This window comes from Actinophytocola sp. KF-1, assembly GCF_054661535.1.
In genome coordinates this window covers 448,862-559,699 of the sequence record NZ_BAAFVK010000006.1, presented here as the reverse complement: position 1 = coordinate 559,699, position 110,838 = coordinate 448,862, and the positions used below count along the sequence as shown (strand labels likewise).

115 protein-coding genes (2 of these 115 only partly in view) are annotated in these 110,838 nt (G+C 71.0%); 45 read left to right on the top strand and 70 right to left on the bottom strand.

What is annotated here, in order from left to right:
* Together mshD and ACYQ77_RS21485 are read right to left on the bottom strand one after the other, a co-directional pair.
* Positions 1 to 14, bottom strand: partial view of a mycothiol synthase gene (gene mshD, locus ACYQ77_RS21490; RefSeq protein ID WP_459713928.1) — the 5' portion only. The gene continues 850 nt to the left of window position 1, outside the view; the window shows 14 of its 864 coding nt (coding positions 1-14); it begins with the start codon at positions 12 to 14; its stop codon lies beyond the left edge, outside the window.
* Between the two features lie 560 nt (positions 15 to 574).
* A complete protein-coding gene (locus ACYQ77_RS21485) occupies positions 575 to 1,297 on the bottom strand; it encodes a winged helix-turn-helix transcriptional regulator (RefSeq protein ID WP_459713926.1) in 723 nt (240 codons plus the stop codon).
* A gap of 164 nt (positions 1,298 to 1,461) precedes the next feature.
* Between ACYQ77_RS21485 and ACYQ77_RS21480 the strand changes: the two genes are divergently transcribed.
* The 8 genes from ACYQ77_RS21480 to ACYQ77_RS21445 all read left to right on the top strand — a co-directional run bounded on the left by ACYQ77_RS21480 (position 1,462) and on the right by ACYQ77_RS21445 (position 6,698).
* The gene (locus ACYQ77_RS21480; RefSeq protein WP_459713924.1) at positions 1,462 to 2,130 is read left to right on the top strand and encodes an alpha/beta hydrolase; all 669 of its coding nucleotides are present in this window, start codon (positions 1,462 to 1,464) and stop codon (positions 2,128 to 2,130) included.
* Between the two features lie 5 nt (positions 2,131 to 2,135).
* Positions 2,136 to 3,017 (top strand): LmeA family phospholipid-binding protein, encoded by an 882-nt coding sequence (locus ACYQ77_RS21475; RefSeq protein ID WP_459713922.1) that lies wholly within the window; start codon positions 2,136 to 2,138, stop codon positions 3,015 to 3,017.
* Between the two features lie 10 nt (positions 3,018 to 3,027).
* Entirely contained in the window at positions 3,028 to 3,435 is a 408-nt protein-coding gene (locus ACYQ77_RS21470) for a TlpA family protein disulfide reductase (RefSeq protein WP_459713921.1), read from the top strand.
* A 292-nt stretch (positions 3,436 to 3,727) separates the two neighbouring features.
* Positions 3,728 to 4,171, top strand: coding sequence for a DUF4395 domain-containing protein (locus tag ACYQ77_RS21465; RefSeq protein ID WP_459713919.1), 444 nt, complete (start codon positions 3,728 to 3,730; stop codon positions 4,169 to 4,171).
* Positions 4,168 to 5,010: a sulfurtransferase gene (locus tag ACYQ77_RS21460; RefSeq protein WP_459713918.1), complete on the top strand. Its 843-nt coding sequence runs from the start codon at positions 4,168 to 4,170 to the stop codon at positions 5,008 to 5,010. The genes ACYQ77_RS21465 and ACYQ77_RS21460 overlap by 4 nt, the downstream gene beginning before the upstream one ends.
* A 10-nt stretch (positions 5,011 to 5,020) precedes the next feature.
* Positions 5,021 to 5,332 (top strand): DUF1416 domain-containing protein, encoded by a 312-nt coding sequence (locus tag ACYQ77_RS21455; protein WP_459713916.1) that lies wholly within the window; start codon positions 5,021 to 5,023, stop codon positions 5,330 to 5,332.
* 158 nt (positions 5,333 to 5,490) lie between these two features.
* A complete protein-coding gene (locus ACYQ77_RS21450; RefSeq protein WP_459713914.1) occupies positions 5,491 to 6,126 on the top strand; it encodes a heme-binding beta-barrel domain-containing protein in 636 nt (211 codons plus the stop codon).
* A 38-nt stretch (positions 6,127 to 6,164) separates the two neighbouring features.
* Positions 6,165 to 6,698, top strand: a complete 534-nt coding sequence (locus tag ACYQ77_RS21445) for a DUF3800 domain-containing protein (RefSeq protein ID WP_459713912.1) — start codon at positions 6,165 to 6,167, stop codon at positions 6,696 to 6,698.
* A 140-nt stretch (positions 6,699 to 6,838) separates the two neighbouring features.
* Here the strand turns inward: ACYQ77_RS21445 and ACYQ77_RS21440 are convergent, their stop codons facing one another.
* The 6 genes from ACYQ77_RS21440 to ACYQ77_RS21415 all read right to left on the bottom strand — a co-directional run bounded on the left by ACYQ77_RS21440 (position 6,839) and on the right by ACYQ77_RS21415 (position 11,058).
* Positions 6,839 to 7,609, bottom strand: coding sequence for a dioxygenase family protein (locus tag ACYQ77_RS21440; protein WP_459713910.1), 771 nt, complete (start codon positions 7,607 to 7,609; stop codon positions 6,839 to 6,841).
* A 39-nt stretch (positions 7,610 to 7,648) separates the two neighbouring features.
* The gene (locus ACYQ77_RS21435; protein WP_459714003.1) at positions 7,649 to 8,518 is read right to left on the bottom strand and encodes a helix-turn-helix transcriptional regulator; all 870 of its coding nucleotides are present in this window, start codon (positions 8,516 to 8,518) and stop codon (positions 7,649 to 7,651) included.
* Positions 8,518 to 9,465 carry a GNAT family N-acetyltransferase gene (locus ACYQ77_RS21430; protein WP_459713908.1) on the bottom strand — a complete coding sequence of 316 codons (948 nt, stop codon included), beginning with the start codon at positions 9,463 to 9,465 and terminating at the stop codon, positions 8,518 to 8,520. Before ACYQ77_RS21430 ends, ACYQ77_RS21435 begins: the two co-directional genes overlap by 1 nt.
* A 39-nt stretch (positions 9,466 to 9,504) precedes the next feature.
* The gene (locus ACYQ77_RS21425; protein ID WP_459713907.1) at positions 9,505 to 9,789 is read right to left on the bottom strand and encodes a LysM peptidoglycan-binding domain-containing protein; all 285 of its coding nucleotides are present in this window, start codon (positions 9,787 to 9,789) and stop codon (positions 9,505 to 9,507) included.
* 4 nt (positions 9,790 to 9,793) lie between these two features.
* Entirely contained in the window at positions 9,794 to 10,069 is a 276-nt protein-coding gene (locus ACYQ77_RS21420; protein WP_459713905.1) for a hypothetical protein, read from the bottom strand.
* Positions 10,070 to 10,215: 146 nt separating this feature from the next.
* Positions 10,216 to 11,058 carry an aminodeoxychorismate lyase gene (locus ACYQ77_RS21415; RefSeq protein WP_459713903.1) on the bottom strand — a complete coding sequence of 281 codons (843 nt, stop codon included), beginning with the start codon at positions 11,056 to 11,058 and terminating at the stop codon, positions 10,216 to 10,218.
* Positions 11,059 to 11,151: 93 nt separating this feature from the next.
* Here ACYQ77_RS21415 and ACYQ77_RS21410 point away from each other — a divergent pair, with 93 nt between their 5' ends.
* From ACYQ77_RS21410 to ACYQ77_RS21395, 4 genes are all read left to right on the top strand, one after another.
* Complete coding sequence (locus tag ACYQ77_RS21410; protein ID WP_459714001.1) at positions 11,152 to 11,532, top strand: Fur family transcriptional regulator; 381 nt, start codon at positions 11,152 to 11,154, stop codon at positions 11,530 to 11,532.
* Positions 11,529 to 12,599, top strand: coding sequence for a CAF17-like 4Fe-4S cluster assembly/insertion protein YgfZ (gene ygfZ / locus ACYQ77_RS21405; protein WP_459713902.1), 1,071 nt, complete (start codon positions 11,529 to 11,531; stop codon positions 12,597 to 12,599). The genes ACYQ77_RS21410 and ygfZ overlap by 4 nt, the downstream gene beginning before the upstream one ends.
* Before the next feature lie 270 nt (positions 12,600 to 12,869).
* A complete protein-coding gene (locus ACYQ77_RS21400; protein ID WP_459713900.1) occupies positions 12,870 to 13,700 on the top strand; it encodes a beta-keto acid cleavage family enzyme in 831 nt (276 codons plus the stop codon).
* A 45-nt stretch (positions 13,701 to 13,745) separates the two neighbouring features.
* On the top strand, positions 13,746 to 14,339 hold the full coding sequence (locus ACYQ77_RS21395; RefSeq protein WP_459713898.1) for an RsiG family protein: 594 nt from the start codon (positions 13,746 to 13,748) through the stop codon (positions 14,337 to 14,339).
* Positions 14,340 to 15,083: 744 nt separating this feature from the next.
* Here the strand turns inward: ACYQ77_RS21395 and ACYQ77_RS21390 are convergent.
* Complete coding sequence (locus ACYQ77_RS21390) at positions 15,084 to 15,965, bottom strand: hypothetical protein (protein WP_459713896.1); 882 nt, start codon at positions 15,963 to 15,965, stop codon at positions 15,084 to 15,086.
* Positions 15,966 to 16,138: 173 nt separating this feature from the next.
* On the opposite strand from ACYQ77_RS21390, the gene ACYQ77_RS21385 reads away from it, so the two are divergent.
* Positions 16,139 to 16,321: a DUF3073 domain-containing protein gene (locus tag ACYQ77_RS21385; RefSeq protein ID WP_459713893.1), complete on the top strand. Its 183-nt coding sequence runs from the start codon at positions 16,139 to 16,141 to the stop codon at positions 16,319 to 16,321.
* Between the two features lie 11 nt (positions 16,322 to 16,332).
* Here ACYQ77_RS21385 and iolD read toward each other — a convergent pair whose 3' ends face one another.
* Genes iolD through ACYQ77_RS21355 form a run of 6 tightly spaced genes read right to left on the bottom strand, consistent with a single transcriptional unit; the run spans position 16,333 to position 22,846 of the window.
* Positions 16,333 to 18,186 carry a 3D-(3,5/4)-trihydroxycyclohexane-1,2-dione acylhydrolase (decyclizing) gene (iolD, locus tag ACYQ77_RS21380; RefSeq protein WP_459713890.1) on the bottom strand — a complete coding sequence of 618 codons (1,854 nt, stop codon included), beginning with the start codon at positions 18,184 to 18,186 and terminating at the stop codon, positions 16,333 to 16,335.
* Positions 18,187 to 18,966 carry an ATP-binding cassette domain-containing protein gene (locus ACYQ77_RS21375; protein ID WP_459713888.1) on the bottom strand — a complete coding sequence of 260 codons (780 nt, stop codon included), beginning with the start codon at positions 18,964 to 18,966 and terminating at the stop codon, positions 18,187 to 18,189. It abuts the gene before it with no gap.
* Positions 18,963 to 19,997 (bottom strand): ABC transporter permease, encoded by a 1,035-nt coding sequence (locus ACYQ77_RS21370; protein WP_459713885.1) that lies wholly within the window; start codon positions 19,995 to 19,997, stop codon positions 18,963 to 18,965. Before ACYQ77_RS21370 ends, ACYQ77_RS21375 begins: the two co-directional genes overlap by 4 nt.
* The gene (locus ACYQ77_RS21365) at positions 19,994 to 20,992 is read right to left on the bottom strand and encodes a sugar ABC transporter substrate-binding protein (protein ID WP_459713884.1); all 999 of its coding nucleotides are present in this window, start codon (positions 20,990 to 20,992) and stop codon (positions 19,994 to 19,996) included. Before ACYQ77_RS21365 ends, ACYQ77_RS21370 begins: the two co-directional genes overlap by 4 nt.
* 19 nt (positions 20,993 to 21,011) lie before the next feature.
* On the bottom strand, positions 21,012 to 21,872 hold the full coding sequence (locus ACYQ77_RS21360) for a TIM barrel protein (protein WP_459713882.1): 861 nt from the start codon (positions 21,870 to 21,872) through the stop codon (positions 21,012 to 21,014).
* Positions 21,869 to 22,846: a Gfo/Idh/MocA family protein gene (locus tag ACYQ77_RS21355; RefSeq protein WP_459713880.1), complete on the bottom strand. Its 978-nt coding sequence runs from the start codon at positions 22,844 to 22,846 to the stop codon at positions 21,869 to 21,871. Before ACYQ77_RS21355 ends, ACYQ77_RS21360 begins: the two co-directional genes overlap by 4 nt.
* A 77-nt stretch (positions 22,847 to 22,923) precedes the next feature.
* Between ACYQ77_RS21355 and ACYQ77_RS21350 the strand changes: the two genes are divergently transcribed.
* Positions 22,924 to 23,904, top strand: a complete 981-nt coding sequence (locus ACYQ77_RS21350) for a LacI family DNA-binding transcriptional regulator (protein ID WP_459713877.1) — start codon at positions 22,924 to 22,926, stop codon at positions 23,902 to 23,904.
* Between the two features lie 562 nt (positions 23,905 to 24,466).
* On the opposite strand, the gene ACYQ77_RS21345 is transcribed toward ACYQ77_RS21350, so the two are convergent.
* From ACYQ77_RS21345 to ACYQ77_RS21330, 4 genes are all read right to left on the bottom strand, one after another.
* The gene (locus ACYQ77_RS21345; RefSeq protein ID WP_459713876.1) at positions 24,467 to 25,309 is read right to left on the bottom strand and encodes an SGNH/GDSL hydrolase family protein; all 843 of its coding nucleotides are present in this window, start codon (positions 25,307 to 25,309) and stop codon (positions 24,467 to 24,469) included.
* Between the two features lie 66 nt (positions 25,310 to 25,375).
* Positions 25,376 to 26,818, bottom strand: a complete 1,443-nt coding sequence (locus ACYQ77_RS21340) for a tripartite tricarboxylate transporter permease (RefSeq protein ID WP_459713999.1) — start codon at positions 26,816 to 26,818, stop codon at positions 25,376 to 25,378.
* A 52-nt stretch (positions 26,819 to 26,870) separates the two neighbouring features.
* Entirely contained in the window at positions 26,871 to 27,371 is a 501-nt protein-coding gene (locus ACYQ77_RS21335) for a tripartite tricarboxylate transporter TctB family protein (protein WP_459713874.1), read from the bottom strand.
* Positions 27,368 to 28,351 (bottom strand): Bug family tripartite tricarboxylate transporter substrate binding protein, encoded by a 984-nt coding sequence (locus ACYQ77_RS21330; protein WP_459713872.1) that lies wholly within the window; start codon positions 28,349 to 28,351, stop codon positions 27,368 to 27,370. The genes ACYQ77_RS21335 and ACYQ77_RS21330 overlap by 4 nt, the downstream gene beginning before the upstream one ends.
* 36 nt (positions 28,352 to 28,387) lie before the next feature.
* On the opposite strand from ACYQ77_RS21330, the gene ACYQ77_RS21325 reads away from it, so the two are divergent.
* Together ACYQ77_RS21325 and ACYQ77_RS21320 are read left to right on the top strand one after the other, a co-directional pair.
* Positions 28,388 to 30,016: a sensor histidine kinase gene (locus tag ACYQ77_RS21325; protein ID WP_459713997.1), complete on the top strand. Its 1,629-nt coding sequence runs from the start codon at positions 28,388 to 28,390 to the stop codon at positions 30,014 to 30,016.
* Positions 30,013 to 30,672 (top strand): response regulator, encoded by a 660-nt coding sequence (locus tag ACYQ77_RS21320; RefSeq protein WP_459713870.1) that lies wholly within the window; start codon positions 30,013 to 30,015, stop codon positions 30,670 to 30,672. The genes ACYQ77_RS21325 and ACYQ77_RS21320 overlap by 4 nt, the downstream gene beginning before the upstream one ends.
* Here the strand turns inward: ACYQ77_RS21320 and ACYQ77_RS21315 are convergent.
* From ACYQ77_RS21315 to ACYQ77_RS21285, 7 genes are all read right to left on the bottom strand, one after another.
* Complete coding sequence (locus tag ACYQ77_RS21315) at positions 30,566 to 31,702, bottom strand: acyltransferase family protein (protein WP_459713868.1); 1,137 nt, start codon at positions 31,700 to 31,702, stop codon at positions 30,566 to 30,568. The genes ACYQ77_RS21320 and ACYQ77_RS21315 overlap by 107 nt on opposite strands.
* A gap of 33 nt (positions 31,703 to 31,735) precedes the next feature.
* Positions 31,736 to 32,161, bottom strand: a complete 426-nt coding sequence (gene arfB / locus ACYQ77_RS21310) for an alternative ribosome rescue aminoacyl-tRNA hydrolase ArfB (RefSeq protein ID WP_459713866.1) — start codon at positions 32,159 to 32,161, stop codon at positions 31,736 to 31,738.
* Positions 32,154 to 32,924, bottom strand: a complete 771-nt coding sequence (locus ACYQ77_RS21305; protein ID WP_459713864.1) for a hypothetical protein — start codon at positions 32,922 to 32,924, stop codon at positions 32,154 to 32,156. The genes arfB and ACYQ77_RS21305 overlap by 8 nt, the downstream gene beginning before the upstream one ends.
* On the bottom strand, positions 32,921 to 33,430 hold the full coding sequence (locus tag ACYQ77_RS21300; RefSeq protein ID WP_459713994.1) for a SigE family RNA polymerase sigma factor: 510 nt from the start codon (positions 33,428 to 33,430) through the stop codon (positions 32,921 to 32,923). The genes ACYQ77_RS21305 and ACYQ77_RS21300 overlap by 4 nt, the downstream gene beginning before the upstream one ends.
* A 65-nt stretch (positions 33,431 to 33,495) precedes the next feature.
* On the bottom strand, positions 33,496 to 34,581 hold the full coding sequence (gene purM, locus ACYQ77_RS21295; protein ID WP_459713862.1) for a phosphoribosylformylglycinamidine cyclo-ligase: 1,086 nt from the start codon (positions 34,579 to 34,581) through the stop codon (positions 33,496 to 33,498).
* Positions 34,582 to 34,596: 15 nt separating this feature from the next.
* Positions 34,597 to 36,135, bottom strand: coding sequence for an amidophosphoribosyltransferase (gene purF, locus ACYQ77_RS21290; protein ID WP_459713860.1), 1,539 nt, complete (start codon positions 36,133 to 36,135; stop codon positions 34,597 to 34,599).
* 185 nt (positions 36,136 to 36,320) lie between these two features.
* Positions 36,321 to 37,016 carry a maleylpyruvate isomerase N-terminal domain-containing protein gene (locus ACYQ77_RS21285; RefSeq protein WP_459713858.1) on the bottom strand — a complete coding sequence of 232 codons (696 nt, stop codon included), beginning with the start codon at positions 37,014 to 37,016 and terminating at the stop codon, positions 36,321 to 36,323.
* 107 nt (positions 37,017 to 37,123) lie between these two features.
* Here ACYQ77_RS21285 and ACYQ77_RS21280 point away from each other — a divergent pair, with 107 nt between their 5' ends.
* Positions 37,124 to 37,423 (top strand): hypothetical protein, encoded by a 300-nt coding sequence (locus tag ACYQ77_RS21280; RefSeq protein ID WP_459713856.1) that lies wholly within the window; start codon positions 37,124 to 37,126, stop codon positions 37,421 to 37,423.
* Positions 37,410 to 39,194 (top strand): alpha/beta hydrolase, encoded by a 1,785-nt coding sequence (locus tag ACYQ77_RS21275; RefSeq protein WP_459713854.1) that lies wholly within the window; start codon positions 37,410 to 37,412, stop codon positions 39,192 to 39,194. The genes ACYQ77_RS21280 and ACYQ77_RS21275 overlap by 14 nt, the downstream gene beginning before the upstream one ends.
* Here the strand turns inward: ACYQ77_RS21275 and ACYQ77_RS21270 are convergent.
* The 5 genes from ACYQ77_RS21270 to ACYQ77_RS21250 form a co-directional block, all read right to left on the bottom strand.
* A complete protein-coding gene (locus tag ACYQ77_RS21270; protein WP_459713992.1) occupies positions 39,191 to 39,523 on the bottom strand; it encodes a sterol carrier family protein in 333 nt (110 codons plus the stop codon). The two genes, ACYQ77_RS21275 and ACYQ77_RS21270, sit on opposite strands and share 4 nt — an antisense overlap.
* 23 nt (positions 39,524 to 39,546) lie before the next feature.
* Entirely contained in the window at positions 39,547 to 40,359 is an 813-nt protein-coding gene (locus ACYQ77_RS21265; RefSeq protein WP_459713852.1) for an ESX secretion-associated protein EspG, read from the bottom strand.
* A 72-nt stretch (positions 40,360 to 40,431) separates the two neighbouring features.
* Complete coding sequence (locus ACYQ77_RS21260; protein ID WP_459713850.1) at positions 40,432 to 41,817, bottom strand: hypothetical protein; 1,386 nt, start codon at positions 41,815 to 41,817, stop codon at positions 40,432 to 40,434.
* Between the two features lie 20 nt (positions 41,818 to 41,837).
* Positions 41,838 to 42,224, bottom strand: a complete 387-nt coding sequence (locus ACYQ77_RS21255) for a hypothetical protein (RefSeq protein ID WP_459713849.1) — start codon at positions 42,222 to 42,224, stop codon at positions 41,838 to 41,840.
* A 139-nt stretch (positions 42,225 to 42,363) separates the two neighbouring features.
* Positions 42,364 to 42,930, bottom strand: a complete 567-nt coding sequence (locus ACYQ77_RS21250) for a DUF3558 family protein (RefSeq protein WP_459713847.1) — start codon at positions 42,928 to 42,930, stop codon at positions 42,364 to 42,366.
* Between the two features lie 30 nt (positions 42,931 to 42,960).
* Here ACYQ77_RS21250 and ACYQ77_RS21245 point away from each other — a divergent pair, with 30 nt between their 5' ends.
* Positions 42,961 to 43,509, top strand: coding sequence for a type VII secretion system-associated protein (locus ACYQ77_RS21245; protein WP_459713845.1), 549 nt, complete (start codon positions 42,961 to 42,963; stop codon positions 43,507 to 43,509).
* A 967-nt stretch (positions 43,510 to 44,476) separates the two neighbouring features.
* Here the strand turns inward: ACYQ77_RS21245 and ACYQ77_RS21240 are convergent.
* The gene (locus ACYQ77_RS21240) at positions 44,477 to 46,552 is read right to left on the bottom strand and encodes a putative bifunctional diguanylate cyclase/phosphodiesterase (RefSeq protein ID WP_459713843.1); all 2,076 of its coding nucleotides are present in this window, start codon (positions 46,550 to 46,552) and stop codon (positions 44,477 to 44,479) included.
* A 308-nt stretch (positions 46,553 to 46,860) separates the two neighbouring features.
* Here ACYQ77_RS21240 and ACYQ77_RS21235 point away from each other — a divergent pair, with 308 nt between their 5' ends.
* From ACYQ77_RS21235 to ACYQ77_RS21225, 3 genes are all read left to right on the top strand, one after another.
* The gene (locus tag ACYQ77_RS21235; protein ID WP_459713841.1) at positions 46,861 to 47,721 is read left to right on the top strand and encodes a lysozyme; all 861 of its coding nucleotides are present in this window, start codon (positions 46,861 to 46,863) and stop codon (positions 47,719 to 47,721) included.
* A 159-nt stretch (positions 47,722 to 47,880) separates the two neighbouring features.
* Complete coding sequence (locus ACYQ77_RS21230; RefSeq protein WP_459713840.1) at positions 47,881 to 48,921, top strand: hypothetical protein; 1,041 nt, start codon at positions 47,881 to 47,883, stop codon at positions 48,919 to 48,921.
* 26 nt (positions 48,922 to 48,947) lie between these two features.
* Positions 48,948 to 49,988: a pentapeptide repeat-containing protein gene (locus tag ACYQ77_RS21225; protein ID WP_459713838.1), complete on the top strand. Its 1,041-nt coding sequence runs from the start codon at positions 48,948 to 48,950 to the stop codon at positions 49,986 to 49,988.
* A 64-nt stretch (positions 49,989 to 50,052) separates the two neighbouring features.
* Here the strand turns inward: ACYQ77_RS21225 and ACYQ77_RS21220 are convergent, their stop codons facing one another.
* A complete protein-coding gene (locus ACYQ77_RS21220; RefSeq protein WP_459713836.1) occupies positions 50,053 to 50,274 on the bottom strand; it encodes a hypothetical protein in 222 nt (73 codons plus the stop codon).
* Positions 50,275 to 50,482: 208 nt separating this feature from the next.
* On the opposite strand from ACYQ77_RS21220, the gene ACYQ77_RS21215 reads away from it, so the two are divergent.
* Positions 50,483 to 51,631 (top strand): hypothetical protein, encoded by a 1,149-nt coding sequence (locus tag ACYQ77_RS21215; protein WP_459713833.1) that lies wholly within the window; start codon positions 50,483 to 50,485, stop codon positions 51,629 to 51,631.
* 261 nt (positions 51,632 to 51,892) lie between these two features.
* Complete coding sequence (locus ACYQ77_RS21210; protein WP_459713831.1) at positions 51,893 to 52,267, top strand: SH3 domain-containing protein; 375 nt, start codon at positions 51,893 to 51,895, stop codon at positions 52,265 to 52,267.
* On the opposite strand, the gene purL is transcribed toward ACYQ77_RS21210, so the two are convergent.
* Genes purL through ACYQ77_RS21190 form a run of 4 tightly spaced genes read right to left on the bottom strand, consistent with a single transcriptional unit; the run spans position 52,264 to position 56,320 of the window.
* Positions 52,264 to 54,522, bottom strand: coding sequence for a phosphoribosylformylglycinamidine synthase subunit PurL (gene purL / locus ACYQ77_RS21205; RefSeq protein ID WP_459713828.1), 2,259 nt, complete (start codon positions 54,520 to 54,522; stop codon positions 52,264 to 52,266). The genes ACYQ77_RS21210 and purL overlap by 4 nt on opposite strands.
* On the bottom strand, positions 54,519 to 55,190 hold the full coding sequence (gene purQ, locus ACYQ77_RS21200) for a phosphoribosylformylglycinamidine synthase subunit PurQ (protein WP_459713826.1): 672 nt from the start codon (positions 55,188 to 55,190) through the stop codon (positions 54,519 to 54,521). The genes purL and purQ overlap by 4 nt, the downstream gene beginning before the upstream one ends.
* Complete coding sequence (gene purS / locus ACYQ77_RS21195) at positions 55,187 to 55,423, bottom strand: phosphoribosylformylglycinamidine synthase subunit PurS (RefSeq protein ID WP_459713824.1); 237 nt, start codon at positions 55,421 to 55,423, stop codon at positions 55,187 to 55,189. Before purS ends, purQ begins: the two co-directional genes overlap by 4 nt.
* Before the next feature lie 42 nt (positions 55,424 to 55,465).
* Positions 55,466 to 56,320, bottom strand: a complete 855-nt coding sequence (locus ACYQ77_RS21190) for a helix-turn-helix transcriptional regulator (protein WP_459713822.1) — start codon at positions 56,318 to 56,320, stop codon at positions 55,466 to 55,468.
* Between the two features lie 129 nt (positions 56,321 to 56,449).
* On the opposite strand from ACYQ77_RS21190, the gene ACYQ77_RS21185 reads away from it, so the two are divergent.
* From ACYQ77_RS21185 to ACYQ77_RS21170, 4 genes are read left to right on the top strand one after another with little or no spacing between them, the layout of a single operon-like run.
* A complete protein-coding gene (locus ACYQ77_RS21185; RefSeq protein WP_459713820.1) occupies positions 56,450 to 57,076 on the top strand; it encodes a hypothetical protein in 627 nt (208 codons plus the stop codon).
* Positions 56,998 to 57,369 carry a hypothetical protein gene (locus ACYQ77_RS21180; protein ID WP_459713818.1) on the top strand — a complete coding sequence of 124 codons (372 nt, stop codon included), beginning with the start codon at positions 56,998 to 57,000 and terminating at the stop codon, positions 57,367 to 57,369. Before ACYQ77_RS21185 ends, ACYQ77_RS21180 begins: the two co-directional genes overlap by 79 nt.
* A gap of 60 nt (positions 57,370 to 57,429) precedes the next feature.
* A complete protein-coding gene (locus ACYQ77_RS21175; protein WP_459713816.1) occupies positions 57,430 to 58,434 on the top strand; it encodes an NAD-dependent epimerase/dehydratase family protein in 1,005 nt (334 codons plus the stop codon).
* Positions 58,435 to 58,455: 21 nt separating this feature from the next.
* Positions 58,456 to 60,006 (top strand): GMC family oxidoreductase, encoded by a 1,551-nt coding sequence (locus ACYQ77_RS21170; protein WP_459713814.1) that lies wholly within the window; start codon positions 58,456 to 58,458, stop codon positions 60,004 to 60,006.
* A gap of 795 nt (positions 60,007 to 60,801) precedes the next feature.
* Here the strand turns inward: ACYQ77_RS21170 and ACYQ77_RS21165 are convergent.
* Positions 60,802 to 62,289, bottom strand: a complete 1,488-nt coding sequence (locus ACYQ77_RS21165; protein ID WP_459713812.1) for an aldehyde dehydrogenase family protein — start codon at positions 62,287 to 62,289, stop codon at positions 60,802 to 60,804.
* Positions 62,290 to 62,373: 84 nt separating this feature from the next.
* Between ACYQ77_RS21165 and ACYQ77_RS21160 the strand changes: the two genes are divergently transcribed.
* Together ACYQ77_RS21160 and ACYQ77_RS21155 are read left to right on the top strand one after the other, a co-directional pair.
* A complete protein-coding gene (locus ACYQ77_RS21160) occupies positions 62,374 to 63,015 on the top strand; it encodes an MBL fold metallo-hydrolase (RefSeq protein ID WP_459713810.1) in 642 nt (213 codons plus the stop codon).
* Positions 63,016 to 63,413: 398 nt separating this feature from the next.
* A complete protein-coding gene (locus ACYQ77_RS21155) occupies positions 63,414 to 63,824 on the top strand; it encodes a hypothetical protein (RefSeq protein WP_459713808.1) in 411 nt (136 codons plus the stop codon).
* A 314-nt stretch (positions 63,825 to 64,138) separates the two neighbouring features.
* Here ACYQ77_RS21155 and ACYQ77_RS21150 read toward each other — a convergent pair whose 3' ends face one another.
* Positions 64,139 to 64,849, bottom strand: a complete 711-nt coding sequence (locus ACYQ77_RS21150; protein ID WP_459713806.1) for a DUF2334 domain-containing protein — start codon at positions 64,847 to 64,849, stop codon at positions 64,139 to 64,141.
* 118 nt (positions 64,850 to 64,967) lie between these two features.
* Between ACYQ77_RS21150 and ACYQ77_RS21145 the strand changes: the two genes are divergently transcribed.
* Positions 64,968 to 65,777: an SAM hydrolase/SAM-dependent halogenase family protein gene (locus ACYQ77_RS21145; RefSeq protein WP_459713804.1), complete on the top strand. Its 810-nt coding sequence runs from the start codon at positions 64,968 to 64,970 to the stop codon at positions 65,775 to 65,777.
* A gap of 60 nt (positions 65,778 to 65,837) precedes the next feature.
* Here the strand turns inward: ACYQ77_RS21145 and ACYQ77_RS21140 are convergent, their stop codons facing one another.
* The 7 genes from ACYQ77_RS21140 to ACYQ77_RS21110 form a co-directional block, all read right to left on the bottom strand.
* Entirely contained in the window at positions 65,838 to 66,647 is an 810-nt protein-coding gene (locus ACYQ77_RS21140) for an MOSC domain-containing protein (RefSeq protein ID WP_459713802.1), read from the bottom strand.
* A gap of 76 nt (positions 66,648 to 66,723) precedes the next feature.
* A complete protein-coding gene (gene purB / locus ACYQ77_RS21135) occupies positions 66,724 to 68,157 on the bottom strand; it encodes an adenylosuccinate lyase (protein WP_459713800.1) in 1,434 nt (477 codons plus the stop codon).
* A 34-nt stretch (positions 68,158 to 68,191) separates the two neighbouring features.
* A complete protein-coding gene (locus ACYQ77_RS21130; protein WP_459713799.1) occupies positions 68,192 to 68,926 on the bottom strand; it encodes a hypothetical protein in 735 nt (244 codons plus the stop codon).
* Positions 68,923 to 69,447 carry an RNA polymerase sigma factor gene (locus ACYQ77_RS21125; RefSeq protein ID WP_459713797.1) on the bottom strand — a complete coding sequence of 175 codons (525 nt, stop codon included), beginning with the start codon at positions 69,445 to 69,447 and terminating at the stop codon, positions 68,923 to 68,925. Before ACYQ77_RS21125 ends, ACYQ77_RS21130 begins: the two co-directional genes overlap by 4 nt.
* A 54-nt stretch (positions 69,448 to 69,501) precedes the next feature.
* The gene (locus ACYQ77_RS21120) at positions 69,502 to 70,089 is read right to left on the bottom strand and encodes a TetR/AcrR family transcriptional regulator (RefSeq protein ID WP_459713795.1); all 588 of its coding nucleotides are present in this window, start codon (positions 70,087 to 70,089) and stop codon (positions 69,502 to 69,504) included.
* Positions 70,090 to 70,123: 34 nt separating this feature from the next.
* A complete protein-coding gene (locus ACYQ77_RS21115; RefSeq protein ID WP_459713793.1) occupies positions 70,124 to 70,867 on the bottom strand; it encodes a hypothetical protein in 744 nt (247 codons plus the stop codon).
* Between the two features lie 21 nt (positions 70,868 to 70,888).
* Positions 70,889 to 71,407 carry a SigE family RNA polymerase sigma factor gene (locus ACYQ77_RS21110; RefSeq protein ID WP_459713791.1) on the bottom strand — a complete coding sequence of 173 codons (519 nt, stop codon included), beginning with the start codon at positions 71,405 to 71,407 and terminating at the stop codon, positions 70,889 to 70,891.
* Positions 71,408 to 71,557: 150 nt separating this feature from the next.
* Between ACYQ77_RS21110 and ACYQ77_RS21105 the strand changes: the two genes are divergently transcribed.
* The gene (locus tag ACYQ77_RS21105; RefSeq protein WP_459713789.1) at positions 71,558 to 72,577 is read left to right on the top strand and encodes a threonine aldolase family protein; all 1,020 of its coding nucleotides are present in this window, start codon (positions 71,558 to 71,560) and stop codon (positions 72,575 to 72,577) included.
* Here the strand turns inward: ACYQ77_RS21105 and ACYQ77_RS21100 are convergent.
* The 13 genes from ACYQ77_RS21100 to ACYQ77_RS21040 form a co-directional block, all read right to left on the bottom strand.
* A complete protein-coding gene (locus tag ACYQ77_RS21100) occupies positions 72,574 to 72,744 on the bottom strand; it encodes a hypothetical protein (RefSeq protein ID WP_459713787.1) in 171 nt (56 codons plus the stop codon). The genes ACYQ77_RS21105 and ACYQ77_RS21100 overlap by 4 nt on opposite strands.
* Before the next feature lie 112 nt (positions 72,745 to 72,856).
* A complete protein-coding gene (locus ACYQ77_RS21095; RefSeq protein ID WP_459713784.1) occupies positions 72,857 to 74,011 on the bottom strand; it encodes a pyridoxal phosphate-dependent aminotransferase in 1,155 nt (384 codons plus the stop codon).
* Positions 74,012 to 74,044: 33 nt separating this feature from the next.
* Positions 74,045 to 75,487 (bottom strand): DHA2 family efflux MFS transporter permease subunit, encoded by a 1,443-nt coding sequence (locus ACYQ77_RS21090; protein ID WP_459713783.1) that lies wholly within the window; start codon positions 75,485 to 75,487, stop codon positions 74,045 to 74,047.
* A 108-nt stretch (positions 75,488 to 75,595) separates the two neighbouring features.
* Positions 75,596 to 76,042 (bottom strand): MarR family winged helix-turn-helix transcriptional regulator, encoded by a 447-nt coding sequence (locus tag ACYQ77_RS21085; RefSeq protein ID WP_459713781.1) that lies wholly within the window; start codon positions 76,040 to 76,042, stop codon positions 75,596 to 75,598.
* Positions 76,043 to 76,096: 54 nt separating this feature from the next.
* The gene (locus ACYQ77_RS21080; protein WP_459713779.1) at positions 76,097 to 77,251 is read right to left on the bottom strand and encodes a WXG100 family type VII secretion target; all 1,155 of its coding nucleotides are present in this window, start codon (positions 77,249 to 77,251) and stop codon (positions 76,097 to 76,099) included.
* Positions 77,252 to 77,262: 11 nt separating this feature from the next.
* Positions 77,263 to 77,580, bottom strand: coding sequence for a hypothetical protein (locus tag ACYQ77_RS21075; RefSeq protein ID WP_459713778.1), 318 nt, complete (start codon positions 77,578 to 77,580; stop codon positions 77,263 to 77,265).
* Between the two features lie 66 nt (positions 77,581 to 77,646).
* Positions 77,647 to 78,414 (bottom strand): ESX secretion-associated protein EspG, encoded by a 768-nt coding sequence (locus ACYQ77_RS21070; RefSeq protein WP_459713776.1) that lies wholly within the window; start codon positions 78,412 to 78,414, stop codon positions 77,647 to 77,649.
* On the bottom strand, positions 78,415 to 79,632 hold the full coding sequence (locus ACYQ77_RS21065) for a PPE domain-containing protein (protein ID WP_459713775.1): 1,218 nt from the start codon (positions 79,630 to 79,632) through the stop codon (positions 78,415 to 78,417).
* Positions 79,633 to 79,642: 10 nt separating this feature from the next.
* A complete protein-coding gene (locus ACYQ77_RS21060) occupies positions 79,643 to 80,242 on the bottom strand; it encodes a DUF3558 domain-containing protein (protein WP_459713773.1) in 600 nt (199 codons plus the stop codon).
* Positions 80,243 to 80,270: 28 nt separating this feature from the next.
* Positions 80,271 to 80,669, bottom strand: coding sequence for a hypothetical protein (locus tag ACYQ77_RS21055; RefSeq protein ID WP_459713771.1), 399 nt, complete (start codon positions 80,667 to 80,669; stop codon positions 80,271 to 80,273).
* Between the two features lie 123 nt (positions 80,670 to 80,792).
* Entirely contained in the window at positions 80,793 to 82,049 is a 1,257-nt protein-coding gene (gene purD / locus ACYQ77_RS21050; RefSeq protein ID WP_459713769.1) for a phosphoribosylamine--glycine ligase, read from the bottom strand.
* Positions 82,050 to 82,283: 234 nt separating this feature from the next.
* On the bottom strand, positions 82,284 to 83,261 hold the full coding sequence (locus tag ACYQ77_RS21045) for a TAXI family TRAP transporter solute-binding subunit (RefSeq protein WP_459713767.1): 978 nt from the start codon (positions 83,259 to 83,261) through the stop codon (positions 82,284 to 82,286).
* Positions 83,173 to 85,263 (bottom strand): TRAP transporter permease, encoded by a 2,091-nt coding sequence (locus ACYQ77_RS21040; protein ID WP_459713989.1) that lies wholly within the window; start codon positions 85,261 to 85,263, stop codon positions 83,173 to 83,175. Before ACYQ77_RS21040 ends, ACYQ77_RS21045 begins: the two co-directional genes overlap by 89 nt.
* Before the next feature lie 152 nt (positions 85,264 to 85,415).
* Between ACYQ77_RS21040 and ACYQ77_RS21035 the strand changes: the two genes are divergently transcribed.
* Entirely contained in the window at positions 85,416 to 86,519 is a 1,104-nt protein-coding gene (locus tag ACYQ77_RS21035) for a glycerophosphodiester phosphodiesterase (protein ID WP_459713765.1), read from the top strand.
* Between the two features lie 212 nt (positions 86,520 to 86,731).
* Here the strand turns inward: ACYQ77_RS21035 and rph are convergent, their stop codons facing one another.
* Positions 86,732 to 89,320, bottom strand: coding sequence for a rifamycin-inactivating phosphotransferase (gene rph, locus ACYQ77_RS21030; protein WP_459713762.1), 2,589 nt, complete (start codon positions 89,318 to 89,320; stop codon positions 86,732 to 86,734).
* 140 nt (positions 89,321 to 89,460) lie between these two features.
* Positions 89,461 to 90,750: an adenylosuccinate synthase gene (locus tag ACYQ77_RS21025; protein WP_459713759.1), complete on the bottom strand. Its 1,290-nt coding sequence runs from the start codon at positions 90,748 to 90,750 to the stop codon at positions 89,461 to 89,463.
* Positions 90,751 to 90,840: 90 nt separating this feature from the next.
* Here ACYQ77_RS21025 and ACYQ77_RS21020 point away from each other — a divergent pair, with 90 nt between their 5' ends.
* The 3 genes from ACYQ77_RS21020 to ACYQ77_RS21010 all read left to right on the top strand — a co-directional run bounded on the left by ACYQ77_RS21020 (position 90,841) and on the right by ACYQ77_RS21010 (position 93,156).
* Positions 90,841 to 91,494, top strand: coding sequence for a hypothetical protein (locus tag ACYQ77_RS21020; protein ID WP_459713757.1), 654 nt, complete (start codon positions 90,841 to 90,843; stop codon positions 91,492 to 91,494).
* Positions 91,495 to 91,561: 67 nt separating this feature from the next.
* Positions 91,562 to 92,389: an SH3 domain-containing protein gene (locus ACYQ77_RS21015; RefSeq protein WP_459713755.1), complete on the top strand. Its 828-nt coding sequence runs from the start codon at positions 91,562 to 91,564 to the stop codon at positions 92,387 to 92,389.
* A gap of 137 nt (positions 92,390 to 92,526) precedes the next feature.
* Positions 92,527 to 93,156, top strand: a complete 630-nt coding sequence (locus tag ACYQ77_RS21010; RefSeq protein ID WP_459713754.1) for an HNH endonuclease family protein — start codon at positions 92,527 to 92,529, stop codon at positions 93,154 to 93,156.
* A 50-nt stretch (positions 93,157 to 93,206) separates the two neighbouring features.
* Here ACYQ77_RS21010 and ACYQ77_RS21005 read toward each other — a convergent pair whose 3' ends face one another.
* The 4 genes from ACYQ77_RS21005 to ACYQ77_RS20990 all read right to left on the bottom strand — a co-directional run bounded on the left by ACYQ77_RS21005 (position 93,207) and on the right by ACYQ77_RS20990 (position 97,754).
* Positions 93,207 to 93,626, bottom strand: coding sequence for a DUF3151 domain-containing protein (locus tag ACYQ77_RS21005; protein WP_459713752.1), 420 nt, complete (start codon positions 93,624 to 93,626; stop codon positions 93,207 to 93,209).
* A 5-nt stretch (positions 93,627 to 93,631) separates the two neighbouring features.
* Complete coding sequence (fbaA, locus tag ACYQ77_RS21000; protein ID WP_459713750.1) at positions 93,632 to 94,666, bottom strand: class II fructose-bisphosphate aldolase; 1,035 nt, start codon at positions 94,664 to 94,666, stop codon at positions 93,632 to 93,634.
* 85 nt (positions 94,667 to 94,751) lie between these two features.
* Positions 94,752 to 95,579, bottom strand: coding sequence for an LLM class F420-dependent oxidoreductase (locus ACYQ77_RS20995; RefSeq protein ID WP_459713748.1), 828 nt, complete (start codon positions 95,577 to 95,579; stop codon positions 94,752 to 94,754).
* A gap of 549 nt (positions 95,580 to 96,128) precedes the next feature.
* Positions 96,129 to 97,754, bottom strand: a complete 1,626-nt coding sequence (locus ACYQ77_RS20990; protein WP_459713745.1) for an alkaline phosphatase D family protein — start codon at positions 97,752 to 97,754, stop codon at positions 96,129 to 96,131.
* A gap of 112 nt (positions 97,755 to 97,866) precedes the next feature.
* Here ACYQ77_RS20990 and ACYQ77_RS20985 point away from each other — a divergent pair, with 112 nt between their 5' ends.
* Together ACYQ77_RS20985 and ACYQ77_RS20980 are read left to right on the top strand one after the other, a co-directional pair.
* Entirely contained in the window at positions 97,867 to 98,763 is an 897-nt protein-coding gene (locus ACYQ77_RS20985; RefSeq protein WP_459713743.1) for a short-chain dehydrogenase/reductase, read from the top strand.
* A gap of 8 nt (positions 98,764 to 98,771) precedes the next feature.
* Positions 98,772 to 99,236 (top strand): pyridoxamine 5'-phosphate oxidase family protein, encoded by a 465-nt coding sequence (locus tag ACYQ77_RS20980; RefSeq protein ID WP_459713741.1) that lies wholly within the window; start codon positions 98,772 to 98,774, stop codon positions 99,234 to 99,236.
* Here the strand turns inward: ACYQ77_RS20980 and ACYQ77_RS20975 are convergent.
* Positions 99,219 to 99,503, bottom strand: coding sequence for a YciI family protein (locus tag ACYQ77_RS20975; protein ID WP_459713739.1), 285 nt, complete (start codon positions 99,501 to 99,503; stop codon positions 99,219 to 99,221). The genes ACYQ77_RS20980 and ACYQ77_RS20975 overlap by 18 nt on opposite strands.
* A 34-nt stretch (positions 99,504 to 99,537) precedes the next feature.
* On the opposite strand from ACYQ77_RS20975, the gene ACYQ77_RS20970 reads away from it, so the two are divergent.
* From ACYQ77_RS20970 to ACYQ77_RS20955, 4 genes are all read left to right on the top strand, one after another.
* Complete coding sequence (locus tag ACYQ77_RS20970; RefSeq protein ID WP_459713737.1) at positions 99,538 to 100,122, top strand: SigE family RNA polymerase sigma factor; 585 nt, start codon at positions 99,538 to 99,540, stop codon at positions 100,120 to 100,122.
* 510 nt (positions 100,123 to 100,632) lie between these two features.
* The gene (gene nagA, locus ACYQ77_RS20965) at positions 100,633 to 101,787 is read left to right on the top strand and encodes an N-acetylglucosamine-6-phosphate deacetylase (protein ID WP_459713735.1); all 1,155 of its coding nucleotides are present in this window, start codon (positions 100,633 to 100,635) and stop codon (positions 101,785 to 101,787) included.
* Positions 101,784 to 102,047: a hypothetical protein gene (locus ACYQ77_RS20960; protein ID WP_459713733.1), complete on the top strand. Its 264-nt coding sequence runs from the start codon at positions 101,784 to 101,786 to the stop codon at positions 102,045 to 102,047. Before nagA ends, ACYQ77_RS20960 begins: the two co-directional genes overlap by 4 nt.
* A 60-nt stretch (positions 102,048 to 102,107) precedes the next feature.
* The gene (locus ACYQ77_RS20955) at positions 102,108 to 102,785 is read left to right on the top strand and encodes a VTT domain-containing protein (RefSeq protein ID WP_459713731.1); all 678 of its coding nucleotides are present in this window, start codon (positions 102,108 to 102,110) and stop codon (positions 102,783 to 102,785) included.
* A gap of 574 nt (positions 102,786 to 103,359) precedes the next feature.
* Here ACYQ77_RS20955 and ACYQ77_RS20950 read toward each other — a convergent pair.
* On the bottom strand, positions 103,360 to 104,778 hold the full coding sequence (locus tag ACYQ77_RS20950; RefSeq protein ID WP_459713729.1) for an FAD-binding oxidoreductase: 1,419 nt from the start codon (positions 104,776 to 104,778) through the stop codon (positions 103,360 to 103,362).
* A gap of 197 nt (positions 104,779 to 104,975) precedes the next feature.
* On the opposite strand from ACYQ77_RS20950, the gene ACYQ77_RS20945 reads away from it, so the two are divergent.
* Positions 104,976 to 105,926: an alpha/beta hydrolase gene (locus tag ACYQ77_RS20945; RefSeq protein WP_459713727.1), complete on the top strand. Its 951-nt coding sequence runs from the start codon at positions 104,976 to 104,978 to the stop codon at positions 105,924 to 105,926.
* 117 nt (positions 105,927 to 106,043) lie between these two features.
* Complete coding sequence (locus ACYQ77_RS20940) at positions 106,044 to 106,652, top strand: DedA family protein (protein ID WP_459713987.1); 609 nt, start codon at positions 106,044 to 106,046, stop codon at positions 106,650 to 106,652.
* 28 nt (positions 106,653 to 106,680) lie between these two features.
* On the opposite strand, the gene ACYQ77_RS20935 is transcribed toward ACYQ77_RS20940, so the two are convergent.
* The 3 genes from ACYQ77_RS20935 to ACYQ77_RS20925 all read right to left on the bottom strand — a co-directional run bounded on the left by ACYQ77_RS20935 (position 106,681) and on the right by ACYQ77_RS20925 (position 109,049).
* Positions 106,681 to 107,088: a VOC family protein gene (locus ACYQ77_RS20935; RefSeq protein WP_459713726.1), complete on the bottom strand. Its 408-nt coding sequence runs from the start codon at positions 107,086 to 107,088 to the stop codon at positions 106,681 to 106,683.
* Positions 107,089 to 107,194: 106 nt separating this feature from the next.
* The gene (locus ACYQ77_RS20930) at positions 107,195 to 107,938 is read right to left on the bottom strand and encodes an SDR family oxidoreductase (protein WP_459713724.1); all 744 of its coding nucleotides are present in this window, start codon (positions 107,936 to 107,938) and stop codon (positions 107,195 to 107,197) included.
* A 10-nt stretch (positions 107,939 to 107,948) separates the two neighbouring features.
* Positions 107,949 to 109,049, bottom strand: a complete 1,101-nt coding sequence (locus ACYQ77_RS20925; protein WP_459713986.1) for a glycoside hydrolase family 76 protein — start codon at positions 109,047 to 109,049, stop codon at positions 107,949 to 107,951.
* 113 nt (positions 109,050 to 109,162) lie between these two features.
* On the opposite strand from ACYQ77_RS20925, the gene ACYQ77_RS20920 reads away from it, so the two are divergent.
* Positions 109,163 to 110,838 carry the 5' portion of a molybdopterin-dependent oxidoreductase gene (locus tag ACYQ77_RS20920; protein WP_459713722.1) on the top strand. 463 nt of this gene lie beyond the right edge of the window, so 1,676 of the gene's 2,139 nt are visible here — the first part of the coding sequence; it begins with the start codon at positions 109,163 to 109,165; its stop codon lies beyond the right edge, outside the window.

Here is a 110,838-nt window from a genome sequence, read left to right as displayed (position 1 = left end):
CAGATCAGCTCCACGCTGCCGACGTTACCGGGATCGGGCAACGCCGGACCGCACGCAACCAGACAAGCCGAGCGCAGCCCACCTCCACACAACAGCCTGCCTGCCATCCCGTCGACCTGGCGAAGCCCGATCACGCCGTGTCAAGGGGGCCCGAAGCACGAAGCCCCCTCGCACCCAAGCCGCCGGGCCCCCTTGACGCGGTGTGATAGCCCGTGGGAGGTCGACGGGATGGCAGGCAGACCACTCAACAGCAGTCCTTGCCAACCCAGCCCCGTGCAAGACCCGCTGCCATCCCGGAGACCAGCCCGTCCGGCGAGGACCCCCGGAGGGAAAACCCCGCGCAAGGCACACCACCAAACCCGGGAACACGAACCGCCACAACGGCGCTGACCTGCGAAAACAGGTCCGCCCAGTACATACGGCAGCCCCCACCACTCCCGGGGGCACCCCGCTGTCCAGTCTACCGGTGACCCCCGACAGAGGGACGAATGTCGATCTTGGCTGTGGACAACCACGGCACCTGTGGACAAACGAGAACCGGGCCGCCGGCGGCGGCCCGGTTCCGGCCGGCGCGTCAGGTGATGTCGACGGTCTCGTCGACCGGCTCGTCGGCGCCCAGCGGCGTCTTCGGGGGCTGGACGAACTTGTAGCCGACGTTGCGCACGGTGCCGATCATCTGCTCGTGCTCGGTGCCGAGCTTGGCGCGCAGGCGCCGGACGTGCACGTCCACGGTCCTGGTGCCGCCGAAGAAGTCGTAGCCCCACACCTCCTGCAGCAGCTGCGCGCGGGTGAACACCCGACCGGCGTGCTGAGCGAGGTACTTGAGCAGCTCGAACTCCTTGTACGTCAGGTCGAGGGGCCTGCCGCGCAGGCGCGCCATGTACGTGGCCTCGTCGATGACCAGTTCGCCAAGGCGCAGGGCGCCGTCCGCGCCCGGTGCGCCCGCGGGGCCGCGGGACGTCAGCAGGCGCAGGCGGGCGTCCACCTCGGCGGGGCCCGCGGTGGGCAGCAGGATGTCGTCGACGCGCCAGTCGGAGTTGACCGCGACGAGACCGCCCTCGTTGACGATGGCGATGACCGGGGCGCTGTCGCCGCCCGAGGTGAGCAGCCTGCAGAGGCTCTTCGCGGCGGCGAGGTCGGTGCGCGCGTCGACCAGCACGACGTCCCGGGAACCGGCCTCGAGGAGGGCGGTCACCTCGGGCGCCTGGGTGCGCACGTGGTGGGGCAGCAACATCAATGACGGCACAACCGAGCCCGGCGTTGGGTCCGCGGTGAGCAGCAGCAGGTCGAGGCTCATAGGGGGCCCGCCTCTCTGGATACGCTCCGTGGCTTTCCGGGAGAATAGCGGGTGTGGCGAGCAAATGTCCTGGTCGTGACACATGCGTCACACGTCTGCACCAACGTTCCGGCGACGGTGTGAGACTGGCGGGACTGATGTTGCGTCGGAAACATGAACGTAACGTGACCGCCGTCGTGGTCGGTCATGGATTCACGAACCACGTTCGGAAACCGTTCGTCTTCCGCATCCTCGAGCGACTCGCGCGGCGGCACACGGTGATCGCGTTCGACTTCCGCGGGCACGGCCGGTCCGGTGGCCGCTGCACCGCGGGGCCCGCCGAGGTCGCCGATCTCGACGCCGCCGTCCACGTGGCGCGGCAGCACGCCGACCGGGTCGCCACGCTCGGCTTCTCCATGGGCGGCACGATCGCCCTCATGCACGCCGCCACCGGCACGCACCGGCCGGACGCCGTCGCGACCGTCAGCGCCGCGAGCCGGTGGTGGACCAGGGAGACCGAAGCCATGCGGCGCCTGTTCTGGCTGGCTGAGCTGCCGCACGGGCGGGCCGCCATGCGTGCGCTGCGCGTCCGGATGGCGCCGCCGACCCCGGTGATCCCGCCGTCGCCGGTCGAGGTGGTGGACCGGATCGCCCCCACCCCGGTGCTGCTCGTGCACGGGACCGAGGATCATTACGTACCGGTCGACCACGCGCTGGCGCTGCACCGGGCGAGCGGCGCGGAGCTGTGGGCGCTCGACGGCATGCGGCACGCCGAGACGGCGATGACCCCGGAGCTGGTCGACCGGATCGGCGACTGGCTTCACACAGATGCGAGAGAGCGATTGGCAGTATGACGACGATGACTGAGACACCGTCCCGGCCCGCGCCGCGCAAGCGCAGGAAGGCGGTCCGCAGACTCGTCATCACCGTCGTCGTGCTGCTCGGGCTGCTGGTCGTCGCGGACTTCGGCGCCGCGGCCGTGTTCGAGTACCAGGTGTCCAAGCGGGCCCGCGAGCAGTTCCACCTCGCCGACGACCCGTCGGTGAAGGTCGGCGGGTTCTCGTTCCTCGCGCAGGCCGTGTCCGGCGAGTACGGGCACGTCATGATCGACGCGAAGGGTGTGCCCGTCGAGGACACCCTGCGCGACCTCGAGGTCCACATCGAGCTGCGGGACGTGCAGGCACCGCTCGGCGACCTGGTGTCCGGGTCGCTGAAGGAGGTCAAGGTCCGCGAGGTCGAGGGCCAGGTCAAGGTCAAGGCCTCCGACGTGAACCGCGCGGTCGCGCAGAACGAGAGCGCCGCCGTCCGCTCCATCACGAACCTGACCATCGACCCGGTCAGCGAGCAGGACGTCGCCACCAACCCGGACGACCGCACCGCCGCCGAGCAGGAGGCGGCCGAGCGCGCCGCCGAGCAGGAGATCGAGGACACGACCGCGGGCGCCCGCATCTGCGCGACCGTCGACGTCGGCGGTGAGGAGACCGAGCTGTGCGCGTTCGGCATCATCTCGCTGGTCGACGCGAAGATGACGTTCACGCCGGGCCGTCTCGAACTGCGCAACTCGGTGCTCGGCTCCGGTGAGCTGCCGCCGGTCCTCGACGCGGCCGCCAAGCAGGCGCTGACGTTCACCCTCGACCCCGGTGAGCTGCCGTTCACCGTCACACCCACAGCGGTCACTGTGGACTCCGGCGTACTGTCGGTGAAGGGCACCGCGAGCGACGTGGTGCTCGGCAGTCAGTAGGGAGTGGACGATGACCGGGGTGCTGGTGCTGGTCGCGACACTCGCACTGGCCACGGTCGCAGGGGTGGTCATGAAGGCGCGCAACGGCCGTGTCCGGGAGTCCGGGGCGTCGAACCTGCCCGAGGACGTGCGGTCGGTCCTGGCGCCGGACGGCGTCACGCTGGTGCAGCTGTCGACGACGTTCTGCGCGCCGTGCAGGCACACCCGGGTCCTGCTGTCCGACCTGGCGTCCCGCACGGACGGTCTGCACCACACCGAGCTGGACCTGACGGACCGGCCGGAGCTGGCGCGGGAACTGTCCGTGCTGCGCACCCCGACGACGCTCGCCATCGACGGTGCCGGCCAGGAGATCCTCCGCGTCGGCGGCGTGCCAAAGCGGGACGCCCTGCTGGCCGCGCTGCGACCGCACCTCGCCTGATCCCGCCACCTGGACGCCCGCGGCCCGGATCACGGAAGCCAGTCTGGGAGTTGCCCCCGTGACCTGCGGCTTCCCCTGCCAGGTGCCTCGTCTCACGTAGTGGACGCCACGCCCAGCACCAGGGATCCGGCGGTAATGTGCTAGGCGTGTTCACCTTGCTGACCAGGCGCCGCGCGGTCGATTACTGCCGCGTCGACTCCAGCCTGTGTCTGGCATCTGACTGACCCGGACGGCCCCCTCTCACTGGCCGCCGTCCGGCTGGTTCCCCAGCCGCGCAGTCAGGAGGTGTGCCATGTCCGCAGGACCATCCCGAGTCGATCCCCGAGGGCCGCGTTTCGCTGCCTGGGTGACCACCGCCGTGCTGGCCGTCGTGCTCGTCACCGGGTGGTGGCCGTTGCTCGCGGCGCAGGCCGTCGTGTTCGCGATCGGCGCGTTCGCCGGGCTGGGGGTCGCGCCCTACTCGGTCCTGTACCGGGCGTTCGTCGCGCCGCGCCTCGGGCCGACCGACGAGCGGGAGGACACCGCGCCGCTCCGGTTCGCGCAAGGCGTCGGGTTCGGGTTCGCTGTGGTGGGTGTCCTCGGCTACGCGACCGGCCTGGCGGGGCTGGGCATCGTGGCGACCGCGTTCGCGCTGGCGGCGGCGTTCCTGAACGCGGCGTTCGGGTTCTGCCTCGGCTGTGAGACCTATCTGCTGATCCGTCGATTCACCCCAACGAAGGAGAGAGCGCTCCGATGAGCCGCGAAGACGTGCTGGTGACGGCCGAGTGGGCCGAGAACAACCTGGAGACCCCCGGGGTGGTGTTCGTCGAAGTCGACGAGGACACCTCCGCGTACGACGGCGGGCACATCCCCGGCGCGGTGAAGATCGACTGGAAGACCGAGCTGCAGGACCCGGTGCGCCGCGACTTCGTGGACCGCGAGGGCTTCGAGAAGCTGCTGTCCGCCAAGGGCATCGGCAACGACGACCGCGTGGTCCTGTACGGCGGCAACAACAACTGGTTCGCCGCCTACGCGTACTGGTACTTCAAGCTGTACGGCCACCAGAACGTGCAGCTGCTCGACGGCGGCCGCAAGAAGTGGGAGCTGGACGGGCGTCCCCTGTCGAAGGACGCGGTGACCCGCGAGCAGACCGAGTACAAGGCGCAGGAGCAGGACACCGCGATCCGCGCGTTCCGCGACGAGGTCGTGCAGGCCATCAACGCCAAGAACCTGGTGGACGTGCGGTCCCCCGACGAGTTCTCCGGCAAGCTGCTCGCCCCCGCCCACCTGCCGCAGGAGCAGGCGCAGCGCGCGGGCCACATCCCGTCGGCGATCAACGTGCCGTGGAGCAAGGCGGCCAACGAGGACGGCACGTTCCGCTCCGAGGACGAGCTGCGGGAGCTGTACAAGGAAGCCGGGATCGACGAGGGCAAGGCCACCATCGCCTACTGCCGCATCGGTGAGCGCAGCTCGCACACGTGGTTCGCCCTGCACGAGCTGCTCGGCTACTCGGATGTCAAGAACTACGACGGGTCCTGGACCGAGTACGGCTCACTCGTGGGCGTGCCGGTCGAGATCGGCCCCGGCACCAACTAAGGAGAGACGCATGGCCAACGACGGTTGCGGCGCGCCCGAGCAGACCGCAGTGCTGCCCGCGGGCATCGACCTCGAGAAGGAGATCGTGCTCGGCGGCAAGGTGACCGCGGACGGTACGCCCGTCGGCGGCGCGTACGTCCGGCTGCTCGACGCGAGCGGCGAGTTCACCGCCGAGGTGGTGTCCTCACAGGACGGCGACTTCCGCTTCTTCGCCGCGCCGGGCGAGTGGACCGTGCGGGCGCTGCACCGCACCGGCAACGGCGAGGCGAAGGTGACCGCCGACGGACCCGGCCTGCACCCGGTGGCCGTGTCGGTCGGGTAGAGCTACACCCAAAACGCGGGGCGGCCTGAACTCGGCCGCCCCGCGTTGCCATATCCTCTCGGGGTGGAACTGTTCGTCACCCTGCTGTTGATCGCCGCCGCGCTCGGCGGCACCCTCCTGCTCGGCCGCCTGGCCCTCCGGATCGCGGGGCGACGCTCATGACCACCCCTGACCAGCCCGTTCCCGGCAGCGGCGACGAGGCCGTCCGCATCGCGGCCGAACGCGCGATGACCACCCGCGAGCGCAACCTGCCGCTGTGGCCGGACCTGCCGATCCCGAACGACACCGCGAACCTCCGCGAAGGCCCGGACCTGCACGACGCGCTGCTGCCGCTGCTGCCCCTGATCGGCGTGTGGCGCGGCGAGGGCGAGGTCGTCTACCCGACGATCGAGACGCACCACTTCGGCCAGCAGGTCACGTTCGCGCACGACGGCAGGCCATTCGTGTACTACGAGAGCCGCGCGTGGCTGCTCGACGCCGACGGCAAGGTCATCCGGCCGGCGGCCCGCGAGATGGGCTGGTGGCGCCCCCAGCCCGACGGGACCATCGAGTTCCTGCTGGCCCACGCGACCGGCGTGATCGAGATCTTCTACGGCGAGTCCCGCACGCAGACGTCGTGGGAGCTGGCCACCGACGTGACCATGCGCACCGCGTCGGCCAAGGAGGTCAACGGCGCGAAGCGCTTGTACGGCCTCGTGCACAACGGCGACCTGGCGTACGTGGAGGAACGCGCCATGGTCGGCCAGCCACTGCAGCCCCACACGTCGGCGTACCTGCGGCGCGTCGCCGGATAACCCGATCGTGTCAGGTCACCGCCCTGAATGATGGCCCGGTGACCGTGCACGCCTTCGTCGACGAATCGGCAAGACCCCCGCAGTACCTGATCGCCGCGGCGATCGTGGAACCGTCGCGGGTCCGTCTGCTTCGCCAGTCGATGCGCGCGTTACTCATGCAGGGCCAGCGCGAACTGCACTTCAAGAAGGAGAAGCCAATCCGCAGGCGCGCGCTCGCCGACGCCATCGCCCGGCTTCCCGTCGAGGTGTGCGTCTACTCGCGGTCGTGCCAACGGTTCGACGAACCCGCTCGGCAAGCCTGCTTCGCCCAGCTCGTCAACGACCTGCTGGCTCGTCAGGCACACCGGCTGGTCATCGACTCCCGCTGTGAACAGGACATCCATGACGAACGCACCCTGCGCCGCCTGCTCGGTGCGCAGCCGAGCACCAGCCGGCTCGTGTACGAGCACGTCGACAGCACCAGCGAGTCGCTCCTGTGGATCGCCGACGTCGTGGCGTGGTGTTTCGGGGCGGGGCGCGAGTGGCGCAAGCGGATCGACCCCGTCGTGAGCACGGTCGTCGATCTCGGATGAACCCCTGGACAGCGCAAAGCCCGTGACACGACCGTCCGGACGCACCACGGGCCCACTTCCTCGGCCTACAGGGCCTCGGCGCCACCACTATATCAGGCACACCGGATGTCGCGGGCCAGACAAGTCGGCGACGGCGCTGGTCAGGCTGCTCGCCACAGGGCTGGGGCGTTCGGGGGTTCCCAGCCCGGTTGTGCGGTGTGGGCCTGCAGGCAGACGTACTCGCGGCCGCCGTAGGTGACCTTCGCGCCCGCGGTGTACGCGGTGCCCGCCGCCCACGTTCCGCCGCCGGGGCCACCCGACCCGGCCACGTCCAGCACGAAGTCGAACGCCGCCGTGCGGCCGCCCGGGACGTCGTGCACGGTCATCAGCAGGCGTGGGTCGAACAGCGGGTCGGTGTTGTTGCGCGGCTCGCCGGGGAAGTACAGCTGGGTGGTGAGCACCGGCTTGCCGGGGGCCTGTGCCTTGACGTGGATGTGTCTCGTACGGCCCGGGTAGAGGCCGGGCACGATGGTGGACAGCACGAACCGGCCCTGTGCGTCGGTGTACTGGTGGCCGCGGAAGCGGTACGTCGTGTTGTCGTAAGCGCCGTTGTTGTCCGCCTGCCAGAAGTCCAGCAGCACGCCGCCCAGCGGCTGGCACGTCAGCCCGAACACGTAACCGCTGACGGTCAGCCGCACGCCCGCCGCGCCCGGCGGCACGATGTCGGTGCGCTGTGGCGAGTTCGGCTTGAAGTACGGGCCTTCCATCTGTGGCGGGGTCGGGTCGTCACCGTCGTCGCACATCGGGGTCGGGTCGAGGGTGCCGGTGCGGGTGCGGGCCAGTGCCGGCGTCGCGACCAGCGCGGCGGGCACGGCGACCAGAGCGGCGCGGAGGACGGTCTTGCGGGATACGAGCGGAGAGTCGTTGTCCATGCACCGAACGTAAGCACCGGCCACCGCCACGACGATGGACTAATCCCGCCCTTCGTGGTGATTCTCCCGGAAACGGCCGGGGCTCAGGCCGGTCTCCCGGCGGAAGAACCGGCAGAAGTACGCGGGATCGCCGAACCCGACGCGCGCCGCGACCTGCCGGACGGTCAGCGTGGTGCCGGTGAGCAGTCGCTTCGCCTCGCGGATCCGCGCCTCCCGCACCAGGGCCGACGCCGGCCGTCCCGTCGCGGCCTTGACCGCCTCGGTGAGGTGTCCCGGGGTCACGCCGATGCGTTCCGCGTACGCGCGCACCGACCACTCGGAGCCGGGGCGGGCGGTCAGGCGCGTGAACTCCTCCGCGACCGTGCCCGGCCTCGGCGGGTCCGCCGCGCCCGCGAACCGGGCGGCGCGCACGACCAGGACGTGCAGCAACGCCCGCAGCACCGACGCGTCCCGCTCCGCCGCGCACTCCGCCAGCATCTCGGCGATCACCCGGCCGGTCGCGGCGTCGGCACGTTCGTCCAGCGCGAGCAGCGGGCGGCCGCTGAGCCTGCGCAGCAGCGTCCGGTCGGCCGGGTCGAGCAGGAAGTCCTCGGTGAACAGGAGCACGTGCCCGGTCAGGCCCCGCGTGCCCGCCCAGTGGTGCACCTGGCCGGGCGCGATCACGCACAGGTGCGGCGGCCGCAGCTCGGCGCGGACCAGGTCGACGACATGGGTGCCGGTGCCCGCGGTGACGTGCACGATCTCGTGGAACGTGTGCCGGTGCGGGAAGGACGCGCGGGACAGCGGCCCGATCGTGTCGAACGTGCCGACGGCGAACGGCAGCGTCGCGGGCAGCGGCACCTCGAGGCGGTGCATGGGGAGGTCACCGCCGGGTGCGGGCGTGCCTGGCGGCACGGTCGTGCCGCGCATCAGACCGGGACGACGGTCCGCCACGCGTCGATCACGAGCACCGCGCGCATGCCGACCGACTCGTAGAGGTCCAGTGCCGGGGTGACGTTGTCGGTGTCCACGTGCAGCAACGTGCCCGTGCGGCCCGCCGCGGTGTCGACGGCGAAAGCGTGGCGCAGCAAGAACTTCGCGATGCCCCGCCCCCGCGCCGAGGGCACCACGCCGAGTTCGGCGACGTAGCCGCTGTCCTCCTCGGCGAACCGGTCGTCGCACTCGAGCATGCCGGCCGGTTTACCGTCCAGCTCCGCCAGCCACATCGTCGACCAGGTGAACGCGGGCCTGCGCTCATGGCGTTCCGCCCAGTCCGCGTACGGCTCGGCGGTGAACCCGTAGTGGTCGGCGAACGCGGTCGTGTACACCTCGTGGACGGCGCGGCGGACGTCGTCGTCCCCGGCGACGCGCAGCACGACGCCGTCCGGTGGCGACGGAGGCGGGTACGGGCCGACGTGGTCGATCCGCAGCCGGTGGTAGATCGTCGCGACCTGGAAACCGTGCTCGGCAAGGGTTTTCCGCAGCGGTCCGTCGGTGCGGTAGCAGCCGTGGCCGACGGTGATCTCGTGGTGGCCCGCGGCGCGCCCGGTGTCCTTGGCACGCGCCAGCGCCCAGCCGACCAGCCACGCGCGGACCTCGTCGCCCTGCGCGACGACGTCCACGTCGACCAGGTCGCTGTCGCCCTTGCGGTGCACGAAGGCGTTGCCGACCAGGCGGCCACCGGCGTCGAGGACGAACCGGCCGTCCAGTTCGGGGTCGAAGCCGTGCTCGGTCAGCTCGTCACGGGCGTCGTCGACGGTGTAGTCGGCGGCGCCCGTGACGACGGTCGTGTAGTCGCGCACGAGTTCGTACAGGGCACGCACGTCCGCGTCGTCGGCGCGTGGCGCACGGGCTGTGTGTCCGGCGGGAAGCACCATCCCCTCATGGTGCCCGGGCCGGTGCGCGGACTCCACTGCTTAACGGGCGGGGATCTTGAGCACCTGGCCCGTCGCCGTCGCTTTCGCCGTCGGCTTGGCCATGCCGGGGATCTTCAACTTCATCCCCGGCTGGAGGACCGTGGTCGTCAGCCCGTTGAGCGACATGATCTCCGGGTAGCGGGCCGCGTTCCCGAGGAACGCCGCGGCAGTCGCCCGTCCTGCGCGGCGTCGTTCGTGTTGCCCTGGATCGACACGATCGACTGCGGTGACGACGCCGACTCGACGATGCCGACGTGGTTTGCCGGTGCTGAACTTGAAGAACACCAGATCACCGGGACGCGGCGTGGTGTCCCGCCCCGAAGAGCCGGTGCTCCCAGACGAAGAACGCGTGGCCCGCGGCGACCAACGCGAATCCTTTTGCGGTTTCGATGTGCAGCGGTGCGCCGGCCTGGTGGAAACACCAGGAAACGAACATCGCGCACCAGTGCCCGGGGTCGATGCCGTAGAACTTCCCGAATTTGCTGGACGGGTTGTCGCTCGAGCCGGTGCCGTTGTAACCGATCTGGCCCTTGGCGATGTCGATGACCTTCTTCGCGGTGGTCATCGCTGGTCACCCGCCTCGGTGCGGGAGAGCTTCTTCTCCTTCGGCTCGAGGCCGGCGCCGTCACCCGGTTCTGGCGCGCGCCAAAAACGCGCGTGCAAGGAAAGTCGCACGCGACGGATATTCCGTGAGTGCCCGAAAAGGCGGACTCAGTACTCGGACTCGTACAACGCCGTCAGTTCCCGGTGCAGCGTCGACGTGTCGGGCAGGGCGACGCCGTCGAGGGTGTGCACGCGGGTGATCTTGCGGACGCTCGACGCCAGGAACACGGCCTCCGCGTCCTTCAGCTCGGCCACCGTGATCGGCTCGACCTTCGTCACCCAGCCCGCGCGCTCGGCGGCGCGGAACAACGCGCCCTGCGTGGTGCCCTTCAGGATGCCGCTCGACGGCGGGGTGGTGCGCAGCGTCCGGCCGGACGCGATGACGACCGTCGACGTCGGCCCCTCCAGCACCGAACCGTCCGCCGCCGTGAAGATCACCTCGGCGGCGCCGAGCGACTCGGCGTGCCGGATCGCGGCCATGTTCACCGCGTACGACAACGACTTCGCGCCGAGCAGCAGCCACGGCGCGCGCTCCACGATCTCCGGGTCGTAGCCGCGTTCCAGCAGGACCGCGGCGACCCCGGCCTCGCGGGCGGCGAGCACCTTCGCGCCGATCGGCAGGCCCATGGCGTACCCGGTCGGCGTGCCGTCGCCGAACTCGGGGCCGCGCGTGTAGACGAGCTTGAGCGCCATCTCGCTCGGGCCCCGCCAGTTGTCCAGCACGACCTGCACGCAGCGCTCCCACGCGGCCCGGTCGGGCTCGGGCAGCTGCAGCATGGCGGCGGACCGCGCCAGGCGGTCCAGGTGCGGGCCCAGCTCGCGGGGCTTGCCGTCGACCACGAGGATCGTCTCGAAGACGCCGTCGCCCCGGGTGACACCGAGGTCGTCGACCCGGAGCACCGGGGTCTCGGGGTCGGTGATCGTTCCGTCGAGCATCGCCAGCACGCGCATGCGAAGAGCCTACGCGGGCCTACGATCGTCGTTGTGGAGACCAACATCCAGGAGGAACGCGCGCAGCTGAGGGCAACGCTGCACGAGCGGGGCATGCGGATGACACCGCAGCGCCAGCTCGTGCTCGACGCGCTGCTCGAACTGGAGCACGCCACCCCGGAACAGGTCTGCCAGCACGTGCAGCGCAGCACGCCGACGGTCAACATCACCACCGTCTACCGGACGCTCGAACTGCTGGAGTCGCTCGGCGTCGTGCGGCACACCCACCTCGGCCACGGCGCCCCGAACTACTCCGTGCACGACCACAAGCACGTCCACCTCGTCTGCCACCGCTGCGACCGGGTGCTGGAGGTGCCGTGCGAGGTGATGGACGACCTGCGCGGAACACTCCGCGACCGGTTCGGGTTCGTACTTGATGCGAGCCACCTCGCGCTGTCCGGCGTGTGCGAGAACTGCCAGGAGGAGATCCGATGACCGCGGTAGAGGCCCCGGAAGGTTCACCGGACGCGGGCGTCCCGTGGCACTACGGCGACCCGTTCGCCGAGCAGCGGGCCGCGGCGCGCAAGGTGGCCGTGGTCGACCGGTCCAACCGCGAGGTCATCGCGGTCACCGGCCCGGAGCGCCTGTCGTGGCTGCACCTGGTGATCTCCCAGCACATGACCGACCTGCCCGACGGCGCCGCCACCGAGGCGCTCGTGCTCGACAGCCAGGGCCGCGTCGACACGCACATGGAGGTCGCGCACCTCGACGGCACCGTCTGGCTCGACACCGACCCAGGCGCGCACGCGACCGGCGCACGGGGCGGCCGGCAGACGCTGCTGGAGTACCTCGAGTCGATGGTGTTCTGGTCGAAGGTCGAACTGCGCGACGCGACGGCCGAGCGGGCGGTGCTGACGCTGCTGGGACCGTCGGCGGACGAGGTGCTGGCGGCAGTGGGCCTGCCGGTGACGTCCGGGGTGGCCGCGGGCTCGGACGTGATCGTCCGGCGCGGCGCGCTCGGCGTGGACCTGCTGGTGCCACGGGAAGCGCGCGACGACTGGTGGACCCGGCTGACGGCGGCCGGTGCGCGCCCGATGGGCAGCTGGGGTTACGAGGCGTTCCGGGTCGAGGCCGCGCGCCCGCGCATGGACGTCGACACCGACGACCGCACGATCCCGCACGAGGTCGGCTGGGTGCACGTGGCCGCGCACGTCGCGAAGGGCTGCTACCGGGGTCAGGAGACGGTCGCGAAGGTGCACAACGTCGGCCGCCCGCCGCGGCGGATGCTGTTGCTGCACCTGGACGGGTCGCCGGAGGTGCTGCCCGAGACCGGGGACCCGGTGGTGCTGGGTGAGCGGACCGTCGGGCGGGTCGGAACGGTGGTGCGCCACCACGAGCTGGGGCCGATCGCGCTGGCGCTGGTGAAGTACTCCGTGCCGCTGGACGCGGAACTGCTGGCCGGCGCCGAGGACCGCGTGGTGCAGGCCGCCATCGACCCGGACGCCATCCCGGAGGCGACACCCGGACTGGGCCGGGAAGCGGCCCGCCGTCTACGCGGCTGAGTTGTCCACAGGTCGCTCAGTTATCCACAGTTTCGCGCCGCGCCCGGGAATTGTCGGTGGACACCGGTAGACTGGCATGGCGGGTGGCCCCCGGGAATGGGTGGGGGTTCACGTACGTACCGGGGGGCGCGGTTTCACGCCGTTTTCGCAGGTCAGCGGTGGTTTGTTGACCCCTCGGACCGTGTGGGTCGTGCTCGAGGGTCACCCCCGGCGGTGATCGAGCCGATTCGAGGGTGGGGCCGGGCCCCGGTTGCGCATACGATCGCGGCCATGTCCACCGGCACCCTGATCACCGTCGCGCCCACCGGCGCGGAGCACGCCAAGTCCGACGTCCCCAACCTCCCCGTCACCCTCGAGGAGCTGGTGCGCACCGCGCAGGACTGCGAGCGCGTCGGCGCCGCGATGATCCACGTGCACATCCGGGACGCGGACGCCAAGCCGACGCTCGACCCGCAGCGGCTGAAGGACACCGTCGCCGCGTTGCGTGAAGAGACCTCGCTGATCGTCCAGCTGTCCACCGGCGGCGCCGTGACCGACCCCGAGGAGGACCGCCTCCGCGTGCTCGACGCCATGCCCGACTCCGCCAGCTGCACGATGGGCACCGTCAACTTCGGCGACGACGTGTTCATGAACCGCTGGGAGTTCATCGTCGAGCTGCACAAGCGGATGCAGGAACGCGGCATCGTGCCCGAGTACGAGATCTTCGACCTCGGCCAGCTCGCCAGCCTGCACCGGCTCCTCGACCAGCACGGGCTGCCCGCGGGCGGACACGTGCACGTCGACCTGGTCATGGGTGTCCCGGGTGGCATGCCGGGCGACGCGGAGACGCTGGTCGCCGCGCTGCGCATGATCCCGGACGGCGCGACCTTCTCGGCGACGGGCATCGGCCGCACGTCGATCCCGGTGATGCTGGCGTCGCTGTCCGCGGGCGGGCACCTGCGGGTCGGCATGGAGGACACCATTTCCTACGCCCGTGGCGAACGGGTGCGGGACAACGCCCAACTGGTCGCGCGGGCGGCCGGCCTGGCCAAGATCGCACAACGCCCACCGATGCCGGTGGCCGAAGTACGTACCCTGTTGAAGGTTGCCCAAAGCAACTGACTCACGAGGTTGGCGGCAACGGGCCGCGTACCGGAGGATAGGCACGTGATCGAAGTCCGTCCCGGTGGACGCCGGCGTATCGACCGTGTGCTCGCGCCGGAGTATGTGCGGGACCTCGGTGGGCTCGACCTCGCCGAGGTGCGCGAGCGCCGGGACGAGGCCGCCCAGGAGGAGACCGACCTGTCGTACCTGCGCAGGCTGCTCCACGGGCGGATCGACATCGTCAAGGCCGAGCAGAAGCGACGGCGCGAGGGCGGGTCCAGCTCGGTCGTGGAGCGGCTGGTGGAGATCCTGTCGGACAACGTGGTCGGCCCGGCCCCGTCCGGCTCGGGCCGGCACCAGACGCTGGAGCCGTCACGCGCGGAGGCGCACCGCAGGCACGTCGAGGCACTGGTGTCCGACGCCGACCTGTCGGACGTGGCGTCGCTGCCGGACGAGCGGCTCGACCTGGCGCTGCGGACGTACGCGGCGGAGGAGGAGTCGGTCTCACAGCGGCGGCGCGAGGTGCAGAAGGTCGTCGACCTGCTGAACGACGAGATCGGGGCGCGCTACCGAGCGGGCAGCGCCTCGGTGGACACCCTGCTGGCCGCCGAACGCGGCGACGACGGGCCGGCCTCCGGCCCCCGGAATCCAGCGTAACGACGGGCACCGACAAAACCGGCGGATCCATCCACAGGCCGCGTCCCGCACCCCGCGTCCGCAGCGCGCCGCGCCCTGAAAGGCGCGTTCAAGACACGAAGCCGGGCCGCTCGCGCGCGATGCGGCCCCATCCGAGTCCGGAGGGTTCCGTCCAGAGTCGCGTCTCCTGGCGGGAGCCGACCCCGGCATGCCCGGATCCCGCGAAGCGGGGCGAAAGCCCCCATCACCCCTTGAGGGGTGCCTGCCATCCCGTCGACCTGGCGAAGCCCGATCACACCGTGTCAAGGGGGCCGGATGCCCCACCCAGCCCCGTGCCTGAGCCGCCCGGGCCCCTTGACGCGGTGTGATAGCCCTCCGGGAGGTCGACGGGATGGCAGGCAGACCACTCAACAGCAGTCCTTGCCAAACCAACCCCGTGCAAGACCCCCGCCATCCCGGAGACCAGCCCGTCCGGCGAGGACCCCCCGGAGGGAACCCCGCGCAAGGCCAACCACCAAACCCGGGAACACAAACCGCCACAACGGCACTGACCAGCGAAAACGCCCCACCCAGTACATACGGGCAGCCCCCACCACTCCCGGGGGCACCCCGCTGTCCAGTCTACCGGTGACCACCGACAGGGGGACGGAAGTCGATCTAGGCTGTGGACAACCACCCCACCTGTGGACAACCCGCCCGTGAGCGGCCAGGAATGTCGGTGGCGCGTGGGAGAATGGTGACCGGGGGCCGGAGGCCGCGCCGCGCTCAGTTGAAGCGTTCGCGGACGGCGAGTTCGCCCCAGAAGTCGCGCAGTTTCTCGAAGCGGGACGCGATCTCCTCGACGTCCTCCCGCTCCAGCGCGTCGACGATCGCGTTCACGTCCGCGGCCGACGTGTCCTCCTGCAGTTCCTCGTCGGTCAGGAGCTGCACCAGGCCGCCGTAGTCCAGCTCGACCGCCGAGTCCTCCGCGAAGTGCTCCAGCCAGCGGCCCGTGTCCTCCAGGACCTTCGTCGGGCCCTGGTCGCCCAGTGCCTCGGCCGCCAGCTCGTGGGCCTTCGCGACCCGTTCCCGTGCGTCGCTCATCGCGACTCGCCAGCACACCTGCCTGCGCGGGTCGTCCTGCGGCGCGAGGACGATGTGGCGGGCCGCCGGGTCGACCAGCGTGAACCACGGCAGTGGCACGGTCCACGTCGTCGACACGATGTGCACGGCGCCGCTCGGCAGCTCGGCCAGGACCCGTGTCGCCTTCTCGCGCACGTTGTCGGGGTTCGCGGTCAGCGCCATCGTCCGCAGGGCCGGGTGGGCGGTGGACAGGAAACCCACGAGCGCGGCCGCGGACCGGGCGCGGATGTCCAGCGGGCAGACGAGCGGACCCTCGCCCACCGAACCCGGGACCTCGGCCGGGTCGAGCACCAGCACCTCGCGCTGGGCGCGCGGGGACGGCGAACCGTTCGCCAGCTCGCCCGGCAGCAGCGTCGGCGGCTGGGACAGCTGTGATCTGAACCACAGGTCCCGCTCGCGCTCCGCGACCGACGCGTAGTCCAACTGTCCGTTTTGTACCGCTTCTCGCAGGCGGTCGGCTACGTCCGAGTCGAATGCTGACAACGGTTCGTACACCCGGAGGTAGGCGACGAACGGTCGTGGCACGGTTGGCATGGTTTCACGGTTCTGCCGAACGCGATCAGTCGGCACTCGAACGCCGTGCCCCTTCGCACTGAACCCCCTCGGCACGGTACGGTAGTTACCAGGAACCAGTTGTCGAGATCAGCGGGGCCGCCGTTTCCCCCGGCCGCCCCGCACTTGTGCGAGGGGGTCGAGCCATGGGGCGCGGCCGGGCGAAGGCTAAGCAGACCAAGGTAGCCCGAGAGCTCAAATACAGCACTCCCCAGACGGACTTCGAGGCGCTGCAGCGAGAGCTGTCCGGCGGCAAGTCCTCAGAGGGCGGCAACGGCGACGAGGCCTTCGACGACGACGATTACGACGACGACGAATACCGTCGTTGACGTCGCGCGCCTCAGGGATGTGTGAGGTAGCGGACCTGGCTGCTCTTGGCCTTGTCCGACACCGCTCGCGCGTCGGCGATCTCGGCCCTGGTCGAGACCTCCGGCACGCCCACCTCCCACCAGGCACCGGCGTCCGTCCATGACGAAGGATGCGTGCGGATCACCACGACCGCGGGGGTACCTGCCCGCGCGTGCGTGCGGGCCTGTGCGTACGCGGCGGCGAGGCCGTCGAGCTTGTCGACCGTGAGCACGGCGCAGCCCAGTGCTGCGGCGTGTGACGCGAAGTCCACCCTGGGCGGTTGCGCATGAGGTGAGCGGCAGTCGGCGTACATGTTGTTGAACGCCGACCCGCCGTTCCCCCTCTGCAACCGGTCGATGACGGCGTAGCCGTCGTTGTCGCAGACCACGGCCACGAACCCGTGCCCGGCGAACGCGGCCGAGTACAGCTCCGAGTTGAGCATCAGGTACGAGCCGTCGCCGAGCAGGGTGGTCACGACACCGTCCGTGGTGGCGATGGCCGCACCCCACGCACCGGCCAGCTCGTACCCCATGCATGAGAAGCCGTACTCGACGTCCATGCCGGGGTGGGACGCGCGCCAGCCGCCGATCAGCTCGCCGGGCAGGCCACCGGACGCGGTCATCACGTAGTCGCCGGGCTCGGCCGCGTCGTTCACGACCCCCACCACCTGCGCGTACGTCGGCAGACCGGCAGAGGGCGCCCGCAGCCCGGTGATGTAGTCGTCCCAGCGGGAGCGCTCGACGAACGCCCTCGTGGTCCAGTTCCGGTCGACCGGCCACGGGTCGACGTCCAGCTCGCCGAGCGTCTCGCGGGCGTCGCCGACCACCGCGAGACCGCCGTGCTTGACCGCGTCGAAGCGGGCTGTGTTGATGCTCACCAAGCGCACGTCCGGGGAGAACACCGACCAGGACGCGGTCGTGAAGTCCTGCAGGCGGGTGCCCACCGCGAGCACGAGGTCGGCGTCCGCCGCCATGGCGTTCGCCGACGCCGAGCCGGTGATGCCGAGCGGGCCCGTGTACAGCGGGTGGTCGTGCGGCACCAGGGTGCGGCCCGCTGTGGTCTCCGTGACCGGCACACCGTGGCGCTCCGCGAACGCCAGCGCCACCCGGCCGGCACCCGAGTACCGGACGCCACCGCCGAGCACCATGAGCGGGCGGCGGCTCGCCCTCAGCAGGTTCGACGCGTGCGACAACGTCCGCTGGTCCGCCCTCGGGCGCTGCGGCCGGTGCACGACCGGGTCGAACAGCGACGACGGGAAGTCGAACGCCTCCGCCTGCACGTCCTGCGGCAGCGCGAGCGTGACCGGTCCGCAGTCGGCCGGGTCGGTGAGCACCCTGGCGACCTGCGGCAGCGCCGACAGCAGCTGTTCCGGCCGCGTGATGCGGTCGAAGTAGCGGCTGACGGCACGAAACGCGTCGTTGACGGTCGCCGTGCCGTCGCCGAAGTGCTCCACCTGTTGCAGTACGGGGTCCGGCGCCCGGTTGACGAACGTGTCGCCCGGAAGGAGCAGCAGCGGCAGGCGGTTGGCGTGCGCGACTCCGGCCGCGGTGACCATGTTCAACGCGCCGGGGCCGATCGACGACGTGGCGACGCCGACCTGCCGCCGATGGGTGGCCTTCGCCAGACCGACGGCGGCGAGCGCCATGCCCTGCTCGTTCTGCCCGCGCCACACCGGGAGGTCGTGCTCGGCGAGGGCGGTGCCCAGGCCGAGCACGTTCCCGTGCCCGAAGATCGCGAACACGCCCGCGAAGAGCGGCGCCTCGGTCCCGTCCATCAGCTCGGTCCGCTGGGCCGACAGCCAGCGAACCAGAGCCTGAGCCGTCGTCAGCCGCTCTGTCACGCGCATCTAGCTCGATACCTCCCGCAACTCGTGTTCCAGGGCCTCCAGTTCGGCGCCGCCGGCCATCTGGCGGGTCAGCTCGTCGATGGTGATCTCCGACTTCTCCATCGAGCCGAGGCTCGCCCCGCGCTTGAGCAGCAGGAACCGGTTGCCGACCGGGTACGCGTGGTGCGGGTTGTGGGTGACCAGCACGATCCCCAGCCCGCGGTCCCGCGCCTGCGCCACGTACCGCAGCACCATCCCGGACTGCTTCACGCCGAGCGCGGCGGTCGGCTCGTCGAGGATCAGCACCTTCGCGCCGAAGTGGATGGCACGCGCGATCGCCACGCACTGCCGCTCGCCGCCGGACAGCGTGCCGACCGGCTGCTCCACGTCCCGCAGGTCGATGCCCAGGTCCGCGAGCGCGTCCCGCGCGATCTGCCTGCCGCGCTTGCGGTCGAGCCGCTGGAACGGCCCGGCGCCGACCGTCGGCTCCGAGCCGAGGAAGAAGTTCCGCCACACCGACATCAGCGGCACCACCGCGAGGTCCTGGTAGACGGTCGCGATCCCGGCGTCGAGCGCGTCGCGTGGCGAGGTGAACCGGGTCGGCGTGCCGTTCACCACGAGCTGCCCTCGGTCGTGCTGGTGCACCCCCGCCAGCACCTTGATGAGCGTCGACTTGCCTGCCCCGTTGTCGCCGAGCACGCAGGTGACCTCACCCGCGTTGACCACTGTGGACACGTCCCGCAGCGCGAGCACACTGCCGTAGTTCTTGCCGATCCCGTCGGCCTCGATGAGCGCGGTCATCGCCGGACCCTCTCTGCTCGCCGCCGGAAGGTGTTGTTCACCAGCACCGCGCCGAGCAGCATGATGCCGAGGAAGAGCATGAACCAGTCGGAGTTCCAGTTCGCGAACACGATGCCCTGCCGGGCCATGCCGAAGATCAGCGCGCCGATCGCGGCGCCGATGGCCGACCCGAACCCGCCGGTCAGCAGGCACCCGCCGATCACCGCCGCGATGATGTACTGGAACTCCAGGCCGATGCCCTCGTTGGCCTGCGCGGTCGTGTAGCGCAGGATGTTGATCGACCCGACCAGCCAGGCGGCGGCCGCGGTCGTCATGAACAGCAGGACCTTCGTCCGCGCCACCGGCACGCCGACCGCCCGCGCGCTGGGCGCCGAGCCGCCGACCGCGAAGATCCAGTTGCCGAACTTCGTGCGCACCAGCACGTACGCGGCGAGCGCGGCGAACCCGAGCCACCAGATGATCGAGATCCGGAACGACGTGTCGCCGATCTGGAACGTGGACGCGAACACGAACCCGGTCGACTCGTAGCCGTCGGCCCTGCGCATCCCGGAGACCTGCACGCTGTTCGTCACCAACCGGGTGACACCCAGGTTTAGGCCTTGCAGGGCGAGGAAGGTACCGAGCGTGACGATGAAGCTCGGCAGCCCGGTCCGCACCACGAGCCACCCGTTCAGCGCGCCGACACCCAGCGCGAAGATCAGCGACAGCAGCAGCGCGAGCCACACGTTCAGCCCGACCTGCGTGGCGAAGATGGCCGTGACCAGCGCGGTCGACGCGGTCATCACGCCGGCGGACAGGTCGAACTCGCCGCCGATCATCAGCAGCGCCACCGCGACCGCCATGATCCCCAGCGTCGCCGAGTCGTCCAGCCAGGTGGCGACGCCGCCCATGGTCAGGAACTTCTCGGTCACGATCGAGAAGAACAGGAACACCACCAGCGCGCCCAGAAGCGCGCCGATCTCGGGCCGGACCACCAGCCGCTGCGCGAGGTGGTTCTGCGCGACCCGCTCGTCGACGGTCGTGGCGGTCATCGCGTCCCCCGCTCGGTGTAGGTCTCGACCTGGTCGGCGTTCGACTTGTCGACGAACCCGGGCCCGGTGAACACCGGCTGCCCGCCGCCGAGGGTGTTGCCGTTCTCGCGGTACAGCTTCAGCATCACGATCGGCAGGTAGCCCTGCTGGTACTGCTGCTGGTCGACGGCGAACAGGATCCGGCCGTCCTGGATCGACTTCACGACGTCGGTGTTGAGGTCGAACGTGGCGACCTCGGCCGACGAGCCCGCCGCGTCCGCCGCCGCGACCGCACGGTCGGCGACCTGCGAGTTCAGCGTCAGCACGCCGTCGATCGACGAGTCGGTCTGCAGCGCGCCGCGGATGCGGGCCTCCGCGTCGGTCGGGTTCGCGATGTCGACCTGCAGGTTCGTGACGTTCCCGCCGAACCCCCGCTTGGCACCGTCACAGCGGTCGTTGAGGCCGGAGTTGCCCGCCTCGTGGATCACGCACAGGACCTTGGTCTTGCCCTCGTCCTTGAGGCGCTTGCCCGCGGCCTCACCCGCGACCGTCTCGTCCTGCCCGACGTGCGCGAGCGCGCCGAACTCGGTGCTGCGGTCGGCGCCGGAGTTGATCGTGATCACCGGGATGCCCGCGCGGACGGCGGCCTCGATCGACGACTTGAGCGCGTCCGGGTTCGCCATCGACACGACCAGGCCGGTCTTCCCCTGCGCCACGGCGTTGTCGATGAGCTTGGCCTGGGCGCCCGCGTCGCCGTCGGCGAGGTAGCTGACCTTCACGCCGAGGTCGCGGGCCGCGTCCTGGGCGCCGTTCTGCACGACGCTCCAGAAGGCGTCGCCCTCGCTCCCGTGCGTGATCACGGCGAAGTCCAGTGGCGCGGTGGTGTCCACGCCTCCGCTGTCCTGTTTCGGTGCCTCCGGACCGGTGTCCGCTGACGGCCCGGTGCACGCGGCGAGCAGGAAGGCCGCGGCGGCCACCCATAACGCTCGTCGTGCCCGGGCGGAGGTCGTCGACATCGTTGTCTTGTCTCCGTTTCTAGGCCATGAGTCGTGCCAGATGATCCAAGCTCTGCTTCGCGTGCGCACGGGGAAGCGTGTCGCTCGCGGTGTCGTCTGGCAAGGCCGTGTCCTGCTCCAACACGTACCAGCCGTCGTAGTCGTTGTCCCGCAACAGCTTCAGCATGGCGGCGAGATCGACGTCCCCCGCGCCCAGCGGCACGTAGATGCCGTCCTTGACGGCCTGGGTGTACGTGGTGGCGCCGGTGCGCACCCGCTCGGCGAGGTCCTCGCGCACGTCCTTGAGGTGCACGTGCCCGACCCGGCTCGGGTGGCGGCGCACGAGGTCGACCGGGTCGGTGCCGCCGATCAGCAGGTGCCCGGTGTCGACGCACAGCAGCAGGTCCGAGTCGTGCACGAACCGCTCGACCTCGGCGTACGTCTCGACGTGCGTGCCGACGTGCGGGTGCAGCACGGTCCGTACCCCGACGGCCGCGGCGCGTTCCGCGATCTGCCCGGCGGTGTCGACCAGCGTCGCCCATTCCCGGTCCGACAGGGCGGGCCGCTCGTCGTAGCCGTCGAGACCGGTGGCCGCGGCGAGGACCAGCACGTCGGCGCCGGCCGTGGCCAGCAGTTCCGCCACCGCCGCCGCCTCGTCCACAGTGGACCCGTGGTGCAGCGGGGTGGCGAAGAACCCGCCCACCAGCCCGAGCCCGTGCGCGCGCAGCGACGCGACGAGGTCCGGCGCGGCGGCGGGCAGGTACCCCGGCGGGCCCAGTTCGGTCGCGGTGATGCCGAGCGCGGCCATCTCGCCCAGCACCGTCTCCGGCGGCAGCACCCGCCCCCAGCCCGGCACTTCGCAGACGCCCCAGGAGATCGGCGCCGCGGCGACCTTCGTCATGCTGTGCTCCACTGGTGAGTCCGCACTGGTTTCCCGGTGCGGCGCGACTGTTCACACGCCTCGGCGAGCCGGAGGCTGACGAGGCTGTCGCGGGCGGGCGACGGGTTCTCCGCGCGGCCCGCGACGACGTCGGTGAACACCCGCATCTCGTTGCGGTAGGCGTGGCGGAACCGGTCGGGGAAGCCGGAGTAGGCGTCCGCCGTGCCGTTCAGCGGTGTGCGGTCGTCGAGCCCGACCGCGACGGAGTCCCGTGCGCCGAGCACCTCGATGCGGTGGTCGTAGCCGAGCGGGTCGTGCCGCCCGGCGGTGAGCACGGCGTGCGCGCCGCCCGCGAACTTCAGCAGCACCACGGCGTTGTCCACGTCGTCGGCGGCCGCGAACGCGTCGTCGACGAGGACCGAGCCGGACGCGTACACCTCGACGACCGGCTCGCCGACGAGCCACGGCACGGCGTCGAGGTCGTGGATGAGCAGGTCCCGGAAGATGCCGCCGGAGCCGGGCAGGTAGGAGAAGTCCGGTGGCTGGGCGTCGAAGCCGGTGGCGCGGACGTGGTAGATCGCGCCGAGCTCGCCCGCCGCGATGCGGCGGTGCAGGTCGGTCATCGCCGGGTCGAAGCGGCGCTGGAAACCGACGAGCACGGGCACCTCGGCGTGCTCGATCTCGTTGACCAGCGCGGACATCGCGTCGAGGTCGGCGGCGACGGGTTTCTCGCACAGCACCGGGGTGTGCGCGGCGAGGCAGGCACGGACCAGGGCCGGGTGCGTGTCGGTCGGGGTGGCGACGAGGACCCCGTCACACTCGTCGAGGAGGTCCTGGAGCCGCGGCACCGCGCGGGACTTCGGCAGCGTGGCGGCCTGTTCGGCCCGCCCGGCGACCGGGTCGTAGAGCACAACCTCGCTGACCTGGGACAACGCGGACAGGTTCGCCGCGTGCATGGTCCCGATCCGCCCGACTCCTGCGACCCCGATTCGCATACTGCTCCTTGCGTTGGAGCGCTCTAATTCGCCTATCCTGTAATGGCCGTCACAGTCGTGTCAAGGAGGTCCCGGCGTTGGCCCGGCCCACGATGGAAGACGTCGCGGCGCGGGCGGGTGTGTCCCGGGCGCTGGTGTCGCTGGTGATGCGCGGCTCGCCGAAGGTGAGCGCGACCCGGCGCACGGCGGTGCTCGAGGCAGCGGCCGAGCTGGGGTACTCGCCGCACGCCATGGCGCGTTCGCTGGCGTCGCGGACGTCGCACGTGCTGGGCGTGATGGTGTCGGACCTGCACAACCCGTTCTGGGCGGAGGTCGTCGACGGTCTGGACGCGGCGGCCCGCGCGGCCGGGTTCGAGCTGGTGATCAACACCGGTGGGCGGAGCCCGTCGCGGGAACAGCAGGCGCTGCGGTCGTTGCAGTCGTTCCGGCCCGCGGGCCTCGCGCTGCTGGGCCCGGTGGTCCCGTCGGCGGCGATCACCGCGGCGGCGGACATCCCGCTGGTGCTGGTCTCCCGGTCGTCCCGCTTGTCCACTGTGGACACCGTGAACGACGACGGCCGCGCGGGGTCCGCGCTGGCCGTGGACCACCTGGTGGCGTTGGGGCACCGGGAGATCGTGCACATCGACGGCGGTTCGGGATCGCAGTCGGCGCCGCGGCGGACGGGGTACCGGGTCGCCATGGCGCGGCACGGGCTGGTGCCGCGGGTGGTTCATGGCGAGTACACGGAAGCCGCGGGCGCGGCGGCGGTGCGCGCGCTCCGGCAGCCGTTCACGGCGGTTCTCGCCGCGAACGACCTCAACGCGGTGGGGGTGTTGTCGGCGCTCGGCGAGGCCGGGTTGCGGGTGCCGGAGGACGTGTCGGTGGTGGGGTACGACAACACGTGGCTGGCGGGGTTGCGGCACATCGGGCTCACGACGATCGACCAGCCGCGCGAGGAGATGGGGCGGCTGGCGGCATCCGCGTTGATCGCGCGGGTGCGCGGGGAACGGACGTCGCCCGCGCGGCTGGTGGTGCGGCCGACGTTGGTGGTTCGCGCCACCACGGGGCCGCCGCCATGATCCGGGCGGCCTCCGGCCCCGGAATCCAGCTTAGCGGTGAGCACCGACATTTTTGGGCGCTGCGGGCGGAGCTGTGGACAACACCGAGCACCGTGGACACAGACGGCCTCCGGCCCCGGAATCCAGCGTAGTGGCGACCACCGACAATCCCGGCCGCTGCGGGCTGAGCAGTGGACAACCCCGGCCACTGTGGACAGGGACGGCCTCCGGCCCCCGAAATCCAGCGTAACGGCCAGCACCGACAATCCCTGCCGCGCCGGGCGGAGCTGTGGACAACGCCGAGCACTGTGGACGCCGACGGCCTCCGGCCCCCGGAATCCAGCGTAGTGGCGTGGACCGACAATCCCGGGCGCTGCGGGCGAAGTTGTGGACAACCCCGCCCACCGTGGACACCGACAGCCTCCGGCCCCCGGAATCCAGCGTAACGGCGACCACCGACAATCCGGGCGGTGGTGGGGCGCGCTGTGGACAACGTGCCCACCTGTGGACAACCCGCCGTCGTCGCCGGTTGGTTGTCGGTGGTTTGCCGTAGGCTGGAAATCGGGGGCCGGCGGCCGAGCCGCTACCCGATCGCCGCCGCTACCACCGCTGCCATGCCCTTCATGCCGGTCGCGTTCGGGTGCAGGGGTGCCGCCACGTTCTCCGGGACGAACGGTTCCGTCCAGCGCACCGACGCCGACTTGCACACGTCCTTGCCGATGCCCGGCGTGCGAATGTCCACATAGGTCGCACCGCCTGCCGCCGACGCGTCGGCCAGGACCTGGTTCAGCTGGTCGATCTTGGCCTGGATGTAGTTCGCGTCGCGGGGCCACACCTGCACGCGCGGGTAGCAGCCGTTCGGGGGCAGGTACGTCGTGTAACCCACCACGAACACCCTCGCGTTCGGGGAGCGCTGGTGGATCGCCGCGAGCACGGCGTCGACGCGGGGGCGGACCGCCGCCACGCGCTCGCCGTACACGTCACGGCCGCCCGCGGTGTACTCGTCGGCGCACGAGTCGCCCGACAGCCACTCCGGCCACACGTTCAGGCACGACTCCGCCAACCCGACCAGGCCCGCGTCGTTGCCGCCGATCTGCAGCGTCACCACCGACGTGTCGGCGGTCAGCGCGTCGAGCTGCGGGGGCGCCGTGCCCAGGTCGGTCTCCTGCGGGTTGAACATGTCGTTCGTGTCGGCGCCCGAGCAGGTCACGTCCGTGATGGCGAGCCCGAGCTGCGCCGCGGCCAGCTTCGGGTAGTTCGCCGTGGAGCGGAAGCAGCCCGGCATCGACAGGTCCGGCAGCGGGATCAGCGGGCCGGACGCCGCCGAGTCGCCCAGCGCGACGTATTTCGCCGGGGCCGCGGACGCCACCCCCGGTATCGACAGAGCCAGTAGAACGGGGAACACGAGCAGGACCAGCCGGCGCATCGTCGTTGACCTCCGGGCAGGGAACCGGACGTGAAACAGTGTCAGGTTCCCTGCCGAAGATGTAAATCACCCAACCGGCTGCCGTGTGCGGGTGAACCGGCGGACGAGCGGCCACGCCAGTACCACCAGCACGATGACGTACACGACCACGGAGAACGTCGTGTTCACCAGGCCCGTCAGCGAACCGTCGGAGATCTGCAGTGCCCTGCGCATCTGCTGTTCCGCCGCCGGGCCGAGGATCACGCCGATCACCGCGGGCAGGATCGGCAACCCGAACCGGCGCATCGCGAAGCCGAGCACGCCGATCACGAACAACACGATCAGGTCCACCACCTGGCCGCTCACCGCGTACGCCCCGACCGACGCGAAGAAGAGGATCCCCGCGTACAGGTACGGCCGCGGGATCTTCAGCAGCTTCGCCCACACCGGCGCCAGCGGCAGGTTCAGGACCAGCAACAACACGGTCCCGACGAACAGCGACGCGATCAGGCCCCACACCAGGTCCGCCTCGCGCTCGAACAGCAGCGGGCCCGGCTGGATGCCGTACTGCTGGAACGCCGCCAGCATCACGGCCGCCGTCGCGGTCGTCGGCAGGCCCAGCGTCAGCATCGTGACCAGCGTGCCCGACGCCGACGCGGACGCCGTCGACTCCGGGCCCGCGACGCCCTCGATGGCGCCCGACCCGAACTCGTCGCGGTGCTTCGACAGCCGCTTCTCCGCGACGTACGACAGGAACGTCGGGATCTCCGCGCCACCGGCCGGGATGGCGCCGAACGGGAAGCCGATCACCGGGCCGCGCAGCCACGGCTTCCACGTGCGCTTCAGGTCCTCGCGGCCCAGCCACGGCCTGCCGACCGGGATCGGCTCGTCGCCGCCGTGCCGCAGCCGCGACGCGATCCACAGCGACTCGCCGACCGCGAACAACCCGACCGCGACGATGACGACGTCGATGCCGTCGGCGAGTTCCAGCGACCCGAACGTCAGGCGGGACTGGCCGGTCATCTCGTCCAGGCCGACGAGACCGATGGTGAGACCGATCAGCAGTGACGCGAAGCCGCGGATCCGCGACTTGCCGAGCACCGACGTGACGCCGATGAACGCCAGGATCATGATCGCGAAGTAGTCCGGCGCGCCGATGTCGACCGCGTGCGCGGCGATGAACGGGGCCAGCAGCACGATGCCGATCGTGCCGATCATCGCGCCGGCGAAGTGCCCGATCGCCGCGGCGGCAAGCGCTTGCGACCCGCGCCCGCGCTTCGCCATCTGGTTGCCCTCGATGGCCGTCACCACCGCCGCGCTCTCCCCCGGCGTGTTCAGCAGGATCGACGTGGTGGAACCACCGAACATGCCGCCGTAGTAGATGCCGGCGAACATGATGAACGCGGCGGTCGGGTCGAGCCCGTACGTCACGGGCAGCAGCAACGCGACCGCCATGGCCGGGCCGATGCCCGGCAGGACGCCGATGAACGTGCCCAGCAGCACGCCGACGGCCGCCAGCAGCAGGTGCATGGGCGTGAGCGCGGTGCCGAACCCGTCGATCAGCTGTGTCAAGGAGTCCACGTCAGAACACCTCCATCAGCGGGCCGCCGGGCAACGGCACCCCCAGCAGGCGGTCGAACAGCACGAACGTCACGATCGACATGGCCGCCGCGATCAACGGGTCACGCACGAACGCCCGCGACCCCAGCGCGTACGCCGCGCCCCAGAACAGGATCGCGCCGGAGATGGGGAACCCGACGACGCCGATCAGCGCCGCGTTCGCGAGGAACGCCGCCGACAGCAACAGCACCGTGCGCCAGTCGCTCGGCGCGGACAGGTCGACATCCTCGCCGCCCTCCGCCTCGCCGCGGCCGCCACGCAGCACGTCCCGTGCCAGCAGCACGGCGACCACCAGCAGCAGCACGCCGACGACCACCGGCACGGCCTTCGGTCCGACCGGCCCGCGCTGCGCGAAGTCGGTCGGGATGTTGATCGCGTCGACCAGCACCAGCACGCCGAGCACCGCGAGCAACGCGCAGATGCCCAGCTCGGAGCGGTCCTGCCGGAGCGAGGTCGCGGTCATAGCCCCAGCTCCGTCAGCACCCCGGCGACCCGGTCGTTCTCCTCGGCCAGGAACTCGCCGAACTCCTCGCCCGGCTGGAACGCGGGCGTCCACCCGTTGCGCTCCAGCGCGTCCTGCCACTGCGGGGTGTCCTGCAGGTCGGTGAACAGGCGCACGAGCCGGTCCGTGTCGTTCTGCGAGATGCCCGGTGGCGCGACGATCCCGCGCCAGTTCGTGAAGTCGACGTCCACACCGGACTCCTTCAGCGTCGGCGCGTCCAGCCCGTCGACGCGTTCCGCGCTGGTCACCGCGAGCACCCGCAGGTCACCGGACTCGATCTGGTCGCGGTACTCGCCGACCCCCGAGACGCCGAACGCGATCTTGCCGCCCAGCACCGACGCGAGCAGCTCCCCGCCGCCGTCGTAGGACACGTACCGCACGTCCTTCGGTGCGAGCCCGATGGCCTTGGCGAACAGCATCGGGGCGAGGTGGTCGGGACCGCCGGGTGACGACCCGCCGCCGACCGGCACCGCGCCCGGGTCGGCCTGCCACGCGTCGATCAGCTGCTGGACGTCCTGGTACGGCGAGTCCTTCGCCACCACCACGATGTCCGGTTCCTCGATGAGCTTCGCGATCGGCGTGGTGTCCTGCAGCGACGACGGCGAGTGGTTCGTGTGGACACTGCCGACCACGCCGAGGCCCATCGACATGACCAGCTTGTCGTTGCCCGCCTCGTTGACCAGACGGCCGAGGCCGACCGTGCCGCCCGCGCCGGGCAGGTTGAACACCTCGACGTTGCGGGTGAGCCCGGCGTCCTCCACCGACTTGGCGGCGGTCCTGGCGGTGATGTCGTAGCCGCCGCCCGGGGTGTTCGGCACGAGGATCCGCAGGCCGCGGACCTGGCCACCGGCGTCGTCGTCCGCGCCGGAGGAGATCAGCGGCGGTATCAGCAGAACCGCCGCGAGCGCGGCCAGTGCCGCGGTCCAGGGTTTCGCACGCATGAGGCGAGCCTCTCTGCTCGTCGTGTTTGCGTGCTCATGGTGCCGCCGGGTTACCGTCTTGTCGTCTTTAGTCGCACAGCGGTCGTTGTGGTCGTTGTGGTCACGAGGGAGGTCGTCACGGCTGATCGCGGCCCGCTGTCGCGGCAGCTGCTCGGCTGGCAGCTGCTGATCGTCGTCGCGCTGCTCGCGGCCGTCGCCTCGTTCTCCGCGATCCAGTCCAACAAGACGTTCGAGGACGTGGAGGGCCGCCGGGTGCTGTCGGTCGCCGAGGACGTGGCGGCGCAGCTGACCGTGCGGGAGGCGCTCGCCGACCCGCTGCGCTACCACCAGCTGCCGCCCTTCGCGACCAGTGCGCGCAACCTCTCCGGCGCCGGGTACGTGACCATCGCCCGCCCGGACCTGACGATCCTGACCTCGCAGAACCCGGACGAACTCGGCACGAAGCTGCCGGTCGGCGACTCCATGATCCGGCAGGGCCGCTCCTGGGTGGGCACCATCGGCGACTCGCTCGTCGCACACGTGCCGGTGATGAGCGACCAGGGCACGGTGGTCGGCGTCGTGGCCGCGGGCGTGGCGACCCCGACGTTCCTGGAGGGCATCGTCAGCTCGCCCGGCGAGGCGCTGACCATCCTCGGCCTCGCGCTCGTGGTCGGCGTGGTCGGCTCGTTCCTGCTGGCGGGCCGGGTGAAGCGGCAGACGTTCGGGCTGGAGCCACGCGAGATCGCGGGCCTCGTCGAGCACCGCGAGGCCATGCTGCACGGCATCCGCGAAGGTGTCGTCGGCCTCGACACCGCGGACCGCATCACGCTGGTCAACGACCAGGCGCGGCGGCTGCTGTCGCTGCCGGAGGACGTCGTCGGCGCCTCGGTGCACGAGCTCGACCTGAACGACCGGCTCGTCGACGTGCTCACCGGCCGCGTCGAGGGCAACGACCAGATCGTGCTGCGGCGCGGCCGGGTGCTGATCATGAACCGGATGCCGATCTCGTCCCGGGACACCGCGGTCGGCTCGGTGGTGACGCTGCGGGACCGCACGGAGTTCGTGACGCTGCAACAGGAACTGGCCGCGAACCGCTCCACGACCGACGCGTTGCGCGCGCAGGCGCACGAGTTCACCAACCGGCTGCACACCATCACCGGGCTGATCGAGCTGGGCGAGTACGACGAGGTCCGCCGGTACGTGGACCGCGTCAGCCACACCCGCGAGGCATGGCACACCGAGGTGAGCGAACGCGTCGGCGACTCCGCGGTGGCCGCGCTGCTGATCGCGAAGGCCAGCGTGGCGGCCGAGCGCAACGTCGGCCTGCGGCTGACGCCGGGCAGCCACCTCGGCGAGGTCGACGAGTCGCTGTCGGCGGACCTGGTCACCGTGCTGGGCAACCTGGTCGACAACGCGATCGACGCGCTGCCCGGCAACGGCTGGATCGAGGTGGGCCTGACGCACACCGACGACGAGGTGCTCGTGGTGGTCACCGACTCCGGGCCCGGTGTGGCGCCGGACCTCGCCGAGGAGATCTTCACCCGCGGCTTCACCACGAAGGCCGCCGAGGAAGGCGGGCAGCGCGGCCTCGGCCTCGCGCTGACGAGGCAGACGTGCCGCCGCAGGGGCGGTTCGGTCGAGGTGTCCGGCGCGGTGTTCACGGCACGGCTTGGAGTACACGCATGATCCGCGTCCTGGTGGTGGACGACGACTTCATGGTCGCGAAGGTCCACAGTGGATATGTCGGCAGAACGCCCGGCTTCGAGGTGGTCGGCGTGGCCCACACGGGCGCCGACGCGCTGGCGGCCGTCGCGGACCTGCGCCCGGACCTGGTGCTGCTGGACATCTACCTCCCCGACCGCGACGGCGTGTCGGTGCTGCGGGAGCTGCGCACGGTCGCGGACACGGACGTGATCGTGATCAGCGCGGCGAACGACGTGGAGACGGTGCGGGCCGCCATGCGCGGCGGCGTGCTGCACTACCTGATCAAGCCGTTCACCTACGCCGCGCTGTACGACCAGCTGCGGCACTTCGCGTCACTGCACCGGAAACTGAGCGCCATGTCGCAGGCCGGACAGTCCGATGTGGACCAGGTGTTCGGCGGCCGCCCGTCCGGCGCAGGCGCGCTGCCGAAGGGCCTGAGCGGCGAGACGGCGACACTGGTCGAGGAGGTCCTGCGGTCGGCGGCCGACGTGTCGGCGGCGGAGTGCGCGGCACGCACGGACATCTCCCGCGTCAGTGCCCGCCGCTACCTCGAGCACTTCGTGTCCACCGGCCAGGCCGAGGTCCGCCTCCGCTACGGCACCGGCCGCCCGGAACGCCGCTACTACTGGCTGACCTGACCGAACGGAAGGCACGCAGACGAGCCTGGAGCGGTCGTTCGACGTACCGGTGCACCAGCCACGCGAGCAGGACCATCGCGCCCGACACCACGACCACCAGCAACGGCGGCGGCACCGTCCACTGCCACCGGCGCAGCAGCGGCCCGCCGAGGTCGGTGTGCAGCAGGTACAGCGGGTAGGACGTCGCGCCGAGGACCACCAGCCAGCGGCCCCGCACCCAGCGCAACCCGCCGAGCGCCACCGTCAGCACCACCGCGAAACAGACCGCCAGCAGCAGGATCGCGGGCCACGTGGCGGGCGGCTCCTCGCCGGGGTAGGACTCGAGCCCCGTGCGGTACAGCGCCGCGGGCACGGAGAGCAGGAACGACGCCACCACGATCGCCCACGTCACGGGTGCCGGCCGGAACCGGTACATCAGGTGGCACGCGATCCCGCCGGTGAACATCGGCGCGTAGTCCGTCACCAGCACGACGTGGAGCAGCGTGCCGTCGGCCACGAACGCCTTCACCGCGGTCACCGCGGCGAGCCACACCACGCAGAACCCGACCACCCGCCGGTACGTCAGCCCCCGCCACACGACCAGCAGGAACAGCAGGTAGAACCGCAGCTCCGCCCACAACGTCCAGTACACCTGCGCGACCGGCGGCGACCCGAGCGGCTCCTGGAACATGGTGAGGTTGACCAGCACGGTGTCCCACGCGAACGTCCCGGCGACCACCGCGATGGCCACGACGGACAGCCAGTACGCCGGGTACAGGCGCTCGGCCCGCGACCACAGGAACGCGCCAGGGCCGCGGCCCCAGCTGCTCATGCCGATGACGAAGCCGCTGATCAGGAAGAACAGGTACACGCCGAGCCAGCCGTACGCGGCGGTCTGGTCGGGGAAGATCGTGTCGGTGCGCCTGCCCCACACCCGGTCCATGGTGGTGAAGTGGTACGCCACCACCGCCAGCGCCGCCACGAACCGCAGGCCGTCGAGCACCTCGAGCCGCGGCCGGACCGCGGTCTCCGCCCGCGCGTCGACCGTCATGCCCTTTCACACGTAGGACGGCCGGGGCCGGTTTCACTCGTCCGGCCGGACCCGCCGCCCCCGTTTCGTCTCCGACCGGCGGCGCTTCTCCGCCAGCCTGCGTTCCTTGGCGCCCCGCGACGGCTTGGTCGCCTTCCGCTTCGGTGGTGGCGGCGCGGCGGCGGCACGCAGGATGGACGCCAGCCGTTCACGGGCCTCCGCCCGGTTGGCCAGCTGCGCCCGCTGCGTGCTGACGGCGACGGTCAGGACGCCACCGGCGAGGCGGCGTCCGAGGCGGGCGACGAGCCGGTCCCGCAACCATTCCGGCACCGACGGCGAACCCGCCACGTCCCACGACAGCTCGACCCGGCTGTCCGTCGTGTTCACGCCCTGCCCGCCCGGACCGGACGACCGCGAGAACCGCTCCCGCAGCTCGGCCGCCGGGATCACGAAACCGTGCGAAACCTCCAGGTCAGACACTGAACCCCGACTTCGTGACCAACGTCGTCAGTTCGCCCGCGTCCAGCGGCGTCGTCCCGCCGCTCACGGGCTTGCCCAGGTCCGCGTCGCGCCGGGAGAGGTTGCTGACCAGCGCGGCGACCTTCGTGCCACCGGGCAGCACGGTCACCACCAGGTTGCGCCGTTCCCCCTCGGCGTTCTTCCACGTCGCCTGCACGACCGGCTGCCCGTACCCGGGCGCGACCGTGCAGCTGTCGTACTTCTCGCCGAGGTCGGCACACGACGCCGCGCTGTTCGGTGGCGCGGCGGCGACCGTCACCTCCAGCCTGCCCACCCGGCCCGAACGGGTGATGTCGGCCTCGTACCGGTACTCGCCGTTCTCGACGCGGAACCCCGGCGGACCCGACCGGCCCGGCCACGGCCGCGCCATGTCCACCGTCAACAGCCCCGAGTGGTAGAGCTTGGCCGTCAGCCCGGCCACGTGCTGCTCAGAGTTCGGGGGCGCGATCACCGTCGTGCTCATCGGCAGCGGCAGGTCGGGGCCCGGCGGGGCGGGCGGCGCCTCGGCGGCCGGCACCTCCTCCGGGGGTGTCTGGACGAAGTCGGTGAGGACGGTGGCACCCACGACCGCGGCGACGACCGCCGCCATGACACCGCCCGCGGCCAGCGCGCGGCGCCTGCGCACCCGCTGCCGCCCGGCGCGGAACACCTCGTCGCGGTCGATGCCGATGGGGGGCTCGTCGTCGCCGATCGCCGTGGACAGGAGGTCCTTGATGTCGGTCACGGCACCCCCTCGGTCAGGTCGTCCGTGCCGAGCAGCCGCCGCAGCGCGGCCAGGCCCTTCGCGGCCTGGCTCTTGACCGTGCCCTCGCTCTTGCCCAGCGCCTGCGCTGTCTCGGTGACGGACAGGTCCTCCCAGTACCGCAGCACCACCACGGCCCGCTGGCCCGCGGGCAGCTGGGCGAGGGCCCGCCGCACGTCCACCGCGTCCTCGACGCCGGCGGGCGGGGTGGCGGAGACCTCGGGCAGCTCCTCGACGACCGACTCACGCCTGCGGTACGCGCGGCGGGACTGGTCGATCGCCGCCCGCACCATGGTCTTGCGGGAGTAGGCGTCGACGCTGCCGTCCCGGCGGATGCGGGGCCAGGCGACGTAGATCTTCGTCAGCGTTTCCTGCACCAAGTCCTCCGCGCGATGCCAGTCACCCCCGCACAACAGGTACGCGGTCCGGCGCATGACGGCTGCCCGGCTGTCGAGGAACTCCCCGAACTCCGCGTCGCGGTCGGCCAGCACGCCCGTTGCTTTCCTCTCGATCCTCGTCCGGTGGTACGGCGGCGCGCCGGAAACGGTTGCTTCTAGAACCTGGGGTGGTTGCCCACCAGCTCGGCGCGCACCCCGTCGTCGCCTGCCGGGGCGATCTCGCCGAGCACCCACGCGGGCACGTGCCGCGCCGTGAGCACGGCCATCACCCGGTCGGCGTCGTCGGCGGCCACCACGGCCACCATGCCGACACCCATGTTGAACGTCTTCTCCATCTCGGCCCGCTCGACGCGGCCGCGCTGGGCGATCATGGAGAACACCGGCGCGGGCGTCCACGTGCCGCGGTCCAGCCGCGCCGAGAGGCCCTTCGGGATCACGCGGGCCACGTTCGCGGCCATGCCACCGCCGGTGATGTGCGCGAACGTGCGCACGTCGGCCTCGGCGGCCGCGGCCAGGCAGTCCTTGGCGTAGATGCGGGTCGGCTCCAGCAGCTCCTCGCCGAGCGTGCGGCCGAACTCCTCGACCTGGCCCTCCAGCGGCATCCGGCCGATCTCCAGCAGCACGTGCCTGGCCAGCGAGTACCCGTTGGAGTGCAGGCCGGAGGAGCCCATGGCGATCAGCACGTCCCCGGGCCGGACCCGCTCCGGGCCGAGCACCTGGTCGGCCTCGACCACACCGACGCCGGTGGCGGACAGGTCGTACGCTCCGTCGGCCATGAGGCCGGGGTGCTCCGCGGTCTCACCGCCGAGCAGCGCGCAGCCCGCCTGTACACAGCCCTCCGAGATGCCCTTGACCAGCGCCGCGATCCGCTCCGGCACGACCGTGCCGACCGCGATGTAGTCCTGCAGGAACAGCGGCTCGGCCCCGCACACCACCAGGTCGTCGACGACCATGGCGACCAGGTCGATGCCGACCGTGTCGTGCACGTCCAGCGCCTGGGCCACCGCGATCTTGGTGCCGACGCCGTCGGTGGACGAGGCGAGTACCGGCTCCTTCCAGCGGTCCAGCTTGAGCTTGAACAGCCCGGCGAAGCCGCCGATGCCGCCGAGCACCTCCGGCCGTGTCGCCTTCTCGGCGAACGGCTTGAGCTGCTCGACCGCCTCCTCGCCTGCCTCGATGTTCACCCCCGCCGCCGCGTAGGTGGCGTGCGGGGAGTCGGGGGTCGCGCTGGTCTCGGTCATGGCTCCGGGTTCGGGTCAGGGGCGCTGGAGTGCGTCCGAGGCACCGTACCCCGCCGGTACGACAGGGGCGGCGGACCCCGCGACCCCGCGCTCGACGCTCTCCAGGAGGTGCTTGCCGATCCGGTCCTCCTCGGGGATCGGGATCGGGTAGTCGCCGTCGAAGCAGGCGGTGCAGAGCCTGCTGCGCGGCTGTTCGCTCGCGGCGACCAGGCCGTCGAGCGACACGTAACCCAGCGAGTCCGCGCCGATCGAACGGCGGATCCCGTCGAGGTCGAGGCCGTTCGCGACGAGTTCCGCACGCGAGGCGAAGTCGATGCCGTAGAAGCAGGGCCAGCGCACCGGCGGCGACGCGATCCGGACGTGCACCTCGACCGCGCCCGCCTCGCGCAGCATGCGGACCAGCGCGCGCTGGGTGTTGCCGCGCACGATCGAGTCGTCCACCACGACCAGGCGCTTGCCGCGGATCACGTCGCGCAGCGGGTTCAGCTTCAGCCGGATGCCCAGCTGGCGGATGGTCTGCGAGGGCTGGATGAACGTCCGGCCCACGTACGCGTTCTTGACCAGGCCGGACCCGTAGGAGATGCCCGAGCCCTGCGCGTAGCCGATGGCGGCCGGGGTGCCGGACTCCGGCACCGGGATGACCAGGTCGGCCTCGACCGGCGCCTCCTCGGCGAGCCTGCGGCCGATGTCCACGCGCGCCGCGTGCACGCCCCGGCCCGCGATCGTGGTGTCCGGGCGGGCCAGGTAGACGTACTCGAACACGCAGCCCTTGGGCTCGGGGTTCGCGAACCGCGAGGACCGCAGCCCGTGCTCGTCGATGGCGAGCAGCTCACCCGGCTCGACCTCGCGCACGAACGACGCGCCGACGATGTCGAGCGCGGCGGTCTCGGACGCGACGACCCAGCCCCGCTCGAGCCGCCCGAGCACGAGCGGGCGCACGCCGTGCGGGTCGCGGGCCGCGTACAGCGTCGACTCGTCCGCGAAGACCAGGCAGAACGCGCCCTTCACGGTGGGCAGCAGGTTCATGGCGGCCTGCTCGACCCCGATGTCCGCGGCCGACGCGGCGAGCAGCCCGGTCAGCAGGTCGGAGTCGGTGGTGGCGCCGGTGGCGTTGGTCCCGTTCATGGCGAGGCCCAGCGCACGGGCCCGGTCGAGCAGCTCGGCCGTGTTGACGAGGTTGCCGTTGTGGCCGAGCGACAGGCCGCTGCCGGTGGCGGTGGTGCGGAACGTCGGCTGCGCGTTCTCCCAGGTCGTGGACCCGGTGGTGGAGTAGCGGCAGTGGCCGACGGCGATGTGCCCCTGCAGCGAGACGAGCACCTGCTCGTCGAACACCTGCGAGACGAGCCCGAGGTCCTTGAACACGACGATCTTCTCGCCGTCGGACACCGAGATGCCCGCGGCCTCCTGTCCCCGGTGCTGCAGCGCGTAGAGGCCGAAGTAGGTGAGCTTGGCGACCTCCTCGCCCTTCGCCCACACCCCGAACACACCGCATTCTTCTCGGGGTTCTGGTTCCGGTCGGTCGGTCTGGTCAGTGACGGTCGGATCGGTGACCACCGAGAGCACTCCCCGCTTGAACGGCGTCAGGTGTTTCCCAGTGTAGGTCGTGCCCGGGGGGAGCGGAGCGACGGCGCGGCAGCCGTCCGGACTGAGGAGCGCGCGCAGGCGCGCGGCGCCGAGCACGTGACGAGGGCAGACGGCGGTTGAGCGGAGGAGCGCAGCGACCAAATCGGACACCGTGCTCAGCTCATCCGGAGCGCCTTCAACACGGTGGGATCACCCTCACCGGTGAGCTGCATCCGGCCGCGCAACTGGTAGAGGACGTTCGCGGTGCGATTGGACAGTCGCGCGTCGGCCTTCTCGTTCCGGTCGGCGGACCGCACCTCGGGCACCTCGCCGGGCACGAGCCGGACGAACCAGGCCTGCGGGCCGTCGGTGCAGGACACGACCGCCGTGCCCCGGTACCGCGGCGGGGAGTCACCGCGCAGTCGCGCGGCGAGCAGCGTGCCGAGCAGCTCGTCGATCGCGTCCGCGGCCTGCTCGCGGTCGGTCGGGGTGAGGGTGCGGAGCGCGGCCTGCGCGTCCCAGCGGCGCAGGTTCAGCTCGTGCGCGACCCGCCGGTGCCACACCCACGCGAGGTCCGGCGCCGAGGGCGAGAACGTCCACACCGGACGGTTGCCGGAGGTGTTGTTGAGCACCTGCGTCGCCGCCGCGAGCTGTTCGTCCAGGTAGACGACCGGGTCGACGTCCCTGCGCACCGGCAGCGGCTTCAGCTCCACGATCGAGCCGCTCGTCAGGTAGCGGGTCGCCGTGTGCAGGAACCGCGCCACGTGCACGGTCAGGTCCGCGAACGTCCAGCCGGGGCACGACGGCACGTCCGCCGCCTGGTCACCCGTGGCGATCGCGGTGCGGAACAGACCCGCCTGCTGCGCGAACACACCGGTCCACCTACGGGCCGTCCACACGTTGTTCTCGTCCTTTCCGTACGCACAGAGTGTTGGTCGAACCACCCTATGCCCATCGTCCCCGGGTTACGGTCACTTCCGTGGCCGACGGTTATGAGGTTGATCCCGCGGCGTTGCGCGCCGCGTCGGGTGGGTTCTACACGGGCGCGGCAGCTGTTGATCAAGCGGCCGCGCGGTTGTCGGTGGCGCAGCTGGTGCCCGCGGCGCTCGGCGAGGTGGAGGCGGCGTACGAACTGGCGTCGGCGTTCGCCGAGTTCGTCGGCGAACACGGCGACGACCTGAGACGAGGCGCGGCCTGGGTGAACGACGCGGGCGACGGGCTGGTCGAGAACGCGGACGAGTACACCCGGAAGGACGTGTTCCCCTATGGCCGACCCTGAGCAGCTGTACGCGCGGCTCGCCAGCGGCGACACCGGCCGGATCCTCGCCGTCCTCGAACCCCTCGGCACGGCGAAGTCCCTGCTCACCGGCATCGAGTTCACGCCGGTGCGGGAGTGGTCGGGGGTGGCGGCGCAGGCGTTCGACGCCCGCGTGACCACGTCCAGGGAGGCGGTGACCGCGGCCGCGGGACGGCTGACCGACGCGATGTCCGTGGTCGAGGCGGCGGCGACGGCGTACGGCCGCATGCGGTCGGCCGCGGACCAGACCATCCAGGCGTACCGGGCAGGCAGCATCCCGGACACGCAGGCGGCGGCGGTCCTGTCGCGCCTGCAGGGCAGCTACGAAGAGGTGCTGCGGTCGTACGCGGGTGCGCTGCGCGGCATCCGGCCCGCGTTCGCCGCCGCGACCGGCGGTGCGAGCGGCGCGCCGACCACGGCGTCGGGCGCCACCGTCCCGCCGCCCGGCACGGACCCGCGCCAGGTGGCCGCATGGTGGAAGTCGCTGCCGGAGCAGGCGCAGGCCGAGCTGCTGGCCACGCAGTTCGAGGCGCTGGGCCGGCTGCGCGGCCTGCCAGCCGAGGTGCTGAACGAGGCCAACAACCACCGCATCGAAGCGGACGTGACGAGGTTCTCCTCGGCGAACACGGACCTGACGAACCAGATCACCGCGCGGGCGGCGGAGCTGGGCATCGACCCGTCCGACGAGGGCGCGCTGCGCGCCGACCCGCGGCTGGCGGACCTGCTCGACCAGCGCCAGGACGTCAACCGGTGGCTGGACAACGCGACCGCGGCGAGCGAACGGGTGGCGGAGGCCCGGCAGTCGGGCTACGACACCTACGTCCTGTCCTACGACCCGGTCGGGCCCGGCAAGCAGGAGGGCACGCTCGCCATCGCCTACGGCAACCCGGACCGGGCGGACAACGTCGCGGTCGTCGTGCCCGGCACCACCGCGACGCTGGAGAACGCCTTCCCCAACGGCGAGGCGCAGGCGTTGCGCGGTGCCATGGACCAGGCGGGCCAGGGCGGCAACGCCACGATCGCGTGGCTCGGCTACGACGCGCCGACCTGGGACACCACGGTGGCGAGCCCCGACAACGCGATCCAGGGCGGCGAGCTGCTGAAGGCCGATGTGGACGGTTACCGCGCGGCCGCCGAGAACCCGCAGCACGTCACGGTGATCGGGCACAGCTACGGCAGCACGGCCGTCGGCTACGCGGCCATGAACGGCCTTGCCGCCGACGACATCGCGTTCATCGGCTCACCCGGCGTCGGCGCGTCCGGTGTGGACCAGCTGTCGCCCGGCGCCGGGCACGTGTGGGCGGGCGCGTCGGAGCACGACCCGATCGTCCAGGCCACGTCCGGCAGCTGGTTCACGGCGGACGGCACGGCGGTCGGCCCGTACGACGAGCAGTTCGGCGCCAACCAGTTCGCGGTGCCCGGCGAGGACAACGTGCTGCACGCGCACAGCTCCTACTACTCCGACCAGTCCCTGCAGAACCTCGCGCACATCTCGACCGGCGACTACGACGCGGTCACCCACGGCACGCCGGAGACCAACTCCGCCGGTGAGCTGGTGGGCGACGTCGGCGACGGCCTGTGGGACGCGGGCGGCGACGCGCTGCGCGGCGACTGGGACGGGGCCTGGGACGAGCTCAAGGACACCGGCCGGGAGCTGCTGAACGACGTCGGCGACGTGCTCCTCGGCGGCGCGGGCGATCTCGTGGAGGCCGGGAAGTCCGTCTACGACAACACGCTGGGCCGGATCTTCTAGAGGCGCACGATCGGGAGCAGCGCGGAGAGGTCCGCGCGGCTCCCGGACGCGTCGACCCTCCCGGCCGCGACCGCGTCCGTCCACGTCAGACTCCCGGCCGCCAGCTCCAGCCAGGTGCGGGCGTCCATCTCGATCACGTTCGGCGGCGTGCCACGGGTGTGCCGCGGCCCGGTCACGCACTGCACGGCCGCGAACGGCGGCACCCGCACCTCGACGCTGCGGCCCGGCGCCACCTGCGCCAGGGTCCGCAGGCTCAGCCGCACGGCCTTCGCGAGCGCGGGCCGGGCCGGGGCGTCCCACGGCAGCACGGCGGCCACCGCGTCCCGCATCTCCCGCGGGTCGACCGGTGCACTCACCGCTCGGCCTCGGCCACGACCTCGTCGAGCAGCTCGGTCACGTGGTGGGTGAGCTTGCGGATGTCGGCCGGGGAGATGGTGGTCCACAGCGTCCCGTCGTCCGCGGGCCGCCTGACCTGCACGTACCGGCCGTCCTCGGTGTCGAAGAACGACACCACCCGCTCGGCGCGGCGGCGCCGCCCGAGGCGGTCGCGCGCGGCGGCCCCGAAGTTCCCCAGGTGTTCGACGTCCTTGATCATCTCGGCGAGCGCGGTGGCGTCGTCCGAACGCAGACCGCCGGAGAGCAACGCGTGGCTGAAGCCCTCACGGGTGCCGCCCGCGCTGTTCGCCGCCGCCTCGAAGTCCTCGGTCCGCAACGTCACCGACTGGCCCGGCCCGGCGGCGCGGGCGGGCAGCACGCTCAGCGCGGCGGACGGCAGCCCGCTCGCGGACGCCGACCGCAACGTCACCGACCCCTCCGACAGCTCGCAGATCGCGGCGGTCTCCCCGGCCGACGCGGCGAGCACGCGGACGTTGCGGCCCACGTAGGCACGCACGTCGACCTCGCGTTCCGGCCTGGCCAGCACGGTCAGCAGCTCGGCGATGTCCGGGTTCACGTCGACCGGCCTGCCGAGCCCCCGGGCCTCCAGGTCCGCCCACACCCGGGTCTCGATCTCGGCGCGCTCCTCGTACGTCTTGCCCGGTGACGGCACCTTCACCACGAGCGGCAGCGCACCCAGCCGCAGGTGCTCCCACAGCACGTCGAACTCGAGTGCCGACAACGTGATCGGCGCGGTCTCCCGGTCACCGATCGAGAAGGTGCTGGTCACAGCGCAACCTTACCCAGGAAGACGAGAGCGGGGAGCCGTCGCGACGACTCCCCGCCCAGGTGGCACCGTCCGTTACTCGCCGATCACGGTCGGCGCGACCCTGCGGTCGTCACCGAACACGTCGTCGCTCTCCAGCAGGTAGTCCGGCGCGTAGTGCTCGTCGTCGTCCTCGCCGTCCGCGCGGCGGCCACCGGCGCCCGCGGGGCCGTGCACACCGCCCGCGCCCCGGCCGCCCGCCGCACCGGCGGCACCCGGCCCGTTGCGGACCACGCCGCCCTCGCCCGGCACGCCGGCGCCCAGTGCGCCACCGCGACCGAGCTGCGACGGCATGCGCTCGCCGTCCACCGCACCGGGACCACCCGGGAAACCGCCGGGACCACCGGGCCCGCCGGGACGACCGAACGGACCGGCCTCACCGGGCAGCCCCGGCCGCAGCGGCAGCGCACGCCGGGCGATGTCGCCCGCGTTCTCGCCGCCGCCGCCCTGACCGGGCAGGAACGGACCGGTGCCGGGGAAGTACTGCTGCCCCGGCGGCAACGGGCTCGGGTTCGGACCCGGCGCCGGGGCGGGGCTCGGGAGCGGGAACTGGTTGCCGGGCACGGTCGTCGGCGGTGTGAACACGTTCGACGGCGTGGTGCCCGCGGGCGGCGACTGCACGTCCGGGGTGCTGGGCACGTACCCGCCGGGGCTGCCGCCGTTGCCACCCGGCAACGGCGAGCCGGGACCACCAGGGGTGATCTGCGGGGTGCCCGGCGCGGGCTGCTGCTGGACGGTCGGCGGCTTCTTCGTGCCGCTGCCGCTGCCGGAGTCGTCGGCGGGCCGGACGGACCGCGTGGTGCTGTTCACGTACACCGCGGACGCGGTGCCGCCGCCCTGCGGGGCGGGCGTGGACACCACGACGTCCGGCGGCGGGACGAACGTGCCGAGGGTCTCCCGGTTCCAGGTGGCGCTCGACTCGTAGGTGGTCATGGTCTCGACGGCACGCTGCTCGGCCTCGCTCTGCGCGGCCTCCTGCGCCTCGTGGTCGGCGGCCTGCGCGGCGACGTCCGCGGCCGGGCCGAGGTTGCCGGTCGCCGCGGCGGCGCCCGCCGCGATCTTGTCCCAGGTGGACGGCGCCTGCGTGGTCACCTCGACCGGCTCCGGCATCTTGGCGCGCGCGTCGGCGATGTACTCGCCCTGGTTCTCCGCGGACACCCGCATGACGTCCGAGCCGCTCTCGGCGTCACCCGCCCACTCCGCGAGCGGGGTGAGGCCGGTGGTGGCGGACTCGGCCGCCTTGCCCTCCCAGCGGGAGCCGAGCTGCGACAGCCTGGTGTTGAGGTCCTGGTCGACCTCGGCGAGCTCCTGGGACAGCGACTTCCAGTACTCGATCTGCGGGTCCGACGCCTTGGCACCAGGACCTGCGTTGATCATCTTGTAGAGCTCGGGGTGCTCGAAGCCCCGCCAGCGGTAACCCATGGGATTCCCTCACAAAAGGATCAGGCCTGGTCGTACTTGCCCCAGCGGGCCGTGTTCGTGCCCTCGACGCGCAGGTACTCGTCGTGGGCGCTCTTCAGCGCGTCGATCGCCGCCTTCAGCTGCTTCTGGTAGCCGACCAGGCACGCGATCGCGGAGTCGGCGCCGCCCGCGTTGCTGCGCTCGGCGAAGGGCTTCACGGTCTCGACACTCACGGGGTCGCGCGCCCACTCGTGGATCGGGAGCCCGGCGAGCTCCCGCACCTTGCGCGAGACACGGTCGTACGCGTCGGTGAACGCCTTCAGCGCCTCCGGGATCGCGGAGGGCTCGATGTGCAGGGTCTGGGTGCCCGCGTACGCCGGGGTCGACACCGCGCGGCCACCACCACCGCCACCATCTGCCACGAACACGGTTCGTCTCCCTCAGTCTGTGAGATTGCGACGACTGTAGCTCTGATGCATGACGCCGTGGGGCGGTTCCCACAAGCAACCGATCACGGAGAAGAAATTTTCACGGGAACTTCAACTGTCCGGTGGACACTCGCTCGATTCAGAGCTTGGCCAGCACGGCCTTCGCGATCTGGGGCACACGGGTACACAACGTGTCCTGCGGGGTGACCGGTTCACTGCCGGGCGCGCTGAGGCCGTAGTTGATGTAGAGCATCTGCCCGTCGGCGACGTCCAGCAGACCGAAGCAGCTGTCCGGGTTGGGCGGCTTCACCACGTAGAGCGGGAAGCCGTCGACGTCGGTTTCGCTGTTGTCGGTGCCTTCGGCGTACTCGGCGGCCCCCTGGTCGACGACGGCGGTGAGCGTGAGGCCGAGGTTCGCGTCGATGCCGTTGGCGAAGCAGTCCTTCGAGCCGGGGAAGAAGGTGGAGTCCCCACCGGTCGGCGGGCGGTCCTGGTCGAGCCCGAACGTGCCGAGCGGCAGCGAGGAGACCAGCTCGCACACGTCGACCCCGGCCATGTCGATGTCCCTGGGCCGGTCAGGTGCCTCGGTGGTGGTAGTGGTCGAGGTGGTGGTCGTCGGTGGCTCGTCGCCCGCGGTGGGCGTGCCCGCCTCGCCGGTCGTGCAGCCGGCGAGCAGGAGTCCCGTCACGAGCAGCAACCTGCGCATGACCGCAACGTACCGACCTACGATGTGCCCATGCCGGACACCCCGCCGCCCGAGATCACGCCGCGGATGCGCACGAGCGCGATGGCCAACCCGAACACCTGGTTGTACGTCATCGACCCGGCCTTCGACGCCGACGCCGACATCCCGCCGTGGGGCGTCGTGGGCGCGTACCACGTGGACGGTGACGGCGAGATCGACCCGACGTTCCGGCGCAACACGGAGTACCGGCCGTCACCCGTCGCCCTGGGGATGCCCGACCCGGCCAACGACCTGGAGCGGTTGCTGCAGTGGATCACGTCCGGACACCGGGAGGAGGCGGAACTGCCCGGCGCCGTGCTGCGCGCACGGCTGCTGGTCTACGCGTCGGGGCCCGCCGACCGTGAGGTGACCGCGTTTCCCGATCGGTCGGGGCGGGTGATGGTGCCTGCGTGCACGTCGGTCGCGCACGTGCCTCGGGCGTGGCCGGGGTGGCGTGAAGTGGTGGGGCGGGAGCTGGCCGGGCAGTTGGGTGACCATCCGCTGGTGATCAACCCTGTCGGGCCGATCACCGCGCTGCTGCCGGCTGCTGTGTTGCGGTGAGGGGTCGGCCTCCGGCCCCCGGTCACCATTCTCCCACGCGCCGGCGACATTCCCGGCCGCTCACGGGCCGGTTGTCCACAGGTGCCGCGGTTGTCCACAGCCAAGATCGACATCCGTCCCCCTGTCGGTGGACACCGGTAGACTGGACAGCGGGGTGCCCCCGGGAGCGGTGGGGGCTGTCCGTACGTACTGGGGCTGCGGTTTTCTTTCGGTTTTCGCTGGTCAGCGGCGTTTCGCTCGGTGTGGTTCTTTTTGTGTTCGGTCCGGCTTGGTGGTTTTCCTGTTGGTGGGTTTCCCTCCGGGGGGTCCTCGCCGGACGGGCTGGTCTCCGGGATGGCAGCAGGTCTTGCACGGGGCTGGGATGGCAAGGACTGGTGTCCGTGGCTGCCTGCCATCCCGTCGACCTCCCACGGGCTATCACACCGCGTCAAGGGGGCCCGGCGGCTTTGGGCATGTGGTTGGTTCGTGCTTCGGGCCCCCTTGACACGGCGTGATCGGGCTTCGCCAGGTCGACGGGATGGCAGGCAGGCAGTCCTTGTGTGGTGAGCTGCGCTCGGCTTGGGCGGGCGAAGCCCGCTTCGCGGACCGGGCGCATCGCGCCCGGCTTCCCCGCGTGGCGGTCGTGCCACGAAAGGCGCTTTCGCGGCGTTGAACGTGCCTTTCGCGACATCGCGCGTGCTGTCAACGCGCGTTCGCGGCATGGTTCTGGCCCGCTTCGCGGGCCGGGGGTGCGCGGCGTCGATTCGGTTGGCGCGCCTCGATTGCGTGGGTGTTCCTTGCCGGAACGTCACCCCGGGTGGCCTCCGGCCCCCGGTCACCACGCTACGGCACACCCCCGACAATCCCGGGCGTCCGTGGGCCGGTTGTCCACAGCGCGATGGGTTGTCCACACGAGACCGCTCACCGGCGGTTTCTGTCGGTGCCCTCCGGTAGCGTGGTTACCGGGGGCCGGAGGCCGCCCCGCGCCTCACATCAGCCATGGCTCCACGTCCTCCGGGGGCCCCGGTTTCGCGTACAGCCAGCCCTGTGCGGAGTCCGCGCCGATGTGCCGCAGCAGCTCCGCCTGCTCCCCGGTCTCGACGCCCTCCGCGATCACGTCCAGCTTCAGCGTGTGCGCGAGCGACACCAGGGCCGTCACGATGCGGGCGTCCACCGACTCCACCGACCCCGCCCGCAGGCCCTCCACAAAGGACCCCGCGATCTTCAGCGCGTGCACCGGCAGGTGCCGCAGGTACGCGAGGTTCGAGTACCCCGTCCCGAAGTCGTCGATGGCGATCCGCACGCCCATGTCCACGAGCCGCCGCAGTGCTGAGAGCGGCTCGCCCGTCGTGCCCATGATCGCGCTCTCCGTGAGTTCCAGCTGGAGCGACGACGGTGGGATGCCCACCCGGTCGATGATCGCCGAGATCGCCGGGACCAGGTCGGGCTCGGCCACCTGCCGTGCCGCCAGGTTCACGCTCACGATCGGGGTGCGGCCCGTGCGCGCCCACGCCATCGTCTGCCTGCACGCCGTCTCCAGCACCCACAGACCCAGGGGCACGATCAAGCCCGTCTCCTCCGCCAGGCCGATGAAGCGGTCCGGGCCGAGCCTGCCGAACTCCGGGTGCGCCCACCGCACCAGCGCCTCGACGCCGAGCAGCGTGCCGTCCGCCAGCGACACGATCGGCTGGTAGTCGACGTAGAACTCCTCGCGTTCCAGCGCCGCGGGCATGGCGTTGGACAGGGTGATCCTGGCGATCTCCCGTGCGTTGCGCTCCGGGTCGTAGGACGCCCACCGGTTCTTGCCGTCGACCTTCGCCCAGTGCAGGGTGACGTCCGCGTCGCGCATGGTCTCCGCGGGGGACGCGTCGTACACCGAGCGCTCGACCAGGCCGATGCTCGCTGACACCGTCAGCCGGTGGCCGCTGACCAGCACCGGCCGCGCGATCTCCGCGAGGATCCGCTCGGCCAGCTCCACCAGCTCGGCCATGCCCGTGGTGTGCTCGACCAGCACCACGAACTCGTCGCCGCCCATCCGGGCCACCAGCCTGCCCGGCGCGGACACCAGCCGGTCGAGCCGCTCGCCGACCTCGACGAGCAACTGGTCGCCGACCACGTGCCCGAGCGTGTCGTTGATCGCCTTGAACCCGTCCAGGTCCAGGTAGCACAGCCCCACCCGCTGCCCTGGTGAGCCGCCGAACGCCGCGTGCAGCCGCTCGGTGAACAGCGCCCGGTTGCCGAGGCCGGTGAGGTGGTCGTGGTTGGCCTGGTACCGCAGCTGCTCCGACAGCACGTGCCGCTCGGTGTTGTCCTCGACCATCCCGACGAGGTACTGCGGCACGCCGTCCTCGTCCCGCACCAGCGACACGGTCACGTTCGTCCACAGGGGAGAGCCGTCGCGTTTGCGGAAGCGGCGTTCGATCCGGTAGTGGTCGCGTTCGCCCGCGACCATCTCGTTGAAGTACCTGCGCAGCTCCGGCGGGTCGTCCGGGTGCAGGAAGTCGACGAGGTTCAGGTCGTGCAGGTGCTCCGGCCGGTAGCCGAGCATGGCGGCCATGGCGCTGTTGACCTCGAGCAGCCTGCCCCGGGTGTCGGTGATCCCGATGCCGATGGCGGCGGAGGAGAACATCGCGCGGAACCGGGCCTCGCTCGACCGCCGCGCGACCTCCGCGCCGTCCCTCGCCTCCAGCGCCGAGCGGCGCAGCGCCTCCTGCTCGTGGTAGATCCGTGCCTGGGCGGCGCGGACGAAACCCGCGGTCACGGCCGCCTGGACCGCGGCCAGCCGCTCGGCGTCCTGGCACGGCAGCCGGGTGCCGATCAGCTTCACCGTGCCCGCGAGCGACTCGGCGGCGAGGAACCGCAGCGCCACGAGCGTCTCGCCGACCCGCTCCACGGGCGCCGGGTCGAACGGGTCCCGGGTCACGGCCTCGGCGAGCGCTGCGGCCAGCTCGTCGAGCCGCGCGCGGAGTTCGGCGCGCCCGGTCGCGACGTAACCCGTCGCGGCCAGCACGTCGGCCCACTCGGCGGCGAACGCGTCCCGCCCCGTGCCTGTCGGGCCTGCCACCGTCACACCTTCCGGCGAAGTTCGCCCACGCACCCGCCTGCGTGGACCGGGCCAGGATACGACCGCCGACACGCTCCGTCCATGTCCGTATTCGGACTGTTCGTACTGGTCACAGCGGTTGAACCCGCAACGATCGCCGCCGCGGGCCGTGATGGTGCGTGTCCACCCATACACCAAACGTTACCGAACTGGCCGTTATTAATTCACCGGACGACGTGACAAAACGGTACCAAGCGACCACAATCTGTATCTTGGCAGCTCCGGCCCACGGGTTGCCATTCGCGAGGGCGATTCAGAAAGGGCATCCCATGAACATTGTGTGGCGTGGGAAACGACGGGGCATCCTGAGCGCCGTCGTCACGGTGACAACCACGGTGTTACTCGCGGGACTGGCGAGTCCCGCACAGGCCGAACCGGCCGCCACCCCTGCAGGCGACCGATCGGCGACCGACGCGTACGTCAAGAAGTACGACCACCCGATGGGCTCCCAGATCCGCAAGCACGAGGGCGCCCCGCAGGGTGTCGTCAGCCCGGCCGACATCGGCGCCCAGGCCTCCGTGGCCGGCATCGACGTCAGCGGCCACCAGGGCAATGTGGACTGGCCGTACTGGTGGGGCCAGGGCAAGCGGTTCGTCTGGGTCAAGGCGACGGAAGGCACGGGCTACCGCAACCCGTACTTCGCCCAGCAGTACAACGGCTCCTACAACCAGGGCTTCATCCGCGGCGCGTACCACTTCGCGCTGCCGGACCGGTCGTCCGGCGCGACGCAGGCGAACTACTTCTCGAGCAACGGCGGCGGCTGGTCCGGTGACGGCAAGACGCTGCCGGGCGCGCTCGACATGGAGTACAACCCGTACGGGGCGACCTGCTACGGGCTGACCCAGTCGCAGATGACCGCGTGGATCCGCGACTTCAGCAACACCTACAAGGCGCGGTGGAACAAGTACCCGGCGATCTACACGTCCACCAGCTGGTGGAACCAGTGCGTCGGGTCGAGCTTCGGCACCACCAACCCGCTGTGGGTCGCGCGGTACGCGTCGACCGTCGGCACCCTGCCGGTCGGCTGGAGCTACTACACGGTGTGGCAGTACAGCTCCTCGCCGATCGACCAGAACTCCTTCAACGGTGACTACAGCCGCCTGCAGGTGTTCGCGACCAACCACGACTGATCCCTGCCCGTTCCCTGCCCGAAGGGGACCTTCCTCCACCACCTGGAGCGAAGGTCCCCTTCGTGCATTTAAGCTCCGCGTGAGCGTCGCGTGTGTTGAGGGAACGAGGACCCCCGTGACCACGTCGGACCCGCGTAGAACGTGATCGGGGAGGGACCCATGACATACCCACCGCAGGGACCGTACGGCCAGCAGCCGGATCCTTACGGACAGCAGCAGCCGCAGTACGGCGGCGGGTACCAGCAGCAGCCGCAGACCGGGGGCTTCGGCGCGTACGACCCGAACGCCCAGTACGGCGGCGGCTACGGCGGTCAGTACGGCGGCCAGTACGGCGGTCTCGGGGGGCCGCCGCAGCCGCCGAAGAGCAAGACCGGGCCGATCATCGCGGTCGTGGCGATCGTGGTGCTGCTGCTCGGCGGCCTCGGCATCACCGGCTTCGTCGCGCCCGGCTTCTTCCTGTCCGACGACAGCAAGAACGACGCGGGCGGCGGGAGCGGCGGCGGCGGGAAGACGTCCGAGAAGAAGGACGACGGCTCGAAGGACTTCATCGACAAGCTGGTCGCGGCCGCGGACAAGCAGGACGCGGACGAGCTGGAGAAGCTGAAGTGCTCCGGCGCGACGGAGACCGTGGACTCCGCGATCGAGGCGATCGACAACATCGACGGCGCCGAGATGGGCGACATCACGGACGAGTCCGACGACGAGATCCAGTTCACCGTCACGATCTCCTACGACGGCAAGTCCGAGGACGACACCATCACCATCAAGAAGGACGGCAGCGACTGGTGCTGGCACGACATCGAGGTCGGCGAGTCGTCCGGTGGCGGCAGCGGCTCCTCGGAGGACCCCAGCGCGGAGGAGTCCGTGCCCGAGTCGCCTGACCCGAGCGCAGGCGGCGGTGGCGCGACCGGCGACTCCGACGGCGAGCAGTTCGTGCAGACCTTCCTGGACAAGCTGAACAGCGGTGACGGTGCGGGCGCGGCGGCCATGTCGTGCTCCGACAGCACCAGCCAGTCGGACATCACCGAGGCCGCGGGGCAGAAGGCGCAGCTGGAGATGGACCCGGCGGGCACGACCGCCGACTCCTCCTACGTCGGCGCCGACCTGAAGGGCACGCTGAACGGCGCCTCGGCGTCGGGCCGCACCAGCGCGTTCCTCGAGGACGGCGAGTGGTGCATCTACACCTTCTTCGCCTCCTGACCGACTGAACCGAACGGATGCCGCCGGTGGCCGTCGCACTCCTCATCATCGGAGCCGTGGCGATCACCGGCGGCATCGTCGTGTTCGCGGTGTCGTCCCGGCTGGTCGCGACCATGCTGGTGGCGTTCGGCGCCCTGGCGGCGGTCACCGGCTGGCTGCTGCCCGAGGCGTCCAGGGCGGACGCGCTGAAGACGGGCGGCCTCGCGGCGGGCGCGGTCGTGGCGCTGTACGCGTTGTGGCTCAACGACCGCAGGCGCCGCGTCGACGAGGAACGCCAGCTCCTCGAGCACGACCGCCAGGAGCTGGAGAACGCCCGCGCGGCGCACGAACGCGAACGCGCGGCCGACGACCGCTTCCTGCGTGCTGTGGAGATGCTCGGCCACGACACGGACCAGGTGCGGGTCGGCGCACTGCACGCACTGGCGGGTGTGGCCCGCGCGCGGCCGTCGTACACACAGGACGTGCTGGACGTCATCTGTTCGTACCTGCGCCGCCCGTTCGAGCACCCCGAGTACGTCGAGCGGCGGGGCGGCACCCCGTCCGGTGTGGACCGTGCGGAGGCGGACCGCTGGCGCGTAGTGCGCCTCACCGCGCAGCGGTTGCTCGCCGACCTGCTCCCGAAGGTGGGCACGCCGGACGCGCCGGCGTACGACCTGGACCTGACCGGCGCGACGCTCGAGTACTGCGACCTGTCCTACCGGGTCATCGGCAAGCTCAGCGCGCGAGCGATGAAGCTGTACCAGTCGAACTCGCTGCACCACTGCGAGATCCGCGGGCCGGCGTGGTTCACGGCGACCGAGAGCTGGGGCAACTTCTGGTTGCACCACATGGAGTTCCACGACATCGCGTGGTTCAAGGAGATCCGCACGCACGCGTCCGTGAGCTACGAGAACACGCGCTTCCACGGGCGGGCCGCGTTCGCGGGCGCCCGGTTCGCGGGTGAGACGTCGTTCGAGAACACGGCGTTCGAGGAGCAGGCGGACTTCGCGCGCACGGAGTTCACCGGCCCGCTGACCCCGCCGTCCGGCTGGGCGCAGGACCCGGCGGGCCGCCTGGTCCGCGCCTGAGCCAGCTCACCTGCGCCGGCTTCGGGCGGAGCCGGCACTGCCACGCTATGGCGCTGCGGGGCCGCTAACGCTTCCGCCACAAGGCCTTGATCAGCTTGAGCACCCGCTGAATCGGCTCCTCGCGCCGGCTGAACACGACCGCACCGGCGAACACCACCAGCGCGAGCAACAACAGCGCTCCGAGGACCAGGCTCGCCGGTCCGAGCAACACCATCCCGGCCCCGCCGAACCCACTGATCGCGAGCACGAGCCGGGTCCCCCGTCGAAGAGTCTTGTTGTTTCGCATGCCGCACCTCTCACAACCGGAAGCGACAGCCGATTCCCCGGCGCGGCCACGCGGATGCACGTGTCCACCGCTAACGGTCCGCGTTTCCGCCGAGGAACTCCAGCGGTGCACATCCCATCCAGCGCTCAGCTGTCCACTAACTGTCAATGGACGCTGTGCTCGACCTGGTGGTAAACCGGTGGGTGAATGGTGAACGGTTGGTGATGACGTGACTCGTAAGACTGAGGGAGAACCGTCACCGCGCGAACCGGGTCTGCGCTGGCTCGCGAAAGGCCCGCGTGACCGCGTGCAAACCACGTTGCAGCATGCCCTACAAGACCTCCACAAGCCAGCGGGCACGACACGAATGTCGGCCGACCTCCGCGATCTGGTCAACGGCGTGCCCTCGTCCATGCCGCCGGGAACTCGCACCGACGAACGAGCGAACGCGTTGTGGCGCCTCATCCAGAGCGAACTGGCGTTGATCGAGCTGCCGGACGAACGCGCCGCACTTCGTGCCGCCCTGCACCTGGACCCGGAAAACAACGCGCCGTCCATCGACGCACGCCTCGCTCATGCCCGCGACCGCGGCGACTTCGGTCGCCAGCGTTCAGGCAAACACCACGGCTACGACGCGCTCCGGCGGTGGTGGAGCGAGGGAATTCGCGAGCTGGGAGAACGCGTTCACGAACGCCTCGACTACCTGCACGACCACCCCCAGGACTGGCACGAGTACTTCGTCAACGGGCCGCGGTTCCGCCGCCCGTCACCCGGAGCCCAGCCGGTGTTCGCCGAACTCTTCGTCACGACGGTTTTCATGAAGGGCCGATTCGTCCAACGCCGGATCACCGAACGGTTGATCACGGCATGGGAGGACGATGTGCGGTTCTACACGGCGCGGGCTCTGCCGGAGATGGAGGACGCGTCGGTTTCCGTCCCGGTGCGCGCCTTGTGGGGATGCAAAGCAGAACTCCTCCCGACCCCACCCGGGGAACCGATCCTTACCCGGCTGTGGTTTCCCCATCCACTCCGGCGGGGCGAAAGCCACTTCTTCGCCTCGGAAGCCGTTGCCCGGGATGTCCACACAGAACGCCGTGCGATCAACGTGGAAATCGACCACCACGGCATCGCGCCAGGCGCCCGGTTGCACGACAGCATGCCGATACGTGGCCTGACCATTCGCATCATCTTCGACGAAGAAGAACCTCCCGCCGCGGTGTGGTGGTACGCAGATCAAAGCGAGCGCGAGCGATACAGCAGGTCGGCTGCGGAGCGCGACGATCGATGTCTTAGAGTATCGCCTCACGGACACGCCGAGCACACCTTTGCCCAGGCATGCCAGCCAGGAGCAGACTACGGCCTGTCCATCGCGTGGTAAGCCATGCTCGCTTTCCTGGCGAGCATGCCGTTGGAAGGAAACCAATGAGTGGTGGCGGTACGGACTCCGGGAACTAGCTCAACTTGCCGGATTGTCTACGTTCTTTGTAGCAACAGGGACCGCCCCGCAACATTGGAGGCGGTCCCTGTTGCTGTCGCGCTTTCCGGACAACACGCCGCCGCGATCTTGACAGTCCGTCACGCATGTGGGTGACTCTGCGATCACCTGATCGAGGGTCGCAGTGTTGCGGGAGGTCGGTCGATGCGTGGTGGGGCTGTTGCGGGCGTCCTGGTGCTGCTCACGCTGGTGTCCGGCTGCGAGCCCACCGACGGGTCGGTCTACGTGCCCGGGTCGTACACGGTGCGGGAGTCCGGGGTCCGGCTGCGCACCGGACCCGCGGCCTGCAACGACACCCCCGGCACGGGGAACTGCCCGAACGTCATCGCCGGGCTTGAGCCCGGGGACCACCTCTACCCCGTGTGCCAGAGCAAGGGGCAGCTCGTCGGGCGGAACTCCTGGTGGGTCTTCGTCGACGCGCCGAGTGGGAACCGGGGGTGGGTGGCCAGCTGGTTCCTGACCTGCCCCACCAACCGGCTCCCCGAGGTGGACCTGTGCACCGCCGCTGACTTCGACTAGCCGAACAGCTTCGGCAGCGTGCCTTCCCAGACCTCCGACAACTCCGCCAGCGGCAGGTCGCCGACGCCCTCGATGCGCAGCGACGACTCCGCCGACACCGTGCCCAGCCTGGTCCACGGCAGCCCGGCCGCGTCGCAGCGGGCCGTGAACGCGTCCGGGTCCGGCACCGACACCAGCACTCGCGCCGACGACTCGCTGAACAGCGCCACGAACGGGTCGCCGGTCAGCTCCACGTCGCAGCCGCGGCCCGTCACCAGGCACGACTCCACCAGCGCCTGCGCGAGGCCGCCCTCGGACAGGTCGTGTGCCGCCGTGACGCCGCCGTCGCGCAGGACCGTGGCGATCACGGCTTCACGCTCGAGGTTCACGGCCGGGGGTCGCCCACCCAGGTGGCCGTGCACGACGTGTGCCCATTCCGAGCCGGCCAGTTCGTCGTGGGTCTCGCCCAGCAGGACCAGGGTGTCGCCCACCGCACCCAGGCCGGTCGGGATGCGTGCCGCCACGTCGTCGATCACGCCGAGGACGCCCACCACCGGCGTCGGCAGGATCGCCGTCGTGCCGGTCTGGTTGTAGAAGCTCACGTTGCCGCCGGTCACCGGGATGCCCAGCGCGACACAGCCGTCCGCCAGGCCGCGCACGGCCTGCTGGAACTGCCACATCACCCCCGGGTCCTCCGGCGAACCGAAGTTGAGGCAGTTCGTGACCGCCACCGGCCGGGCGCCCGACACCGCGACGTTCCGGTACGCCTCCGCCAGCGCCAGCTGCGCGCCCGCGTACGGGTCGAGGTAGGTGTAGCGGCCGTTGCAGTCACAGGAAATCGCGACGCCGCGGCCCGTGGACTCGTCGATGCGGATCATGCCCGAGTCCGACGGCTGCGCCAGCACGGTCCCACCGCGGACGTACCGGTCGTACTGCTCGGTGACCCACCGGCGTGACGACAGGTTCGGCGAACCGGCCATGCGCACGATCTCCGCCCGCAGCTCGTCCGAAGTGGACGGACGGGTCAGGCCGGCCGGGTCGTTCGCGATGACATCGTCCTGCACCGACGGCCGTTCGACCGGGCGCTCGTACACCGGGCCCTCGTGCGCGACCGTGCGCGGCGGCACGTCGACCACGGTCTCGCCGTGCCACGTGATGACCAGCCGGTCGCCCTCGGTGACCTCGCCGATCTCCGTCGCGATGACGTCCCACTTGCGGCACACGCGCATGAACGCGTCCACATCGGACGGACGGACCACCGCGCACATGCGTTCCTGCGACTCCGACGACAGGATCTCCGCGGGCGTCATCCCCGTGGCACGCAACGGAACCCGCTCGAGGTACACGTGCATGCCGCCGTCGCCTGCCGACGCCAGCTCCGACGTCGCGCACGACAGGCCGGCGCCGCCGAGGTCCTGGATGCCGACGACGATGCCCTCCCGGAACAGCTCCAGGCAGCACTCGATCAGCACCTTCTCGGTGAACGGGTCGCCCACCTGCACGCTCGGCAGCTTCTTGCGCCCGCTGCCGCCCTCGTCACCCGCGAACGTGTCCGACGCCAGCACGGACACGCCGCCGATGCCGTCGAGACCGGTCCGCGCACCGAACAGGATCACCTTGTTGCCGGTGCCGGAGGCGTGCGCGAGGTGCAGGTCCTCGACCCGCATCGCACCCACGCACAGCGCGTTGACCAGCGGGTTCCCCTGGTACGACGGGTCGAACACGACCTCGCCGCCGATGTTGGGCAGGCCGAGGCAGTTGCCGTAGCCGCCGACGCCCGCGACCACGCCGGGCAGCACGCGCCGGGTGTCGGGCGCGTCCGCGGCGCCGAACCGCAGCGGGTCCATGACCGCGAGCGGCCGGGCGCCCATCGCGAGGATGTCACGCACGATGCCGCCGACGCCGGTCGCCGCGCCCTGGTAGGGCTCCACATAGGACGGGTGGTTGTGCGACTCGACCTTGAACGTGATGGCCCATCCGTCGCCGATGTCGACCACACCGGCGTTCTCGCCGATGCCCGCGAGCATCTTCTCGCGCATCTCGTCGGTCGTGGTCTCGCCGAAGTACTTGAGGTGCACCTTCGACGACTTGTACGAGCAGTGCTCGGACCACATCACCGAGTACATGGCCAGCTCGGCGTCGGTCGGGCGGCGGCCGAGGATCTCGCGGATGCGGGCGTACTCGTCGTCCTTGAGGCCCAGCTCGCGGTACGGCTGCGGGGTGTCCGGAGTGGACGCGGCGTGCGACGTGGTGTCGACGGGAACGGTCGTCGTCATGCCAGCACCGTCCCCAGGACCGAGCGGAACATCGCGAGGCCGTCGTCGCCGGGGCCGGTCAGCGCGTCGATCGCGTGCTCCGGGTGCGGCATGAGGCCCACGATCCGGCCGTCCGCCGACGAGATGCCCGCGATGTCGGACAGCGACCCGTTCGGGTTGACGTCCACGTACCGGAACACCACCCGGCCCTCGCCCTCCAGCTCATCCACAGTGGACTTGGCGGCGGCGTAGCGGCCGTCCATGTTCTTCACCGGGATGACGATCTCGGCGCCCTCGGCATAGCCGTTCGTCCACGCCGTGGACGACCGCTCGACGCGCAGCTTCTGGTCGCGGCACACGAAGTGCAGGCCCGCGTTGCGCAGCAGCGCACCCGGCAGCAGCCCCGCCTCGCACAGGATCTGGAAGCCGTTGCAGATGCCGAGCACCGGCATGCCGCCGCGGGCCGCGGTGACGACCTCGCCCATGACCGGCGCGAACCGGGCGATGGCGCCGGCCCGCAGGTAGTCGCCGTAGGAGAACCCGCCGGGGACGATCACGGCGTCCACGCCGCGCAGGTCCGCGTCCCCGTGCCAGAGCGCGACAGGCTCGCCGCCCGCGTACCGGACGGCACGGGCCGCGTCGGTGTCGTCCAGTGTGCCGGGGAAGGTGATGACCCCTACCCGGCTCACGACAGCCTCCGGACCACGAAGTCCTCGATCACCGGGTTCGACAGGAACCCCTCGGCGATCTTGGCGAGCGTCTCGTCGTCGACGGTGTCGTCGACTTCCAGCTCGAAGTGCTTGCCCTGGCGGACATCGGAGATTCCGGTGAAGCCGAGGCGGGGAAGGGCGTTGGCCACGGCCTGACCCTGCGGGTCGAGGATCTCGGGCTTGGGCATGACGTCGACGACGACTCGGGCCACGACAGGCAGCTCCCGGTTAGGTGGAGTCGGTACGCCGCGAGACTACCTGAGCTGCGCGTTCACCCGATCGGTCGAGTCCGCCGTCCACGACGCGAGCAGGCGAAGTGCCTCTTCGTCGGGTGTGCCCGGATCGGCGACCTGGCAGACGAGTGACACGTCCGGGGCATCGGCGGCCCGGAAAGCCTCGTACCGCAAGTAGAACTCGCCGACGACCGGGTGCCGGTACAGGTGCCCGCCGCGGGTCTTCTCCCGCACGTGGTGGCTCGCCCAGAGCCGCGCGAACTCGGGACTGCGCATGCTCAGCTCGCCGACGATCGTGGCGAGTCTCTCATCGTCCGGGGTCCGGCCCGCCTCCATCCGCAGCTGGGAGACCAGGTCACGGGCCTTGCACTCCCACTGCACGAACCGCGACGCGACCTCCTCGTGCAGGAACACGAGCCGCGGCATGTTCCGCTCCTCCGGCGGCAACGCACCGAAGTCGATCAGCAACGCCGCGGAGAGGGCGTTCCACGCGAGCACGTCACCGTGGCGGCTGTAGATCGCGGCCGGGACGGTCACGTTGTCGAGCACCGTCTGGAAGGTCGCGGGCACCTGGGTGCTCCTCGGCTCGGCCGCCCGCCCCGGCCGGGCGAGGTTGTGCAGGTAGCGGCGCTCGGTCGGGTCCAGCGCGAGCGCGGTCGCGACGGCGTCCACGACCTCGGCGGACGGGTTGCGCAACCGGCCCTGCTCGAGGCGCACGTAGTAGTCGACCGACAGCGCGGCGGCCTGCGCCAGCTCCTCGCGCCGCAGTCCCGGCACGCGCCGGCGGCCGCCGACGGGTGTCAGCCCCAGGTCCTCCGGCTGCCTGCGCCCGCGCCGCGACCGGAGGAACTCGCCCAGCTCAGCCTTGCGATCCACGTCGTCGAGTATGGCCGCTCGGCGGCTCGCGAGCCTGGGTCTGTCAGACCCACGGTCGCACCGACGACTGGGTAAGCCGCCGCGGCGGGCGAAGCATCGGAACCGTTCCTGATTCGGAAAGGGAGATCGATGCGATCGCTTCTCATCACCGCCGCGCTGGTGGCGGGGCTGGTCGGGGCCGCGCCCGCCGCGGACGCCACGACACGGGGACTGCCGCCGGTGCTGTCGCCCTCGGCCGGGAACCAGTTCCCGGAGGGGGTGGCGTGGGACCCGTCGCGGCAGTCGCTGCTGGTGGGGTCGCTGACGCGGCCCGCGCTGGTCACCGCCGTCGGGCGGGACGGGGTCAACCGGACCGTCGTGTCCGACCCCGGGCTGCCGGGGTTCGTCGGCATGAAGGTCGACGCGGCCCGGCGGCGGATCGTGGCCGTGTACGGCAACCCGCAGGTGCCGGGCGTCAGCGGGCTCGCCGTGTACGACCTGGTCACGGGGGCGCGGGAGCGGCTCGTCGACCTGGCGGGCGGCACGAACGCGGCCAACGACGTGGCGCTCGACCCGGCCGGCAACGCGTACGTGACCGACGCGGGCTCCGGCGCCGTCTACGGGTCGATCTCGCCGGGCACGTGTCGACGCTGGTCAGCGACCCACGGCTGGGGCCGTCGATCGGCGCCAACGGGATCGTGTGGCACCCCGGGGGCTACCTCGTCGTCGGCAACTACACGACCGGTCGCCTGTACCGCGTCGACCGAGGACGGCTGACCGAGCTGTGGCTGCCGCGGCCGCTCGTCGGCGCGGACGGCATCGCGCTGCGGCCGGACGGCACGCTCGTCGTGGTCACCAACCAGCTCGCCGGACTGCCCGGTTCCGCACCGGCGGTGCACGAGCTGGCGCTGGCCGGGCGGTTCGCGGTGCCGCTGCGGACGACCGCGTGGCCGGACCCGGCGCCGACGACCGCGGCGGTCACGCCGTACGGCACCTACGTGGTGGACGGCAGGCTCGACGCGTTCCTGGCCGGCGGTTCGGCCGACGGTTTCGTCCTGCGGCGGCTGTAGGCAGTTCGCCCAGCGCGAGATCGCTGGCGGTGTGCCCGTCGCCGGGACAGGGTGGGCGGCATGCGGATTCTGGTGCTGGGAGGAACGATCTTCGTCGGGCACGCCGTCGCGGTCGAGGGGTCGCGGCGGGGGCACGACGTGGTGTGCGCGGCGCGGGGCGAGTCCGGCGCGGTCCCGGACGGGACGACCCTGGTGAAGGTCGACCGGGACGCCGAGGACGGCCTCGCGCCGCTCGCCGGCGAGCGGTTCGACGCGGTCGTGGACGTGGCACCGCTGTCGTACCCGTGGGTGCGGCGTGCGCTCGACGCGTTCGGCGACGCGGGCCACTGGACGTTCGTGTCGACGATCAACGTGTACGCGGACAACGCCACCCCGGGCCAGACCCCGGCGACCGGCGCGCTGGTCCCGGCGCTGGAGGAGCACGCGACCCGCGAGGAGATGGCGGCCCGCGGTGAGGACGGCGTGCTGCTGTACGGCGGCATCAAGGTCGCGAGCGAGAACGCGGTGCGGTCGGCGATGGGTGACCGTGCGTTTGTGGTCCGGCCCGGGCTGGTCACCGGATCGTGGGACCGCAGCGACCGGTTCGGGTACTGGCCGGGCCGGTTCGCGCGCGGCGGCCGCGTGCTGGTGCCGGACTCGGCGTCGCCGATCCAGATCATCGACGTGAAGGACTTCGCGCGGTGGATCGTCGACGCCGCCGAGCACGGCACGACCGGCACGTACGACGCGGTCGGTCCGCACCGCCCGCTGCTCGAGATGCTCGAGGAGATCGCGGCCGTCGTCGGGTTCGACGGCGAACTCGTGAAGGCGTCACCCGAGTGGCTGACCTCGGAAGGGGTGAACCCGTGGGCGGGCCCGAGGTCGCTGCCGCTGTGGCTGCCGCCGGAGTACGAGGGCCTGAAGACCCACGACCCGGCCCCGTCCGTCGCGGCGGGTCTGCGGTTCGCGCCGTTCGCGGACGCGGTGCTCGACGCGCTGGCGCGGGAGCGGGAGCTGGGCCTCGACCGCGAGCGGAAGGCGGGGCTGTCGCCCGCGGAGGAAGAAGAACTACTCGCGAAGCTGTAGCCGAAGTGGCAGGGTCGGGGGATGGCCGAGTCCTTCGACTACGTGGTGATCGGTGCCGGCAGCGCGGGGTGCGTGCTCGCGAACCGGCTGAGCGAGGACGAGGCGGCCAGGGTGCTGCTCCTCGAGGCGGGCGGTGACGACGACGTCGACGAGGTGCGGATGCCCGTCGCGTTCTCGACGCTGTTCAAGACCAGGTACGACTGGAACTACGAGACGGTCGACCAGAAAGGTCTCGGCGACCGCCCGGCGTACTGGCCGAGGGCCAAGATGCTGGGCGGCTGCTCGTCGATGAACGCGATGATCTACATCCGCGGCAACCGGGCGGACTACGACGCGTGGCCGGCGGGCTGGAAGTACGACGAGGTGCTGCCGTACTTCAAGAAGGCCGAGCACAACACGCGGCTGGCCGGGCCATACCACGGCACGGACGGGCCGCTGCACGTCGAGGACCGCAGGTACACCCACGAGCTGTCGCACGCGTGGGTCGAGTCGGCGGTCACGTGGGGCATGAAGCCGACGGACGACTTCAACGGCGAGACGCAGGAGGGTGCGGGCCTGTACCAGGTCACGTGCCGCAACGGTCGCCGCTGGTCCACGGCCGACGCCTACCTGCGGCCCGCCATGAAGCGGTCGAACCTGACCGTGCGCACCCACGCCCTGGTGAACCGGATCGTGATCACCGGCGGCCGCGCGACCGCGGTCGCGTACTCGCGCCACGGCGAGGAGTTCGAGGTGGGCGCGACGAGCGAGATCCTCCTGTGCGGCGGCGCGGTGAACTCGCCGCAGGTGCTCATGCTGTCCGGCGTGGGCCCGGCGTCCCACCTCGGCGAGCTCGGCATCGAGGTCGTCGCCAACCTGCCCGTGGGCGACAACCTGCAGGACCACCCGGCGGCGGGATTGCTGTGGCGCACCAGGGGGACGACGGACCTGGTGAACCTCGTGACCCCGGGCAGACTGCTCCGCTGGCAGGCAACGGGCCGTGGCCCGCTCGCGTCGAACGTCGGCGAGGCGGGCGCGTTCTTCCACACGCGTGACGGGTTGCCCGCACCGGACATGCAGGTCCACGTCGCGCCGACCCTGTTCTACGACAACGGGATGCGTGAACCGACCGTGCCGGGCTTCACGGCGGGCGCGACGCTGGTGGACGTGACGTCGCGGGGGCGGCTGCGCCTGAAGTCGGCCGACCCGAGGTGGCGCCCGCTGATCGACCCGGCGTACTACGACGACCCGACGGACCTCGATGCCATCCTCGCCGCGGTGCGCACGCTGCGGGAGATCGGCGAGACCGGTCCGCTGGCGAAGTACCTGGAGGCCCCGTTCCTCCCGGCCATCGAGAACCCGACCGACGACGACCTGGTGGAACACATCAGGGCGGTCACGCAGACGCTCTACCACCCGGTCGGCACGTGCGCGATGGGTGCCGTGGTCGATGCCGAGCTGAAGGTGCAGGGGGTGGACGGGCTGCGCGTCGTGGACGCGTCGGTGATGCCCAGCGTGCCGAGGGGCAACACCAACGCGCCGACCATCATGATCGCGGAGAAGGTGGCTGACCTGGTCAAAGCGGCAAGCTGAGAACGCGTGTTCGATTCATCCCCAGGGTTGTCCACACCTGTGGACAACTTTCCCGGGGGTGTCGGTGGGGTGCCGTAGGCTGGAAACCGGGGGCCGGAGGCCGCCGCATTGGGTGCGGCGACGCCGAACCCGGCTCTCTGATCAGGTAACCGCCGTGGGTGCCGTCCCCTTCGCAGCCCGGGTCGGTGAGCTTGTTCTCCAGCACGACCCGCCGGATGAGGTCGCGTGCCGGTCGCCGTCGTCCGCGTTCTCGAACCACAGCGCTTCGACCGCGCCGTCGAGGATCAGGTGGCGAATCACCCGCGACGTTGCAGCGCCCGCAGTTGGCGGCGCGCATACGGCGCGGCGTGGCCGGTGTCCATCGCGCGCCGGTACAGGTCAGCCGCTCTTTCCGGGTCGTCGCTGACCAGGCCGAACAGGGCCTTCGGCGTCGCGTCGAGGTGACCGGTGTCGATGGCCTGCTGGTAAACCCGGCGACCAGGTACGCCGCGGTCGGCGCGAGGTCCGAGTGGCTGGTTGCGTTGGCCGCGCGGTCGGCGGCGGGTGCGGTGTCATCGCGCATGGCCAGCGCGTTGACGTGTTCGTACCGCCCGCGAAGCTAAGCCACGACGGGCCGGGGCCCGTCCCGGCGTGGCCTCCGGCCCCCTCGAACCACGCTACGGCATGGGACCGACAGTTCACGGCGACGGCGGCGCGGCTGTGGACAACCGACCGGCCTGTGGACAACCGCCATCGTCGTGGCCGGGACTGTCGGTCCTCCCGGCTACGCTGGTGATCGGGGGCCGGCGGCCGCCCTCAGCGACGCTTGCCGTGCAGCAGCGTGATCAGTTTCGCCACCGTCGCGTCGGTTTTCGCGGTTCGGCTGAATGTCGTCAGCACCAGCGGGGCCTTGAACCGCTGCCGCGCGATCGCCTTCGGGCGGGCGAACTCCTTCAGGCCCTCCGGTCCGTGGATGCGGCCGAACCCGGACTCGCCGATGCCGCCGAACGGCAGCGACGGGATGCCCGCGAAGCTGATCACGCTGTTCACCGACGTCATGCCCGCACGCAGCCGCGCCGCCAGCTCCATGCCGCGCCGCTTCGAGAACACCGTCGACGCCAGGCCGTACTTCGTGTCGTTGGCCTTCGCGATCGCCTCGTCCATGTCGGCGACCTTCGCGATCGTCAGCGTCGGGCCGAACGTCTCCTCGCGCACCGCCTCGGAGTCCTCCGGCACGTCGACCAGCACCGTCGGCTGCACGAACTTGTCGCCGACCGCGTCCTTGCCGCCGACCAGCGCGCGGCCGCCGCGGGCGAGCGCGTCCTGGATGTGCCGCTGGATGATCTTCAGCTGGCCCGGCATCGTGATCGGGCCGATCTTCGCCTCCGGGTCGTCGCCGGCACGCACGTCCTTGGCGATCTTCACGACCTTCGCGACGAAGTCGTCGTAGACGCGTTCGTGCACGTAGACCCGCTCGACGCCGACGCACGTCTGGCCCGCGTTCGACATGCCGCCCCACACCGCGGCGTCGGCGGCCGCGTCGACGTCCGCGTCCGCGTCGACCAGCAGCGCGTCCTTGCCGCCCGCCTCGATCAGCACCGGCGTCAGCGTCTCCGCGCACGCGGCCATGATCTTCTTGCCGGTGCCGGGCGAACCGGTGAACGCGAGCTTGTCCACACCGGACCGGCACAACGCGGCGCCCGTCTCGCCGAAGCCCGTGATCAGCTGGAACACCGGGTGCTCCGGCACGACCTCGGCGAACGAGTCCGCGAGCCACTTGCCGACGCCGGGCGTGTACTCGCTCGGCTTGAACACGACGGCGTTGCCCGCGGCGAGCGCGTACGCGATGGAGCCCATCGGCGTGAACACCGGGTAGTTCCACGGCCCGATGACGCCGACGACCCCGAGCGGCTGGAACTCGACCGACGCCGCGTGGTTGGACATCAGCAGCCCGGCGGACCTGCGCTTGCGGCCCAGCACCTTGGGTGCGTTCTTCGCGGCCCACGCGGTGTGGTCGATCGCGAGGACGATCTCGAGCATGGCGTCGGCGTGCGGCTTGCCGGTCTCGGCGTGCACGACCTCGGCGAGCTGCGCGGCGCGGCGGGTGATGACGCCCTTCCAGCGCTGGAGGCGCTCGGCGCGCCCGGTGAACCCGAGCTCCGCCCACCAGGCCGCGGCACCGCGGGCCCGGGCGACCGCGGCGGCGACGTCGTCCGCCGTGTGCACCGGGTAGGTGCCGACCACCTCGTCGGTCGCGGGGTTCAGCGAGTCGAAGGTGTCCTGCTTCGCTTGCACGGCGGTCATGACGAGCCTCCCAGATCGCGTTCCGCCGCTCAGGCTACCCGTCGGTAGCGTTCGCCGCGACGTTCAGTTGGTTAGCCTGGCTAAGTGCAGATCGTTCACTTCGGGCACTCGTGCGTGCTGCTCAAGACGGATGCCGCCCGGCTGCTCTTCGACCCGGGCACGTACTCGGACGGCTTCGAGCCGACGACCGGCCTGGACGCCATCCTGATCACCCACCAGCACCCGGACCACCTCGACGGCGAGCGGCTGCCCGCGCTCGTGAAGGCCAACCCGGGTGCCGCGCTGGTGTCCGACGAGGACTCGGCGCCGGAGCTGGAGAAGCTCGGCCTCACCCCGACGTCGGTGGCACGGCCCGGCGACACGTTCGAGTTCGGCGGCACCTCGGTCACCGTGGTCGGCGGCAGGCACGCGACCATCCACGAGGACCTGCCGATGCCGGCCAACGCGGGTTACGTCGTCGACGACGGCGCGTTCTACCACCCGGGCGACGCGCTGTTCGTGCCCGAGCAGCGGATCGACGTGCTCGGGCTGCCGATGTCGGCACCGTGGCTGAAGACCGGCGAGATGATCGACTTCCTGCGCGCGGTGGGACCGCGGGTGGCCGTGCCGATCCACGAGGCGCTGCTGTCGGAGATCGGCATGCGGGGGCAGCAGAACTGGATCTCGCGGCTCGCGCCGGACCCGGAGTTCCGGCCGCTACCGAAGGGCGAGCCGGTCGATCTTTGAGGGTTGTCCACAGGTGTGGACAACCCTGTGGATCGAACAGTTGTTCGGCGGGGGCGGCCTCCGGCCCCCGATTTCCAGCGTACCCGCGGGGACCGACAGTGGCCTGCGCCGTGAGGGCAGTTGTCCACAGGGTGGGGAGTTATCCACAGGCCGGTTCCGGCGGGGCGGGATTGTCGGTGGCATGCCGTAGCGTGGTTCGAGGGGGCCGGAGGCCACGCCGCCGCTCGCGCTGCGGGCGATCGGCTTGGCGAGACGCGGCCGGTTGGGGCGGGCTGGTAGGTGGCATCGGACCCGGCGGGGTTGAGCCCGGCGCGGTCAGCTCGCGGGAGAGCGCGACGGATGCGTCGTATCGCGAGAGCCTGGGCGACGGCATCGGACCCGGCGGGGTTCAGCCCGGCATGGTCAGCTCGCGGGAGAGCGCGACGGATGCGTCGTATCGCGAGAGCCTGGGCGACGGCATCAGATCCAGCGGCGTTCAGCCCGGCATGGTCAGCTCCCGGGAGAGCCCGACGGATGCGTCGTATCGCGAGAGCCTGGGCGACGGCATCAGACCCAGCGCCATTCAGCCCGACATGGTCAGCTCCCGGGAGAGCCCGACGGATGGGTCGCATCGCGAGAGCCTGGGCGACGGCATCAGACCCAGCGCCATTCAGCCCGACATGGTCAGCTCCCGGGAGAGCCCGACGGATGCGTCGTATCGCGAGAGCCTGGGCGACGGCATCAGACCCAGCGCCATTCAGCCCGGCATGGCGAGTTCGGGTGAGAGCGCGGCGGTTGGGCGGCGAGGGCTTGGGCGGCGACGCGGGTGACTGGTTCTGCGCAGTGAGGGCTTGAGTAGCGGGACCACGCGGCGGGAGCCCATCCGGCACGACCTGAGCAGCGGGATCTGTGCAGCGGGGTTCTACTGGCGCGACCCACCGTTGCCATCTGGCGGCGCGACCTGGGCAGCCGGGCTCGCCCAGCGGGATCTGGGCAGTGGGGTCTTCGCCCGGGTACCGGGTTTGGGCAGCGCCTCCTGTGTAGCGGGGTCTGGACAGCGCGGCCTCAGCCCGGTGATGGAGCTTGTTGCGCAGTGTCGGCCAGGCCAGGCCCGGCGGTGGGCTTGGTGGGTGGCGTTGCGCGGTCAGACGGCCTGGGCTCGGGTGTGGGTCAGGAGTGCCGGGTAGGTGAGCGGGGTCGCCTCGTGGTGTAGCGCTATGTCGATCGCGTCCAGCAGGGCCTGGCGGGGGCCTGAGCGGGACAGGTCTGCCGTGTCCACTGCGAGGCGGATCAGTTGGTTCTTGCGTGCCGCTCTCGCCGTGCTCATGACCAGGGCGAAGCACCACCACGGTTCTGTGCGTTCGCCGAAGGCGAAGCCCTGTACTCGTCCTCTGTGGACGTTGTCGGTGCGCAGGTCGCGGATGCCCATCACGTCCGCGCACAGTGTGAAGCCCTTGTGGCGCAGGGCCAGCAGGGTGCCCGGGGACGCCACCCAGCGCGGGGGGACGAAGGCGTCCGTCGTCATGTCCAGGCGTTCCATGGTCGTCGACGCGGCTGTGAGGCGTAGCTTCGCCTCGTGGGCCGGCAGGGACGCGAACTCGGCTCTGCGTCGGATGGTGCGGGTCCTCGGGTCCGCCGGGTGGTCGTAGCCGTGTTGGAGCAGTGCGTTGCCCGCGGCTTGTTGCCCGCGCACCCAGTCGAGCACCGCCTTCGGCTGGTCCGCGCCCGCGATTCTCGGGGCGAACAACAGCGAAAGGGGCACGCCCCGGGACGCCAGCTCGTCGCTCAGGGCGGCACTGCGGTCCAGGGTCCATGCGTTGATCCCGGACAGCGACACCATCAGTTGAGCGGTCACGTCCCCATGACGCCATGAGCCGATGACGTCGGCCTGACGGCGAGGTGACATGTCACCGAACTGGGCATCGGTTTCACCCGGAATTCATGCCGTGCACGAGTGCGTGCCATTGTTGGTCATGAGCTACGACTGGATCTCGTTCACGACCGACTACGGCATCGATGACGGGTTCGTCGGGGTCTGCGAAGGGGTCGTCGCTCGGCTCGCGCCCCGGCCGCGGGTCATCCACATCAGCCACACCGTGCCGCCGCAGGACGTTCGGCGTGGGGCCACGATCCTCGCCCAGGCCGTGCCCTACCTGCCGCCCGCCGTGCACTTCGCCGTCGTCGACCCCGGGGTCGGGACCGACCGGCGCGGTGTGGTGATCGTCGCCGCCGAGGGTGTGCTCGTCGGGCCCGACAACGGGTTGCTCGTGCCCGCCGCCGAACTGCTCGGTGGGGTGCGGGCCGCCTACGAGCTGCGCAACCCGGCGTACCAGCTGTCGACCGTGTCGGCGACCTTCCACGGGCGGGACGTGTTCGCGCCCGCCGCCGCGCACCTGGCCGCCGGAGTGCCGGCCGAGGCCTTCGGGCCCGCCGTGGACGCGGCCGACCTCGTGCGGTTCCCGGAGCCGGAAACGTTCGTCGAGCCCGGGAAGCTGACGACCGAGATCCGGTACATCGACACCTTCGGCAACATCCAGCTCGCCGCCACCGGCGCCGACCTCGACGCGAGCGGCGCCGGACCCGGCACCACGGCGCACGCCCACCTCAACGGGCGGTCGGTGAAGGCCACCGTCGGCCGGACGTTCGCCGACGCGATCAACGACGGGTTGATCGTGTACGTCGACTCGGGTGGACGGGTCGCGCTGGCCGTGAACGGCGGGTCCGCGGCCAACGACTTCGGTGGGCGGCCCGGCGATCCGGTGCTGCTGCTGTTCGCGAGGTGACCGGCCGTCCGGGATCCGGCGTGGGGCCCGCCGACCGCGATGTCGGTGGGCGGCCGGTTGTCAGTGCAGCGTGATCTCGTCCCCCACTTCGATCTCGCCCGGGGTCAGTACCGCCACCTTGATGCCGAAGCTCACGCCGCCGTCGGGTTCGCGGCGGTAGTCGGCCAGGGTGCGTAACGGCTCTGGGCCCGCGCGTTCGCCCGTCGGCTGGTCGACCATCGTCACCTGGCAGCGGACGTCCGGCTTCACCCAGCGCAGTCTGGTGGTGCCGATGCTGAACTCGCGGATGCCGTCCTCTGTGTACGGGGTCTGCCAGCCGCTGATCACGATGTTCGGGCGGAACCTGGCCATCGGGACCGGGTCGGCGCCCTTCTCCAGGATGCGGGCGTTCAGGTCGTCCAGGGACGACAGCGACGTGAGGTGCAGTGGTGTTGAGTCCGTGAACGTGATGTCGCCGTGCGCGTCGTCCACCCTGCGCTGGTGGTCCGGGGGCACGCGTACCAGGCGCAACGACTCGCCGACGAGGTCGCTCGCCCACTCGGCTGCCTCGTCGCCCTGGTCGACGCCCTCGCCGTCCCAGACGCCGTGCACGCTCACGGCCAACCGCCTGCCGTCCAGCGCGACGTCCAACGCCAGGCTCTGCACGTCCGGGGCGGACAGCGTCAGCTTCTCCCCGTCCGCGGCCAGGTCCGGCCGGATCACGGACAGCTTCGGGGTGCTGCGCTGGCTGCGGAACACCCCGTCGTCCGCGCGGACGAACATGAACGTGCGGTCGTGCTTCACCCCGGTGGGGAGCACCTGCGCCCGCGTGAGCGGGCCGCCTGCGCAGCCTTTGACCGGGTAGAGCAGAAGATCCGAGACGGTTGCCACGAGAGCGAGACTAGCCGTGGCGGAGGCCCGGGTCAGTGCGGTTTTCCGCACGAAAGTTTGTGGTTGTCCACAATTCTCAGAGGATCGCGCCCGGGACGTACTTCGCCGCGTCGCCGAAGCGGGACACCACGTCCGACACCCGCTTCACCACCGACGCCACCTGCGCGCTCGCCACGCCGGTGAAGGGCAGCCGGTCCGCCAGCAGCGCGTCGAGGGCGTCCCGGTCGAGCGGGACGCGCTCGTCGGCGGCGAGGCGGTCCAGCAGGTCGTTGCGCTCGATGCCCTGCTCACGCATCGCGAGCGCCACCGCGACCGCGTGCTCCTTGATCGCCTCGTGCGCGGTCTCGCGACCGACCCCCGCCTGCACGGACGCCATGAGCACCTTCGTCGTCGCCAGGAACGGCAGGTAGCGGTCCAGCTCGCGGCCGATCACCGCCGGGTAGGCGCCGAACGAGTCCAGCACGGTCAGGAACGTCTCGATCAGGCCGTCCAGCGCGAAGAACGCGTCCGGCAGCGCCACCCTGCGCACCACCGAACAGGACACGTCGCCCTCGTTCCACTGGTCGCCCGCCAGCTCGCCGACCATCGACGCGTAGCCGCGGAGGATCACCGCGAAGCCGTTCACGCGCTCGCTGGACCGGGTGTTCATCTTGTGCGGCATGGCGGACGACCCGACCTGCCCCGGCCGGAAGCCCTCGGTCGCCAGCTCGTGCCCGACCATCAGCCGGATGGTCTTCGCGAGGCTCGACGGCGCCGCCGCCACCTGCACCAGGGCGGACACGATGTCGTAGTCCAGCGACCGCGGGTACACCTGGCCCACGCTGTCGAACACCCGCGAGAAGCCGAGGTAGCCGGCGATCCTGCGCTGCAGCGCGTCCAGCTTGGACTCGTCGCCGCCGAACAGGTCCAGCATGTCCTGCGCGGTGCCGACCGGGCCCTGGATGCCGCGCAGCGGGTACCGCTCGACCAGGTCGTCGAGCCGTTCGAAGGCCACCAGCAGCTCGTCCGCGGCGGACGCGAACCGCTTGCCGAGCGTCGTGGCCTGCGCGGCCACGTTGTGCGAACGGCCGGCCATCACCAGCTCGCTGTGCTCGGTCGCGAGCGTCGCCAGCCGGGCGAGGACCGCGACCGTCCGGTTCCTGATGTGCTCCAGCGACAGCCGGATCTGCAGCTGCTCCACGTTCTCCGTGAGGTCCCGGGAGGTCATGCCCTTGTGGACGTGCTCGTGGCCGGCGAGCGCGTTGAACTCCTCGATGCGGGCCTTGACGTCGTGCAGCGTCACCCGTTCGCGGGCCGCGATCGACTCCAGGTCGACCTGGTCGATCACTCGTTCGTAGTCGGCGACCACACCGTCGGGGACGTCGATGCCGAGTTCGGCCTGCGCCGTGAGCACGGCCAGCCACAGCCTGCGCTCCAGCACGATCTTGTGCTCGGGGGACCACAGCTCGGCCAGCGCCACGGAGGCGTAGCGGCCGGCGAGTACGTTGGGGATGCGCGGCTTGGACGTCACGTTTCGCCAGCTTAACGGGCCCGTCCGGGGCGACCTACAGCGCCAGCGCCGGATCGGTCGCGAGCGCCACCAGCTGAGCCCGCGTCACCGGCAGCGACCGGTGGTAGGCCGACGGGACCGGGCTGGTCATGTCGTAGTTGTAGGCGGCGACCGACACCGCGGCACCCGTGTCGCGGTAGTGGAAGACGGTCTCGATCACGGCCTTCCCCAGGTCGTCGGTCTGCTGGTAGACCGCGCCGCCCGCCTGGTCGGCCATGCGGTGGCAGTTCACCGCACACACCTCCGAGGGCGGCGCCGCGGTGCCCGGCACCCACGTGGTCACCATGATCGAGTACCGGGCGCCCTTGATCGTGACGGTGACGACGGTGTTGAGGCTGGTCTGGCGCGGGTGGATGGCGCCCTCCGCCTCGCCGCCGAACTCGCCGACGACGATCCTGGCCGCGGACGGCAGCAGCACCGGCAGGGTGCCGCGCAGGTGCTCCCGCAGCTCACCGGCACGTGCCCGCAGGTGGTCGACGGAGTAGCGGGCGGGCTGTGCGCTCGGCGCGGGGGGCTGGGTCGCGGCCGGGAACGCCGCGTCGCGGCTCACCGCGGCGGGCACCGCGACCGCGGCCACCGCGACGGCGACCGTGGCGAACCCCACCGCGACCAGGGCTCGGCGGCGGACCTGGCCCCGCGCGGCCGCGATGAGCTCGTCGGGGTCGACGAGCAGCGGCGGCTCGTCGGCCACCGCGTCCAGCAACCCGACCCGGACGTCCTCCTCGCTCACGACGCGACCCTCCCCACCAGCTCCGACACCGACACCCGCAACGCGTCGAGGCCGCGCGCGGTCTGCGACTTGACCGTGCCCTGCGAGCACCCCATGACCTCGGCGGTCTCGGCGACCGTCAGGTCGTCGAAGTAGCGCAACACCAGCACCGCACGCTGCCGGGGCGGCAGCCGCAGCAGGCCCCGGTGGACCAGGTCGCGGGCCCACAGCCGCTCGGGGCTGTCGGCCGGGCCGCGGGCCTCGTCGTGCTGGTCCGGTACGGCCGCCTCGGTCCGCTCGGCGCGCCGCCACGGCCTGCGTTTCTCGTCGAGCCAGGTGCGCAGGAGGACCGTGCGGCCGTAGTTGGTGAGGCTGTCGTCCTTCTGCACCCGCGCCCACGACCGGTAGATCTTGATGAGCGCCATCTGCATGAGGTCCTGCGCGAGGTGCCAGTCACCGCACAGCAGGAACGCCGATCTGCGCAGCCGTGCCGCGTGCTCGACGGCGTAGAGCCGGAAGCTCTCCTCGTCGGCCTGTCGCATGGATCGGTCCCCCCTTCGCCGGTAACTCACGACGCGGGGACCGTCGAGGTTGCATCAGGTCTGCAGGGACTCCAGGAGCATCCGGTGCGCGACCGCACGCGGGTCCGGGTCGATCTCGATCAGCGCGTTGACCACGGCGCCGTCCACCAGCGCGATCAGCTGCTCGAGGCGGCGCTGGTCGACCGGGCTGCCCGAGCGGGCCAGTACCTCCAGCAGGAGACGGCGCAGCTCGGTGCCGAGCGTACGCATGAGCGGGCGCAGGTAGGGCCGCCTGCCGGTCGCGACCAGGCGTTCGTACCGCAGCAGCACCAGCTCCGCGTCGCGGTCGCCCGCGGGCGGGCCGAGCAGTTGGTCGAGCACGAGGTCGACGACGGCGTCGAGGTCGCGCTGCTCCGCGGGCAGCTCGGCGAGCAGCGCGCGGCCGCGTTCCAGCTCGGTGCGCCCGTGGTGCTCGACGGCGGCGGCGATCAGCTCGTCGAGCGAGTCGAAGTAGTAGGTCGTGGAGGCCAGCGGGAGCCCCGCCCGTTCGGCGACCGCGCGGTGCCGCAGCGCCTCGAAGCCGCGCTCCACCAGCAGCGCCGCCGCGGCCTCCACCAGTGCCTGGCGACGCCGCTCGCCCTTGGGGGTGCTGGCGGCAGTCATGGTCGGGGCATCGTACGGCCGTGCGGGACCTCGCTCAGTACAGCTGCCCCAGGTCGGTTGCGTATTGCTGCACGTCCGTGCCGAACGGGGCCGGGGCGCCGGGGCTGACGGGTTCGCTCAGCACGAGCACCCGCCTGCCGTCACTCGTCGGCGCCTGCGCCTGCACACCGGAAGACTCTGTGGCGAACGTCACACTGGAAGGGAAGAGAACGACGCTGATGCGGCCGCCGGGAAGATCGAACGCGGCGCCGCGCGAACCCTGAGGACAGGTCAGCGTGACGGGGATGGCTTGGTCCACCTTGACGTTGGCGGCGGCCGGGAGCTCGCCCGCGAGGGCAGCAGCGAGCTCCCGGTCCACCTGTTCGCACCCACGAGGGGTGCCGGCGGGCCCCGCAGGCCCGCCACTCCCGTCCGGATAGCCCCCCTGCTTGGGCGTCTCCGACGGGACGTCTTTCGTGCCGCCACGCTCAGTTGGCGCGGCCGCTTCGTTGTCCTCGTTTGGTAACTCGTATGGAGCAGCGTTTCCGTTACCGCCTGATGCGGGATTTGCCATTCCCACCGCATCCGAGTTCGTCACCGGCCCTGTCCACAATGCCACGCCGAGCGCCGTCGCGCCCGCGAGGAGGGCCACACCAAAGGCGGAACCTGCGAGTACGCCGTTCCGGTGACGGACGCGCTGACGCTCCGACTCGCGCGCCACGTCGGAGACGGTGAAGCTCGGCGGCGGGGTGTCCGCCACCGCGTCTTTCAGCAGCTCAGAGAGCTTGTACTCGTCCATCCCGCCACCTCCTCCCGCCGGTCACGACGCCGACCGCAAGTCATCGATCGTGTCTCCCAAGGCCTCACGCAACGCGTTCAGCCCCCTGGCTGTCTGGCTCTTCACGGTGCCCTCGGAGCACTTGAGCGCGTCGGCCGTGGCCGCCACGTCGAGTCCCTCGAGGAACCGCAGGACGAGCACCGCCCGCTGCCGCGGTGGCACCGCCCGCAGGCCGTCGAGCAGCGCGGACCTCGTCGCCACGGAGTCGCCGAGCTCGCCGTCCTGCTGCGGCGTCTCCGGCAGCTCCTCGACGAACCGTTCCCGCCGCCACGGGCGCCGGGACTCGTCGATCACCGCACGCACCAGCGTCCTGCGGACGTAGGCGTCCAGGGCCCCGCGGTCCCGGATCTTGCGCCACCGCCGGTGCAGTGCGACGAACGCGGTCTGCGCGAGATCGTCCGCCCGGTGCCAGTCACCGCACAGCAGGTACGCGGACCTGCGCACGGCGTCTCGCCGAGCCGCGAAGTACTCCGCGAAGTCCTGCTCGTCGCGCTGCTCCACGCGGACTCTCTCTGCTCGTCGTCTGCGTACGGGGGACGGAACGTGAGGCCCATAAGGTTGCACCACGTGTCCGTCGTGACGTACGCCACCCCTGAAGACGTCCGGGAGACCACTGAGGATGCCCGAGCGCCGGTGTGGTGTGATCGGATCGTGACCAAAGTGCGGGAGATCGATCTTCGTTCGGACACTGTCACCCAACCGGACGAGCCGATGCGGCTCGCCATGTCGCGCGCCGAGGTCGGCGACGACGTGCTGGACAGAGACCCGACGATGCAGGCCCTCGAGGAGCGGGGCGCGGAGCTGCTCGGCGTCGACGCGACGCTGTGGGTGCCGAGCGCGACCATGGGCAACCTCGTCGCACTGATGGTCCACCTGAACAGAGGCGACCGGTTCATCGCGCCGCGCGGCGCGCACGTGCTGGACGACGAACTCGGGGCGCCCGCGTGGCTGGCGGGCGGCATGCCGGAAGCCGTCGACTGGGGCGACTGGCCGGGGCGCATGCCGGTCGAGTCGGTCCGCCAGGCGGCGCGGTCCGGGCCGTACTACACGTTGCGCACCACGTTGTTATGCCTGGAGAACACGCACAACGCGGCGGGCGGCACGGTCACACCGCCCGACGAGCACGCGAAACTGGTCGCCACCGCCCGGGACGTCGGGCTGCGCGTGCACCTCGACGGGGCACGCCTCTGGCACGCCTCCGTGGCGCTGTCCGTGCCGCCTGCGGCGCTGACGGTCGGCGTCGACACCGTGCAGGTGTGCCTGAGCAAGGCGCTCGGGGCGCCCATGGGCGGGCTGGTCGGCGGCACGTCGGCGTTCGTCGAGGAGGCACGCCGGGTCAGGAAGATGCTGGGCGGCGGGGTGCGGCAGGGCGGGGTCGTCGCCGCGGCCGGGCTGGTCGCGCTGGACCGGATCCCGAACCTCGCCGACGACCACGCCAACGCCAGGAGGCTCGCCGCGGGCCTGGCCGACCTCGGGTGGGAGGTCGACGAGCCGGAGACGAACATCGTCCTGGCGTCGACGCCGGACACCGACGCGACGCTGGCCGCGCTCAAGCGGGTCGGGGTGCTCGGTGTGCCGGTGGGTGGCCGGGTGCGGTTCATCCCGCACCGCGACCTGACGACCAAGGACATCGACGAGGTGCTGTCCAGGGTCGCGACGATGCACTCCTAACGGATCTGCTTGCGCCCGGAACCGCCCTTGATGGCGCTGTACCCGATCGCGCCGACCGTGACGACCGCGGCGGCGACGAGCAGGACACCCAGCACCTTGAACACGAGGCCGAGCACCGCGAACGCCACCCACACCACGATGATCGCGCCGATGATCTTCAACAACATCCGAATCCCTCCCCGGGCTCTCACCGGCTGAACGAGTGGCGCAGTCCGGCGGTTCCTTCAGTGAACCACCGGCACTCGCCCAGGACATCGGGGAAAAACACTGGTTCCCGCCTCAGGGTGCGAGCCAGCCGCCCAGCCGCTCCAGACCCGTCGCGATGTCGCTCGCCGGGCCCGCGAACGAGAACCGGACGAAGCGGTGCCCCAGCTCGGGGTCGAAGTCGACGCCGGGCACGATCGCGAGCCCGGTCTCGGCCAGCAGCCGCTGGCACCACGCCATGGTGTCGGTGGTCAGGTGCGACACGTCCGCGTACGCGTAGAACGCGCCGTCCACCGGGGCCACCTTGTCGATGCCCATCCGCGCGAGTCCCCTGATCAGGTGGTCGCGGTTCGCCCGGTAGGAGGCGACGTGCGCGTCCAGTTCGTCGTACCGGAACGCGGCGGTCGCGGCGTGCTGCGCGATCGCGGGCGGGCAGATGGTGAAGTTGCCGGTCAGGCAGTCGACGGCACGCATGAGCCGCTGCGGGACGAGCAGCCAGCCGAGGCGCCAGCCCGTCATCGCGAAGTACTTGGAGAACGAGTTGACCACGACCGCCTCGCGGGAGAACTGCCACGCGGACGCCGTGGCCTCGTCGCCGTAGGTGATGCCGTGGTAGATCTCGTCGCTGACCAGCTGGACGCCGTTGTCGGCGCACCAGCCCGCGATGGCGGCCAGCTCGCCGACGGGCAGGACGGTGCCGGTCGGGTTCGCGGGCGAGGCGATGACCAGCCCGTCGAGCGGGCCGGCCGCCGCCAGCATCTCGACCGTGGGCTGGAAACGGGTGTCCGCGCCGCACGGCAGCTCGACGACCTCGCAGCCGAGCGCGGTGAGGATGTTGCGGTAGGCCGGGTAGCCGGGCCGGGCGAGCGCCACCCGGTCGCCCGCGTCGAAGGCGGCGAGGAACGCGAGGAGGAAGCCGCCGGACGAGCCGGTGGTGGCCACGACGTCCGTGGCCGCGACGTCGAGCGCGTACCGCTGGTCGTAGTGGCGGGCGATGGCCTCGCGCAGTTCGGGGATGCCCAGCTGTTCGGTGTAGCCGAGGGGGCCGTGCAGGGCTTCGGCGGCCTTGTCCAGCACGGCGCGTGGTGCCGCGGCCGACGGTTGCCCGGCGGCCAGCGACACCACGTCCCCCTGCGCGCGCTGCCGGGCGTTGGCCGCGGACAGCACGTCCATCACGTGGAAGGGTGGGATGTTCGCGCGCTGGGCGACCTGCAGCAGACGGGTTGACATGCTCCCCAGCCTGCCGCCGGCCGCCACGCGCGATCAAGCCACCGGCACGAGCTCCTCCTGCGTCACCGTCGGCCTGCGCAGGACCGTGACCGCGAGCACCGCGGCGACCAGGACCAGCCCGGCGGCCACCGCGAACGCGAGCCGGTAACCGCCCGTCATCGCCTGGATGGGCGCGTCACCTTCCGCGAGTGACCCCTTCGTGTACGCCGTGGCGAGCGTGGCGAGGACCGCAAGGCCCAGCGCGCCGCCGACCTGCTGGGTCGTGTTGACCAGGCCGGACGCCACGCCGGAGTCCTCCTTGGTGGCGTCGGACATGGCGAGCGTCATCATCGCGGGGAAGCCCAGCCCGGCGCCGACCCCCATGAGCAGGACCGACGGGAAGACGTCCAGCAGGTAGTCGGCGTCGACCGGCGCCCGCGTGAACAGCCCCAGCCCCGCCGCCACCAGCAGCAACGCCGCGATCAGCACCGGCCGCTCCCCGAACCGGGCGTTGACCCGCGCCGACGCGCCGAGCGACAGCCCGCCGATGCCGACCGCGACGGGCAGGAACGCCAGGCCGATGCCCAGCGGGTCGTAGCCGAGCACCTTCTCCAGGTAGAGGGCGCCGAGGAAGAACATCCCGAACATCCCGGCGACCATCAGCACCTGGACCAGGTTGGCGCCCGCCACGTTGCGGTCCCGCAGGATCCGCAGCGGCAGCAGCGGGTTGGCGACCGTGGCCTGCCGCAGCACGAACCCGGCGAGCAGCGCGACCGACAGGGCGCCGAAGCCCAGCGTGTGGCCGGAGACCCAGCCGTGGTCGGCGGCCTTGACGATCGTGTAGACGCCGATCATGAGCCCGGCGGTGACGAGCACGGCGCCGATCACGTCGGCCCCGCTGCGCAGGCCGATGCCCCGTTCCCCCGGCACGACGCGGACGGCGAGCGCGAACGCGACGATGCCGATGGGCACGTTCACGAAGAAGATCCAGTGCCAGCTGATGGCCTCGGTGAGCACCCCGCCCGCCAGCAGGCCGATCGATCCGCCCGCCGCGGCGACGAAGCTGAAGACCGCGATGGCCCTGGCCTGTTCACCCTTCCCGGGGAACATCGTGACGATCATGCCGAGGATGACGGCGGCGGCCATGGCGCCCCCGATCCCCTGTACGAACCGCGCGGCGATGAGCAGTCCCTGTGTGGTGGCGAGGCCGCAGAACAGCGACGCGACCGTGAATACGGCGACGCCACCGAGGAACATCCGCTTGCGGCCGATGAGGTCCCCGACGCGGCCCGCGAGGAGCAGCAGCCCGCCGAAGGGGATGAGATAGGCGTTGATCACCCAGGCCAGGCCCGACTGCGTGAAGTCGAGGTCCGCCTGGATGACCGGGAGAGCGACGTTGACGATGGTCCCGTCGAGGATGATCATCAGCATCCCCGCGCACAGCACGACGAGCGCGAACCACCGCGAATCCCGCCGCTGACCAACGATCTGGGACATGAACCCCTCCTGGTTGTCCGTACAGGAGGGACGCTAACAGATTGTCTTGTAGCAGACGATCTGTTGTGGGATTGGCTATAGCGGGATTAATTTGGGGCGTGATCGCGTTCAGGTGCGGCGGCGCGGAGCGCGCTCGCACTGGACCGGCTTGGCCAGGCGGTTCTCCACCAGCCGGGTGAGTCCGGCGACCAGACCCGCGCGTTCGTCGTCGGGCAGTGACGACAGCACGTCCTCGTGCACCCGGTTGATGACGTCGGCGGCCTTCGCGCTCATCTCCCGGCCCTGCGGCGTGACCACGATGATCCTGGCGCGCCGGTCGGTCGGCGACGTCTGCCGTTCGACCAGGCCGGCCTTCTCCAGCTCGTCGACGGTCACCACCATCGTGGTCTTGTCCAGGCCGCACATGTCGGCCAGCTGGATCTGGGTGTGCTCCCCGGTCAGCGCCGAGGCCAGCACGCAGCTGCCGCGTGGCGTGATGCCGAGACCGGCCAGCTCCGCGGTCAGCTCGGTCGACAACACGTGGCTGGCGTGGGCAAGCATGAACGCGAGATCCATGCAACCAGATTACGCCCGATCGATCCGTGGGCAGATAATCCAGTGACCAACCAATCAGTACCCGACGTACCCGCCGCCCGACTCCGTGGCCTTGATGCCCGGCACGTTCGCCAGCGACCCGTACCGCGAGATCGCGTAGTTCACGCCCGCGCAGATGTTGGCGACCGGGTCCCAGATGTCACCGGTGCCCGGCAGCTTGTACGAGTTGAACGTCGGGTCGATGCACTGCATGAGGCCCTTCGACGGCGTGCCCTTCGCCGCGTTGGAGTCCCAGTTGTTGATCGCGTGCGGGTTGCCGCCCGACTCGTGCTGGATGATCTGCCAGATCCGCTGCGCGTCCTCCGGGCCGACGTTGATGCCGTGCTGGCGGAGGATCTCGATGGCCTGGTCGATCCAGCTCTTGACGTTCCCCGGCGGCGGTCCGCCCGCGGGTGGCCCCCCGGACGGCCCGAGGCCGCCGCCCCCGCCTCCGCCGCCACCACCGCCGCTGCTCCCGCTGCCGCTGTTCCCGGAGCCGGTGCCGGTCGACTGCGACTGGTTGTTCTGCGCGGGCGGCTGGTTGCCGTTCTCGGTGGACGACGGGTTCGTGGTCTGCGGCGGCGTTTCCTTCCACTCGATCGCCTCACCGCTCTGCGGCGTGAACGGCTGCGTGTTCGGCTGTGCCAGCGACGAGAACGTCGAGGCGGGCGACTTCGCGCCGTTGATCTTGCCGAGCGCCGAGCTGAGCGTCTGCTCGGTGCCCTCGAGGTGGGTGTTGATGTCCGACGCGGCGCTCGAGCACACCCCGCGCGTCATCGCGTCGAACTCTTCCGTGGTCGCGTCCGGGTGGTTCGTCGTCCACGTGGAGATCTCGGTCAGCGCCTGGTCGCAGCGCGTCGAGATGTACGTCTTCGCGCCGGTCAGCGCGGTCGCGACGTCGTTGAGCGCCGTCGCGGCGTCGGACATCGCGGTGCCGACGTCGGTGCCCGCGGTCTTGAACTTGGTCATGTACGCCACGAACTGGTCCGCCGAGCGGCCCTCCCACGCCGCGTCGAGCGAGCGCACGCTGCCCGCGACCTCGCCGCTGTACGTGGACAGGTTGGTCGCGGCCGTGGAGAGCCTGGTCGCGGCCGAGGTGATCGCCTCGGTGTCCGCGTCCTCGACCTTCGCCGCGGCCGTCGCGACCGCCTCGCCTCCCGCGTAGCCGGCCAGAGTGTCCGCCGAACCCACCGTGTCCCCTCCTAGACCTGCACGTACCGCGGACGGCCGCCGTAGGTGCGCTCGCCATCGTCCTCGGTGTTCTGAACGGTCTGCACGATCGCGTCGAGCGCGCCCGCGACCCCGTTGAGGCGGTCCTCGGCGGCGGTCAGCTCGTCGTGCATCAGGTCGTTCAAGGCGTCCACCGCGGACGCGATGCCCGCCGAGCTCGGCAGGTTGCCGTAGACCGTCGACGCCGTGCACACCTGGGGGAACGAGTCGGAGATCTCGCCGAACTTCGGCTTGTAGTCGAGCGCCTTCTGCATGCAGCCGTTGATGGCGTCGATGTTGTACTGCGTCATGTCGCCCCCTTCGCGCACCCGCTCTGACGGCGCTCGCCGCGTCGCGGTTCCCTCACTTTAGGCCGGTCAGACCTCGCCCATCAGCTCTTGCACACAGGCCACGAGCCGCCGGTTGTCGGCCGGGGTGACCGTGCTCCACACGCGACCGTCGGCGTTCGGTTTCGCGAGGTGGACATAACGCCCACGAGGGGTGTCGTGGAAAGCGACAACCCGGTCAGCGCGGACCATGCGCTGGTCGCGCTGCATGCGGGTGACACAGAACTGGCCGCGCACGTCCATGTCGCGCACCATGTCCGCCATCGTCTTCGCGTCCGGCCCGGACACCCCGCGCCGGCTCAGCGCGGCGGCGAACTCCCGCACGTCCCCGCCCGCCTCCGCGTCGGCGGCCTTGAGCACGTCGGTCGGCACGCTCACCGACAGCCCGGGCCCGGCGACCACGTCCCCGGCCACCGACACCGCGGCCTCCGCGATCGCGGTCTCGCGTGCCGGGATGAGCCACACCTGCGGCCCGTCCACCGCCGCCAGCAGCGCCGCGCTCCCGGAGACCACCGCGAGTGAGGAGATGCGGTGGTCGGTCCACACCCAGCTGTCGATGGCGAGCTGCGGGTGGGCGAGCAGGCTCAGCTTGTCCGCCAGCTCCGGCGTGGCCCGCTCCCGCTCGGCGAGCCCCCGTGCCTCGAGGTCGGCGAACGCCTGCGCGACGAGTCGCCGCCGTTCGGTGTGCGTGCGCCCAGGACTCGGCACGGTGAGCGCCTCGTGCTTGGCGGGGAGCTTCTCGTGCTCCCACAACACGTCGAACTCGAGCGTGGAGAGGACGATGGTGCCGCTGATCATCTACCGGTCGTCATCGTCGCCGATCGACTCCGGCGCCACCACGCGGTCGTCGTCGAACACGTCGCTCGACTCGACCCCGTACCGCCGGACGTGCTCCTGGTCCTCCTCGCCCTCGGCGTTCCGCCCCGCCCCGGCCGCGGCCGGCTGCATGATCGACCCGCCGGGGCGCCCGGTCCGAGCGCCGAACCGTTCCGCGTTGCGCGCGGCCCGGGCCTCCTCCTCCGGCACGGAGCCGATCGGCACACCGTTCTTGAGGGGGCCGCGGTTGGCGGCGTTGCGGGACAGGCGCTCGCCCTCCGCGCCCGCACCCGCGCCACCGGCGCCGCCGGCGCCCATGAGGGTCGCGGCTTCCGCCATGAGCATCGGGTTCGCGCCACGGAGAGCCGCAGGCCCGAGGGGGTTGGCGGTGCTCGGGAGGAAGGGGTTGTTCGGGGTCGGGCCACCGCCCGTGATGGGCGGGCCACCGAGCGGCGGGTTGGGGCCGCCGCCGCCCGGGGTGGGAACCGTCGGGATCGGGTTACTGCCGCCGGTGCCGGGTGCGAAGGAGGTGCCCGGGCCGCTGCCGCCCGGGCCCACGCCGGTCGGGCTGTAGCCGCTGCCCGTGGGGGTGTAGCTGCCTGCCGAGGAGACGCTGGTACCGGTGTCCACCGGCTGCGCGACGAGGTTCATGCCCGGCGGCACGGGCAGCGTCTGCGCCTGACCCAGCGCGTCGGAGCTGTTGTTCTGGTACCCGGTCATGGCGTCGACGGCCGCGTCTCGGGCCGCGTTGGTCTGCTTGACCTGCTGTGCGTGGTCGGTGGTGTGGCCGAAGAACCCGGCGATCTGGTCGACGGTGGACTCTTCGGTCGGGCCGCTCAGCGCACCGGCGTCCGGGGCGCTGTGCTTCGAGGTCGTGAAGGCGGCACCCTGGGAGTCGACCCCCTTGGCGGAGTCCGTCACCGGGCCCTGCGCCTGATCGGCGTAGATGCTGGCGCTCTCGGTCGCTGAAGTGGCGCCGTCGGCGGCCTGTCCCTGCCAGGTGACACCGACCTTCTTGAGCTGGTCACGGAGCGTCTGGTCTGTCTCCGCGAGGCCGTCTGCCAGCTCCATCAACGCACTCACCGCGTCGTTGAGGGTGCCAGCACCGGCTCCGTTGCGGAGGCCCTCCACCTGCTCGATCAGCCGCTGGTTGTCGTACCCGACGAAGCGAAGGTCGCTCAGTCCGTAGTCCCCGGCCATAACTACTTCCTCACCTCAGAGTCTGCAGTGTCCGCAGCGCCATTTCAGCGGCCTGCTCGCTTCCCTGGCAGAGCTGTTCGCCCTTCAAGTCGTCGCTCAGCGATGCCATCTCGACGTGGAGGTGCTGGTTCTTCGCCACGCCGAGCGCGATCGCGCAGTCGTAAGTGCCGCCACCCTTGATGTGGAACTTCGCCGCTGGGTAGCCGTCGATCGAGATCAGCTCGGCGTCGGCGTTGGTGTCTTCGTTGATCCAGAAGCTCACGTCGACATTCGTCACGGCGACGATGTCGTAACTGTGAAACGGCTCCGCCGCCGACTTGTCGAGTGTGCAGGCCTTCATGCCCTGGTAGATCGTGCCCGCGTCCGAACCGTCGTCCGGGCTCACATCGTCGATCTGAAGCTGCGCCCGCTGCGAGTCGGAGAACAACGTGCACGGATCGACACCATCGAGCGAAAGCTCCTTCGGCGGAGGCGGGATGTCCACACCCGATGGGGCCGAACTCGCCGACGTCGGCTGCTCGCTGGTGCTGGTGGAGCCCGTGCCTCCAGCACCAGGCGTCGCGCTGCCCGGCTCTGTGACGGTGCAACCCGCGAGGAAGGTGGTTGCCACCACGACAGCGCACACCGCGACTGGCGACCTATGCACCCGTTTTCCCGAACGCCGCGGAGATCTCATCCTCCGTGAAGCCGTACGCCTTGGCGGCGTCGCCCAGCTGTACGGACAGCTTCCGCAGACCGACGATGTAGTCCTTGATCCGGTTGCGGTAGGAGTCGTCATCGTCGAAGAGGAGGTCGTTCCAGGCCATCGCCATCCGGGTGCTCACGTCGTCGTTGCCCGGCGGCTCGATGCGGAGATCTCGTGCCCTCTTCCACCACAGCTTCTGGAGTGCGTCAGCCTGCGCCTCGATGATCCGGCCCGCGGCGAGCACGTTGTCCTTCGAAACGGTGAAGGTGCCGGAGCTGATGCCTCTGGTGGCCTCGTTGACCTGCTTGAAGGCGGCGTTGATGCCTCGGCCTATGTCGCCGGCGAGATACATCCCGTTCGCTCCCCACTGATCGTGACGATCCGGTCTCTTTCTGCAGGCTACCAACGGCGCGCGGCACCCACCTGAACTTTGACGAAGAAGTGGTGGGTGCGGTTCCGCTGATCGGCTGAACCGTCACTGTGCGGTGATCTCGCCCTTCGCGGCTCGGGCGGCGATGTCCGTGCGGTGGTGGGAGCCTGCCAGGTGCACGTCGGCTACCAGGCGGTATGCGTCTGCGCGGGCTTCGGCAAGGGTGGGGCCGGTGCCGACGACCGACAGGACCCTGCCGCCCGCGGACACGATGGCGCCGTCGTCGCGGCGGCGGGTGCCCGCGTGGAGCACGCCGTGGGCCTCGGCGCCGGTGATGACGTCCCCTGAGCGGGCTCGGCCCGGGTAGCCCTCCGCGGCGACGACCACCGTGACGGCGTAGCCGTCGTGCCATTCGAGGGGTGGGTGGTCGGCCAGGGTGCCGGTCGCGACCGCGTTCAGCAGGCCTGCCAGCGGGGTGCGGAGCAGGGCCAGCACGGCCTGGGTCTCCGGGTCGCCGAAGCGGCAGTTGAACTCGATGACCTGCGGGCCCTCGCTGGTGAGCGCCAGGCCCGCGTACAGGAGACCGGAGAACGACGCTCCTCGCGCCACCATCTCCTCGACCACCGGCTTGATGATCGTCTTGACGACGTCGTCGACCAGGTCCGGTGGGGCCCACGGCAGTGGGGCGTACGCACCCATACCGCCCGTGTTCGGGCCCGCGTCGTCGTCGCCGACGCGTTTGAAGTCCTGGGCCGGCAGGAGCGGAACGACCGTGGTGCCGTCGACGAGGCAGAAGAGCGACGCCTCCGGGCCGTCCAGGAAGGACTCCAGCAGGACCGGGTGGCCGCCGTCGAGGAGGGTCATCGCGTGGGTGCGGGCGGCGGCGAGGTCGGTGGTGACCGCGACGCCCTTGCCCGCGGCGAGGCCGTCGTCCTTCACGACCCACGTCGGGCCGAAGCGGGCCAGTGCGGCGTCGAGCTTGGCCGGGTTGTCGACGATCTCGCTGTGCGCGGTCGGGACGTTCGCCGCGGCCATGACGTCCTTCGCGAACGCCTTCGAGCCCTCGATGCGGGCCGCGGCGGCCGACGGGCCGAAGCACGCGATGCCCGCCGCGCGGACGGCGTCCGCCGCACCGGCGACCAGCGGCACCTCCGGGCCGATGACGACCAGGTCGGCGCGCCACTCCTGCGCGGTCGCGACGACGGAGGCCGGGTCGGTGACGTCGGCGCCGTAGGACTCGGCGACCGCCGCCGTGCCCGCGTTGCCGGGGGCACACGCGAGGGCCGTAACCGCAGGGTCGTGGGAGAGGGCGAGCACGAGCGCGTGCTCGCGCGCACCGGACCCGATCACCAGGACACGCACGAGGAAACAGCGTAGATGCCCTGGTTGGCGCGCCCGCCGCCAGGGGCATGACGTGCGCTTTCACGCGACGCGGGAGAGCCGGACGGGTCGCCGTCCGGCCCTCCCGAACGCTCGCGCGCGCGGTGCCCAGCCCCCACCCGATCCCGGGGGCCACCCGCCATGCCAGTCTACCGGTGTCCACCGACAGCCGGTGGGTTGTGGATCTTGCCTGTGGACAACTGGGTGGGCTGTGGATTACTTGCCCAGTGCCTGTGCGGCGCCGGGGTGGAGTTCGACCGGCGCGGTTTCCACGGCGATCTTGCGGTCGAGGGCGTTCGCGGCCTTGTGGACCTTCGCCAGCTCGTCCTTCTTGTCGAAGATCAGGTTGGTGATGGCGCACGCGTTGCCTGCCGGGAAGTCCTTCGTGACCAGCAGGAGGTTCGGCACGACGATGGTCGGGACGTCGGCGGGCAGGCCGTACGTGTCGGCCGGGATCGCGCCCTCCTCGTAGACCTCGTTGACCTTCTTCATGTTCGCCAGCAGGTCGCTGATGTCGAGGAACTTCACGTCCTCGCCCAGGGACGTCGTGAGATCCGTCAGCTCCGGGGTCGGGAGGCCGCCGGACCAGAACAGGCCGTCGATCTGCCCGGCCTTCATCTGGTCCACCGTCGGGCGCAGGGCCAGGCGCTGGGCGGAGATGTCCGACTGCGACAGGCCCGCCGCCGCCAGCAGGCGGTTCGCGATGACCTCCGTGCCCGACTTCGGGGAGCCGGTCGAGATGCTCTTGCCCTTCATGTCCGCCACGGTGTCGATGCCGCTGTCCGCGCGCACGACGACCTGTGTGTAGTTCGGGTAGATGCGGGCGAGCGCGGCGATGTCCTGCGGTTTTCCTTCGAAGGCGGCCTTGCCCTCGACCGCGTCGGCCGCCGTGTCGGCCAGCGCGAACGCGATGTCGTAGTCGCCCGCGACCAGCTGCTGGATGTTCTGCACCGACGCGCCCGTCTCCGCCGCGTTGGCCTTCAGCGGCGTGTTGTTGCTGATCAGCTGCGCGAGACCGCCGCCGAGCGTGTAGTACACGCCGCCCGTGTTGCCGGTCGCGATGGTGATCCGGCCCTCGCCCGCCTCGCAGCTGCCGGATGCCTGGTCAGCCGAGTTGTTCGTCTGCTTGCCGCCGCACGCCGCTGTCACCAACAACACCGCCAGCGCCGTCGCCGCGATCTTCACCGGTCGCATCTTCAGGCTCCTGTTCATCCGAGTTCCGGCGGCCGAGCAGGTGCACGACGACCGCCACCACCGCGAAACCGAGGCCGATCGCGATCGACAGCGGTTGCAGGTACAGCAAGAGCAACGCAGCGGGCACGCACAGCACCCGCTCCGGCCAGCGCGCGGGCCCCACGAGCCAGCCGGTCGTGACCACCGCCAGCGCCGCGACGGCCAGCGCGGACACCAGCGTCACCCACAGCACGGTCGCGAAACCGCGCTGCAGCAACAGGGCCGAGCCGTTGTCCGTCAGCACGAACGCGATCGGCACCAGGAACGCGGGCAGCGTGTACTTCCACGTCTGCCACATCGTCCTCATCACCGAACCGCCGGTGATCGCGGCCGCCGCGACCGCCGCCAGCGCGGTCGGCGGCGTGACCTCCGACAGCACCGCGTAGTAGAAGATGAACATCGCGACCTCGGCCGGTTCCACGCCGAGGTCCGACAGCGCGGGGGCGAGCACGACCCAAGAGATGATGAACGACGCCGTCACCGGCACCGCCAGGCCGAGCACGCTCACCGCGACCGCTGCGAACACCACCGTCAGCATCAGGATCACGGTCTGGTTCGACGCCAGCGCCTGCGCCGCGTCGACGAGCGAATCCGCCAGCTCCTGGCCCAGGCCGGTCTTCGTGATCGTCGATGTGATCACGCCCGCCGCCGCGCACACCGCGATCACCGGCAGCGCGCCGCGGATGCCCTCCGCCAGCGAGTCGGCCACCGCCTTGAGCCAGGTCCGGAACGAGCCGCCCGTCAGCAACTGCGAGATCAACGCGAACAGCGCCGCCACCCCGGTCGCGTAGACGACCGCGGTGAACGGCGGGATGTCCAGCGCCAGGAACACCACGATGATCGCCAGTGACGCGAAGTGGTAGCCGCCGCGCAGCAGCAGCTTGCCGACCGGTGGGGTGTCGACGTCGACGGCCTTCGCGCCGAACCGGCGTGCGTCCGCCTCCACCGCGAACACGATCCCGAGGTAGTACAGGACGGTCGGCACGATCGCCCACAGCAGCACCGTCAGGTACGACGTCTCCAGGTACTCGGCGATGATGAACGCCGCCGCGCCCAGCGTCGGCGGCGACAGGATCGCGCCGATGCCCGACGCGGCGAGCAGGCCGCCCGCGTTCTCCTTGGGATAGCCCGCTCTCCGCAGCACCGGCCAGGTGATCGCGCCCAGGCTGACCGTGGTCGCGGTGCCGGAACCCGAGACCGTGCCGAGCAGGAACCCCGACATGGCGGCGGTGCGGCCCGGTGCGGTGCGGGACCTGCGGAACGCGGCGAAGCTGATGTCCACGAAGAACTTGCCGGCGCCGGACGTCGACAGCACGGCGCCGTAGATCGTGAACAGCACGATGTACGTGGCGGCGACGTCGAGCGGGATGCCGTAGAAGCCGCTCTGGTCGTTGTACAGCGCGTTCACGATCTGGCTGAAGTCGACGCCCGCGTGCGCGACGTCCCAGTCCTGCGGCAGGTAACCGCCGTAGTAGGAGTACGCGAGGAACACCAGGCAGACGATCGGGAGCACGAGGCCCGTGGTGCGCCGGGTCGCCTCCAGGACCAGCACGAGCAGCAGCGCGCCCGCCACGATGTCCGAAGTGGACAGCAGACCCTGGCGGTCGAGGAACGCGTCGAAGCCGCCGCCCGCGTCGCCGATCGCGAGCGGCACCACCGGGTACAGGCCGACGACCAGCGCGATCGCCGCGAACACCCAGTCGAGCGGGCCCGGGTTGTCGGGGTCCTGCGCGGTGCCGCGCATCCGGTAGCAGAGGAAGACCAGCGGCAACGTCAGCCCGAGGAAGATCACCAGGTAGTACTGGTTGCCCTTCGCGAAGGGCAGGAAGACCTGTTTGAGCACCAGCAGCGCGACCGCGACGCACGCCGCCCAGACGAACCACTCCCAGCGACCGGACAGGGTCCGCGCGGGGCGTTCCTCGTCGTGCTCGCCGACGGCCACCGCGGGCCGATTGGCGTCCATGTCTTCCGTAGACGTGGTCACCCACGGCAACCTACCCGTGACAGGTGTCGCAAAGAAGATCGAACGCGTTATCGCTTCGTCACCTTCGGGTCCGACGGAGTTTCCCCGGATCAACGACGATCCGCACGCCAAATCGAGGCGAGGAGGAGACCGTGAGTTCGAAGTTACTGCGCTTGGCCGTCACCGCGACGGCGGCGTTGGCCGTGGTCAGCGCGGCGCCGGCGACGGCGGACCGTGCCCCTGTGCACGGCGACCGGGACAGCTTCACGATCGTCGGCCACCGCGGCGCGTCCGGCTACCGGCCGGAGCACACGCTGGCGTCGTACGAGCTCGCGGCGCGGATGGGCGCCGACTACATCGAGCCCGACCTCGTGACCACGAAGGACGGTGTGCTGGTCGCCCGGCACGAGCCGGAGATCGGCGGCACCACCGACGTCGCGGCCCACCCGGAGTTCGCGGGCCGGAGGACCACGAAGTCGCTGGACGGCGTGAACGTGACGGGGTGGTTCACCGAGGACTTCACGCTCGCGGAGCTGAAGACGTTGCGCGCCAAGGAACGCATCCCCGACATCCGCCAGGAGAACACGCTCTACGACGGGCGGTACGAGATCCCGACGTTCCAGGAGGTCATCGACCTGGCGAAGCGGCTGTCGCGGGAGCTGCACCGGGAGATCGGGATCTACCCGGAGACCAAGCACCCGACGTACTTCCGCAAGCAGGGCCTCGCGCTGGAGCCCGCGCTGGTGAAGACCCTGAACCGCAACGGCCTGAACCGGCCGGGCGCGAAGGTGTACGTGCAGTCGTTCGAGGTGACGAACCTGATCGAGCTGCACAAGGTGCTGCGGGTGCCGCTGGTGCAGCTGACGTCGGCGACCGGCGCGCCGTTCGACTTCGTCGACTCGGGTGACCCGCGGACGTACAAGGACATCACCTCGGCGGCGGGCCTGCGGGACGTGGCGAAGTACGCGAAGGGGCTCGGGCCGGAGAAGGGCCAGATCATCCCGAGGAACGCGGCGGGGTTCCTGACGACGCCGACGACGCTGGTGGCGGACGCGCACCGGGCCGGGCTGAAGGTGCACCCGTACACGTTCCGCGCGGAGAACACGTTCCTGCCGGCGGACTTCCGCTCGTCGGCCGTGCCGTCGGAGTACGGCGACCTGATCGCCGAGATCGAGGCGTTCCGGGCGACCGGCATCGACGGGCTGTTCTCGGACAACCCCGACGTCGTGGTGGCCGCGGAGCAGCTGGCGGCCTGAGTTGTCCACAGCCGGGTGAGTTGTCCACAGGCAGGGCTTCTCACCCCGGTTCTGTCACCCCCCACCGGTAGACTGGCATGGCGGGTGGCCCCCGGGATCGGGTGGGGGTTCCGTACGTACTGGGCGGGCGGTGTTTTCGCAGGTCAGCGGTGTTTTGTGGCCCGGACGAGCCAGCGGTTCGTCCGGGCCACGGGGCTTCTGGACGGTGCTTCCTACGACAGGATCTCGACGTACCCGCTCGTCCCGTTCACGCGGATGCGCTGGCCGTCCTGGATCCGCTTGGTCGCGTGTTCCACACCCACCACGGCGGGCAGGCCGTACTCCCTGGCCACCACCGCGCCGTGGGTCATCAGGCCGCCGACCTCCGTCACCAGGCCCGCGATCGTGACGAACGCCGGGGACCAGCTCGGGTCGGTGAACGCGGTGACCAGGATGTCGCCCGCCTCGAGGTCGGCTTCGCTCAGGTCGAGCACCACCCGGGCGCGGCCCTCGACGATCCCACTGGACACCGGCAGGCCGGCCAGCGCACCCGCGGGCACGTCCGCGCGCCGGTACGTCCCGGACAGCGCCTCACCGTCCGACGTGAGCACGCGCGGCGGGGTCAGCGCCCGGTACGCGGCGAACTCCTCCCTGCGCCTCCGGATGAGCTCCACGTCGGCCTTGCCCGTGCGCACGGCCTCGTGGAGTTCCTGGAACCTCAGGAAGAACGCGTCCTCGCGCTCGCCGAGCACACCCGCGGCCACGAGCCGGTCGGCCTCCGCCAGCAGCGCTCGCTTGTAGACGTAGTAGCGGCTGATCATGCCGTACTTGGGGTACTCCCGGAACCCGATGAAGGTCCGCAGGCAGTCGATCCTCGACTTGGTCTCCGCCGCCTTCTCGCCGTCCGGGAGGGCGCGCAGGCGGGTCAGCAGGTCCTGCGCCTTGGCCTCCGCCTCCCGCCTGCCCTCGTCGAAGCGACGTCCACTGGCGCCCGGCTCGAAGTTGTCGACGTTGCCGAGGATCACGGGCAGCAGCGCGGTCGGGCGCTCGCGCCACCTCGGCCTCGTGATGTCGATCTCGCCGACGCAGCGCATGCCGTACTTGTCGAGGTAGGCCTGGATCGCGTCCCGTGCCGCGCGGCCGCCGGGCAGCGCAGGCAGTTCCTCGAGGAAGGCGTCGTCCTCGGTCTTGCGCAGGAAGGCCACCACCTCCGGGTGCGGGCGGATCACGTCCGCGACGTCCAGCAGCGCGAGCCCCATCTCCGACGTGACGTTCCCCGGCGCGGACAGCGTGAGGGTGTCGGCCGCGTTCTCCTCGCCCAGCCACGTGTGCATGTGCTCGTTGAGCCACGTCGCCGAGTCCATCGCCGCCAGGATCAGCGGCAGGCTCCTCGGGTCGAACAGGAGCCGCCGCAGTTCCTGGATGTCCGCCACGATGAAGTCGAACAACTCCGCGCCCCGCTTGGTGCGGATCTCCCGTTCGACGGTGGCCAGCGAGGCCTGGGTCTCCGCGACCAGCGCCTCGACGACGGCCGGGTCGGGGTCGGCGGGCGGCGCGGGCGCGTCCCCGACGAACCGGGGGCCCTCGCCCTCGGCCGCCGGGACGAAGTCGCGGTCCACGACGGTCCGCAGCGCGTCCCCCATCAGCGGGTCGGACGTCCGCATGGCCTGCACGAACCGTTCGCGGCTGGCCGCGCCCGCGAGGAGGCCGGTGACGTCGACGAACAGCCGCCCGCCCGCCTCGGCCATCGGCCGCGGCGTGGTCATCTGCCAGAAGGACAGGCCGAGCGGCGTCATCGCGTCGGTCATCATCTGCTGGTGGCCGACGGACACGTAGACGTGGTTGTCCTCGTCCCCGGCCGCCGGGATCGGGAACAACGTGGTGATCGCCCTGGCCTGGACGATCTGGAACTCGCCGTCCGCCAGGCACCACTCGATGTCCTGCGGCCTGCCGAAGTGCGCCTCGATCCGCCTGCCGAGCGCCGCGAGGAGCACCACCTGCTCGTCGGTCAGCGCCTGCCGCTGCCGTGCCTCCGGGTCGACCGGCTGCCTGCGCGTCCCGCCGTCCGGGGCGGGCAGGATGGCGAACTCCTTGGTGCCGACCGCCTTCTCGACGACCTCGCCGTCCCGCACCTTGTAGCCGTCCGCGTTCACCAGGCCGGACACCAGGGCCTCGCCGAGGCCGTAGCTCGCCTCCACGCTGGTGACCGTGCGGTTCGACGTGACGGGGTCGGCCGTGAACAGGATCCCGGACACCTCCGGCGCGACCATCCGCTGCACGACGACCGCCATGTGGACCTTGCGGTGGCCGAAACCGTTCCGCAGCCGGTAGGTCACGGCCCGCTCGGTGAACAGCGAGGCCCAGCACAGCCTGATGTGCTCGAGCACCGCGCCGGGGCCCGTGACGTTCAGGTACGTGTCCTGCTGGCCGGCGAAGGACGCCGTCGGCAGGTCTTCCGCCGTCGCGCTGGAACGGACGGCACAGGCGGCGTTCTCCCCGAGGCCTGCGAGCGGGCGCACCAGCTCCGCCGCCAGGTCGTCCGGGATCGCGGCCTTCTCGATGACGCCGCGGGTCTCGGCGCTGAGCGCACCGATCGCGTCCCGGTCGTCCGGGTCCAGCCGCGACAGCCGGTCCAGCAGGTCGTCGAGCGCGGGCACGTCCGCCATGACCCGCTGGAAGGCGTCCGTCGTCACGCAGTAGCCGGGCGGCACGCGGACGCCGTCGATCCGGGACAGCTCACCCAGGTGCGCGCCCTTGCCCCCGACGACCGCCACCTGGCTCCGGTCGATCTCGTCGAAACCCAGCACGTAGTGATCAACCACTACTACTCCTCATCCCCTGCACATTGCCGTGGAGTCCCGCTTTTCGCAGGTCCGGCGGGTGATTGTGCAGCGCACCCCGGGTCTTGCGGCAAGACCCGGGGTGCGCTATACGTTGAAGTGGGGAGAGGGAGTGGTCCTCGTCAGCCCGTCATCGAGTGGCGGACGATCGTCTGTTCCCGGCCCGGGCCGACGCCGATCGCGGAGAACCTCGCCCCCGACAGCTCCTCCAGGCGGTGGACGTACGCCTGCGCGTTCGCGGGCAGCTCCTCGAAGGTCCGGCACTCGGAGATGTCCTCCCACCAGCCCGGCATCTCCTCGTACACCGGCACGGCGTGGTGCACGTCGGTCTGCGTCATCGGCATGTCCGAGATGGTCTCGCCGTTCACCTTGTACGCCACGCAGATCGGCACCCGGTCCAAACCGGACAGGACGTCGAGCTTGGTCAGGAAGTAGTCGGTGATGCCGTTGACGCGTGCCGCGTAGCGGGCGATCACCGCGTCGAACCAGCCGGTGCGCCGCGAGCGGCCGGTGGTCACGCCGAACTCGCCGCCGGTCTTGCGGAGGCGTTCGCCCATCTCGTCGTGCAGCTCGGTCGGGAACGGGCCGGAGCCGACGCGGGTCGTGTACGCCTTCAGGATGCCGATCACGGTGGTGATGCGGGTCGGGCCGATGCCGGAGCCGGCCGCCGCGCCGCCCGCGGTCGGGTTCGACGACGTGACGAACGGGTACGTGCCGTGATCGACGTCCAGCAGCGTGCCCTGCGAGCCCTCCAGCAGCACGGTTTCGCCGCGCTCCAGCGCCTGGTTCAGCAGCAGGCGGGTGTCGGCGATGCGGTGGGCGAACTTCTCGCCGCACTCCAGCACCGAGTCCACGACCTGCTCCGGGTCGAGGCCCTTGCGGTTGTAGACCTTGACCAGGATCTGGTTCTTGACGTCGAGCGCGGCCTCGACCTTCTGGCGCAGGATCTTCTCGTCGAGCAGGTCCTGGACGCGGACGCCGACGCGGGAGACCTTGTCCTGGTAGGCGGGACCGATGCCGCGGCCGGTGGTGCCGATCTTGGCTTTGCCCAGGTAGCGCTCGGTGACTTTGTCGATGGCCACGTGGTACGGCATGATCAGGTGCGCATCGGCGGAGATCAGCAGCCGGGACGTGTCGACGCCCCGTTCCTCGAGGCCCGCCAGTTCGGTCAGCAGCACGCCGGGATCCACGACCACCCCGTTGCCGATGACGTTGGTGACGCCGGGGGTCAGGATGCCCGAAGGGATCAAGTGAAGGGCGAAGTCCTGTCCGTCAGGGAGCACCACCGTGTGGCCGGCGTTGTTGCCGCCCTGGTAGCGCACGACCCACTGGACCTTCTCGCCCAACAGATCCGTTGCCTTGCCCTTACCTTCGTCGCCCCACTGGGCGCCGATGAGCACGATGGCCGGCATGTGAAACTCCCCGATGTCAACGGAACACGAAGTGGGCGCATTTCGGATGGGCGAAATGCCGGTGATTGAGCGTAGACCAGGAGGCCCGGGATGGGTGCGCTGATACTGGGTTGCGGGACCGCCGTCACCAGCGGTGACTGGCGAAAACTGGCCTCGGCCTCGGGATCGGGGGCCCACGAGATCCCCGCCACACCCAGCAAGAACGACGTCGACCCGCTGCTGAAGAGCGACGACGTGGACCGCGTCGTCGTGCACGGGACCGACGCCGACCTGGCCGCCGTCGTGCTCCGGCTGATGCGCACCGAACGGGTGGACGAGATCATGGTCGGCTTCGTGCCGGTCGACCGGAAGCAGTCGCACGTCGCCCAGCTGTGGGGTTTGCCGGCCGACGGCGTGGACCTCGCGCTCACGGGCAGTGACCGCAGCCTGCCGCTCGTCCGCGACGACAACGGCGGGGTGCTGCTCGGGCTCGGCATCGTCGCGCCCGCCCGCGGCACCGTGTACTGCGACGACGCGGTCGCGCTGCGTGGTGACGCGTCGCGGATCGAGGTGACGCCGGGACCGGCCGGCGTGTCGGTGAAGGTCGTGCGGGGCCGGTTCCGCAAGCCCGCCCTGTTCGAGGGCCGCGCGGTCCAGTTCGGCATCGACGAGATCCACCCCGTGCGGGACGGCGTCGAGTACCCGCGCGCGGTGACGCGGTGGACCTGGTACCGGCACACCGAGGACCTGCGCGCGATCTGCTGAGCAACCTTCTTGCCCGCCCGCGCAACACCTCCTGACGCGGCAGGCGGCCCTGTTCTGCAATGGCGGCATGAAGCTACGAATCGCACTGCTTGCCGCCCTGCTGGTGGCTGTGCTGCCCGGGCAGGCGGACGCGGCACCGGCCGACACGATCTCCGCCGACCGCGCGACCGTGCGCGACTACCCGGGCCGTCTGGTGCTCGCGAACGCGGTCAAGGGCGACGCCGTCGAGGTGCAGGGCTACTGCGGGGACTGGGTGCGGATCCGCGTGTCCCCGAACCACGCCATGGCGACACCGGTCGGGTGGGTCCTGCGCGGTCACCTGACGAGAGCGAGCCAGTCCGGTGGTCTGGCCGGGGTGCCGGAACGCTGCGGGGACGACGCCGAGCGCTGGCGTGACTGGGTGGGCGCGATCAACGCGCCGTTCCGGTCGCTGCGCCAGGTGGACGGGTTGTGGCGGCGGATCACGTTCGGCACCGGGGTGAACCTGGCGGCGGGGTGCGTGCCGTCGCTCAACTACACGCGCGTCACCGACGGGCCGGACCGCGTCGATCCCGCGCAGGCCGTGCCGGGCCTGGACATGACGAAGGTCAGCTACCGGTACGTGACGACGGACGGCGCGGTCGCGCTCGTCGCCGCGCCGCGGCCCGGCGCCTCGTACAACGTGTGGGGTTTCGTGCCGTCGAGCTGTCTCCAGCCGAAGAACCGGGACCACGTGTACTTCGACGAACCGGTGGTGCAGCTGGCGAACATCTCCGGCCTGAGCACCGGGGTCGGCTACTCGAACGACACGATCCGCGCCCGCGGCTGCTCGGGCGCGTTGATCAGCCCGACGCGGCCGAGGTTCGGCTACTGGGTGGACCCGGCGCCGGAGAACCGGCCGCCCTGCCCGGTGTAAGCCCCCGGTGGCGAGACGGGGCTGACCCGTTCGGCCCCGGCCGATAGTCGCTTTCCCGAGTGTTTCGCCGGCGGTCATTGCCCCTGGTGATCGCGGTGTCGCAGAGTCGGTGCCACAACTTCACCTCTGGAGGCGCGATGTCGGGGAAAGCACTCGTCGCCTCGCTGGTGTTCGCTGCCGGGGCCGTGGTCGGCCTCGGGAGCGGGACCGCGAGCGCGACCCCACCAGGCATACCGGATCCGGCGAGGGCGGCGAGTGAGCTCGCCGCGCTGACGGTGGCACCGGACGGTTCCATGGACGGCTACGACCGCGACCAGTTCCCGCACTGGCACACCGTCGAAGGTGCTTGCAACACAAGGGAAATGGTCCTGCGGCGCGACGGCGACGGGGTCGAGGTGGGCGACGACTGCGCCGCCACGTCCGGGTCGTGGACCAGCCCGTACGACGGCGGGACGTGGACCGAGACGTCCGATGTGGACATCGACCACATGGTGCCGCTGGCGGCGGCGTGGCGGTCCGGGGCGGCGGACTGGACCGTCGCGGAACGCGAGGCGTTCGCGAACGACCTGAGCTCCCCGCAGCTGTGGGCGGTCACCGACAACGTGAACCAGTCCAAGAGCGACCAGACACCGGACCAGTGGAAGCCGCCACTGGAGTCGAACTGGTGCCAGTACGCGAGCGCGTACACGCACGTGAAGTACACCTACAGCCTGACCGTCACGGACGCGGAACAGGGTGCGCTGGAAGACATGCTGGCGACCTGCTGACGTGGAAGGGGCCGCCCACGCGGTGTGGGCGGCCCCTTCTCGTGCGGATCTCAGGCAAGCCCGAGCTGCGCGGGTGCCTCCGGGTCGGAGTCGGCCAGGAACTGCGTGCAGCGCTCCCATTCCTCGGTCTCCCCGATCGCCTGCGCGGCGCGGGCGAGCGCCGCCAGTGCGCGGAGGAAACCGCGGTTCGGGCGGTGGGCCCACGGGATCGGCCCGTGCCCCTTCCAGCCCGCGCGGCGGAGCTGGTCCAGGCCGCGGTGGTAGCCGGTCCGCGCGTACGCGTAGGCCGCGACCGCGTTGTTCTCCTTCAGCGCCAGCTCGGCGAGCGCCGCCCAGCCCTCGGAGAAGTCCGGCCACTGGGTGACGACCTTGGCGGGCTCGGTGCCCGACTCGATCGCCGCCTGCGGTTCCGGCCGGTCCGGGAGGTGGGTGGCGGGCGGGCCGCCGAACAGGTTCTCCTGCAACGTCATGGCACTCAGCCTGCCAGCATCCGGCCCGCGGACTTCAGGTGCTCGCACGCCTGGGTGACGCGCGCGGCCATGCCCTGCTCCGCGGCCTTCAGGTACGAACGCGGGTCGTAGGTCTTCTTGTTGCCGACCTCGCCGTCGATCTTCAGCACGCCGTCGTAGTTGGTGAACATGTGCGCGGCCACCGGGCGGGTGAACGCGTACTGGGTGTCGGTGTCGATGTTCATCTTCACGACGCCGTACGACAGGGCCTCGTGGATCTCCTCCAGCAGCGAGCCGGACCCGCCGTGGAACACCAGCTCGAACGGCTTGTCGCCGGCCGGGCGGCCCAGCTTCTCGGCGGCCACCTCCTGGCCCCGCTTGAGCACGTCCGGGCGCAGCTTCACGTTGCCCGGCTTGTAGACGCCGTGCACGTTGCCGAAGGTCGCGGCCAGCAGGTAGCGGCCCTTCTCACCGGCACCGAGCGCGTCGATGGTCTTCAGGAAGTCGCCCTCGGCCGTGTACAGCTTCTCGTTGATCTCGTGGGCGACGCCGTCCTCCTCGCCGCCGACGACGCCGATCTCGACCTCGAGGATGATCCGCGCTTTGGCGGCCTGGTCGAGCAGCTCGGACGCGATCGCGAGGTTCTCGTCGAGGTCGATGGCGGAGCCGTCCCACATGTGGGACTGGAACAGCGGCTCCTTGCCCGCGGACACGCGCTCCTGGGAGAGCGCGATCAGCGGGCGGACGAACCCGTCGAGCTTGTCCTTCGGGCAGTGGTCGGTGTGCAGGGCGACGTTCACCGGGTACTTCTCGGCGACGACGTGCGCGAACTCGGCGAGCGCGACCGAGCCGGTGACCATGTCCTTGACCTTGGTGCCGGAGGCGAACTCGGACCCGCCGGTGGAGACCTGGATGATCCCGTCGCTCTCCGCCTCGGCGAAGCCGCGCAGCGCCGCGTTGAGCGTCTCGGACGAGGTCACGTTGATGGCGGGGAATGCGAACTCGTTCGCCTTCGCCCGGTCCAGCATCTCGGCGTAGACCTCGGGTGTGGCGATGGGCATCGGTACGTCCTCCTCATGGCTGGACAGGGCCGTCGAGGGGGATCCTACGAGCACGGACGCGCAGCGCGCCGGGAGGATGACCGATTCAGAAGGAGGTACCCGACCGTACCGGCGAAAGGGCCCTGAGCACGTCCAGTTTGTCCGTGTTCAGCACCTGCAGCGCCACCTGGTCGGCACCCGCGTCCCAGTGCGCGGCGATCCGCTCGCGGATGGCGTCCGCGTCACCCCACGCGACGAGCGCGTCGACCAGCCGGTCGCTGCCGCCGTCGGCCAGGTCCGCCTCGGTGAAGCCGAGCCGCAGCCAGTTGTTGGTGTAGTTCGGCAGCCGCAGGTACATGGCGAGCCTGCCCCTGGCGATGGCCCTGGCCTCGTCCGGGTCGGTCGACAGGACGACCTTCTGCTCCGGCACGAGGAGCTTGCCGTCGCCGAGGATCTCCCTGGCCTGCGCGGTGTGCTCGGGGGTCGTCAGGTATGGGTGCGCGCCCGCCGTCCGGTCCCTGGCCAGGCGCAGCACGCGTGGACCCAGCGCGGCCAGGACCCGGCCGTCCAGCGGGACGCCACCCTCGTCGAGAACGTCGAGGTAACTCACCAGGCGGTCGTAGGGCTTGGTGTAGCGCTCGCCGACGATCTGCCGGTGACCAGCACCGATGCCGAGGAGGAACCGGCCGGGGTAGGCGCCGGCGACACGCGCGTAGGCCGCGCCGTCCGGCTCGCCGTCCCACACGTTGACGATCCCGGTCGCGACGTTCAGCGTGGCCGACGCGGCCAGGGTCGGCTCGACCGTCGAGAGGTCGGCGGGCGGCGACGCGCCGAACCACACCCGCTCGTAGCCGAGCCGCTCCAGCTCCGCCAGCACGTCGGCGTCCCGCAGCCAGTCGGTCACGTGGTCCCACACACCCAAAGTCTTCGACATGCATCGAAGAGTACGCCAAGAGGACACTTCCAGCCGGAGCCGACCACATGCCGGGCGCGCAGCCCCCGAACCCCGCGAAACCCCAGAACCCCCTGAGGGGTGCCTGCCATCCCGTCGACCTGGCGAAGCCCGATCACACCGGGTCAAGGGGGCCCGAAACCCAAAGCACCACGTGCCCAAAGCCGCCGGGCCCCCTTGACGCGGTGTGATAGCCCTCCGGGAGGTCGACGGGATGGCAGGCACCGCCACGGACACCAGTCCTTGCCAAACCAGCCCCGTGCAAGACCCGCCGCCATCCCGGAGACCAGCCCGTCCGGCGAGGACCCCCCGGAGGGGAACCCACCACAAGGACGGCCACAAGCCTCTGACCTGCGAAAACGCCTCACCCAGTACGTACGTGAACCCCCACCCATTCCCGGGGGCCACCCGCCATGCCAGTCTACCGGTGTCCACCGACAGGGGGACGGTTGTCGATCTTGCCTGTGGACAACCGGACCGGCTGTGGACAACTCGGTGGGGACGGCCCGGCGACCGCCCCCACCGGCACGGCTACGGCGCGATCGGGGTGCCGACCGACTGCACCTTCTGCGTGCCCGCGCGAGTCCGGAACGAGCGGGCCCACGACAGCGCGCTGGCCGGGTCGGCCTTGTTCGCGAGGTAGTACCAGTCCATCTGCGCGCCGGCGGGTGTCACCTCGAGCACGGACGCGCCGTGGGAGTCCAGCTCGCAGTACTTGATGTGCCGGTTCAGCGCCTGCACGGCGGTCTCCAGCAGGACCGACGTGGTCCGCGGCGGCGCGCCGACGATGTCGTCGATGTTGTCCGAGGTCACCGACGTGCACACGAACTCGGTCGCCACCGACTTGGACAGCAGCGGGTACAGCCCGGCGTCCCTCGGCACGTCGCTCGCCCACGACGAGTGGATGTCGCCGGTCAGGAAGACCGTGTCGCGCACGCCGTTGTTGGCGATCGTCGCCAGCAGCCGCCGCCGGTCGGCCGCGTAGCCGTCCCACTGGTCCGGGTTGATCGAGATGCCTTCGCGTGGCAGGCCGAGCAGCTCGGCGAGCGGGCCGAGCAGGTCCGCGGACAGCGGGGGCAGCTGCAGCGGCGCCACCATGACCGACGTGCCGACCAGCTTCCACTGGGCACCGCTCGTGATCAGGCCGTTCTGCAGCCACGCCATCTGCTCGGCGCCGGTCATCGTGCGGTTCGGGTCGTCGGCCGCACCATCACCGATGCCCACCTGCTGCGACCGATAGCTGCGCAGGTCCAGCATGGACAGTTCCGCGAGGAGCCCGAAACGCAGGCGCCGGTAGATGCGGTCGGCTTCGTTGCGCACCGGCATCCACTCGAAGTACGCCTGGTGGGCGGCCGCCTTGCGGGTCGCGTAGTCGCCCTCGGTGCCGGGCGTGTGGTTCTCGGCGCCGCCGGACCATGCGTCGTTGGCGACTTCGTGGTCGTCCCAGGTCGCGATGAACGGGACGGTCGCGTGCAGGCGCTTGAGGTGCTCGTCGGACTTGTACTGCGCGTGGCGGCGGCGGTAGTCGGCGAGCGTGAGGATCTCGTGCGGCGGGTCGTGCGGGCGCACGGCGGCGCCGTTGAAGTCGCCGGCGTACTCGTAGATGTAGTCGCCCAGGTGGAGCACGGCGTCGAGGTCGCCGCGGTCCGCGAGGTAGCGGTAGGCGGCGAAGTGGCCGGCGGGGACGTTCGAGCAGGACACCACGCCGAACCGCAGGCGGGTGACGGCCGCGGACAGGCCGGGCGCGGTGCGGGTGGTGCCGGTCGCGGAGACCGCGCCGTCCAGGCGGAACCGGTAGTAGTACGTGGTCGCGGGGTTCAGGCCGGTGGCGTCGGCCTTCACGGTGTGGTCGCGGCCGGGGCCGGTGGCGACCGAACCGGACGCGACGACGGTCGCGAACGCCGGGTCGGCGGCGACCTCCCAGGTCACGGTGACGTTCGGGCCGACCCCGGAGCCCGGGGTCGCGTCGGGGGCCGGGGTGACGCGCGTCCACAGCAGGACCGCGTCGGGCAGGGGGTCGCCGGACGCGACGCCGTGTGCGAACACGGGCTCGGCGACAGCGGCGGCGGTGGTGGGGAGGGCGGCGGCGCCGAGCACGACACCGGCGGTCGCCGCGCCTGCCCGCAGTGCGGATCGACGGTCGTAGGTCTGCTCCATGAACTTCGATCCTGGCCGCGCCATGGGGTGTGACATACAGCCGTTCTGCGTAAACATCCCATGCACAATTGCCACTTACTGGGAGTAGGTTACTCGTGGTAGGTTCGCGTTCATGAGCAAGAACGTGCGCGGCAAGGTCGTGGTCATCACGGGTGCGGCACGGGGCATCGGCGCCGGGCTCGCACGCGATCTGGCGGCGAAGGGCGCGAAGGTGGCGCTCGTCGGGCTCGAGGCCGACGAGCTGACCAAGGTCGCCGCCGAGTGCGGCGCGGACGCCGGCGCCTGGGAGGCCGACGTCACCAGCTGGGACGAGCTGGAGAAGGCGACCGCCGCGATCGTCGAGCGCTACGGCCGGATCGACGCGGTCGTCGCCAACGCGGGCATCGCGGCCACCGGCTTCACCCGCTCCATCGACCCCGCCGCGTTCGAGCGCGTGATCAACGTGGACCTGCTCGGCGTGTGGAAGACCGTCCGGGTCACGCTGCCCCACCTGGTGCGGTCCAAGGGCTACGCGATGCTCGTGTCGTCGGCGGCGGCGATCATCCACATCCCGGGCAACGCCGCGTACTCGGCGGCGAAGGCGGGCGTCGAGGCGTTCGCGAACTCGCTGCGCGCGGAGGTCAAGCACCTCGGCGTGGACGTCGGCGTCGTGCACCCGACGTGGATCGCGACCGACATGGTCAACACGGCCGACGAGCACCCGGTGTTCGGCAAGCTGCGCGGCGCCGCGGGCGGGCTGGTCAGCAAGACGTACCCGCTGTCGGTGGCGGTGGACCTGATGTCGGCGGGGGTCGCGCGGCGGTCCCGTGTCGTGCACGTGCCGGGCTGGGTCGGTGTCGCGAAGCTGTTCCGCGCGCTGGTGCCGAGGTTCGTGGAGCTGTACGCGCGGAAGATCATGCCCGCGGCCGACAAGGCGGCGCTCGAGGACATCGAGAAGCGCGGCGCCGTCGAGTCGAGCATGGTCGGCCCGGGCGCGAAAGCTGCGGCTTCGCGCGAACGTGCGCTATAACGAGTGCCATGTCGCGACGTGGCCAGGTGCAGATGACGCCCGAGGAGATCACCGCTTTCCTCGAGGAGGGCAGGACCGCGAACATCGCGACCATGGGCCCCAACGGGAGGCCGCACCTGGTGGCGCTGTGGTACGTGCCGCGTGGCGACGTGATCGAGACGTGGACGTACGCCAAGTCGCAGAAGGCGCTGAACCTGCAGCGCCTGCCGCAGGCCACGATCCTGGTGGAGACCGGTGACTCGTACGAGAAGCTGCGCGGCGTCTCCATGGAGTGCGACGTCGAGCTGGTGACGGACACCGAGAAGATCACGATGATCGGCCAGCAGCTCATGCACCGCTACGCCGAGAACCCGCAGGTGGCGACGGCGGGCAGCCAGTTCGTGCGACTGCAGGCCCCGAAGCGGGTGGGGTTGGTCTGCCGGCCGACGAAGATCGTCAGCTGGGACCACTCGAAACTAGGCGGCACCTACTGAGCCCATGACAAGCTTCCACTCGTGCACGGTTCGTGCCGCCGCGACCTCGTCGATCGTGTACGGGTCCTCCGCCAGCAGCCGGTCCAGCTCGGCCAGGTCGGCCACCTGGTAAATCGCGAACCCGGCGGAGTCGTCGGCCCACGGACCCGCCGCGCCGACCTTGCCCTGCTCGACCAGAGCCTGCAGGTAGGCCCGGTGCCGAGGCCTGCTGTCCGCGAGCTTCGCGCGGTCGTCGACGTAGGTGGTCTCCACCGTGTACCAGGCCATGGCGGCACGGTACCGGTGCCGATAGGGTTCTGTTGTGACTGGGGACCTCAGCGCGGAACGCACAGTCGAGCGGACGCTCGGCCACCTGCGCGCGATCGACACCGGCAGCTTTCCGGTGCCACAGGCGCAGCAGGCGCCACTGACGCTCGAGGACCTGTATCGCACCCATCGCATGCGGTTGGTGCGGCTGGCACTGCTGCTGGTCGACGAACCGGCGACGGCCGAGGACGTCGTGCAGGAGGCGTTCACCGGGCTGCACCGCAACTGGGGCAACCTCCGCGACGCGGCCGCCGCGGTCGGGTATCTGCGGACGGCTGTCGTGAACGGGTCCCGTTCCGTGCTCCGGCGGCGGAAGACCGCGCGCGAGTACACGCCGCCGCACCAGGTCAACGCCCGGTCCGCCGAGAGCCTCGCGATGCTGACCGCTGAGCACCAGTCGGTCGTGCGTGCGTTGTCGCAGTTGCCGCCCCGGCAGCGGGAGGTGCTCGTGCTGCGCTACTACGGCGATCTCTCGGAGGCCGAGATCGCCGAGGCCGCGGGCATCTCGAAGGGGACGGTCAAGTCGACCGCCAGCCGGGCCCTGGACGCGCTGCAGAAGATCATGCGCACGCCCAACTGAGGTTGTCCACAGGTCGGTGGGTTATCCACAGTCCCCGCAGCGTGGCCGGGTTCTGTCGGTGGGCACCGGTAGACTGGACAGCGGGGTGCCCCCGGGAGTGGTGGGGGCTGCCCGTACGTACTGGGCGGGTGTGTTTTCGCAGGTCAGCGCCTTGTTTCCGGGCTTGTGGTTGACCTTGCCGGGGGTTTCCTCGGGGGTCCTCGCCGGACGGGCAGGTCGCCGGGATGGCAGGCAGCAGTCCTTGTGCGCCCGACATCGGAAGGCCGCTTGAGTCGGCCTTGGCTGGGTTCCCGCGCCAAGCGATCCCGTGTTGGTTCGGGCACAGGCACCCGGAACCGGTTGCGGGGCCTGGTGAAGATCGACATGGCGCTCGGCGAGCGATTTTTCACCCAGTCGCCCGCAGGATTCGTTAGGTGATAACGCGACTGCATTGATACATTGTGAATAATCCCCAAGCGGTTCTGAGGCGCTATGGTATAGACCAATAGTGTCATGTTCGAGGGGTGAGGAATGGCTGCGCAGCTGATCACCGGGGGACGGGTGGCGACGCCCGATGGCGTGCTCGACCCGGGGTGGGTCCTGGTCGACGACGGCACGATCAGCGCGGTCGGTTCCGGCGCGCCGCCCGCACGGCCCGACGCCGAGGTGACCGACGCGTCCGGCAGCTGGGTCCTCCCCGGGTTCGTCGACATCCACTGCCACGGCGGGGGTGGCGCGGCGTTCACGAGCGCCGATCCCGCGCACGTGCGCCAGGTCGTCGACGCCCACACCGCGCACGGCACCACCACCATGCTCGCCAGCCTCGTCACGCGGCCCGTGCCCGAGCTGGTCGAGCAAGTCGCCGCGCTCGCCGAACTCGTCCAGGAGGGGCTCGTCGCCGGCGTGCACCTCGAAGGGCCGTTCCTCTCCGCCGCCCGCTGCGGTGCCCACGACCCCGCGATCCTGCGGCCGCCGGACCCCGACTCCGTCGACGCGCTGCTCGCCGCCGGCCGCGGGACCATCCGCATGGTGACCGTCGCGCCGGAGCTCGAGGGCGCCGTGCCCGCGGTGAAACGCCTCGTCGACGCCGGGGTCATCGCCGCGATCGGGCACACCGACGCGCTCGCCGACGACGTCGTGCCCGCCGTGGACGCCGGGGCGAGCGTCGCGACGCACCTGTTCAACGGCATGCGGCCCCTGCACCACCGCGAGCCGGGACCCATCGGCGTGCTGCTCGATGACGAGCGCGTGACCGTCGAGCTGATCTGCGACCTCGTCCACCTGCACCCGACGGTCGTGCGGCTCGCCGCGCGGCACGCGGGAGCGGGCCGGACCGTGCTCATCACCGATGCGATCGCGGCCGCCGCCGCGGGTGACGGGGTGTACGACATCGGCGGGCTCGAGGTGAACGTGACCGACGGCGTGCCGACGCTGGCCGGCGGCGGTTCGCTCGCGGGCAGCACGCTCACCATGGACGCAGCGTTCCGCAACCTCGTGCAGAGCTGCGGGCTCGGCGTGCTGGACGCCGTCGAGGCCGCCGCCACCAGGCCAGCGGAACTGCTCGGCCTCGGCGCCGTCACCGGCAGGCTCGCCGCCGGGTACGCCGCCGACGTGGTGCTGCTCGACGACGCGTTACGCCCGGCGTCCGTCATGAAGCGCGGGAAGTGGGTACCGTCCACGTCGTGAGCGGTGACGACCCGGAACGCCTACTCGCCGAGGCTCTGCGCGCACAGGCGACCCGCGCGCCCGCGGAGACCCCGCAGGTGGGCTACGGCCTGCTGTCCGGCAGCGAGTTCAAGTCCCTCACCCCCGCCGCACCGGCCGCCGAGGCGACGACCCGGCTCGCGGAGACGCCGAAACAGATCCCCGCGCTGCTGATCCTGGTGTTGTCGCTGCTCCTCGGGCTGGCGGCGGGCGCGGTCGCCGGCCTGCTGACGCTCTTATGAGTGACACAGGCAGCACGCGTACCCTTTGATGGCGTGACGATTGCCGCCACCGTGCACACGATGTCCATCTTGCCCTCCTGGCTCGACCCGGAGGTCATCCTGCGTGGCATGGGCGGTTGGGCGCTCGCCGTGCTGTGCCTGATCATCTTCGCGGAGTGCGGCCTGCTGGTCGGCTTCTTCCTGCCCGGCGACTCGCTGCTGTTCGTGGCGGGCCTGTTCGTCGCGACGGGCGCGATCGCGACGCCGCTGTGGCTGGTGTGCGTGCTGGTGACGATCTGCGCGTTCGTCGGCAACGTGTGCGGCTACTGGATCGGCGCGAAGGCCGGGCCCGCGTTGTTCAACAAGCCGAACTCCAAGCTGTTCAAGAAGGAGTACGTCGACAAGACGCACGAGTTCTTCGACAAGTACGGCGCGCGGGCCATCGTCATGGCGCGCTTCGTGCCGATCGTGCGGACCTTCATCACGGCGATGGCGGGCGTCGGGCGGATGGACGGCAAGAAGTACTTCACGTACTCGGCCATCGGCGGTGTCCTGTGGGCGTCGGGCGTGACGATCCTGGGCTACTTCCTCGGCGAGATCCCGTTCGTGGAGAAGAACATCGAGGCGATGCTGGTCCTGATCGTGCTGCTCTCGGTCATCCCGATCATCATCGAGGTCCTCAAGGCGCGCCGCGAGAAGAAGAAGCTCGCCGAAGCAGGCGCGGACGCGGCGACGGAGATCATCGAGCGCATCACCTAGACACGACACAAGCGAAGGGCGCGACAGGTCACCCGACGACCTGTCGCGCCCTTCGCTTTATGTCCCCCGACTTGCGAAACAGCACGAAGGCGCAACCCCACCACACCACTGCGGCGTGCCTGCCATCCCGTCGACCTGGCGAAGCCCGATCACACCGTGTCAAGGGGGCCCGAAGCACGACCCAACCCCATGCCCAAACCGCCCGGGCCCCCTTGACCCGGTGTGATAGCCCGTGGGAGGTCGACGGGATGGCAGGCACCACCACGAACACCAGTCCTTGCCAAACCAACCCCGTGCCGGACCGCCGCCATCCCGGAGACCAGCCCGTCCGGCGAGGACCCCCCGGAGGGAAAAACCCAGGCAAGGCCAACCACAAAGCGCAGGCGCAAGCGCTGACCTGCGAAAACGCCCCACCCAGTACGTACGTAGACCCCCACCCATTCCCGGGGGCCACCCGCCATGCCAGTCTACCGGTGTCCACCGACAGGGGGACGGTTGTCGATCTTGGCTGTGGACAACCACCCCACCTGTGGACAACTGCCTGCGCGCGCAGCCGGGTTGTCGGTGCGCGGGGCTACGCTGGAATTCGGGGGCCGGCGGCCGCCGTCGCCGGCATCGAGAACATCGAGCCCGGGTTGAACAGGTTGTCCGGGTCCAGGGCCGCCTTGATCGCGCGGTGGGTGCGCATCGCGATCGGGCCGACCTCCTTCTCCAGCCAGTCCCGTTTGATCTTGCCGATGCCGTGTTCGCCGGTGACCGTGCCGCCCAGGGCCAGGCCCGCGGCCAGGATGTCGTTGAACGCCACGTTGGCCCGCTCGAACTCGTCCTCCGACGTCGGGTCGTAGACGATCGTCGGGTGCATGTTGCCGTCGCCCGCGTGGCCCACCACCGCGACGCGCAACCGCACCTCCTCCGAGATCCGTTCGCACGCCGCGATCAGTTCCGCGATGCGGGTGCGGGGCACACACACGTCGTCGGTCATCCACGCGCCGTAGACCTCCAGCGCGGTCAGCACCGCCCGGCGCGCGGCCAGCAGTAGCTGACCCTCCGCCGGGTCGAACGTCGAGTGCACCAGGTCCGCGCCGACGTCCTCGCACACCTGCTCGATCGCGCGCAGCTCCTGCCGCGCCGCCTCGCCGCCCGAGTCGGACTGGCAGATGAGCAGCGCCGCGCAACCCTTGCCCGCGCCGAGTTCCGTCTTCAGGTGTTCCTCGACGGCCGCGATCGACGTCGCGTCCATGATCTCCATCAGTGACGGCACGATGCCCTCGCGCACGATCCGGCTCACGGCCTCGCCCGCGGTCTCCACCGCCGAGAACGCCGCCACCATCGTGCCCGGCGCCTGCGGCAGCGGGCGCAGCGCGAGCGTCGCCTGCGTGATCACGCCGAGCGTGCCCTCGCTGCCGACGAACAACTTCGTCAGGTCGTAGCCGGCGACGCCCTTCACCGTCCGCCGCCCGGTCCTGAGCAGCTCGCCGTCCGCGAGCACGACCTCCAAGCCCAGCACGGAATCCGTGGTCACGCCGTACTTCACGCAGCACAGCCCGCCCGCGTTCGTGGACAGGTTGCCGCCGATCGTGCACCAGTCGTAGCTCGACGGGTCCGGCGGGTAGAACAGGCCGTGCTTCTCCACGGCACCGCGCAGGTCCAGGTTCACCACTCCCGGCTGCACCACCGCGAGCCGGTTGTCGGGGTCGATCTCGACGATCTCGTTCATCCTGGTCATCGCGAGCACCACGCAGCCCTCGATCGCGTTCGCCGCGCCCGACAGGCCGCTGCCCGCGCCTCTCGGGACGATCGGCACGCCCGCCGCGGCACACGCGCGGACGACGGCCTGCACCTCCGTCGCGCTCCTGGGCAGCACGACCGCGAGCGGCGCGCCGTGGGGCGCCAGCGGCATCATGTCGCGCCGGTAACTCTCGGTGACATCAGCGTCGACGAGCACCGCGCCATCACCCACAGCGGTGCGCAGCTCGTCCAGGAGAGTGCTCACGTTCCCAACCGTAACCGTTCTCGAGAGGAATTCGAGAGCCTCGACCAACACTCGAGCGACACGATCAATGACACCGAACCGAGATCAAGGTGTACGACTTTCGCTGGTTCGGGGATGTCGGTCGATCATTTACAGTGGTTGATACGTCAATGGGGACGCTGAGCAGGAGGGGCGGGGGTGCGTCGATGCAGCCTACGGTGCCCACGAGTCCGAGTGTGCAGAGCCGCGCGCTCGCGCAACTCCTCATGAGCGGCCTTCGACCACTCGGCGACCGGCTGCGCATCACCACCTGGCCCCAGCTGCGGGTGGTACGCGACGTGTTCGACACCGTCGGCCTCACCCCGATGCCGCGGGGCAGCAGAGTCAAGGCGATCGCGGACGGTGACATCCGCGGGCTGTGGATCACCGGCCGCGGCGCCCAGCCCGCGAACGGTGTGGTGCTCTACCTGCACGGCGGCGGGTTCGTGTTCGGCTCGCAGCGCACCCACAAGCACCTCGTCGCGGCGCTGTCCGGCGCGACCGGCAAGCCCGCGTTCCTCGCCGACTACCGCCGCGCGCCGGAGCACCCGTTCCCCGCGGCCGCCGACGACGCGCTGGCCGCCTACCGGTGGCTCCTGCGCAGCGGGCACAAACCCGAGTCGATCACCGTCATGGGCGACTCCGCCGGTGGGCACCTGGTCGCGGGACTGCTCGCCGACCTGTCGCGGCGCAGGCTGCCGATGCCTTCCTCGGCCGTGATGTTCTCCCCGTTCCTGGACCTGACCTGCGCCGAGCTGGCCGACCGGGACCGCGTGCGGCGCGACCCGTTCGTGCCGCCGAAGCGCGCGATGGAGTGCGGGCGGACCTACGCGGGCGAGTACGAGCTCACGCACAGCAGGCTGAACGTGCTCAAGGCGAACAAGCGCCGGTGGCCGCCGGTGCTGATCCAGGTCGGCGACACCGAATGCCTGCTGGGCGACTCCGAGCGGATGGCCGAGAGCATGCGGGCCGCCGGTGTCCACTGTGAACTGCAGGTGTGGCCGGGGCAGGTGCACGTGTTCCCGGCGTTCTACCCGTTGATCCCGGAGGGCAGGGCGGCGATCTCCTACGTCGGCGAGTTCGTCCGCGACCTCGCCGCTGACCAGGGCGTGATCGCGACCGCCAGTTGACACGCCGGTGGAGATCGGGCGAATTCGGGCACGTTCGGCGGATGGGTGCTCCGCGGGACACGTACGCTACCTGTCGTGAGTGTGGCTACCGGTGTGCTCGAGTCCGCCGGACCCGTCATGGTGTGGATCATCGTGCTCGGGTTCGTGTTCACCGAGTGCGCGTTCATCGTCGGGCTGTTCCTGCCCGGCGACTCGCTGCTGTTCGCGGCGGGCGTGGTGCTCGCGGAGCACGACGGTGAGCTGCACGCGTGGGCGCTGTCGGTGGCCGCGATGATCACCGCGGTGATCGGCAACATGGTCGGGTACTACATCGGGCACAAGGCCGGCCACACGATCATCGCGCGGCGCGGTGGGCGCGTGCTGAACCTCGAGAACCTCGACAAGGCAAGGAAGTTCCTCGACCGGCGCGGGTTCTGGGCGATCGTGCTGGCGCGGTGGATCCCGTGGATCAGGACGTTCGCGCCGCTGATCGCGGGCGCGGCGAAGATGGACACCCGCCGGTTCCTGCTGGCCACGACGATCGGCGGGCTGGCGTGGGTGCCGACGCTCGTGCTGCTCGGGTACTACGGCGCCGGGCTGCTGGAGCACATGCCGTGGCTCAAGGCGGTCGCGCTGTGGGGCAGCATCGCGTTCTTCGTGTTCGGCACCGCGTACGGGGTCGTCCGGTACCGGCAGGAGATGCACAAGCCGCCGGTGGAAGCGACCGTCGCGGCCGCGCAGGACTGACACACAGGGCTCTGACCTGCGCGAACGTTCAGGAGTCGCGGGCCCACAGGACCAGTTGGATGCCGTCCGGGTCGCGGAGGGAGATGACCTCCGTGCCGGGGGCCGTGTGCTCTTCCGTTATCGGTGAGAACGTCACGCCGTGTTCGGTGAGGCGGTCCGTCCACTCGCGCAGGCAGGTGGGGTTCGGCACGCTGAAGGTCAGGTGGTCCAGACCTGGTCTGCGCTCGTCGAACAGGGAGTACTCCGACACGGGGTGTTGCACGAGCGTGAGCGTGATCCCGAAGCCCGGGCCGCGGAGGAACGCCTTCCGCATCCCGTTGGGCTGGTCGTCGCAGCCGATCGACTCGAACCCCAGCACTCGCTCGTACCACGGGACGCTGCGATCCACGTCCGTCACGGTCAGGGCGACGTGGTGTACACCGGTCAGCGTGGGCATCTGAGTCCTTCCCGACCCCCTCGGCGGCGGGGCGACTCCGCCATAGTGCCCCAGCGACGCGGCAAATCCCGCGCCGTTACCGGATCTTCTGCAGGCCGATACCCGCTCAGTAGCCGCCGCTGATGGGCAGCGTGGCTCCGGTCACGAACGACGCCGCCGGGGACAACAACCACGCGATGCCCTCGGCGATCTCCTCTGGTTCGCCCGCCCGCTTCATGGGGATCATCGGGGCGCGTTCTGCCGGGCGGTTCGGCAGGCCCGCCGCCGCGTGCAGGCCGGTCTGGACCAGGCCAGGGGCTACCGCGTTCACGCGCACCCCCTCCGCCGCCACCTCCTGGGCCAGGCCGTACGTCATGGTCTCGACCGCTGCCTTGCTCGCCGCGTAGTGCACCCACTCGCCCGGGGAACCCCGGCCGGCCGCGGTCGACGACACGTTCACGATGGCGCCGCCCGCCCCGCCGTAGCGGGTCGACATGCGCCGCACCGCCTCCCGGTTGCACAGGAACACCCCCAGCACGTTCACGTCGAGGACCCGGCGCACCGTCGCCGCGTCCTGCTCGTCCAGTCGCCCCGGGGTGTTACCCGTGATGCCCGCGTTGCACACCACTCCCGTCAGCGGACCCAGGGACACCGCCGACTCGAACAGGCGCAGCACGTCCGCCTCGTCGGCCACGTCGCCCGGCACCGCAAGCGCTTGCGCGCCCGCTGCCTCGACGTCCGCGACCACCCCGCGGGCCGTCGCGTGGTCACCCGCGTAGCCGATGACCACGTCGTGCCCCTCGCGCGCCAGCTGCCGCGCCACCGCTGCCCCGATACCCCGGCCACCGCCGGTCACGATCACCACACCCACGTGGCGCAACCTATCCGGAGGCGCGCTCCAGCAGCGCCGCGGCTTCCAGCACCATCCACCCGGACAACTGCACCGACAGGTCGCGCTCGACCCTGCGGTGCCCGGCCGACCTCGGCACCTGCGCGGGCTGCGACCACTCCGGGCCGAACAGCGGGCCGGACCTCGCCAGCGCCCGGTTCCGCCACGCCGCCAGCGCCGACGACACGACCAGCTCCCGTGCGGTCGACGCGGCCTCCGACGGCGGCAGGCGCAGGGCCGCCTGCGCGAGGTACCGCGCGAGGATGCCCGCGAACAGGCCGCCGTCGCCGCCGCCTCGGCCGCGCAGCACCTGGTTGTCGCTGAGGTGGGTGGCGACCGCGGTGATCGTCCGCGCCGCCCGCTCCTCCCAGACGCCGGACGTGTCGCCGTCCGCCAGCTCGACGCACGCGCCGATGTACACGCCCTGGCAGTAGCTGTAGAAGACCTTGACGACGTCCCTGATCGACCCGTCCGGTTCGACGTACACGCCGTCCCACAGCAGCCCGGTGGCCGGGTCGACCAGCACCTGCGACATCCACTCGGTCATCGACCTGGCGCGCTGCCGGTCGGCGCGTTCGCCGCCGCGGGTCGCCCAGCGGGTGAACAGGATCGCGGCCGGCCCGTTGGCGGGGACGTTCTTGAACATGTCCTTGCGCCGCCACCAGATCCCGCCGCCGCCGTGGTCGGTCCAGCCGTCGCGCAGCTGGGCGGCGATCGCGGTCAGCGGCTTGGTGATCGGCACGTCCTCGCAGTCGTGCGCGCGCATGAGCGCGAGGCCGAGCCACGCGATGTCGTCGTAGTAGTCGTTGGTCCAGCCGGTGAGGTTGCGCAGCCGCACCCCGCGCACCAGCTTCTTGATGGTGCCGGCGCGGGCCGCGTTCGGGTGCCGTTCCTGCGCGTCGACGAGGCAGTCCAGCAGGTGGGCCTGCCACCAGTAGTTCCAGTGGCCGTGCAGGCGGTCGCCCATCGACTGGGGCCAGCCCGCGACGCCGAGCCGGGTGCGGGGCACCGCCCACACGCGGCGCAGGTGCCGCGCCAGGACGGCACGCTCCGCCACCGCCGCACGCGCACCCCAGAGGGACGGCCCCTCCACTGTGCTCTCCGCATAGCCGGCCCGTTGCGTCACTTCTACATCGTGCGTGCTGAATCGGTTCTGATGTTTCCGCCAGGAGGGTGATGTCACCGTCCTGTGTCACAGTGGGGCTCATGACCACCACGCCGGTGACGTGTCCTCTGTGCGAAGCGACCTGCGGGCTGGCGGTGACGATCGAGGGTGACAAGGTCACCGGCGTGCGCGGCGACGACGCCGACGTGTTCTCCCGCGGGTTCGTCTGCCCCAAGGGCGTGTCGCTCGGCGCGCTGCACCACGACCCGGACCGGCTGCGCAGGCCACTGGTCCGCCGCGACGGCGAGCTGGTCGAGACCACCTGGGACGAGGCGTTCGCCGAGATCGAGCGCAGGCTCCTGCCGATCATGGCGGAGCACGGGCGGGACGCGGTCGCGGTGTACGCGGGCAACCCGTCGGTGCACAACACGTCGACCTCGCTGTACGGCCCCGCGTTCTACAAGGCGCTGGGCACCAAGAACTTCTACACCGCGGGCACCGTCGACCAGGTGCCGAAGCACTTCTCGGCCGGGCACATGTTCGGCGGCGGGTTCACGATCCCGGTGCCGGACCTGGACCGGACCGGCCACCTGCTGATGCTGGGCGCGAACCCGCTCGTGTCCAACGGCAGCCTCATGACCGCGCCGGACGTCCGCGGCAGGCTGCGCGCGCTGCGCGACCGCGGCGGCAAGCTCGTGGTGGTCGACCCGAAGCGGTCCAGGACCGCCGAGATCGCCGACGAGCACCACCCGATCCGCCCCGGCACCGACGCGCTGCTGCTGTTCGCGCTGGTCAACGAGCTGTTCGCGGCGAACCTGGTGAACACGCGGGATCTACCGGTCAACGGCGTCGACGAGGTGCGGGCACTGGCGGAGCCGTTCACCCCGGACGCCGTCGCGACCCACACGGGCATCGCCGCCGACGACATCCGCCGCATGGCGCACGAGCTGGCCGCGGCCGAGCGGGCCGCCGTGTACGGCCGGATCGGCACCACCACGCAGGCGTTCGGCACGCTCGCCAGCTGGCTGATCGACGTGCTGAACGTGCTGACCGGCAACCTGGACCGCGAGGGCGGCGCCATGTTCCCGCTCGCGGCCGCGGGTCAGTCCAACGCGCGGCCGTCCAAGCGGCGCGGCTTCAAGACCGGCCGGTGGCACAGCCGCGTGCGCGGGCTGCCGGAGGTGGTCGGTGAGCTGCCGGTCGCGACGCTCGCCGACGAGATCACCACGCCGGGCAACGGCAAGGTGCGCGCGCTGATCACGGTGTGCGGCAACCCGTGCCTGTCCACGCCGAACGCCGACCGGCTCACGGAAGCGCTGGGGCAGCTGGACTTCATGGTGTCGCTCGACGTGTACCTGAACGAGACGAGCAAGCACGCGGACGTCGTGCTGCCGGGGCCGACGCCACTGGAACGCCCGCACTACGACCTCGCGCTGTACCAGCTCGCGGTCCGCAACGTGGCGAACTGGACGCCCGCGGTGCTGCCTGCGGACGTGCCGCAGGAGTGGGAGACGCTGCTGCGCCTGACCGCGATCGTGACCGGCATGGGCGCCGGCGCGGACCTCGCGGGGCTGGACGACTTCGTGGCGGCCGAGATGGCGAAGCGCTACGACGTACCCGTCGGCGACCGGCGCGGGCCGGAACGGCTGATCGACATCATGCTGCGCGGCGGGCCGTACGACCTGACGCTCGCCGACCTGGAAGCCGCGCCGCACGGGGTGGACCTCGGACCGCTCACGCCGAGGATCCCGGACGTGCTCGGCACGCCGTCCGGCCG

Excerpts from the sequence above, each read along its gene's own strand:
- ACYQ77_RS21020 (WP_459713757.1), top strand. The coding sequence starts at position 90,841 with ATGGGTGCGCTGATACTGGGTTGCGGGACCGCCGTCACCAGCGGTGAC.
- ACYQ77_RS21340 (WP_459713999.1), bottom strand. The coding sequence starts at position 26,818 with ATGCACCTGCTGCTGGCGGCCGTCGGCGTGCTGCTGGGCACGTTCATC.
- nagA (WP_459713735.1), top strand. The coding sequence starts at position 100,633 with ATGGCTGCGCAGCTGATCACCGGGGGACGGGTGGCGACGCCCGATGGC.
- ACYQ77_RS21115 (WP_459713793.1), bottom strand. The coding sequence starts at position 70,867 with ATGGACGAGTACAAGCTCTCTGAGCTGCTGAAAGACGCGGTGGCGGAC.
- ACYQ77_RS20985 (WP_459713743.1), top strand. The coding sequence starts at position 97,867 with ATGAGCAAGAACGTGCGCGGCAAGGTCGTGGTCATCACGGGTGCGGCA.
- ACYQ77_RS21410 (WP_459714001.1), top strand. The coding sequence starts at position 11,152 with ATGCGGATGACACCGCAGCGCCAGCTCGTGCTCGACGCGCTGCTCGAA.
- ACYQ77_RS21440 (WP_459713910.1), bottom strand. The coding sequence starts at position 7,609 with ATGGACAACGACTCTCCGCTCGTATCCCGCAAGACCGTCCTCCGCGCC.
- ACYQ77_RS21375 (WP_459713888.1), bottom strand. The coding sequence starts at position 18,966 with ATGACCGCGCTCATCGAGGCCGACGGGATCGGCAAGAACTACGGCAGT.
- ACYQ77_RS21430 (WP_459713908.1), bottom strand. The coding sequence starts at position 9,465 with ATGGTGCTTCCCGCCGGACACACAGCCCGTGCGCCACGCGCCGACGAC.
- ACYQ77_RS21045 (WP_459713767.1), bottom strand. The coding sequence starts at position 83,261 with ATGCGACCGGTGAAGATCGCGGCGACGGCGCTGGCGGTGTTGTTGGTG.
- ACYQ77_RS21100 (WP_459713787.1), bottom strand. The coding sequence starts at position 72,744 with ATGTTGTTGAAGATCATCGGCGCGATCATCGTGGTGTGGGTGGCGTTC.
- ACYQ77_RS21210 (WP_459713831.1), top strand. The coding sequence starts at position 51,893 with ATGCGTGGTGGGGCTGTTGCGGGCGTCCTGGTGCTGCTCACGCTGGTG.
- ACYQ77_RS21435 (WP_459714003.1), bottom strand. The coding sequence starts at position 8,518 with ATGCGCGGCACGACCGTGCCGCCAGGCACGCCCGCACCCGGCGGTGAC.
- purM (WP_459713862.1), bottom strand. The coding sequence starts at position 34,581 with ATGACCGAGACCAGCGCGACCCCCGACTCCCCGCACGCCACCTACGCG.
- ACYQ77_RS21360 (WP_459713882.1), bottom strand. The coding sequence starts at position 21,872 with ATGACGAAGGTCGCCGCGGCGCCGATCTCCTGGGGCGTCTGCGAAGTG.
- ACYQ77_RS21400 (WP_459713900.1), top strand. The coding sequence starts at position 12,870 with ATGTCCACCGGCACCCTGATCACCGTCGCGCCCACCGGCGCGGAGCAC.
- ACYQ77_RS21485 (WP_459713926.1), bottom strand. The coding sequence starts at position 1,297 with ATGAGCCTCGACCTGCTGCTGCTCACCGCGGACCCAACGCCGGGCTCG.
- ACYQ77_RS21315 (WP_459713868.1), bottom strand. The coding sequence starts at position 31,702 with ATGACGGTCGACGCGCGGGCGGAGACCGCGGTCCGGCCGCGGCTCGAG.
- ACYQ77_RS21170 (WP_459713814.1), top strand. The coding sequence starts at position 58,456 with ATGGCCGAGTCCTTCGACTACGTGGTGATCGGTGCCGGCAGCGCGGGG.
- ACYQ77_RS21370 (WP_459713885.1), bottom strand. The coding sequence starts at position 19,997 with ATGACCGCCACGACCGTCGACGAGCGGGTCGCGCAGAACCACCTCGCG.
- ACYQ77_RS21355 (WP_459713880.1), bottom strand. The coding sequence starts at position 22,846 with ATGCGAATCGGGGTCGCAGGAGTCGGGCGGATCGGGACCATGCACGCG.
- ACYQ77_RS21085 (WP_459713781.1), bottom strand. The coding sequence starts at position 76,042 with ATGGATCTCGCGTTCATGCTTGCCCACGCCAGCCACGTGTTGTCGACC.
- ACYQ77_RS21090 (WP_459713783.1), bottom strand. The coding sequence starts at position 75,487 with ATGTCCCAGATCGTTGGTCAGCGGCGGGATTCGCGGTGGTTCGCGCTC.
- ACYQ77_RS21040 (WP_459713989.1), bottom strand. The coding sequence starts at position 85,263 with ATGGACGCCAATCGGCCCGCGGTGGCCGTCGGCGAGCACGACGAGGAA.
- ACYQ77_RS21220 (WP_459713836.1), bottom strand. The coding sequence starts at position 50,274 with ATGCGAAACAACAAGACTCTTCGACGGGGGACCCGGCTCGTGCTCGCG.
- ACYQ77_RS20955 (WP_459713731.1), top strand. The coding sequence starts at position 102,108 with ATGTCCATCTTGCCCTCCTGGCTCGACCCGGAGGTCATCCTGCGTGGC.
- ACYQ77_RS21235 (WP_459713841.1), top strand. The coding sequence starts at position 46,861 with ATGAACATTGTGTGGCGTGGGAAACGACGGGGCATCCTGAGCGCCGTC.
- ACYQ77_RS21075 (WP_459713778.1), bottom strand. The coding sequence starts at position 77,580 with ATGACGCAGTACAACATCGACGCCATCAACGGCTGCATGCAGAAGGCG.
- ACYQ77_RS21185 (WP_459713820.1), top strand. The coding sequence starts at position 56,450 with ATGCGATCGCTTCTCATCACCGCCGCGCTGGTGGCGGGGCTGGTCGGG.
- ygfZ (WP_459713902.1), top strand. The coding sequence starts at position 11,529 with ATGACCGCGGTAGAGGCCCCGGAAGGTTCACCGGACGCGGGCGTCCCG.
- ACYQ77_RS21010 (WP_459713754.1), top strand. The coding sequence starts at position 92,527 with ATGTCGGGGAAAGCACTCGTCGCCTCGCTGGTGTTCGCTGCCGGGGCC.
- ACYQ77_RS21475 (WP_459713922.1), top strand. The coding sequence starts at position 2,136 with ATGACTGAGACACCGTCCCGGCCCGCGCCGCGCAAGCGCAGGAAGGCG.
- ACYQ77_RS21470 (WP_459713921.1), top strand. The coding sequence starts at position 3,028 with ATGACCGGGGTGCTGGTGCTGGTCGCGACACTCGCACTGGCCACGGTC.
- ACYQ77_RS21145 (WP_459713804.1), top strand. The coding sequence starts at position 64,968 with ATGAGCTACGACTGGATCTCGTTCACGACCGACTACGGCATCGATGAC.
- ACYQ77_RS21335 (WP_459713874.1), bottom strand. The coding sequence starts at position 27,371 with ATGACCGCGACCTCGCTCCGGCAGGACCGCTCCGAGCTGGGCATCTGC.
- ACYQ77_RS21165 (WP_459713812.1), bottom strand. The coding sequence starts at position 62,289 with ATGACCGCCGTGCAAGCGAAGCAGGACACCTTCGACTCGCTGAACCCC.
- ACYQ77_RS21230 (WP_459713840.1), top strand. The coding sequence starts at position 47,881 with ATGACATACCCACCGCAGGGACCGTACGGCCAGCAGCCGGATCCTTAC.
- ACYQ77_RS21325 (WP_459713997.1), top strand. The coding sequence starts at position 28,388 with ATGGTGCCGCCGGGTTACCGTCTTGTCGTCTTTAGTCGCACAGCGGTC.
- ACYQ77_RS21245 (WP_459713845.1), top strand. The coding sequence starts at position 42,961 with ATGCCGGACACCCCGCCGCCCGAGATCACGCCGCGGATGCGCACGAGC.
- ACYQ77_RS21270 (WP_459713992.1), bottom strand. The coding sequence starts at position 39,523 with ATGCGGGACGCGGTGGCCGCCGTGCTGCCGTGGGACGCCCCGGCCCGG.
- ACYQ77_RS21320 (WP_459713870.1), top strand. The coding sequence starts at position 30,013 with ATGATCCGCGTCCTGGTGGTGGACGACGACTTCATGGTCGCGAAGGTC.
- ACYQ77_RS21455 (WP_459713916.1), top strand. The coding sequence starts at position 5,021 with ATGGCCAACGACGGTTGCGGCGCGCCCGAGCAGACCGCAGTGCTGCCC.
- ACYQ77_RS21450 (WP_459713914.1), top strand. The coding sequence starts at position 5,491 with ATGACCACCCCTGACCAGCCCGTTCCCGGCAGCGGCGACGAGGCCGTC.
- ACYQ77_RS21125 (WP_459713797.1), bottom strand. The coding sequence starts at position 69,447 with ATGCGACAGGCCGACGAGGAGAGCTTCCGGCTCTACGCCGTCGAGCAC.
- ACYQ77_RS21095 (WP_459713784.1), bottom strand. The coding sequence starts at position 74,011 with ATGTCAACCCGTCTGCTGCAGGTCGCCCAGCGCGCGAACATCCCACCC.
- ACYQ77_RS21025 (WP_459713759.1), bottom strand. The coding sequence starts at position 90,750 with ATGCCGGCCATCGTGCTCATCGGCGCCCAGTGGGGCGACGAAGGTAAG.
- ACYQ77_RS21005 (WP_459713752.1), bottom strand. The coding sequence starts at position 93,626 with ATGACGTTGCAGGAGAACCTGTTCGGCGGCCCGCCCGCCACCCACCTC.
- ACYQ77_RS21175 (WP_459713816.1), top strand. The coding sequence starts at position 57,430 with ATGCGGATTCTGGTGCTGGGAGGAACGATCTTCGTCGGGCACGCCGTC.
- ACYQ77_RS20990 (WP_459713745.1), bottom strand. The coding sequence starts at position 97,754 with ATGGAGCAGACCTACGACCGTCGATCCGCACTGCGGGCAGGCGCGGCG.
- fbaA (WP_459713750.1), bottom strand. The coding sequence starts at position 94,666 with ATGCCCATCGCCACACCCGAGGTCTACGCCGAGATGCTGGACCGGGCG.
- ACYQ77_RS21260 (WP_459713850.1), bottom strand. The coding sequence starts at position 41,817 with ATGGGTTACCGCTGGCGGGGCTTCGAGCACCCCGAGCTCTACAAGATG.
- ACYQ77_RS20940 (WP_459713987.1), top strand. The coding sequence starts at position 106,044 with ATGGTGTGGATCATCGTGCTCGGGTTCGTGTTCACCGAGTGCGCGTTC.
- ACYQ77_RS20995 (WP_459713748.1), bottom strand. The coding sequence starts at position 95,579 with ATGTCGAAGACTTTGGGTGTGTGGGACCACGTGACCGACTGGCTGCGG.
- ACYQ77_RS21070 (WP_459713776.1), bottom strand. The coding sequence starts at position 78,414 with ATGATCAGCGGCACCATCGTCCTCTCCACGCTCGAGTTCGACGTGTTG.
- ACYQ77_RS21415 (WP_459713903.1), bottom strand. The coding sequence starts at position 11,058 with ATGCGCGTGCTGGCGATGCTCGACGGAACGATCACCGACCCCGAGACC.
- iolD (WP_459713890.1), bottom strand. The coding sequence starts at position 18,186 with ATGCGCGTGACAGAGCGGCTGACGACGGCTCAGGCTCTGGTTCGCTGG.
- ACYQ77_RS20975 (WP_459713739.1), bottom strand. The coding sequence starts at position 99,503 with ATGGCCTGGTACACGGTGGAGACCACCTACGTCGACGACCGCGCGAAG.
- ACYQ77_RS21330 (WP_459713872.1), bottom strand. The coding sequence starts at position 28,351 with ATGCGTGCGAAACCCTGGACCGCGGCACTGGCCGCGCTCGCGGCGGTT.
- ACYQ77_RS21055 (WP_459713771.1), bottom strand. The coding sequence starts at position 80,669 with ATGTATCTCGCCGGCGACATAGGCCGAGGCATCAACGCCGCCTTCAAG.
- ACYQ77_RS21250 (WP_459713847.1), bottom strand. The coding sequence starts at position 42,930 with ATGCGCAGGTTGCTGCTCGTGACGGGACTCCTGCTCGCCGGCTGCACG.
- ACYQ77_RS21385 (WP_459713893.1), top strand. The coding sequence starts at position 16,139 with ATGGGGCGCGGCCGGGCGAAGGCTAAGCAGACCAAGGTAGCCCGAGAG.
- ACYQ77_RS21015 (WP_459713755.1), top strand. The coding sequence starts at position 91,562 with ATGAAGCTACGAATCGCACTGCTTGCCGCCCTGCTGGTGGCTGTGCTG.
- ACYQ77_RS20935 (WP_459713726.1), bottom strand. The coding sequence starts at position 107,088 with ATGCCCACGCTGACCGGTGTACACCACGTCGCCCTGACCGTGACGGAC.
- ACYQ77_RS21460 (WP_459713918.1), top strand. The coding sequence starts at position 4,168 with ATGAGCCGCGAAGACGTGCTGGTGACGGCCGAGTGGGCCGAGAACAAC.
- ACYQ77_RS21275 (WP_459713854.1), top strand. The coding sequence starts at position 37,410 with ATGGCCGACCCTGAGCAGCTGTACGCGCGGCTCGCCAGCGGCGACACC.
- purL (WP_459713828.1), bottom strand. The coding sequence starts at position 54,522 with ATGACGACGACCGTTCCCGTCGACACCACGTCGCACGCCGCGTCCACT.
- ACYQ77_RS21365 (WP_459713884.1), bottom strand. The coding sequence starts at position 20,992 with ATGTCGACGACCTCCGCCCGGGCACGACGAGCGTTATGGGTGGCCGCC.
- ACYQ77_RS21065 (WP_459713775.1), bottom strand. The coding sequence starts at position 79,632 with ATGGCCGGGGACTACGGACTGAGCGACCTTCGCTTCGTCGGGTACGAC.
- ACYQ77_RS20980 (WP_459713741.1), top strand. The coding sequence starts at position 98,772 with ATGTCGCGACGTGGCCAGGTGCAGATGACGCCCGAGGAGATCACCGCT.
- ACYQ77_RS21345 (WP_459713876.1), bottom strand. The coding sequence starts at position 25,309 with ATGCGCCGGCTGGTCCTGCTCGTGTTCCCCGTTCTACTGGCTCTGTCG.
- ACYQ77_RS21465 (WP_459713919.1), top strand. The coding sequence starts at position 3,728 with ATGTCCGCAGGACCATCCCGAGTCGATCCCCGAGGGCCGCGTTTCGCT.
- ACYQ77_RS21155 (WP_459713808.1), top strand. The coding sequence starts at position 63,414 with ATGGTCAGCTCGCGGGAGAGCGCGACGGATGCGTCGTATCGCGAGAGC.
- ACYQ77_RS21120 (WP_459713795.1), bottom strand. The coding sequence starts at position 70,089 with ATGACTGCCGCCAGCACCCCCAAGGGCGAGCGGCGTCGCCAGGCACTG.
- ACYQ77_RS21420 (WP_459713905.1), bottom strand. The coding sequence starts at position 10,069 with ATGACCACCGCGAAGAAGGTCATCGACATCGCCAAGGGCCAGATCGGT.